103 protein-coding genes, 1 pseudogene and 1 riboswitch (2 of these 105 only partly in view) are annotated in these 115343 nt (G+C 42.8%); of the genes and pseudogenes, 31 read left to right on the forward strand and 73 right to left on the reverse strand.

From position 1 onward, the window contains the following. Positions 1–3223 carry the 3' portion of a multifunctional 2',3'-cyclic-nucleotide 2'-phosphodiesterase/3'-nucleotidase/5'-nucleotidase gene (locus GPA07_RS15935; RefSeq protein ID WP_071167907.1) on the forward strand. Its footprint begins 1046 nt before the window's first position, so the window shows 3223 of its 4269 coding nt (coding positions 1047–4269); its start codon lies off the left edge, out of view; the stop codon is at positions 3221–3223. Between the two features lie 249 nt (positions 3224–3472). Here the strand turns inward: GPA07_RS15935 and GPA07_RS15940 are convergent, their stop codons facing one another. The 7 genes from GPA07_RS15940 to GPA07_RS15970 all read right to left on the reverse strand — a co-directional run bounded on the left by GPA07_RS15940 (position 3473) and on the right by GPA07_RS15970 (position 11932). Beyond that, positions 3473–3853, reverse strand: coding sequence for a terpene synthase (locus tag GPA07_RS15940; protein WP_332835459.1), 381 nt, complete (start codon positions 3851–3853; stop codon positions 3473–3475). Between the two features lie 140 nt (positions 3854–3993). Further along, positions 3994–4710 (reverse strand): trehalose operon repressor, encoded by a 717-nt coding sequence (gene treR / locus GPA07_RS15945; RefSeq protein WP_008357697.1) that lies wholly within the window; start codon positions 4708–4710, stop codon positions 3994–3996. Positions 4711–4729: 19 nt separating this feature from the next. Continuing rightward, positions 4730–6430: an alpha,alpha-phosphotrehalase gene (gene treC / locus GPA07_RS15950; protein WP_157292954.1), complete on the reverse strand. Its 1701-nt coding sequence runs from the start codon at positions 6428–6430 to the stop codon at positions 4730–4732. 15 nt (positions 6431–6445) lie between these two features. Continuing rightward, positions 6446–7882 (reverse strand): PTS system trehalose-specific EIIBC component, encoded by a 1437-nt coding sequence (treP, locus tag GPA07_RS15955; RefSeq protein WP_157292955.1) that lies wholly within the window; start codon positions 7880–7882, stop codon positions 6446–6448. Between the two features lie 167 nt (positions 7883–8049). Next, positions 8050–8436, reverse strand: coding sequence for a DnaJ family domain-containing protein (locus tag GPA07_RS15960; RefSeq protein WP_071167911.1), 387 nt, complete (start codon positions 8434–8436; stop codon positions 8050–8052). A gap of 81 nt (positions 8437–8517) precedes the next feature. Beyond that, positions 8518–10242 carry a methyl-accepting chemotaxis protein gene (locus tag GPA07_RS15965; RefSeq protein WP_008357689.1) on the reverse strand — a complete coding sequence of 575 codons (1725 nt, stop codon included), beginning with the start codon at positions 10240–10242 and terminating at the stop codon, positions 8518–8520. Between the two features lie 31 nt (positions 10243–10273). Continuing rightward, positions 10274–11932, reverse strand: a complete 1659-nt coding sequence (locus tag GPA07_RS15970) for a pyridoxal phosphate-dependent decarboxylase family protein (RefSeq protein ID WP_157292956.1) — start codon at positions 11930–11932, stop codon at positions 10274–10276. 577 nt (positions 11933–12509) lie between these two features. On the opposite strand from GPA07_RS15970, the gene GPA07_RS15975 reads away from it, so the two are divergent. Continuing rightward, positions 12510–14489, forward strand: coding sequence for a lipoteichoic acid synthase (locus tag GPA07_RS15975; RefSeq protein ID WP_157292957.1), 1980 nt, complete (start codon positions 12510–12512; stop codon positions 14487–14489). A gap of 299 nt (positions 14490–14788) precedes the next feature. Here GPA07_RS15975 and GPA07_RS15985 read toward each other — a convergent pair whose 3' ends face one another. Together GPA07_RS15985 and nagE are read right to left on the reverse strand one after the other, a co-directional pair. Then, complete coding sequence (locus GPA07_RS15985) at positions 14789–15295, reverse strand: DoxX family protein (RefSeq protein ID WP_071167913.1); 507 nt, start codon at positions 15293–15295, stop codon at positions 14789–14791. 296 nt (positions 15296–15591) lie between these two features. Continuing rightward, positions 15592–16956, reverse strand: a complete 1365-nt coding sequence (gene nagE / locus GPA07_RS15990) for an N-acetylglucosamine-specific PTS transporter subunit IIBC (protein ID WP_034738818.1) — start codon at positions 16954–16956, stop codon at positions 15592–15594. 189 nt (positions 16957–17145) lie between these two features. On the opposite strand from nagE, the gene map reads away from it, so the two are divergent. The 3 genes from map (at position 17146) to GPA07_RS16000 (ending at position 18451) form a co-directional block, all read left to right on the forward strand. Continuing rightward, complete coding sequence (gene map / locus GPA07_RS15995; protein ID WP_008357679.1) at positions 17146–17895, forward strand: type I methionyl aminopeptidase; 750 nt, start codon at positions 17146–17148, stop codon at positions 17893–17895. A gap of 123 nt (positions 17896–18018) precedes the next feature. After that, the gene (locus GPA07_RS18690) at positions 18019–18180 is read left to right on the forward strand and encodes a hypothetical protein (RefSeq protein WP_008357678.1); all 162 of its coding nucleotides are present in this window, start codon (positions 18019–18021) and stop codon (positions 18178–18180) included. A gap of 133 nt (positions 18181–18313) precedes the next feature. After that, positions 18314–18451, forward strand: coding sequence for a YflJ family protein (locus GPA07_RS16000; protein ID WP_008357676.1), 138 nt, complete (start codon positions 18314–18316; stop codon positions 18449–18451). A 40-nt stretch (positions 18452–18491) separates the two neighbouring features. On the opposite strand, the gene GPA07_RS16005 is transcribed toward GPA07_RS16000, so the two are convergent. Further along, positions 18492–19142 carry an MOSC domain-containing protein gene (locus GPA07_RS16005; RefSeq protein WP_008357674.1) on the reverse strand — a complete coding sequence of 217 codons (651 nt, stop codon included), beginning with the start codon at positions 19140–19142 and terminating at the stop codon, positions 18492–18494. A 122-nt stretch (positions 19143–19264) separates the two neighbouring features. Here GPA07_RS16005 and GPA07_RS16010 point away from each other — a divergent pair, with 122 nt between their 5' ends. Next, positions 19265–19537, forward strand: coding sequence for an acylphosphatase (locus GPA07_RS16010; RefSeq protein ID WP_034738815.1), 273 nt, complete (start codon positions 19265–19267; stop codon positions 19535–19537). Positions 19538–19753: 216 nt separating this feature from the next. Here the strand turns inward: GPA07_RS16010 and GPA07_RS16015 are convergent, their stop codons facing one another. The 7 genes from GPA07_RS16015 to GPA07_RS16045 all read right to left on the reverse strand — a co-directional run bounded on the left by GPA07_RS16015 (position 19754) and on the right by GPA07_RS16045 (position 27867). After that, a complete protein-coding gene (locus GPA07_RS16015; protein WP_008361861.1) occupies positions 19754–20863 on the reverse strand; it encodes a nitric oxide synthase oxygenase in 1110 nt (369 codons plus the stop codon). A 104-nt stretch (positions 20864–20967) separates the two neighbouring features. Further along, the gene (locus tag GPA07_RS16020; protein WP_232532062.1) at positions 20968–21270 is read right to left on the reverse strand and encodes a virulence activator alpha C-terminal domain-containing protein; all 303 of its coding nucleotides are present in this window, start codon (positions 21268–21270) and stop codon (positions 20968–20970) included. A gap of 17 nt (positions 21271–21287) precedes the next feature. Continuing rightward, positions 21288–22919, reverse strand: coding sequence for a M14 family metallopeptidase (locus tag GPA07_RS16025; RefSeq protein WP_157292958.1), 1632 nt, complete (start codon positions 22917–22919; stop codon positions 21288–21290). Between the two features lie 180 nt (positions 22920–23099). After that, a complete protein-coding gene (locus GPA07_RS16030; RefSeq protein WP_157292959.1) occupies positions 23100–24398 on the reverse strand; it encodes an Mg(2+)/citrate complex secondary transporter CitM in 1299 nt (432 codons plus the stop codon). 190 nt (positions 24399–24588) lie between these two features. Then, entirely contained in the window at positions 24589–25566 is a 978-nt protein-coding gene (locus GPA07_RS16035; RefSeq protein WP_008361857.1) for a tripartite tricarboxylate transporter substrate binding protein, read from the reverse strand. Positions 25567–25569: 3 nt separating this feature from the next. After that, positions 25570–26268, reverse strand: coding sequence for a response regulator (locus GPA07_RS16040; protein ID WP_157292960.1), 699 nt, complete (start codon positions 26266–26268; stop codon positions 25570–25572). Between the two features lie 3 nt (positions 26269–26271). Further along, positions 26272–27867, reverse strand: a complete 1596-nt coding sequence (locus GPA07_RS16045) for a sensor histidine kinase (protein ID WP_008361855.1) — start codon at positions 27865–27867, stop codon at positions 26272–26274. 233 nt (positions 27868–28100) lie between these two features. Here GPA07_RS16045 and GPA07_RS16050 point away from each other — a divergent pair, with 233 nt between their 5' ends. Beyond that, entirely contained in the window at positions 28101–29453 is a 1353-nt protein-coding gene (locus tag GPA07_RS16050) for an IS1182 family transposase (protein WP_157292061.1), read from the forward strand. A gap of 130 nt (positions 29454–29583) precedes the next feature. Here the strand turns inward: GPA07_RS16050 and GPA07_RS16055 are convergent, their stop codons facing one another. The 3 genes from GPA07_RS16055 to GPA07_RS16065 form a co-directional block, all read right to left on the reverse strand. Next, on the reverse strand, positions 29584–31854 hold the full coding sequence (locus tag GPA07_RS16055) for an exosporium glycoprotein BclB-related protein (protein WP_232532063.1): 2271 nt from the start codon (positions 31852–31854) through the stop codon (positions 29584–29586). 89 nt (positions 31855–31943) lie between these two features. After that, entirely contained in the window at positions 31944–32156 is a 213-nt protein-coding gene (locus GPA07_RS16060; RefSeq protein WP_008355895.1) for a bifunctional 5-amino-6-(5-phosphoribosylamino)uracil reductase/diaminohydroxyphosphoribosylaminopyrimidine deaminase, read from the reverse strand. Positions 32157–32237: 81 nt separating this feature from the next. Further along, complete coding sequence (locus tag GPA07_RS16065) at positions 32238–32585, reverse strand: YflT domain-containing protein (RefSeq protein WP_034738326.1); 348 nt, start codon at positions 32583–32585, stop codon at positions 32238–32240. A gap of 221 nt (positions 32586–32806) precedes the next feature. On the opposite strand from GPA07_RS16065, the gene GPA07_RS16070 reads away from it, so the two are divergent. Together GPA07_RS16070 and GPA07_RS16075 are read left to right on the forward strand one after the other, a co-directional pair. Beyond that, positions 32807–33184, forward strand: a complete 378-nt coding sequence (locus GPA07_RS16070; RefSeq protein ID WP_034738324.1) for a YfmB family protein — start codon at positions 32807–32809, stop codon at positions 33182–33184. A 122-nt stretch (positions 33185–33306) separates the two neighbouring features. Continuing rightward, the gene (locus GPA07_RS16075) at positions 33307–34311 is read left to right on the forward strand and encodes an NADP-dependent oxidoreductase (RefSeq protein ID WP_157292962.1); all 1005 of its coding nucleotides are present in this window, start codon (positions 33307–33309) and stop codon (positions 34309–34311) included. 167 nt (positions 34312–34478) lie between these two features. On the opposite strand, the gene GPA07_RS16080 is transcribed toward GPA07_RS16075, so the two are convergent. Continuing rightward, positions 34479–35621, reverse strand: a complete 1143-nt coding sequence (locus tag GPA07_RS16080) for a DEAD/DEAH box helicase (protein ID WP_008355886.1) — start codon at positions 35619–35621, stop codon at positions 34479–34481. A gap of 152 nt (positions 35622–35773) precedes the next feature. On the opposite strand from GPA07_RS16080, the gene GPA07_RS16085 reads away from it, so the two are divergent. Beyond that, on the forward strand, positions 35774–37327 hold the full coding sequence (locus tag GPA07_RS16085) for an ABC-F family ATP-binding cassette domain-containing protein (RefSeq protein WP_008355885.1): 1554 nt from the start codon (positions 35774–35776) through the stop codon (positions 37325–37327). Positions 37328–37378: 51 nt separating this feature from the next. Here GPA07_RS16085 and GPA07_RS16090 read toward each other — a convergent pair. Then, a pseudogene (locus tag GPA07_RS16090) lies at positions 37379–37651 on the reverse strand (MFS transporter); the annotation flags it as partial. A gap of 111 nt (positions 37652–37762) precedes the next feature. On the opposite strand from GPA07_RS16090, the gene folE2 reads away from it, so the two are divergent. After that, positions 37763–38659 (forward strand): GTP cyclohydrolase FolE2, encoded by an 897-nt coding sequence (gene folE2 / locus GPA07_RS16095; RefSeq protein WP_157292963.1) that lies wholly within the window; start codon positions 37763–37765, stop codon positions 38657–38659. 191 nt (positions 38660–38850) lie between these two features. On the opposite strand, the gene GPA07_RS16100 is transcribed toward folE2, so the two are convergent. After that, positions 38851–40737 (reverse strand): ABC-F family ATP-binding cassette domain-containing protein, encoded by a 1887-nt coding sequence (locus GPA07_RS16100; RefSeq protein ID WP_157292964.1) that lies wholly within the window; start codon positions 40735–40737, stop codon positions 38851–38853. A 133-nt stretch (positions 40738–40870) separates the two neighbouring features. Here GPA07_RS16100 and GPA07_RS16105 point away from each other — a divergent pair, with 133 nt between their 5' ends. Together GPA07_RS16105 and GPA07_RS16110 are read left to right on the forward strand one after the other, a co-directional pair. Further along, a complete protein-coding gene (locus GPA07_RS16105; RefSeq protein ID WP_157292965.1) occupies positions 40871–41944 on the forward strand; it encodes a tetratricopeptide repeat-containing glycosyltransferase family 2 protein in 1074 nt (357 codons plus the stop codon). Positions 41945–42124: 180 nt separating this feature from the next. Further along, entirely contained in the window at positions 42125–43516 is a 1392-nt protein-coding gene (locus GPA07_RS16110) for a branched-chain amino acid transporter BcaP (protein WP_008355875.1), read from the forward strand. A 36-nt stretch (positions 43517–43552) separates the two neighbouring features. Here GPA07_RS16110 and GPA07_RS16115 read toward each other — a convergent pair whose 3' ends face one another. Further along, positions 43553–43786: a hypothetical protein gene (locus GPA07_RS16115; protein ID WP_008355873.1), complete on the reverse strand. Its 234-nt coding sequence runs from the start codon at positions 43784–43786 to the stop codon at positions 43553–43555. A gap of 6 nt (positions 43787–43792) precedes the next feature. After that, entirely contained in the window at positions 43793–44050 is a 258-nt protein-coding gene (locus GPA07_RS16120; RefSeq protein WP_003213975.1) for a hypothetical protein, read from the reverse strand. A gap of 65 nt (positions 44051–44115) precedes the next feature. Here GPA07_RS16120 and GPA07_RS16125 point away from each other — a divergent pair, with 65 nt between their 5' ends. Beyond that, complete coding sequence (locus GPA07_RS16125) at positions 44116–44595, forward strand: Hsp20/alpha crystallin family protein (RefSeq protein WP_071167921.1); 480 nt, start codon at positions 44116–44118, stop codon at positions 44593–44595. Here the strand turns inward: GPA07_RS16125 and GPA07_RS16130 are convergent. Continuing rightward, the gene (locus tag GPA07_RS16130; RefSeq protein ID WP_008355867.1) at positions 44576–44803 is read right to left on the reverse strand and encodes a hypothetical protein; all 228 of its coding nucleotides are present in this window, start codon (positions 44801–44803) and stop codon (positions 44576–44578) included. The two genes, GPA07_RS16125 and GPA07_RS16130, sit on opposite strands and share 20 nt — an antisense overlap. A gap of 91 nt (positions 44804–44894) precedes the next feature. On the opposite strand from GPA07_RS16130, the gene GPA07_RS16135 reads away from it, so the two are divergent. Continuing rightward, positions 44895–45299, forward strand: coding sequence for a hypothetical protein (locus GPA07_RS16135; protein WP_157292966.1), 405 nt, complete (start codon positions 44895–44897; stop codon positions 45297–45299). On the opposite strand, the gene GPA07_RS16140 is transcribed toward GPA07_RS16135, so the two are convergent. Then, positions 45231–46661 (reverse strand): SLC13 family permease, encoded by a 1431-nt coding sequence (locus GPA07_RS16140; protein ID WP_157292967.1) that lies wholly within the window; start codon positions 46659–46661, stop codon positions 45231–45233. The two genes, GPA07_RS16135 and GPA07_RS16140, sit on opposite strands and share 69 nt — an antisense overlap. A 250-nt stretch (positions 46662–46911) precedes the next feature. Here GPA07_RS16140 and pbp4 point away from each other — a divergent pair, with 250 nt between their 5' ends. After that, a complete protein-coding gene (gene pbp4 / locus GPA07_RS16145) occupies positions 46912–48951 on the forward strand; it encodes a penicillin-binding protein PBP4(5) (RefSeq protein ID WP_157292968.1) in 2040 nt (679 codons plus the stop codon). 145 nt (positions 48952–49096) lie between these two features. Beyond that, entirely contained in the window at positions 49097–50335 is a 1239-nt protein-coding gene (locus GPA07_RS16150; protein ID WP_008355862.1) for an MFS transporter, read from the forward strand. 33 nt (positions 50336–50368) lie between these two features. Here GPA07_RS16150 and GPA07_RS16155 read toward each other — a convergent pair whose 3' ends face one another. The 5 genes from GPA07_RS16155 to rfbF are packed head-to-tail and all read right to left on the reverse strand — an operon-like array spanning position 50369 to position 55150. Beyond that, entirely contained in the window at positions 50369–51298 is a 930-nt protein-coding gene (locus GPA07_RS16155) for a putative nucleotide-diphospho-sugar transferase (RefSeq protein WP_157292969.1), read from the reverse strand. Then, positions 51299–52489: a glycosyltransferase family 2 protein gene (locus GPA07_RS16160; protein ID WP_157292970.1), complete on the reverse strand. Its 1191-nt coding sequence runs from the start codon at positions 52487–52489 to the stop codon at positions 51299–51301. Continuing rightward, positions 52486–53397, reverse strand: a complete 912-nt coding sequence (locus GPA07_RS16165) for a putative nucleotide-diphospho-sugar transferase (protein WP_157292971.1) — start codon at positions 53395–53397, stop codon at positions 52486–52488. The genes GPA07_RS16160 and GPA07_RS16165 overlap by 4 nt, the downstream gene beginning before the upstream one ends. Before the next feature lie 12 nt (positions 53398–53409). After that, entirely contained in the window at positions 53410–54381 is a 972-nt protein-coding gene (locus GPA07_RS16170; protein WP_157292972.1) for a GDP-mannose 4,6-dehydratase, read from the reverse strand. A 4-nt stretch (positions 54382–54385) separates the two neighbouring features. Beyond that, positions 54386–55150: a glucose-1-phosphate cytidylyltransferase gene (gene rfbF / locus GPA07_RS16175; protein WP_157292973.1), complete on the reverse strand. Its 765-nt coding sequence runs from the start codon at positions 55148–55150 to the stop codon at positions 54386–54388. A 352-nt stretch (positions 55151–55502) separates the two neighbouring features. Between rfbF and GPA07_RS16180 the strand changes: the two genes are divergently transcribed. Together GPA07_RS16180 and GPA07_RS16185 are read left to right on the forward strand one after the other, a co-directional pair. Beyond that, entirely contained in the window at positions 55503–55652 is a 150-nt protein-coding gene (locus tag GPA07_RS16180; RefSeq protein ID WP_008355850.1) for a DUF1540 domain-containing protein, read from the forward strand. 199 nt (positions 55653–55851) lie between these two features. Then, a complete protein-coding gene (locus GPA07_RS16185; protein ID WP_071167928.1) occupies positions 55852–56931 on the forward strand; it encodes a DUF3900 domain-containing protein in 1080 nt (359 codons plus the stop codon). Between the two features lie 134 nt (positions 56932–57065). Here GPA07_RS16185 and GPA07_RS16190 read toward each other — a convergent pair whose 3' ends face one another. Then, entirely contained in the window at positions 57066–58268 is a 1203-nt protein-coding gene (locus tag GPA07_RS16190) for an MFS transporter (RefSeq protein WP_071167929.1), read from the reverse strand. A gap of 102 nt (positions 58269–58370) precedes the next feature. Here GPA07_RS16190 and GPA07_RS16195 point away from each other — a divergent pair, with 102 nt between their 5' ends. Continuing rightward, positions 58371–59279, forward strand: coding sequence for a LysR family transcriptional regulator (locus tag GPA07_RS16195; RefSeq protein ID WP_071167930.1), 909 nt, complete (start codon positions 58371–58373; stop codon positions 59277–59279). A gap of 32 nt (positions 59280–59311) precedes the next feature. On the opposite strand, the gene GPA07_RS16200 is transcribed toward GPA07_RS16195, so the two are convergent. Next, on the reverse strand, positions 59312–59791 hold the full coding sequence (locus tag GPA07_RS16200; RefSeq protein WP_008355843.1) for an aminoacyl-tRNA deacylase: 480 nt from the start codon (positions 59789–59791) through the stop codon (positions 59312–59314). Positions 59792–59937: 146 nt separating this feature from the next. On the opposite strand from GPA07_RS16200, the gene GPA07_RS16205 reads away from it, so the two are divergent. Beyond that, positions 59938–61140, forward strand: a complete 1203-nt coding sequence (locus GPA07_RS16205; RefSeq protein WP_157292974.1) for an MFS transporter — start codon at positions 59938–59940, stop codon at positions 61138–61140. Positions 61141–61153: 13 nt separating this feature from the next. Here the strand turns inward: GPA07_RS16205 and GPA07_RS16210 are convergent, their stop codons facing one another. Then, a complete protein-coding gene (locus tag GPA07_RS16210; RefSeq protein ID WP_008355838.1) occupies positions 61154–61885 on the reverse strand; it encodes a MurR/RpiR family transcriptional regulator in 732 nt (243 codons plus the stop codon). Positions 61886–62087: 202 nt separating this feature from the next. Between GPA07_RS16210 and GPA07_RS16215 the strand changes: the two genes are divergently transcribed. Continuing rightward, positions 62088–63416, forward strand: coding sequence for a 6-phospho-beta-glucosidase (locus GPA07_RS16215; protein WP_008355837.1), 1329 nt, complete (start codon positions 62088–62090; stop codon positions 63414–63416). Positions 63417–63454: 38 nt separating this feature from the next. Here GPA07_RS16215 and GPA07_RS16220 read toward each other — a convergent pair whose 3' ends face one another. Then, positions 63455–64090: a DUF3885 domain-containing protein gene (locus tag GPA07_RS16220; protein WP_157292975.1), complete on the reverse strand. Its 636-nt coding sequence runs from the start codon at positions 64088–64090 to the stop codon at positions 63455–63457. Between the two features lie 105 nt (positions 64091–64195). Between GPA07_RS16220 and GPA07_RS16225 the strand changes: the two genes are divergently transcribed. Beyond that, positions 64196–64405 carry a hypothetical protein gene (locus GPA07_RS16225; RefSeq protein ID WP_008355833.1) on the forward strand — a complete coding sequence of 70 codons (210 nt, stop codon included), beginning with the start codon at positions 64196–64198 and terminating at the stop codon, positions 64403–64405. A 161-nt stretch (positions 64406–64566) separates the two neighbouring features. Beyond that, positions 64567–64938, forward strand: coding sequence for a hypothetical protein (locus GPA07_RS16230; protein ID WP_008355831.1), 372 nt, complete (start codon positions 64567–64569; stop codon positions 64936–64938). A 64-nt stretch (positions 64939–65002) separates the two neighbouring features. Here GPA07_RS16230 and GPA07_RS16235 read toward each other — a convergent pair whose 3' ends face one another. From GPA07_RS16235 to GPA07_RS16250, 4 genes are all read right to left on the reverse strand, one after another. After that, on the reverse strand, positions 65003–65860 hold the full coding sequence (locus GPA07_RS16235; RefSeq protein WP_157292976.1) for an SMI1/KNR4 family protein: 858 nt from the start codon (positions 65858–65860) through the stop codon (positions 65003–65005). A 106-nt stretch (positions 65861–65966) separates the two neighbouring features. Further along, positions 65967–66941, reverse strand: coding sequence for a tRNA dihydrouridine synthase (locus tag GPA07_RS16240; RefSeq protein WP_008355826.1), 975 nt, complete (start codon positions 66939–66941; stop codon positions 65967–65969). Between the two features lie 254 nt (positions 66942–67195). Then, complete coding sequence (gene rlmD / locus GPA07_RS16245; RefSeq protein WP_198303827.1) at positions 67196–68572, reverse strand: 23S rRNA (uracil(1939)-C(5))-methyltransferase RlmD; 1377 nt, start codon at positions 68570–68572, stop codon at positions 67196–67198. A gap of 61 nt (positions 68573–68633) precedes the next feature. After that, a complete protein-coding gene (locus GPA07_RS16250) occupies positions 68634–69542 on the reverse strand; it encodes a diacylglycerol kinase (protein WP_157292978.1) in 909 nt (302 codons plus the stop codon). Between the two features lie 181 nt (positions 69543–69723). On the opposite strand from GPA07_RS16250, the gene GPA07_RS16255 reads away from it, so the two are divergent. Then, complete coding sequence (locus GPA07_RS16255) at positions 69724–70677, forward strand: nucleoside hydrolase (RefSeq protein ID WP_157292979.1); 954 nt, start codon at positions 69724–69726, stop codon at positions 70675–70677. A 29-nt stretch (positions 70678–70706) separates the two neighbouring features. On the opposite strand, the gene GPA07_RS16260 is transcribed toward GPA07_RS16255, so the two are convergent. Further along, positions 70707–73898: an efflux RND transporter permease subunit gene (locus GPA07_RS16260; protein ID WP_157292980.1), complete on the reverse strand. Its 3192-nt coding sequence runs from the start codon at positions 73896–73898 to the stop codon at positions 70707–70709. Positions 73899–74029: 131 nt separating this feature from the next. On the opposite strand from GPA07_RS16260, the gene GPA07_RS16265 reads away from it, so the two are divergent. Beyond that, positions 74030–74875 (forward strand): TetR/AcrR family transcriptional regulator, encoded by an 846-nt coding sequence (locus tag GPA07_RS16265; protein WP_008355818.1) that lies wholly within the window; start codon positions 74030–74032, stop codon positions 74873–74875. A 185-nt stretch (positions 74876–75060) separates the two neighbouring features. Here GPA07_RS16265 and gatB read toward each other — a convergent pair whose 3' ends face one another. Genes gatB through gatC form a run of 3 tightly spaced genes read right to left on the reverse strand, consistent with a single transcriptional unit; the run spans position 75061 to position 78267 of the window. Further along, positions 75061–76491, reverse strand: a complete 1431-nt coding sequence (gene gatB, locus GPA07_RS16270) for an Asp-tRNA(Asn)/Glu-tRNA(Gln) amidotransferase subunit GatB (RefSeq protein ID WP_008355815.1) — start codon at positions 76489–76491, stop codon at positions 75061–75063. A 13-nt stretch (positions 76492–76504) separates the two neighbouring features. After that, positions 76505–77962 carry an Asp-tRNA(Asn)/Glu-tRNA(Gln) amidotransferase subunit GatA gene (gene gatA / locus GPA07_RS16275; RefSeq protein ID WP_071167937.1) on the reverse strand — a complete coding sequence of 486 codons (1458 nt, stop codon included), beginning with the start codon at positions 77960–77962 and terminating at the stop codon, positions 76505–76507. A 14-nt stretch (positions 77963–77976) separates the two neighbouring features. Next, on the reverse strand, positions 77977–78267 hold the full coding sequence (gene gatC, locus GPA07_RS16280) for an Asp-tRNA(Asn)/Glu-tRNA(Gln) amidotransferase subunit GatC (RefSeq protein WP_003213898.1): 291 nt from the start codon (positions 78265–78267) through the stop codon (positions 77977–77979). Between the two features lie 424 nt (positions 78268–78691). Between gatC and putP the strand changes: the two genes are divergently transcribed. Beyond that, a complete protein-coding gene (gene putP / locus GPA07_RS16285) occupies positions 78692–80173 on the forward strand; it encodes a sodium/proline symporter PutP (RefSeq protein WP_008355811.1) in 1482 nt (493 codons plus the stop codon). Between the two features lie 170 nt (positions 80174–80343). Then, complete coding sequence (locus tag GPA07_RS16290) at positions 80344–81036, forward strand: MgtC/SapB family protein (protein WP_008355809.1); 693 nt, start codon at positions 80344–80346, stop codon at positions 81034–81036. Positions 81037–81080: 44 nt separating this feature from the next. Here GPA07_RS16290 and GPA07_RS16295 read toward each other — a convergent pair whose 3' ends face one another. From GPA07_RS16295 to GPA07_RS16320, 6 genes are all read right to left on the reverse strand, one after another. Then, entirely contained in the window at positions 81081–82088 is a 1008-nt protein-coding gene (locus GPA07_RS16295; protein ID WP_071167938.1) for a phosphotransferase enzyme family protein, read from the reverse strand. A gap of 169 nt (positions 82089–82257) precedes the next feature. Beyond that, the gene (locus GPA07_RS16300) at positions 82258–83445 is read right to left on the reverse strand and encodes a CamS family sex pheromone protein (protein ID WP_008355806.1); all 1188 of its coding nucleotides are present in this window, start codon (positions 83443–83445) and stop codon (positions 82258–82260) included. A gap of 15 nt (positions 83446–83460) precedes the next feature. Continuing rightward, positions 83461–85467 carry an NAD-dependent DNA ligase LigA gene (gene ligA / locus GPA07_RS16305; protein WP_008355804.1) on the reverse strand — a complete coding sequence of 669 codons (2007 nt, stop codon included), beginning with the start codon at positions 85465–85467 and terminating at the stop codon, positions 83461–83463. A 44-nt stretch (positions 85468–85511) separates the two neighbouring features. Further along, positions 85512–87734 carry a DNA helicase PcrA gene (gene pcrA / locus GPA07_RS16310; protein WP_157292981.1) on the reverse strand — a complete coding sequence of 741 codons (2223 nt, stop codon included), beginning with the start codon at positions 87732–87734 and terminating at the stop codon, positions 85512–85514. A gap of 57 nt (positions 87735–87791) precedes the next feature. Continuing rightward, positions 87792–88484 carry a heptaprenylglyceryl phosphate synthase gene (locus GPA07_RS16315; RefSeq protein ID WP_157292982.1) on the reverse strand — a complete coding sequence of 231 codons (693 nt, stop codon included), beginning with the start codon at positions 88482–88484 and terminating at the stop codon, positions 87792–87794. A 346-nt stretch (positions 88485–88830) separates the two neighbouring features. Further along, positions 88831–89055 carry a hypothetical protein gene (locus tag GPA07_RS16320; RefSeq protein WP_008355798.1) on the reverse strand — a complete coding sequence of 75 codons (225 nt, stop codon included), beginning with the start codon at positions 89053–89055 and terminating at the stop codon, positions 88831–88833. Between the two features lie 147 nt (positions 89056–89202). Between GPA07_RS16320 and GPA07_RS16325 the strand changes: the two genes are divergently transcribed. After that, positions 89203–90783, forward strand: a complete 1581-nt coding sequence (locus tag GPA07_RS16325) for an FMN-binding glutamate synthase family protein (protein ID WP_157292983.1) — start codon at positions 89203–89205, stop codon at positions 90781–90783. Positions 90784–91244: 461 nt separating this feature from the next. On the opposite strand, the gene GPA07_RS16330 is transcribed toward GPA07_RS16325, so the two are convergent. Both GPA07_RS16330 and GPA07_RS16335 read right to left on the reverse strand, forming a co-directional pair. Beyond that, the gene (locus GPA07_RS16330; RefSeq protein ID WP_008355795.1) at positions 91245–91559 is read right to left on the reverse strand and encodes a YerC/YecD family TrpR-related protein; all 315 of its coding nucleotides are present in this window, start codon (positions 91557–91559) and stop codon (positions 91245–91247) included. Positions 91560–92091: 532 nt separating this feature from the next. Next, the gene (locus GPA07_RS16335; protein WP_071167941.1) at positions 92092–93834 is read right to left on the reverse strand and encodes an adenine deaminase C-terminal domain-containing protein; all 1743 of its coding nucleotides are present in this window, start codon (positions 93832–93834) and stop codon (positions 92092–92094) included. A 125-nt stretch (positions 93835–93959) separates the two neighbouring features. Here GPA07_RS16335 and GPA07_RS16340 point away from each other — a divergent pair, with 125 nt between their 5' ends. After that, positions 93960–94181, forward strand: a complete 222-nt coding sequence (locus tag GPA07_RS16340; protein ID WP_008355790.1) for a YgaP family membrane protein — start codon at positions 93960–93962, stop codon at positions 94179–94181. Between the two features lie 26 nt (positions 94182–94207). Here the strand turns inward: GPA07_RS16340 and GPA07_RS16345 are convergent, their stop codons facing one another. The 4 genes from GPA07_RS16345 to GPA07_RS16360 are packed head-to-tail and all read right to left on the reverse strand — an operon-like array spanning position 94208 to position 98193. Further along, positions 94208–95473, reverse strand: a complete 1266-nt coding sequence (locus GPA07_RS16345) for a peptidase (protein ID WP_008355788.1) — start codon at positions 95471–95473, stop codon at positions 94208–94210. A 14-nt stretch (positions 95474–95487) separates the two neighbouring features. After that, on the reverse strand, positions 95488–96153 hold the full coding sequence (locus GPA07_RS16350; protein ID WP_008355786.1) for a 3-oxoacid CoA-transferase subunit B: 666 nt from the start codon (positions 96151–96153) through the stop codon (positions 95488–95490). Continuing rightward, complete coding sequence (locus tag GPA07_RS16355; RefSeq protein WP_157292984.1) at positions 96129–96815, reverse strand: CoA transferase subunit A; 687 nt, start codon at positions 96813–96815, stop codon at positions 96129–96131. Before GPA07_RS16355 ends, GPA07_RS16350 begins: the two co-directional genes overlap by 25 nt. Before the next feature lie 13 nt (positions 96816–96828). Continuing rightward, positions 96829–98193: an aspartate aminotransferase family protein gene (locus tag GPA07_RS16360; protein ID WP_157292985.1), complete on the reverse strand. Its 1365-nt coding sequence runs from the start codon at positions 98191–98193 to the stop codon at positions 96829–96831. Between the two features lie 191 nt (positions 98194–98384). Here GPA07_RS16360 and GPA07_RS16365 point away from each other — a divergent pair, with 191 nt between their 5' ends. Further along, positions 98385–100043, forward strand: a complete 1659-nt coding sequence (locus GPA07_RS16365) for a PucR family transcriptional regulator (RefSeq protein WP_157292986.1) — start codon at positions 98385–98387, stop codon at positions 100041–100043. On the opposite strand, the gene ablB is transcribed toward GPA07_RS16365, so the two are convergent. The 17 genes from ablB to GPA07_RS16450 all read right to left on the reverse strand — a co-directional run. After that, the gene (gene ablB / locus GPA07_RS16370) at positions 100038–100883 is read right to left on the reverse strand and encodes a putative beta-lysine N-acetyltransferase (RefSeq protein WP_157292987.1); all 846 of its coding nucleotides are present in this window, start codon (positions 100881–100883) and stop codon (positions 100038–100040) included. The genes GPA07_RS16365 and ablB overlap by 6 nt on opposite strands. 15 nt (positions 100884–100898) lie before the next feature. After that, positions 100899–101144, reverse strand: coding sequence for a hypothetical protein (locus tag GPA07_RS16375; protein ID WP_232532065.1), 246 nt, complete (start codon positions 101142–101144; stop codon positions 100899–100901). Positions 101145–101213: 69 nt separating this feature from the next. Beyond that, positions 101214–102488 (reverse strand): phosphoribosylamine--glycine ligase, encoded by a 1275-nt coding sequence (purD, locus tag GPA07_RS16380; protein ID WP_157292988.1) that lies wholly within the window; start codon positions 102486–102488, stop codon positions 101214–101216. Between the two features lie 12 nt (positions 102489–102500). After that, positions 102501–104039 (reverse strand): bifunctional phosphoribosylaminoimidazolecarboxamide formyltransferase/IMP cyclohydrolase, encoded by a 1539-nt coding sequence (gene purH, locus GPA07_RS16385; RefSeq protein ID WP_071167950.1) that lies wholly within the window; start codon positions 104037–104039, stop codon positions 102501–102503. Between the two features lie 15 nt (positions 104040–104054). Further along, positions 104055–104624 carry a phosphoribosylglycinamide formyltransferase gene (gene purN, locus GPA07_RS16390; RefSeq protein ID WP_008355770.1) on the reverse strand — a complete coding sequence of 190 codons (570 nt, stop codon included), beginning with the start codon at positions 104622–104624 and terminating at the stop codon, positions 104055–104057. Beyond that, on the reverse strand, positions 104621–105661 hold the full coding sequence (purM, locus tag GPA07_RS16395; RefSeq protein WP_008355767.1) for a phosphoribosylformylglycinamidine cyclo-ligase: 1041 nt from the start codon (positions 105659–105661) through the stop codon (positions 104621–104623). Before purM ends, purN begins: the two co-directional genes overlap by 4 nt. Positions 105662–105757: 96 nt before the next feature. After that, positions 105758–107188, reverse strand: a complete 1431-nt coding sequence (gene purF / locus GPA07_RS16400) for an amidophosphoribosyltransferase (protein WP_008355765.1) — start codon at positions 107186–107188, stop codon at positions 105758–105760. Beyond that, positions 107164–109395: a phosphoribosylformylglycinamidine synthase subunit PurL gene (purL, locus tag GPA07_RS16405; protein WP_157292989.1), complete on the reverse strand. Its 2232-nt coding sequence runs from the start codon at positions 109393–109395 to the stop codon at positions 107164–107166. The genes purF and purL overlap by 25 nt, the downstream gene beginning before the upstream one ends. Next, positions 109379–110062 carry a phosphoribosylformylglycinamidine synthase subunit PurQ gene (purQ, locus tag GPA07_RS16410; protein WP_008355760.1) on the reverse strand — a complete coding sequence of 228 codons (684 nt, stop codon included), beginning with the start codon at positions 110060–110062 and terminating at the stop codon, positions 109379–109381. The genes purL and purQ overlap by 17 nt, the downstream gene beginning before the upstream one ends. After that, the gene (gene purS, locus GPA07_RS16415; RefSeq protein WP_003214349.1) at positions 110059–110313 is read right to left on the reverse strand and encodes a phosphoribosylformylglycinamidine synthase subunit PurS; all 255 of its coding nucleotides are present in this window, start codon (positions 110311–110313) and stop codon (positions 110059–110061) included. Before purS ends, purQ begins: the two co-directional genes overlap by 4 nt. Next, positions 110306–111028, reverse strand: a complete 723-nt coding sequence (gene purC, locus GPA07_RS16420; protein ID WP_008355756.1) for a phosphoribosylaminoimidazolesuccinocarboxamide synthase — start codon at positions 111026–111028, stop codon at positions 110306–110308. Before purC ends, purS begins: the two co-directional genes overlap by 8 nt. Positions 111029–111100: 72 nt before the next feature. Further along, complete coding sequence (gene purB, locus GPA07_RS16425) at positions 111101–112396, reverse strand: adenylosuccinate lyase (protein ID WP_008355754.1); 1296 nt, start codon at positions 112394–112396, stop codon at positions 111101–111103. Further along, entirely contained in the window at positions 112393–113535 is a 1143-nt protein-coding gene (gene purK, locus GPA07_RS16430) for a 5-(carboxyamino)imidazole ribonucleotide synthase (RefSeq protein ID WP_157292990.1), read from the reverse strand. Before purK ends, purB begins: the two co-directional genes overlap by 4 nt. After that, a complete protein-coding gene (gene purE, locus GPA07_RS16435; protein ID WP_071167954.1) occupies positions 113528–114016 on the reverse strand; it encodes a 5-(carboxyamino)imidazole ribonucleotide mutase in 489 nt (162 codons plus the stop codon). Before purE ends, purK begins: the two co-directional genes overlap by 8 nt. Positions 114017–114184: 168 nt before the next feature. After that, positions 114185–114286: riboswitch (purine riboswitch) on the reverse strand. 79 nt (positions 114287–114365) lie between these two features. Further along, positions 114366–114566 (reverse strand): NETI motif-containing protein, encoded by a 201-nt coding sequence (locus GPA07_RS16440; protein WP_008344299.1) that lies wholly within the window; start codon positions 114564–114566, stop codon positions 114366–114368. Continuing rightward, positions 114563–115117 carry a DUF2179 domain-containing protein gene (locus GPA07_RS16445; protein ID WP_008344300.1) on the reverse strand — a complete coding sequence of 185 codons (555 nt, stop codon included), beginning with the start codon at positions 115115–115117 and terminating at the stop codon, positions 114563–114565. The genes GPA07_RS16440 and GPA07_RS16445 overlap by 4 nt, the downstream gene beginning before the upstream one ends. 205 nt (positions 115118–115322) lie before the next feature. Then, positions 115323–115343: the final stretch of a hypothetical protein gene (locus tag GPA07_RS16450; protein ID WP_071167955.1), read on the reverse strand. The gene runs 771 nt beyond the window's last position; only the last 21 of its 792 coding nucleotides appear in the window; its start codon lies beyond the right edge, outside the window — the gene reads right to left on this strand; it ends in the stop codon at positions 115323–115325.

Raw genomic sequence — 115343 nt, forward strand, 5'->3', positions numbered from 1 at the left:
GACATCTCAAAACAGCACTGTGAAAGATGCCATTCAAACGACTCACCAAAATACGCTGGATTACGTCAGAAAGCCTGTTGGAAAAACAGAAGCAGACATTAACAGCTTTTTTGCTCAAGTCATGGATGACCCTTCTATTCAAATCGTGACAGATGCACAAAAATGGTATGCCCAAGAAAAAATGAAGGATACTTCATACAAAAACTTACCGATTTTATCTGCGGGTGCGCCATTTAAAGCCGGCGGCCGCAACGGTGTAAACTATTATACAAATATCGCAAAAGGTGATTTAGCAATTAAAAACATTGGCGATCTCTACCTTTACGATAACACTGTACAAATTGTGAAACTAAAAGGCAGTGAAGTGAAAGACTGGCTAGAGATGTCTGCCGGCCAATTTAACCAAATCAAACCAAATACATCTAATGAACAGCCTATTTTAAACGAAGAATATCGCTCGTATAACTTTGATGTGATCGATGGTGTGACGTACCAAGTGGATGTCACACAGCCTGCTAAATACAGCACAACAGGCACACTGATCAATGCCGATGCGAACCGCATCAAAAATTTGTCTTACAACGGAAAGCCTGTCTCTGACAATCAAGAATTTTTAGTCGTGACAAACAACTACCGTGCATCTGGCGGCGGAGGCTTCCCGCACCTCACACAAGATAAAGTCGTGCTTGCCTCAGCAGATGAGAACCGCCAAGTGCTGATGGATTATATTATTGAACAAAAAACCATTAACCCAAGCGCAGATCAAAACTGGTCCATTGCACCAGTAAAAGGCACAACAGTCACCTTTGAATCTTCTCTACTTGCAAAACCGTTCGCAGAGAAATCAAGCAGCGTCGACTTTATTCGGAATGCCAGCACAGATGGACTTGGCGTGTACAAGCTAGCGTTTAAAGATGATGGTACAACAGAACCACCTGCAACAGACAATTGGCATTTAACGGTGATGCATACAAACGATACACATGCCCATCTGGATGATGCAGCCAGACGCGCAACCAAGATCAAAGAAGTTCGCGCCCAAAGCGAAAACAATATTTTATTAGACGCTGGAGATGTCTTCTCTGGTGATCTCTATTTCACAAAATGGCAAGGACTTGCCGATTTAAAGCTGATGAACTTGATGAAATACGATGCTATGACGTTTGGGAATCATGAGTTTGACAAAGGTCCATCTGTCCTTCGTCAATTCCTGACAGGTGATGCATCCAGTGTAGATGCTAAAAATCGTCATCAATTTGAAAAACCTAACTTCCCAATTGTGTCATCAAACGTTGATGTCTCTAAGGAAAAACAGTTAAGCAGCTTAGTGAAAAAACCAACAACATTCAAAGCTGGCGAGAAAAAAGAAGCCGGGATTTACCCTTACATTCTGCTTGATGTAAATGGCGAAAAAGTGGCTTTATTCGGTTTAACCACTGAAGACACGGCCATTACATCCAGCAGTGGTCCTAACATTCAATTTCAAGATGCATACAAGAAAGCAAAAGAAACAGTCAACACCATTCAAACAGAAGAAAAAATCAATAAAATCATTGCGTTAACACACATCGGCTATAACCGTGATCTTGAGTTAGCCAAAAAAGTAGACGGGATTGATTTAATCATTGGTGGTCACACCCACACCCTTGTTGAAAAATTAAAGGTCATCAATAAAAAAGAACCAACGATTGTTGCGCAAGTAAAAGACTACGGACAATTTTTAGGAAAAGTAGACGTGGCCTTTGACAAAAAAGGCGTCGTACAGCCAAAAGAATCTTCTTTTGACCTCATCACGATCGACGACTCTGTGAAAGAAGATGCGGACGCAAAAGCGATTCTTGATCAGTACAAGGCAGATATCCAAGATTTAAAAACTGAAAAAGTTGGGACGTCAAGCGTCTTCTTAGATGGACAGCGTGAACACGTCCGTGCAAAGGAAACGAACCTTGGAAACTTTATTGCAGATGGCATGCTAAAGAAAGCACAAGAATCTGCTGGGGCTGACCTTGCCATAACAAACGGCGGCGGTATTCGAGGCAGCATTGAAAAAGGAGATATCACATTAGGTGATATTTTAACGGTGATGCCTTTTGGAAACACACTTTATGTCGCAGATTTAAAAGGCAGTCAAATTAAAAAAGCGCTTGAACAAGGGCTTTCAGGCATTGAAGAGGGCGGCGGTGCATTCCCTCATGTAGCCGGTATTGAATATACGTTTACACTTAGTAGACCAGCTGGTAGCAGACTGATTGATGTCAAATTGAAAGATCAAAATGGCAATCTGACTGACATTGATGAACAGAAAACATACCGCGTAGCGACTAACGCATTTGTCGGCACAGGCGGTGATGGCTACAGCGTCTTTACAGAAGCCTCTCATGGAGAAGACTTAGGCTATGTTGACTACGAGATTTTCAAGGAGCAAATTGAACAGGCAGACGGTCATATTTCTCCTGTCATCGACCATCGAGTGAAAGAAGTGTTTCTTCCTCACTTGAAAGGAAAAGGCGCCTATGACATTCAAGATGATGAAAAGTTCCAAACGTATGTCCAGCATACAAATAAAGCATTGCTCTATTTAGACAAAGCAGCCAAAGCAAAAAATGTTCAATTGTCTCTATCAAAAGCGCAAGTAGCCGAACTGAAGAAACGTGAACAAGATCCAAACGTCACCATCTATCATGACAAAGTCGGACTGGAATTACCGCTCTCCAATTTATCAGAGGAAAGTGCGGATATCTGGATGAAGAAAACAAATAAAGTGAAAAATGCACTAACCGACACATATGATTTCCAAATCAAACAAGATCAAAAAAGTGTCTCTACCTTTAAAGATCCTGTCACACTTTCCTTTACATTAGACGCGCCTGAAAAAGCGAAGAAACCAGGTGTTTATTATGTAGATCGCAAGAAAAATCGTTACGCCAAAACAAGTAATGGTTCATTCGAAAATGGGGTCGTCACAGGTGAAACCACACACTTTAGTGAATACACCGTACTCAATCAAAGCGAAGCAGCTGGAGCGGTCCCAGACCAAACCGGAACGTCTGCTCCAGACGGATCAGATCCAAGTCAAGATGGTAGCGGCCTGCCAGGAGGCATACTGCCAAATACCGCGACAATGATGTATACAACTGTATTAATTGGCTTGCTCATGCTTGCCTCAGGCGGTATTCTTTATTACTACCAGCGCAAGCGCACACGAAACAACATGTCATCTTAAAAGAAAAGGACAGAGTAGCGGCTCTGTCCTTTTAGATTATTGACAAAGGGCTAAAATGATCTTGATTTTAGCCCTTTGTCTTCTTTTCAGCGTGACCTGAAAACCTTTGCAGTCTAGGAAGGACGAGTACCGGCGCGGAGCGAATTTAAGATTCGTGAGCACCGGCACGCAGGACTGACAAAGAATGCGAGGGTTTGTCTACACGCTGAAAGGACAGAGCAGCGGCTCTGTCCTTTATTTATTTCAACATCAATCCTGGGATAAATAAATCCAATTGCGATCGTCAAATTCTTTCACATCATCTGATCCGATATGCCGCAGCATTCTATTAAAGAAAGTGATGTCATCTTCATCATCGACGGCATATAAATTCGCTTGAACATATTCTCTCGTAATAAAATTCGTTAAGCTCGTATTGTTCACAAAGTCAGCAAAGTACGATTGGACAAGAGTTAAATCCTCTTTATTTAAAGGTTCATCACTAATAATTGAAAGATGAAACACATTCAAAATCGCTTGAATATCTTCTTCATCCATATGACATAATGGGTCTAGTTTTCTATCTTCTTCCGTAAACGGTTTTCGCGTATCTTCAAGGATGACGTAACATAAAATCATGTGATCCTTCATGACGCTAAAAATTTCTAAATCCCGTCATTTGAGTGATCTATTCAGTCTGATCATTTTTCCTCCTGTGGTTTTGATCTTGTCATTGTTTATTCCCCTTGTATCTCTAAAACCAGAAATAGACAGAGCCTAGGCTCTGTCTTCTATTTTTCTCTTCTAGCAAAATCCACGAATCTGAAACGATCTAACCGGTGGCGGCTTTCTGTGTATTGAAAGAGACTCGTATCCTCCAAGAACACATAATTCTTCACGACCACCACATGATCAAATCCGTTCAAATCAAGATACTTCGCATCCTCTTCTGTACACGGCTCGACCACAAATTCCTTTTGAGCGTAACTAATCGAGACACCAAGCTCTCCTTCAATATACTCGTAGATTGATCCTTCGCAAATGTCCTTCGACAATACCTGTACATGTTTTTGCAAAAAATAATCTTTGTCTAAAATGACCTCTTCTCCGCTGATATTGCGAGAGCGGATGACTTCCCAGACATCCTCCTGCCCACTTATTTTCAGCTGAGATTGAATATACTGATCCGGTTTGATTAAACCAAATTCATGTACAGTTGTCACCGTCTTCCGTCCAAGTGTTTGGGAAAGCTCTTTAAAGCTGACGAGACCTGAAACAGGGAATTGCATTTTCTCCCGATTCAGCAATACGGAGCCTTTCCCGCGGATTTTTTGGATATAACCATTTTGCACAAGGATGTTCAGTGCCTTTCTCACCGTCTCACGGGACGTATCATACATGACGGACAGCTCATGCTCTGATGGGAGGATGCCTTTATCCTGCCATTCGCCTTGTTCAATTCGTCTAGCGAGCTGATCATAAATCACTCGAAACTTATTCTCTTTCATTTTCCCTCCGCCCCATTTTCTAGCGTTTGGTTAAATGATAAACGATTGACTCGTATGGACGCAACGTAAAGCCCTTGATATCTTCAGGCACATCCTCATAATTGGATAACAGAACTTGAACCTCCATCTCATCTGCATCCTTTAATAGCTCTATCGGAAGTGTGAAGTTCACCTCGCCTGCGTAGAAATGGTTGATCACGAGAATCTTCTCCTCTTGGCCTTCTCTGACATAGGCAAAAATCTTTGGATCGTCTGGCAGCAGTAAAGTAAAGCTTCCATACGTGATCACATCATATTCTTTCCGCAGCCTGCAAAGAGCTTGATAATGGTAGAAAATCGAAGTTCGGTCTTTTAATGCAGCTTCCACTGAAATGTCATTCTTGGCTGGCGCAATCCAAGGCGTACCTTTTGAGAACCCCGCATTTTTTTCTGACGTCCATTGCATTGGTGTCCGGGCATTATCCCTTGATTTCACCTGTAAAATCGCCAGTGCTTCTTCCTCTGTTTTCCCTTTTTCAAGCATGACTTCGTACATATTCAGTGATTCGATATCACGGTAAGACGAAATGTCCTCAAAGCGAGGATTCTTCATGCCAATTTCCTCGCCTTGATAAATATATGGAGTACCTTGCATCAAATGAATGGTGGTCGCAAGCATCTTCGCTGATTGCTGATGGTACATGCCATCATCACCGTACCTTGAAACGATGCGCGGCTGGTCATGATTGCACCAGAATAGTGCATTCCAGCCGCCGCCCTCATGCATTTTTGTCTGCCATTCTGACAGAATCGATTTCAACTCTAGAAAATCAAATGGGGCAATGGCCCATTTTTCACCGTTTGGATAATCGACCTTTAAATGATGAAAGTTAAACGTCATATCCAGTTCCCGCCGATCAGGTCTTGTATACCGGATGCAGTCTGCAATATTCGTTGAAGACATTTCTCCCACTGTCATACTATCGTATTTCGAAAACACCTCTTGATTCATTTCGTGCAAAAACTCATGAATTCTCGGACCATCTGTATAATACATGCGGCCGTCCCCTTGTACTGATTGCCCGGCGTCATCTAAAAAGCGCTGATCCTTAGAAATATTATTGATGACATCCAGCCTGAATCCATCAATTCCTTTTTCAAACCAAAAGTGCATGATGTCGTATACTTGCTTACGCACCTCATCATGCTCCCAATTGAGATCCGCCTGGGTGACATCGTATAAATGAAGATAATAGTCACCTGTCGCTTCATCTAGCTCCCAAGCTGGGCCGCCAAATTTTGACTGCCAATCATTCGGCGGAGAGCCATCCGCTTTTGGCTCTTTCCAAATATAATAATCGCGATAAGGGTTATCCTTCGACTCTCGGGAGGCCTGAAACCATTCATGAAAAATGGATGTATGATTGACTGCTATATCCATGATGACACGGATTCCACGTTCATGCGCTTCCTTCAACATGTGTTCAAAATCAGCCATTGTGCCGTACATGTCATGTATTTTTCGATAATCACTAATATCATAGCCGTTGTCATGCTGCGGTGACTCATACATTGGGGTCAGCCAAATGCAATCCGCCCCCAGCTCTTTGATATAGTCGAGCTTCTTTGTCACACCATTGATATCACCTGTGCCAGAGCCCGTTGTATCTAAAAAGCTTTTTGGATAAATTTGATAGACCACCGCTTTTTTCCACCACGGTTCGTTTGTTTGTTGATTCAAATTCCTTCACCACCACTAGTTAAGTTCTTGTGATACATCCTTTTTCTTTTTTAGTTTTGCATATAAAAAGGTACCGATGAATGGGACGATTAGCACAATCACCATTCCGATGGCAAATGCCCCCCAATATTTCGGAATGATCGAGAAGATCCCAGGAATGCCTCCAACGCCGACTGAGCTTGCCAGCACTCCTTGAGAGGCAATAAACATACCAGCTATTCCTGAGCTGATCAGGGCAAAAATAAACGGGAATCTATAGCGCAAGTTGACCCCGAACATCGCAGGCTCGGTAATGCCTAAATAAGCGGAAATACTTGATGTCAGCGAGAGTCCTTTTTGCTTTTCATCTTTTAAGACAAACATCATCGCAAGTGCAGCTGATCCTTGAGCAATATTGGATAGTGCAAGCATTGGCCATAGGAACGTGCCGTGCAACTTTGAGTTAATCAGCTGAATATCAACAGCTAGGAACGTATGGTGCATTCCTGTAATGACTAGCGCTGCATACAATCCGCCGTATAAAAGACCGCCAAGTGCTGCGAATTGCTGGAATACGGTGACAAGTCCAGATGTTAAAACGTTTCCGATCGCAAATGTGACAGGACCAATGACGATAAACGATAAAAATCCAATGAGTAATAACGTAATCGGTGCAACGACTAACAGCTGAATACTTTCAGGCGTCCGCTTTGTTATCCATATTTCAAGCTTTGCAAGCAAATAGGAGGCGACAAGTATCGGAAGAACCTGCCCTTGATATCCTACCTTCTGCACTTCAAGTCCAAACAAATTCCAGACAGGAATGTCACCCGTCTTTTCCGCTGCTCCATACCCCCATGCGTTTAACAGATCAGGATGTACAAGCATCAGTCCAAGGACCATCCCTAAAAGCGGATTTCCCCCAAACCGCTTCACAGCCGACCAGCCAATTAATGCTGGCAAGAAGGTAAAGGCAGTGCCTGCAATCAAATTGATCATATTCGCTAAATCCGCCCATGCCGGATACACATCCACAATGGATTTTTGATCAAAGAAAATATCAGGAGCTGTTAAAATATTATTAATCCCCATCAATAAACCGGCTGTGACGATAGCTGGAAGGATTGGAATGAAGATATCCGCAAGCGTTTTCACTGCACGCTGCAAAGGATTTAATTTCTGATCAGAGGCACGCTTGACGTCCTCTTTCGTCGCTTCGCCGATTCCCGTCTGTTTGACCATTTCGGCATATACCCAATTGACAACCCCTTGACCAATGACCACTTGGTATTGGCCATTCGCTGAGAAAGATCCCTTCACTTCATCAATTTGTTCGAGGGCTTTCTCATCCACCTTTCCTTCATCCTTCAACACAAAGCGAAGCCTTGTTACACAATGTGTTGCTTGATGAATGTTTTCTTTGCCACCAATGGCTTTCACAATCTGATCTGCTGCTGCCTGATAATCAGCCATGCTATCCCCTCCGAGACCGTTTTTTTTATAAGAAAAAAGAACCAAAAAACTTGTATATACATGTTTACTTCATATTTTATATTTGTATATACATGTAGTCAACAACAAAATGTAGCGCTTTCATAAAAAAAGCTCCCCCAATGTGCTCAGGGAGAGGCAACGTGTCATCATCTTTTTTTATGCTCCGTTAATTTTTCGTAGACCGTATGTTTATAAAAGGAGGAGGCTGGGCGAGCAAATGTTTGGCGCTTGGATGTGAGTTCATCCAGGCATTTTTGTTTTTCTTCGCATACGAGAGTGAGTTTTTTTCTTTCTTCCTCATCTATACTGGTTTTCAGTAACTCTTTGACTGTCAACAGTTCTTTTTTCAATGCTGTTTCTTCACCAGCAAAACCAGCATTTTTCATGATTCGATAGCCCATCCTCAGCTCTTCAGGTACATGAGCAGCATCATCTTTTGGCAGAGGTTTTCCAAATCCTGATAGCCCTTCAAAAGCCCCATTGTCCATCGCCTTTTTGATCCGTTCCTCTGACAATCTCTGCGCAAAATCCATGATACTTCTTCCTTTCCGATCGCCTTTATTTGATTAAGCATAGCAAAAAAGCTGACTCTCTCACAAGAGCCAGCTTTCTCGTTATTTATTATCAATTTTAAAGGTAGATACCATTTGTGCCAAGTCCTCTGACATGTCAGAGAGCTGTTCAATCGCACTTGAAATTTGCTGCATGCCAGCGCTTTGCTGTTCTGTTGCTGCTGCAACTTCCTGAGAGCTTGCAGCATGTTCTTCTGACACAACCGAAATTTGTTCAATCGAGGTAGAAATCGTTTGATATGCTCGTTCTACCTGCTTAATGGATTGAAGCAAATTGTTCGTTCTGCTTGCAAATTGAGACACTCCGTCGTAAATACCAGCGAAGTTCTGTGAGGTGCCTTTCATTTGCTCACGTCCTTCTTCCACTGCTTTACTGCTTTCCTCTACGCTTTCAAGGACACGCTGACTGTTTTCCTGTGTGCCAATGACCAGATCTGAGACCGTTTTAGCCGCATCAGCTGATTGCTCAGCTAACTTCCGCACTTCATCAGCCACAACAGCAAATCCTTTTCCTTCTTCTCCGACACGTGCCGCTTCAATAGAAGCATTCAGTGCAAGCAAGTTCGTTTGCGCTGAAATGTCTGTAATAATCGAGATGACACTTTCAATTTTAGTTGAATGCGATTGTAATTCTTCTGCTGCCTGCTTTGAGCTTGTCATCATGTCGTGTAACACATTGAGATGCTCTAGGACATGCTGCACCAGTTTTTGACCAGATTCTGACTGCTCTTGTACTGCTGATGAAACAGATGTCATTTCATCTACTTCTTTCGTTACACCTTCAATTTGAGTATCAATTTCCGCAACGGAGGTTGTGCATTCCGTAATGTTTGCTACAGAGTCATTAATGCCTTCACTCATATTCGTCATCGCTTCTGATACTTGCTGCGCACTTTGACTTGATTCGTTCGTCACGATGCGAAGCTGTGAAGACATTTTGGAGACTTCACTTGATGAGTTTGAGATTTTCCCAATGAGCTCTTTGATCCGTCCCTGCATTTTCTGGAAGGAAGCCGCTAATTGACCAATCTCATCTTTACTTTCAACCTGTACCGTTCCAGTTAAATCGCCATCTGCAATTCGGTTCGCGGATTCCATCAATGAACGTGCTGGTTTCGCAATTCTTCTTCCCATGATAAAGGAGAAGAGTAATCCGCCGATGAGCACAATGGTAGATGCCAACGCGATATAAATCGTCAGCTTCTTCGTTGTTTCAGGCACAACAGATGCATCTAAATCAATCCCTAAAATCCCAGTCAGCTCTCCATCTGAATCTTTGATTGGCAGAAAGACCGATTTATGTGTTCCATATGAATCATGGTAAATATCACTTTTTACGATTTGATTATTAGAAATGGCTTCATTCATTTCTTTTGTAAATTTATAATCTTGGCCAAAATCATCATCTTGCCCAGTTAACACAATGATTCTTTCCTTGCCATCCTTATTTGATAACACGTATAAGTTCTCAAGCGAATGATTTTCTTGAAGCTCGGTGATTTTCTTTTTGGTATTCACATAAAGCGGATCATCCTTCCCGCTAATGCTTAAGACGTTTCCATCAATATCATCGATTTCATTTTTAGCTGTATCAATATCTGTCGTTAATCGATAGTCAAATTGCTTTAATAACTGGGATGATAAATCTTGGCTGACTAAATAAAATGTTAGAACGAATAATGCAACGGTTGCGAGTAATGTTCCGACAACGACTGACATAATTTTGGAAGAAATAGTTAACCCTCCAAATTTTCCTGGTTTCGCCATTTTTTTCTACATCTCCACTCTCAGATTTAATTTAAGCTTGTACACTTTCAAATTGTCCACAAACAGATGCGATCACATCTTTTAAATAAGATATGATATGAGGAATGTGCTCCGGTAATGTATACGGTGAGATGACAAAAAACTTACTCACACTCAGATAGAATTCTTGACCATCTTTCGCATGAACCTGTAAAAACTTCGTTGTATCGCCAAAGAACATTTCGTCTCTTTTCTCTCCAAGCTTTTCAAACAGCATTTTGTTCAATTCATTGTTCCGCTCAATTTCCATTGCAGTTGCCTCGCCGCTAATTTCTTCTTGGAAACGCGGAGAGCCGTTTAAGTAAATTCGAAACAATGTTGCCATTCCGACGTTGTCACCATTGACGACTTCTGCTTGCGGAATTTCCTGACGAAGGGCTTCTCTGAATGCAAGGTTCACCTCTAAAAATTGACCGAGCAAACGCTGATATCCTTCAACTCCAAATGTTAACAGCACGCTTAGCATACTGATTGAGCTTCCCATTCTTGAGCATTCAAGCGTATAACCCGTATGGTATTCCCCGTATCCTCTATGTCCAACGTATGGTGTTTCTTGTTCTTCTAGATCCAAACGCTTTAAGTCAGCAGCATTTTTCACTAAGAATAAACTGGATGTGTAAGGGGTTTGACCGAGCTTTTGAAAATCGAAGCACATCGTGTCTGCAAGAGAAAGATGCTGGAATTTCGCTTTGATTTCCTTTAGCATACGTAAAACGCCGTCTGAGAATTGCAGCGGGTTTTCAGACACATCATACTCATTAAAGAAAGCAAAGAATCCGCCAAGCGCCGAATCTGCATGAATATGCGGCACCTTTAGACCATACTTCTCTGCAATGGCTTCTGCCGTTTCACGTACCCCTTTTACATCATCAATTGCAATGGCATCTGTTGTTCCTGTTGTTGCTACAATATAAACGGGAATTCCGCCATTTTGAGCAACATGCTCCATTTGACAACGCAAATCTTCCATATCCATTGAATGATCTTTATTCGTCTTAATTCTGATTAAATTGTCTGTGCCAAGTCCGGTTGCTTCCATTGACTTAAATAGGCTGTAATGTGCTGCATCAGAACAAAACGCATAAAGATGTTGCGGGACACCTTTTCGTAATGACTCCGGTGCGACTTTCGCAATCGCTAAACGAAGCCCTGAGAAAATAGCCCCTTGACCTCCCCATGTTGTGTATCCTCCGCTCACACTTGGGTCATATCCGATGAGCTTAGACATCATTGAGACCACTCTGACCTCAGCTTCCGCACCTGCCGGCCCATACACATCCCAAAGGTTGTTTCCGTTAACCAGCATAGCCGTCAGCATGCCTAAAATTCCTGGTGTACTTGCCATTGGCAAAATGTTCGTGAAGAAATACTTTGTGTGGTATGGATGATTATGTAAAAGCTTAAGTAATTCTTCATTCACAAGTTCCGGTTGTTGTCCGTTCATCGGAATTTGACTTGTTTCAGTGAGTTTTTTGTAAAAATCCTCCCCACGATTCTTTTCACCCTTTAGGTGAGCACGATTCGGATCCTTCAGGTGATCGACGCCTGAAATGATCTGTTCCATTAATTTGACGAGTTCTTTCCGATCTTCTACATTTCCGTCCTCACTCGGAAACCAGTTCTGAACGAGATTCTCTGCTCGAACAGTCATATACTATCAATCCTTTCAATGGAAGATTTCCTGTCACTGTCTATATCGACACCGTTTCAAAAGTTTATAGTGTCGAAATGTCCACTTAAGTATATTTAGATAATTTGTTCATTCATCAAAATCAAAAAAACCCTTACAATACACATCAAAACCATTATGTTCGTGAAACAATAAAATATATCAATATATTTTTAAAGAGGGATTTTTATCCAACCACTTCAGCAGTTCCTCCACTCATTTTTTTTACTTAACCTGCATAAACATTAATAAACACTGGAAATTCGCTTGAATACACCATTGTAGAAATTAAATTGATTCTTTAGACTTGTGTCTTTTTGCCTGTTTTATTGATATAGCAACAGGGGAATTACAGAATTTTCTGTTAATATCAGGATAGATTTCACAAAAAGTTTTTCGGCGGCCGAATATTTTCGATTTCCTTCCTTTCTTTCTAGGACAGGCTGTTCACGCCGTTCACTGATTATGACTTTTCTATTTGTGCATTTCGTGGTATATTCTAATGGTTCGTTTTCTTTCGTTCCGCCTCTTCCGTGTATCGGAGAAAAGGAGTGTTTATATGAAAACATTTATTCAAAAAAGAGGTCTCGGCTTCTTTGTGATTGCAGCCATCTTACTGTGGCTCAAAACATATTCAGCGTATTTAATTGAATTTAAACTTGGTATATCCAATGTACTTCAGCATATTTTGCTTTTCGTGAATCCTATTAGCTCCAGCTTGTTCTTTCTTGGCTTTGGTTTATTGTTCAAGAAAAAATGGCAGCCTGCCGCTATCATTGTGATTCACTTTTTCATGTCTTTTTTACTTTACGCAAACATCGTGTACTATCGATTCTTCAATGACTTTATCACGCTGCCTACAGTGATGCAGGCAGGAACGAATGGCGGACAATTAGGTGATAGTGCATTTTCACTCATGCGTTGGACTGATGTGTTTTACTTTATCGATACAATCATTTTGATCGTACTCGCAGTCCGCATGAAAAGGCAGCAAACAAGTACAGCGACTGTACCTGTTCAAAAGTCAAAATCGTTTAGACTCGTCCTTGTGTCCTCTGTTGTAATCTTTGTGCTCAACTTAGTCGCTGCAGAGATTGATCGTCCAGAGCTTTTATCAAGATCGTTCGACCGCAATTATTTAGTCAAATATTTAGGTGCTTATAACTTTACTGTGTTTGATGCCATTCAAAATGTGAAATCAAACAGCCAGCGTGCTCTGGCAAATTCAAATGATGTAACAGATGTAGAGAATTATTTAAAGGCGAACAGCGCTGATCCAAACCCTGCTTATTACGGGAAAGCGAAAGGCATGAACGTCATTACAATTTCACTTGAATCTCTGCAAAACTTCGTCATTGATTATAAAGTGAATGGAAAAGAAGTAACGCCATTCCTTAACTCACTAGCTCATGACAACAAAACGTTTTACTTTGATAACTTCTTCCATCAAACAGGACAAGGAAAGACATCTGATGCTGAATTTATGATGGATACAGGGCTATTCCCCTTATCCCAAGGCTCCGTGTTTATTAACAAAGCTCAAAACACGTACCAGGCACTTCCCGGCATTTTGAAGAAGGATCAATACACGTCAGCAGAATTTCACGGGAATACGAAAACCTTCTGGAACCGTAATGAAATGTTTAAGTCCTTTGGATATGACAGATTTTACGATTCTGAATACTACGATATGAACGAGCAAGATACGAAGAATTATGGTTTGAAAGACAAACCGTTCTTCAAAGAATCCATGCCAATGCTTAAAAATCTGAAACAGCCGTTTTATTCGAAATTCATTACGTTATCGAACCATTTTCCATTTGGTATGGATGAAGGTGATACTGATTTTGAACCCGGTGATTTCGGAGACTCTGTCGTCGATAACTATTTCCAATCAGCTCATTATTTAGATGAAGCCATTGAGCAGTTCTTCACTGACTTGAAAAAGTCTGGTCTATATGACAACACAGTGGTCATTATGTACGGAGACCATTACGGCATTTCAGAAAATCATAATGACGCCATGGAAAAAGTGACAGGACAAAAAATTGGAGATTATGAAAATGCCCAGCTCATGCGTGTGCCGCTCTTTATTCATGTACCAGGCGTAAAAGGTGGACAGATTCATAAATACTCTGGTGAAGTAGATGTGGCTCCAACCCTTTTGCACCTGCTCGGCTATGATACGAAGAACTATTTAATGTCTGGTTCTGATATCTTATCGAAGAACTTTAAAGAGCTTGTACCATTTAGAAATGGTGACTTCGTGTCAAGGGACTACACGAAAGTAGGCAACAACTATTACAGCAACAAAACAGGTGAAAAAATCGAGCCGACTAAAAAGGCATCACAAGAAAACGAAACGGTGAAAAAGATGCTAGAGACATCTGATAAGATTGTCACAGAAGATTTACTCCGTTTCTACAAGCCTAAAGGCTTTACACCAATTGACCGAAATGAATATGACTATACAAAGAAAGTACAGGACGAAGAAGATTCCTCTTCCGCCAAAGATGAATCCAGCTCGTCTTCAAAATAACTTTCTCATTTCAATCCCCAGCCGATCTCGGATCAGCTGGGGATTTTTCGTTTCATCCTCATGGCTGCGGGTATAGGAAAAGAAGGAGGGGTTTATTGATCAGCAGCTTTTGTCGTGACCGCTTCACTCGCTTCTTCCACCTTATTCAGTTTCAGCCCTGCGATTTCAGCACAATCCATTCCTCAAGGTCCAAAGGACGCGCTAAATAGTATTTATGAGCTGGCGCCTAAAGGACAAATCATCAAAGCCGGCTCCTAAATAAAAAAATCCTCCTGAGCATAAGCTCAGGAGGATCTTCTTTATGATGATGCCACTTCTAAATGCGGCTTTCTTTTCAGTGTTCGTTTGATCATTGGAGCTGCTACATAATCAAGACCAAATTTTCCGGCATTCCCTTTCGCTGCCATAATGATGATCGCAATGAGAAGAAGAAGCGGATTAACAGAGACGGTTCCAGCTAGTAAGAAAGAGACATTCATCACGCTTCCAAAAAAGGCTGCCGTTGTTGTGAACAATCCAATGATTAACCCTAGACCGACTAAGATTTCTCCCCACATGACCATGGCACTGAATAGCCCGGCATTTGGCAGTGCGACATGTTCTAAAAACCAGACATAGAACGGATAAACAAGATGACCATCTTTCACAACAGGTTCAGATATGGCAAATTGCAAATATCCTGATGCATCGAATCCGCCTGTTAGTTTTCCAATACCAGATGTCAGCCAAGTCCATCCGATATAAAGTCTTGCTGCCAAAAGAATAACGGCTGCCCACACATTTGTTTGTAAGAATTTTGTAAACATGATGATGCCTCCTTTTTATTTATGTGAAATATTTCACATATTCTTTATGATCTTATTATACTATGTGATTTTTCATTTGTGATCTTTTTCACATATATATTCATAAATTGTTCACGAATATCTAGTTGAGGTAAACTTTTCCGTTGCGATATCCGCAACAGTTATTTCGGGACCATAGCGGGTGTATGTATGCGAGTGTCATGGTTTTTACTAGTTGTGATCAGTATTGTACTTGTGATCGACCAGCGCAAACAAAAAAAACGTCCAGCCCATTTGATCTGGCTGAACGCTCTTTTTTAATCTTGATCAACTTCCTTGCGGAGATCATCTGCGACAAATTCGACATTTGTTCCAATGATGATTTGTACAGATGTTTTCCCTGACGTCAGTATCCCTTTGGCACCTGCTTTTTTCAATGTACCTTCGTTCAATAAATCCGTATTCTCTACTGTTAAGCGAAGGCGTGTAGCACAATGATCAATCGTGGTGATATTGTCTTTGCCGCCAAGCCCCTCTACGAGCATACTTGCTCCGGCAGTATGTGTATCATCCGCTGAAATATCTTCAATGTCATCATCTTCTCTGCCCGGTGTTTTTAGCTTCAACAGTTTAATGAGGAAATAGAAAACGATAAAGTAAATAACGCCATAAATCACCCCAACCACAAGTAACATGATTGGTTTTTGAGCAATACCAAAGCTTAAGACGTAATCAATCGCACCGGCTGAAAAGGCAAAGCCGCTATGAATCCCTAACGTATTCACAATAAAGAGCGAAAGACCTGTTAATATGGCATGGACACCATATAAAAGTGGAGATAAGAACATAAATGAAAATTCAATTGGTTCTGTGATCCCTGTAATAAATGACGTCAGCGCCATTCCAATCATGAGGCCAGCTGTTGCTTTTCGCTTTTCAGGCTTTGCTGTCACAACCATAGCAAGACATGCCGCTGGCAGACCAAACATCATCACTGGGAAGAATCCTGTCATAAAGACACCCGCACTTGGATCTCCTTTAAAGAATCGCGCTAAATCACCTGTTGCCCCGTTGAATTCCCCGAATTGAAACCAAAATAAGTTATTAAGGACATGATGAAGTCCTAGTGGGATGAGCAACCGGTTAAAGAAACCAAACAGTCCGGCACCCGTTGCACCAAGACTTAAAATCCATTCCCCTAAGTCATTGATCACACTTTGAATTGGAGGCCACACATATCCGAAAACGGCTGCTAATACAATGGTGAAAAGTGCTGTCATAATTGGCACAAGCCGCCTGCCACTAAAGAAACCTAAGTATTCCGGCAGTTTCGTATCCTTAAATTTATTGTAAACGTAACCTGCCAAGAGCCCGCATAAAATACCGCCCAATACCCCCATATTGTTGGTCGAATTGATTGACGTTGTTCCTGCTGACAAAATAAAATAAGAGATCGCCCCTGATAACGCCGCTGCCCCGTTACCATCCTTTGAAATGCCGATCGCTACACCCATTGCAAAAATTAATGCCAAATTCGCAAAAATTGCATTTCCTGCCGCATGAATAAACGGGATATTGAATACATCCTCCCGTCCAATAGCCAAAATAATACCTGCTGCAGGCAGCACAGCGATTGGAAGCATAAATGATTTTCCTAACTTTTGAAAAAACTGAAACACCATTTCATTTCTCCCCCCTTCGTCATCACCATGAACAAATCTCTCATGATGCTCATAAAAAATATATCATATGCACATCTAGTTATCTATACCAATTTGTCCATATTGAGTTGAAATCCACCCTTTACTCTTTTGGCGTAAAATGTGGTAAGCTATTGAATAGACTGAAGTTATAGAAAGCGGGAATGAACAGTGATTGTCAAACATGATCATGAGTTAGAAGCCTTAAAAAAAGTCGGCCGAATTGTCGCTTTGGCAAGAGAAGAAATGAAAAGCCAAGCGAAGCCAGGCATGACTACAAAAGAATTAGATTTGATTGGGAAAAAAATTTTAGAAGAACATGGAGCCAATTCGGCGCCTGAAAAGGAATATGACTTCCCTGGTACGACTTGTATCAGCGTTAACGATGAAGTTGCACACGGCATCCCGAGTGATAAAACCATTTTACAAGAGGGTGACCTCATTAATATTGATATCTCGGCAGAACTGGATGGATATTATTCCGATACTGGAATTTCCTTCGTATTAGGCACAGGTGATGCTCGTCTTGAAGCATTATGCCAATGTGCAGAGGATGCATTCCTTGAGGGATTGAAGCATGCGAAAGCGGGCAAAAGACAAAACCAAATTGGCCGTGCGGTCTACAACACGGCAAAAGAGCAAGGGTTTACAGTCATTAAAAACCTGACTGGACACGGCATTGGAAAGAGCTTGCACGAAGCACCGAATCATATTTTGAACTACTATGACCCATTCGACAATGCTTTATTTAAAAATGGCACTGTCATTGCTTTTGAGCCTTTCATTTCAACAAATGCTGAATCCATTTATCAGGCTGATGATGGCTGGACATTTAAAACACCTGATAAGAGCCTGGTCGCACAGATTGAGCATACGATTGTGATCACAAAAGACGAACCGATTATTTTAACAAAGCTGTAAGCAAGCGAATCCCCTCCTTCACTGGAGGGGATTTTTTCGTGTCCCTTTCACGAATCTGTCACGACTAAACAAAAACCCCTGTGGTAAAATAGGCAAAGATATGTGAAAGGGGTCTTATTTGATATGTGGTTCATCATCATAGGTGTCATCTTTTTCATCGAAAGTATGATCTTAACGGTTGTGGGTTTCAAGAAAAAACAATCCATGATGACGTATCTTGGCGTTGTCTTGATGATTATGACGATCGGTATGATCATTGTCACCCTCAACCCGCCAAATTCATAATTCATCATTTCCAGCATATACATGGATCATAGGCAGATAGAATCAGTTTTCATTTCTTCACACCTGCACACTTTTCACGTCTTTTTTTGAGATGTTACAATGCAGGCAGTTTCATTGAAAGGAGTTTTCTATCGTGCATTATGGTAGCAAAGGCTGGTATGTCGAAGAATTAAAGAAGCTTGGTGTGACCAAGCATGAAGGAAGAAAGCTTCAAAGCTTTAAAACCTATTTCCTTGCAAATCTTCTTGAGCAAAAGAAACTTAGCTCATAAATGTTGAAAAGCCGTACATCTAGTGTGATGTACGGCTTTTTTAAATGTGCTCAATTCGTTTTTCTAAAGACGTCCTCACCACATCTGCCAAGGCATCTGCTTCAAGAACGGCTTTCAGCCTCTTTGGATCTGCTGGACGATATTTGACTTCGTTGACTTCGTGGACCGTGATGGAATGGGGCGCTTTTTCGACTAACACAAGTGATTCATCAGGTGAGACCATTCCTTCTTTCAACACACGTAAATAAAAGCCTGTATATCCGGTTTGCTGCACTTCCTTCACAAGCTTCATGTTGCCGTGCTTAAGCGAAAGCTTCACACACGGCTGTCTTGGCTGACTGACCTCAACAAGCGCTTCTCCTAGCTGAAACACATCTCCAATACGCACTTCTGTCTCCACAAGCTGATGTACTGTCAAATTCTCGCCAAAAGCTGCCTCCTGTAACGAAACGCCTAAAAATTCCTCGAAGTAAGCATAGTGATCATATGGAAAGACGCAGATGGCTTTATCATAGCCCCCGTGATGAACCAAATCACCCTGACCGTCTCCCTCAAAATGAAGCTTGCTCAAATAGACAGGCTCGTGAATACGCTTTTTATTGATGGCTGTTTTGATTTCTTTTCCATTCGCATAGGTGGTGATAGGTAGTCCTACTTGTATTCCTTCGATGTCATACCTTGTCTGCCCCACTCTCACCATCTCCTTTGATTGTCTGATTGCTTTTATTTTACATGCTTTGACAGTCAAAGCATAGTCGGTTCGTGAAGGTCAGACGATGGCTATGGTACGATGAGGAAAAAGGAGAGATGACATTGATTCATTATCATGCCATTGTAAAAGGTCGGGTGCAAGGAGTCGGGTTTCGTTATTTTGTCCAAGCAGAAGCCATGAATCGAGGGATGAAAGGCTGGGTGCGCAACACAGATGAAGGTCATGTCGAGTTGAAAGTCGAAGGTGAACCGCAAGAGGTAAATGACTTCTTAGAAGCCGTCCGAAAAGGAAGCCGTTTTTCAAAAGTGACAGATATGCAGATAGAGCCGCTCACCGAGTTAGCCCATTATCAGGATTTTCGGATAAGAGGGTAGCTAGTGACTCTTTCTGATGATCAAATAAAGCAGTTATAACAAAAAAAACTAGCTATTCGCTAGTTCAGCGTGTAGACAAACCCTCGCATTCGGTGTCAGTCCTGCGTGCCGGTACTCGTCCTTCCTAGACTGCAAAGGTTTTCATGTCACGCTGAAAAGAAGACAAAGGGCTAAAATAAAGTTCATTTTAGCCCTTTGTCAACAATCTGAACCTAGCTATTCGCTAGGTTCTGTTTCATGATAAGGCTTGTCCTGATAAAAGTAATTCGGTTTCACAATCGTATTGTCGTAGCCGCGATGGAAGATATGCGTAGCAGCAGGTGAGACTGGCGGAATGAGCCATGTCCAGTCACCTGTCAGTTTGCGGTCGGCCTTTTCTTCCTGTTTTTCAAACTGCTTGAATTGATGGGCTGCTGTATGGTGATCCACAATGGTTACCCCTGCCTCACGATAGGAGTGAAGAACCGCCACATTCAATTCAACAATGGCTTTGTCCTTCCAAAGCGACACATTCTTTGTCGTGTCCAGTCCTAAAATAGAAGCGACTTTTTTCAACATATTGTAGCGATTTTCATCAGCTAGATTACGTGCACCAATTTCTGTGCCCATATACCAGCCGTTAAACGGTGCGGCGTTGTAATGAATGCCGCCAATTTCTAACTTCATATCAGAGATAATCGGCACAGCATACCATTTCAGTCCTAAATCACGAAATCCATCATATTCAGGATGGGTGATCTCGACTTCTTGGACGATTTCTTTCGGAAGCTCATACAGAACGGGCGGCTGATCCTTTAGCTGAAACATAAGAGGCAGAAGATCAAAATGTGTACCCTCTCCTTTCCAGCCATGGGCTTCACATAACTTGGTTAATTCAAGTGATGCCTCGTCCCCAATGATGCCATATTCCGTCTCATATCCCGCATAGCGAATGAGCTGATGATTATAGATAACGACTTCCTTACGTCCCTTATTCTCTGGTGGAAAGATTGTAATGGACGGTTTGATTTTCCCGCCATTTGTCGCATACTCAATATGATGAAAGAGTGCCTCTTTCACCTCATCTGCTGTCTTCACATGCCGGCAGTCATGAACATGCAGCGTTGACCAAAACAAACGGCCAATGCAGCGGTTGCTATTGCGCCATGCCATTTTCGCCCCATGAGATAATTCTTCCGGCGTATGAGTATAAATGCCTTCAGACTCTATTTCTTTTTTTATTTCATGCAGACGTGCTGCTTTTTCTTCATTTGACTTGCCTAATTCTTCATAGCATAAAGAAATAAAAGCTTCTGCTTCATTCCACAACACTTCTTGGTTACTCAAACATACTCGCCTCACTTTAATACGAATATATCCATTGTAGCGGTTTCCTTTAATAAATTCACTTGTTTCAACCCATTTTTTATCATATCATCCGACAATTGTCCTTAGACAATGAATGAATCAATGATCTCAAGGGTCTTTTGGAGCCAGCGAACATATCCTTTTTCCCTTTCAATGGCTCTTGACAGCACTAAATAATGCCCGAATTGTACTGAATGCAGCGATTGGGCAGATGGGTCTTCCTCTGTTAAAGCGTTCAGCTTCTGTTCCAGCATCTCTACTTTCTTCGTTCGCTCTAGCACTGATGGGCAAACAGGCTGGCCGCTTCTGTTTTGTCCATAGATGAAATAAGAGCTGGACGAAAATAGAAAAAGCGGCACGCATTGTGCCGCTTTTAGCTTGTTCACAGAGAGGTAACCCCTTTTTATTGAATCCCTAGCGTCTTCTGATGAAGCAAGAACCGATAGACTGGCAGTTCATCGCCTGTTTTTGAAGCGATAAATCCTGATGACATATAGCTGTCCTTTGATTCTGGTTCAAGGGCAAGTGACAATAAATTGGTCTCTGGCTGTGCAGTCACATACACCTTCGTTCCTTTTGGCAGCTGACGTTTCTTTTCAACGAGTCTCGTTTCAAGCTGAATATCGGTTGAGCTCTTTTCCTCTCGTTTTGTCACCTGATAGGCTTGTACCGGTACTTTCATGCCAACAGGCAATGTCACACTTTTTAACCCTAAAGTTCTGAGCTTTCTCTCTACCCCTTCATGTCCTGGGAGAATGAGATAAGCTGTCGGCCGTTCTCTTGTCAGTATAGGAACTGCATCACTCGCACTATGAAAACGTACAGGGACATGGGTGGTCTGTCCTTTTTCAATATCCACCATTTCCAGCGAATCGTTCACAGGAGCCTTGAAATCATCTTGTATGACCACTTGATCATCATCATTTGGTTGAAGACCTTTTTTCACCAGTTTCAGCCGCTCCGTCACCATTTGCTGCTTCACCTGCTTGGCATGCTTCACCGTTGTCCCAATGATTTTTTCATGCGTAATGACCTGTGCTGCGACGCGCCGGGTAAAGTTCTCTCTGCCAATTCCAATCCCCCTGCTTTCTACAAGAAACGATAGGGCTGGTGAGAGTGCAAGAGCATTTCGGCCAATCCGTGCATCGGTTCCGCCTTCATAAAGGTCGATCTTTCCATCCTTCCCTCTTGTGTTTGTATAATATAAATCGTTAGAAAACCCTTTATTCGTCAGCGTCTCACGCACTCCGTTGACGTATAATTCATTTGATGTTAAACGAATGCTTTCAGGGATGTTCAAATTCTTACCTGATAATATGAGCAGATCGTGATATTTCAGCGCACCTGATGGGCCAATATCTTCAAACTGCTTTTGACCTACATCATATTCATGAGCATCAATGACCACCTCTGGCGCATAACGATTAAATTCTTCATGCAGGGCTATCAGTTCTGGAGATTCTAGTGTCATGTGATCACGGTTGCCATCCATTCCGTTTGCAAGCCTGCGGTCAAATGCATAAGAACCATCTGGATTGATTCTTGGGACAATGATGACGTTCACATGGCTAAGTATACGCTCCCCCTCATCACCTGCTAGTCGTTTGGCGATGACAAGAGCTGATTCACCGGAGGCTGGTTCATTTCCGTGTATTTGTGCTTGCAGCCAGATCGTTGGCTTTTTTGACAGTGGAGAGATGTGACGATCCTTTGTAAAGTAGATAGCTGGAATGGATCTGCCTTCAATGGATGTTCCAATCTGTTTCTGCGTAGCATAAGGACTTTTACTGACAATGTCACGTAAGAAATCTTGAAGCTCTTCTTGTGTGGTAAATGCTTCTCCTTTTTTCTGAAAAGCAGGGGTATCGAACGTTTCGTCCGGCTCAGGATACAGCTTCTGAACCGAGGCTGGCTGTTCATAATTTTTTCCATAATAAGGGGTATCTGCATTCGCTGAAACTGGGGTCACCATTGACAAACTTCCTGCCATGAGGCATACAGCAGCAGAAAGAATCGCGCCTTTTTGTTTGGACATGCTATCCTCTCCCTTCGTTGATTTGCATTATAAAGAAAAAAACAGCAAAAGTGTCAGCATTTTTCAAAAATATAACTTTTGGAGGAATCAAACAGCCCTTTATATAGGGCAAATGAATGGATCTCACCCAGCAATAGGACCTAAAAAAGAGTGCCTGCATGGCAGCAGACACTCTTCTCATTACCAGATAGAAATGGCTCCAATGAGAACCGCCATAACCGTCATGGCGACGACTGCAAGTACAGCCCATTTCATCCCAAATTTCTGATGCTGATCCAGTGATACCCCAACAAGTCCAACAAGTAAATGAGTCGATGGAACAAGTGGACTTAACATATGAATCGGCTGACCAATAATAGATGCTCTCGCAATCTCAATTTTATCGACACCGTATGCCGCCGCTGTTTCTGATAGGATCGGCAGTACCCCGTAAAAATATGCATCATTCGGCATAAAGAACGTAAATATCCCGCTTGTTAACGCGACAATGACTGGAATAAATCCGCCAAGCTGTTCTGGAATAGCCGATACAATCGAAATCGCCATTTCATCAACCATTTTCGTCCCAGTTAAGATGCCTGTAAAAACACCGGCCGCAAAGATCATTGAAGCAATGGCTAAAACGTTTGTTGAATGAGCCGCAATCCGCTCACGTTGCTGCTCTAAATTCGGATAGTTCACGATAATGGCGACACAGAAAGCAAGAACAAACAGAACCGTTAAGCTGACTTTTCCTGATACAAGCAATAGGACCAATAATAAAGTCAGTGTCAGGTTAAACCACCAAAGTTTTGGGCGTTTGATGTCATCTTGCAGGGCCGCTGCCATTTCATTTGCATGAATCGGCTGGTCGAGCTCAATCACACCAAGGCGTTTTCTTTCGGCTTTTCCAAGAAAGTAAGCAACTACGACCATACTGAGAATCCCTGCACCAATGACTGGAATCATCGGCCCAAATAATAGTGATGGATCGACGCCAAGAGCACTCGCCGCTCTAGGTGTTGCTCCTCCCCATGGGATCGTATTCATAATCCCCATTCCAACACCCGCAATACCTGCTAGAATAATTGGCCGAATGCCAAGCAGTGTAAATAACGGAAGCATGGCTGTTGTTGTAATCATATACGTTGTGGTTCCATCTCCGTCGAGCGCGACAAGCATCGTCAGCACCGCTGTCCCGACAACAATTTTTAATGGATCGCCTTTAACAATTCTTAAAATTTTCGCCACCATTGGATCAAATAAACCCGCATCAATCATAATCCCGAAGTACAAAATGGCAAACATGATCATGACCGCCGTAGGTGCAACTTGCTGGACGCCTTTCACAATCATGTCTGAAATTTCTGTAAAATGAAAACCTGCAATAAGAGCAAATGCAATCGGTGTTAATACCAATGCCGTTAAAACAGACATACGTTTTGTCATAATCAATACCATAAATACAATCATCATAAGAAATCCTAAGATCGCTAACACGTTGTTCACCCCTTATTTTGTATACGCTTTCATTAATATTGGTATCCCATTTCCAACCCTTTCTGTCATGATATCTGACGCCTGAATTGAAGTAAATATTATGAATTTTAATTCTTTTTCGGTCGATAAATGCTTTTTGTTCATTTTGTGCAATTGTTGCCGTTTGTTGATTCCATGAAAAAAAGCGGCCTCACCTGACCGCTTTTTCTCCTTGTATGAACTGTTCATAACGTCTTAATTGATCTTCCATAAAGACCTTTGCTTCTTTACTGTTCATATACCGGCCTGTCCAGCCTTTTTGTTTCAACTGCTTTTTCCATGACTTGGTTTGTGTCATTTTTTGAAGAAGCTGATCCCATTCACGAATGTCGTGCTGATTCATTTGCTTTGGTCCCATCACACCACGCCAATGAGAAAAGGTGAGCGGGATTCCCTGCTCTTTCCAAGTAGGTACATCTTTAAATCCCTCTAAACGCTGATTCGTTGTGGTCGCGACGAGCTTTAGCCTTTTCTTTTCATAATCATGGCGAACCTCTGTAATGGTTGTCGTTGCTGCATCCACTTCATGAGCAATGAGTGCCTGAAATAAATCATCTGCACTGTCAAACTTCAAAAATTGAATGCGATATGGATCAATTCCTGCCATTTCGGCAGCCCGTGCGAATGAGATTTGATCATCATTCCCAAAGTCCGGGGCAAACCCAATTTTTAAGGAATCCGGTTTTTTCTTTAGTGCGTTTAACAGCTCTTTCCCATTTGAGAAAGGAGAATCAACAGGCACTGCGACGACTTGCCACTCCTCTGCAAGAATGGCGAGCGGGGTCACATCATTCATGGTCACGTTACTGCTGCCAAGCAAATTACGGCTTAATAATAGGCTTGAATTTAAACTAATATAATTGGCCTCTCGCTCCATCATGTAGGTCCATCCTTTATCGACCGTACCACCTCTTTGATAAAGAATATTCACAGGCTGCTTCACCAGCTTTTCTTGCTCTAGCACGGATTTCATCACTTGGGCCGTTTGGTCAAATCCGCCGTCAGGTACACCTGATACCACAATGTATAATGGGCTGTTTTGCAGGAAAGAATCTTTTGCTGTTTTTTCATTAAAGGTGAGCGTCATACAAAGGCAGGTCATGATGAGGAGAAGGATTCCTTTTTTCATCTTTTATGACTCCAATTGCTTTTTGGCAGGATAATATTTACGTTCTGGTCTGCCAATGATTCCATACGCAAGCTCTGCCCGGCATTCTCCCGTTGTGACAAGATACTCTACGTATCGTCTCGCTGTTGTGCGTGATGCGCCCATTTTTTCTCCGAGTTCTTCCGCTGTGATCCCGCTATTCTCTGATGCCATCAATGTTTTCACTTTATCCAAGGTGAGTGAATTAATGCCTGTTGGCAGGTCGCGGTCATCCTTTTGTTTTGGTTCTTCCTGCATCTGCCCAAAAAACAGATCAATCATCGTTTGATTGACTTCATCCTTTGAGTTAATCAAGTCTTTCTTTTCTTTATATTCGGTTAAGACCTGCGTGAATTTTTGAGCTGTCACCGGTTTGATTAAATAATGAACCACGCCATAATGAAGGGCGTCTCTTAGCAGCTTCGTTTCCGTTGCAGCCGTGATAATGATCACATCCACTTCAGGATGGCGCTCTCTTAAAAGCGGCAAAAGGTGAGTGCCAAGCTCATCAGGCATATACACATCAAGCAAAATCAGATCCACCTGTTCTTTTTGAAGTGCCTCCCACATATCCTTTGCACTCTTTGCCTTTGCGGCGACTTGAAAGCCTTCTATCTTTTGTATATAAGATTCATGAATGGCAGCGATTCGAAAATCATCCTCCGCAATGAGTACCTTCATCACAATCTATTCCCCCTTTGTGCCTTTCGGTATGTATACAGTGAAGATGGCACCGCCTTCTTTTTGGTTCTGTACTTCAATCCAGCCCCCAAGTTCGTCCAATACCTCTTTGACATTGGCAAGTCCAAAGCCTCGCCCTTCTCCCTTTGATGAATGACCTCTTGTGAAAAGTTGTGAAATGGCTCCTTCATTGACACCATCCCCTGAATCAGACACCTCTATGATAATATCAAATCCAATATCTGTGATGAACAGGACTACTTCTCTCTTCTCCTTATTCAATACAGCCTCAAACGCATTGTCTACGAGATTGCCAATAATCGTGATAAAGTGAGATATACTCAAATGTGCGGGAAGCGGCTCCAATGAACTGTTTTCATCAATGTGAAAATGAATCTTTTTCTCAGATGCCTTTCCTAACTTGCCGAGTAAAATGGCTTGTATTTTTGGAGAGCGAATTTGCTTCATGAGTAAATCGTGCTGACGATTTTGAATTGTATATTCTTCTTTAATGAAGTCAATGGCTTCATCCACTTGTTTCAGCTCAAGCAAACCTAAAATGGCGTACAGCTTATTTGAAAATTCGTGTGTTTGTGCTCTTAGGTCTTCTGAATATTGGCTTACCTCTGTTAATGTATCCAGCAGCTTCGTCAGCTCTGTTTTCTCCCTGAAGCTCACAATCCCCCCGAATACTCGATTGTCCTGCATCACTTTTTTTACATTTAACACAAAGGTTTTATCATTGACGACGGTTTCTATGTTAGGTTCAATCGTCTCTATCTTTAGATAGGATAGAAGATTGGCATTTGGCAACACTTGATCAATATGAAGAGGCAGCGTTGAAGAGACGCGTAGCATCTGTTCGGCTGACGTATTCATCATTGTAATTGCACCTTTGCGGTCAAACGCAATGATGCCCTCTTTAATCGCGTGCAGCATCGCTTCTCTTTCTCGATATAATGAGGCAATTTCATGTGGTTCAAGCCCTAATGTATCTTTTCGAATACTTCTTGTTAAAAAAATAGCTCCAAAAACGCCAGGCAGCAAAACAAGAAGAGCGATATAACTCAATTTGAATAATTGATGGGCTGTCGCTTGGTCAATGTCTCTTTTTAAAAATTCGACGGTGACTGTGCCAATAATTTCTTCATGCTGTCCTGTTTCCTTCATAATCGGCGCACTGCCTCTGACGACGGTTTCACCATCAGAATCACCAGTTGATATAGAGGTTCCTCCAAATAGCAGGGTGCTCCTTCCTTCAGATACACTGATGGTTTCCCCTACATCCTCATGATTCGTATGAAAAAGGACCTTTCCTTTTTGATTGGTGATGAAGATAGCATGTGCTCTTACTTGCTCCCTCATCTGCTCAAGCACTGCCTGTTCTTCATTTTGGGACGCTCCGGTAGCCACCGATGTTTTAATGGGCGGCATATAGGATATCGTTCTAGCGGTTTGCACTGCCAGCTGTTCGGCTTGTCTCTGCCTTTCTGATGTTTGCAAAAAACCGAAACAAATCGTCAATAAGGCAATGACAACAAGCAAAAGCCCGATAATTAACCCCAAAATTTTCGTTTGTAAAGTGACTTTCCTTTTGCCCATCCTCACCGCGACAACCCCTAATTTCAGTAGATTCATAGAATAGACTCTAAGAAAATCATATCATTTTTTCTCACTAAGTTAAGAGAAAATTCATTCAATCAAAAAAGGATGACTCAGCATGGAGTCATCCCCAGGCTGTCGAGAAAATCTCGACAGCTTTAATTTTTTCCTTAAAGTTTCCATCCCCTCATTTTATAATAGAGAAAAGCCCACTAAAGGAAGGTGTTTTTCTCATGTTCCACACTAGAAATTCTTCTCAGCACGAAGCCGAATTTGTATTACTAGATCAACTGGTCGAAGAGGATCACCTGCTTCGTAAAATTGATCAGTACATTGATTTTTCATTTATCGTAGATAAAGTAAGACCGTATTATAGCGAGAATAAAGGTCGCCCTTCTCTTGATCCACTTATTTTGTTCAAAATGATGTTTATCGGATACCTGTACGGTATCCGTTCTGAAAGACAACTTGAAAAAGAAATTTACTATAACATGGCGTATAGATGGTTTTTAGGTTTGAACATCAATGACCCCGTTCCTCATCACTCGACCATTAGCTGGAATCGTCGTACTCGATTCAAAGATACAACGATTTTTCAAGACATTTTCGACGAGATCGTGCTTCAAGCTATCAATCATGATATGGTAGGAGGCCGCGTTCTTTTTACTGATTCAACTCATCTTAAAGCCAATGCCAATAAACATAAATATACGAGAAAAACGATTGAACAAGATACCCAGAACTATATAAATGATTTAGAAGAAGCGATCCAAGAAGATCGGATGGCACACGGAAAAAAGCCCTTAAAGGTAAAAGAGGAGGTGAAAACGGAAAAAGACATTCGTCAAAGTAAGACTGATCCTGAAAGTGGCTATCTTTATCGTGAAAACAAGCCAGAAGGCTTTTTCTACCTAGACCACCGTACAACAGATATGAAGTACAATATCATCACTGATGCTCATGTCACACCAGGTAATGTCCACGATTCTGTACCATATCTTGAACGACTGGATCACCAAATCGCACGATTTGGTTTTCAAGTAGAAGCTGTTGCCCTTGATTCTGGTTATTTGACAACCCCAATCTGTAAAGGTTTATCCGATCGACGTATTTTTGGTGTTATCGCACATAGACGCTTTCATCCAACAAGAGGATTATTTGAGAAGTGGAAATTTCAGTATGACTCTGAACACGATCACTACATATGCCCGAATGGTGAAAAGCTTTCATATACCACAACTGATCGAAAAGGCTATAGGTTCTACAAATCAGATCCCAAAAAATGTGCTTCGTGTCCTTTTCTTGAAAACTGTACAAGATCTAAAAATCATCAAAAGGTCATCTCAAGACATGTGTGGGAGGAACATAAAGAAAAGGTCAGACAAAATCGTCTGTCTCCCGCTGGAAAAGAGCTATACAAAAAAAGAAAAGAAAAAATAGAGCGAAGCTTTGCAGATTCAAAACAACTGCATGGGCTTCGCTACTGCCGGTTGAGGGGAAAACAAAATGTGAGTGAGCAAGTGCTTCTCACAGCTGCCTGTCAGAACATGAAGAAGATTGCCACACACCTAGCGAAGTTAGGCTAGGTGTGTGGGAGGCCTTTTTCATTCAATCTTATCCATCATACTTACGCTGAAAATAAAAAAGATTGTAGAAAAACATGAGTTTCTCTACAATCTGAGGATGACTCAGCATGGAGTCATCCCTGTTTGTTTTTTACGTGATGGATAAACCAGCACTTGCATAGCCTGCTACGGTATTCACTAAGGAAAGACCTGTAGCTGATGCAGAGAATACAACAAGCAATCTTGTTTGCGATGTGACTGGCACATTCAGATCAGTAGCAATGCCGGTTGCTATAGCACCTAGCGTTAAAATTCCGGTTAACGCTGGGTCCAGTGTGACGCTAGCTACTTGAGTAAAGCTGTTATTTGGTGTCGGTGAAGCAAACAGACTAGCCGTAACGGTAATACTCGTGCCAACTAAAGAAAGGCCTGCTGTCGTACTAAAATAGCCGGCAAAAGACGTAATGGTTCCATCCCTTGGAACTGAGAACGCCATGTTTAATAACGTTCCTGCGGCACCTGTTAAATCAATGATCCCGCCTACAATAGTGACACCTGTCGCTGAGCTGCCAAATCCGACCAAGCTAGATGTTCCAACGAGACCACCAGCAATTGTTGTCAAAACAGCCGGAGTACCAGATGCAAATGGAATAATCGCACTTGCTCCGGTTGCTCCTGTGGCGCCTGTATCTCCTGTTACACCAGTTGCTCCTGTGGCTCCTGTATCTCCTGTTACACCAGTTGCTCCTGTGGCTCCTGTATCTCCGGTTGCTCCTGTGGCGCCTGTGGCTCCTGTATCTCCGGTTGCTCCTGTGGCGCCTGTATCTCCGGTTGCTCCTGTGGCTCCTGTATCTCCTGTTACACCAGTTGCTCCTGTGGCTCCTGTATCTCCTGTTACACCAGTTGCTCCTGTGGCTCCTGTATCTCCGGTTGCACCAGTGACTCCTGTGGCTCCTGTATCTCCGGTTGCTCCTGTGGCTCCTGTATCTCCTGTTACACCAGTTGCTCCTGTGGCTCCTGTATCTCCGGTTGCTCCTGTGGCTCCTGTATCTCCGGTTGCTCCTGTGGCTCCTGTATCTCCGGTTACACCAGTTGCTCCTGTGGCTCCTGTATCTCCGGTTGCACCAGTGACTCCTGTGGCTCCTGTATCTCCGGTTGCACCAGTGACTCCTGTGGCTCCTGTATCTCCGGTTACACCAGTTGCTCCTGTGGCGCCTGTGGCTCCGGTTGCACCAGTTGCTCCCGTGGCTCCGGTTGCTCCCGTTTCACCTGTGCCGGTTGCTCCCGTTTCACCTGTTGCCCCGGTGGCTCCTACAGCGGCCAATAACGTATAGTCTGGTGATGTATCTGGTGTGCCTGTTGGCGGTGCTGTATTGACTAGGTATGTTCCACCTTCATATGTCACTACTTGACCTATTGGGTATGTTGGTGCTTCTGCCGCATCAAACGGCACGACTCCAGCTAGACCTACTCCCGTCGCTCCTGTATCACCTGTTGCGCCAGTTGTTCCTGTCACACCTGCAGCTGCCAATAATGTATAGTCTGGTGATGTATCTGGTGTGCCTGCTGGTGGTACTGTATTCACAAGATATGTTCCACCTTCATATGTCACTACTTGACCAACTGGATATGTTGGCGCTTCTGCTGCATCAAACGGCACGACTCCAGCTAGACCTACTCCCGTCGCTCCCGTATCACCTGTTGCCCCGGTGGCTCCTACAGCGGCCAATAACGTATAGTCTGGTGATATATCTGGTGTGCCTGCTGGCGGTGCTGTATTCACAAGATATGTTCCACCTTCATATGTCACTACTTGACCTTCTGGATATGTTGGCGCTTCTGCCGCATCAAACGGCACGACTCCAGCTAGACCTACTCCCGTCGCTCCTGTCGCACCCGTAGCGCCTGGGTCTCCCGTGACACCGGTTGCACCGGCAGCGGCTAACAGCGTATAATTCAACGACGTATCCGGCGTACCGATTGGCGGTATTGAATTCACCACATACGTACTGCCTTCGTACGTCACTACTTGACCTATTGGATATGTTGGGGCTGCCGCTTGATCAAATGCTACGATGCCCGTTAAACCTACGCCCGTTGGACCTGCTGGACCCGCTGGACCTACTGGGCCAACTGGACCTGCTGGACCTGCTGGACCTTTTCTTCCTCTTCCTCCATGTGATCCTTGAATGACACAAACACAAGGATCTTTTCCGCAACATGGATTTTTTACTAGCTTTTTTGACTTTCCTTTCTTACAACTATCACATTCCCAGCGATCATCCTTATACGCATCATACCAGCTTCCTTTTTGGTAGCGGTCTGTATGAGTTGGGTACATCTCTCCGCATTGTCTACACCTTCTCACGGAATCACCTCCATCCATCGTATTCATCATCATGTGGAAAATTGTATGTACCATTTTATTTTTATAAAAAATTTGAAAAGACCTTGCACTTCAGGCACAAGGTCTTTTCTTCATTGAACTCTCATCGTCATCATGAAATCTTTTTATACCATACTATATTCAACTTCTACTGGACGGATTGCCTCTTTTCGTTTTTCCACACCTTCTCCTTCAAAGTAAGAAGGTGCATCTTCCCCTCCGATAAAGGTGACATCTAAGTCATGACTTTGTACAGAAGTGTTGCTTCTAAAAATGACGCACTCACCTTCTTGACAGCTCCATTCATTCCTATTCAATTTCGAAATCACTTTCTTCATGATGTCTTCTGAACGGCATGGATAGGAAATGATGTCACACTGAAAGCCCCTTACAAAAGTAAGAGGCTTTTTAAGTGGCATTTATGCCCAGCTTTTCACTTTTTCATGGTCTGTTACAAAAAGAAGAACTTTTCCTTCATCTAGATGCTCTTCAAATGTCTCAGCTTCTTCTTTAGAGAAACCTATTTCATGAATTTTATTACGGAGCTCGTCGCCCTTTTTACTAAAGATATTTCCAACAGCATGCTTAAGTCCAACTTCTTTTGGACCTATCGTATTTGCATCTGCATTGCTTGCAATACGCTCTGTTCGATCATCGTCATGGGACAGAACATATATGTCCTCTCTTGCAACACCGAGTGCTTTTAGTTGCTCTACATCTCTTTGAAGTGTTTCATCATTTGAATACTCTCTTACAACAGGTTTCATTATATATTCCTCCTTTAACGTCTTACGAATCTTTTACCCGTCACTTTTGTCATTAAACCTTCCACTTGCACATCCATTTAGCGACATGTATTTACTGTGCCTATTGACTTATTTTTGACAAAATTCCCACATAAATGACTAAATTTTCTGAATTATCGTGTTCATTCCTCATGATTTGTTGTACAATTCATATACTGGAGGCTAGAAATGGGGTGGAGCTGATGTATTATTTTTCAGCTGAGCAGCAGTTTAATGCATGGGTTGTCAGTGATTTGGTGAAACAGCTTTTTCAAAAATGGCATCCTGAAGAATCAAAAGCAAAGCCGCTTACATTGTTTGCTGAACAGCACTTTCACATCTGCATTGATTATCTCTTTTCGATTATTATTAACATTGGAGATATCGAGTCAATCGAACAAGATCCACAAGACCTGTTGTCCTCATATTTGAATATCCTTTTTCCTTTTGTGACGCACGATATGATGAAAGCCTCCATGCAAAATGCAAATGAATATTTGTTAAAAGAACGTGATGCGGACGTGTATCAGCTGTTTGTTTCTCTCCCGCCGCTCCTTTCTGTCTCTCTTCAAAAAAAGTAGTCCCCTTCTTTTAGATGGTGACTGCTTTTTTGTATGTGTTTTGAAAAGATCGTATGTTTTGAATGAAAAGAAGCAATCATGTTAATGTAGATCTAGGATGCAAGTGAAAGGGAGGATTTGACATGAGTCAACAAAAGCAAATTCAATTAGCAAAACGTCCAAAAGGGTTACCTACAAAAGATGTTTTTCATTTTGAAACCGTTGATATACCAGTACCTCAAGATGGTGAAGTCTTGATTCAAACGAAATATGTGTCTGTAGATCCTTATATGAGGGGACGAATGCAGGATACAAAATCCTATACACCTCCGTTCAAGCTCAATGAAGTGATTCAGGGGGGTGTTGTCGGAGAAGTCATCGAGTCCAAATCACCTCAATTTAAAAAAGGTGACTTTGTTCTTGGATTCCTTGGCTGGCAAGAATACTCTACGGCCAAAGCAGAGTCTCTGACAAAAATTGATCCATCTATTGCGCCGTTATCTTATTACTTAGGGATTTTAGGCATGCCTGGACAAACAGCCTATTTTGGACTTCTTGCGATTGGTCAGCCAAAAGAAGGCGAAACCGTTGTCATCTCTGGAGCCGCTGGTGCCGTTGGTTCCGTTGTCGGACAGATCGCTAAAATCAAAGGCGCCCACGTCGTTGGCATTGCCGGATCTGATGATAAGCTGGCTTATTTAAAAGAGCTCGGCTTTGATGAAACCATTAATTATAAAACAACAAACGATTTAGATGATGCCATTGCAAAAGCTTGTCCAAACGGTGTCGATGTGTATTTTGACAATGTTGGCGGCGAAATCTCTGATGCCGTGATGAATCATTTGAACCGCTTTGCCCGTATTCCAGTCTGCGGCGCTATTTCTTCTTATAATATTAGCCCTAGCAAAGACATCGGACTGCGTGTACAAACAAAACTCATTAAAACAAGCGCATTGATGCAAGGCTTCATTGTTGCCAACTACGCTGATCGTTTTGAAGAGGCGGCAAAAGATCTCGCTCAATGGATAAAAGAAGACAAACTGACTTACAAAGAAACCATTATCGAAGGTTTTGACAACATTCCTGATGCGTTCCTTGGACTATTCAAAGGGGAAAATGTCGGAAAACAGCTTGTCAAAGTTTCATAACACCAAAAGGGCTAAAATGAACTTTATTTTAGCCCTTTTTCTTCTTTTCAGCGTGATAGAAAACCTTTGCAGTCTAGGAAGGACGAGCACCAGCGCGCAGGACTGCGGGCGAATGCGAGGGTTTGTCTACACGCTGAAAGGACCCGCCAAACAGCAGGGTCCTTTTATTATGCCTGATGCTGCACAAGCTGCAGCTGGCCTTGTTTATACACAATTTCCTCAAGCGAGAGATTCAGCTTTTTCGCCATTTTTTTCAGCATCGCATGCTCTTGATGGGTGACAAGACTGATGACAGCCCCTTCTTTTCCTGCACGGCCTGTTCTGCCTGAACGATGAATATAGCCTTCTTCATTTGGCAGATCTGCATGGATGACGTACGGTAAATCGTCAATATCAATGCCTCTTGCTGCAATATCCGTTGCAAGAAGAAGCGGAAATTCATGCTGTTCAAATGCCTTTAAAATAACAGCACGATCTGCTTTTTTCGCTTCACTGTGAAGCACTCCAAGATCAACATGATGATACGCTAATTTTTCTGCATAAATGCTTAAATTCGTAATATCGCGCACAAAGACAAGCGCCTGCATGTCCTCAAGCCGCGATAGCTTTTGGAGCAGTTTCACTTTATCCCGCTGATCACATAACAAATAGTAATGCCCTACCTTCTGCGCTTCTTCCTGGCTTCTGCTAATTGTCAATACCTCTGGCTCAGATGTCATCTCTTTGATCAGTTGAACGGTTTCCTCTTTCAAAGTGGCAGAGAAACAAAGAATTTGTCTTTCTTTTAATGTTGATTTAATGATCGCTTGGATCGTTTTCATATGCTCTGGGACAAGAAGCTGATCTGCTTCATCTAACACGATTGTTTTGACTTCATGCATTTTCAATTTCTTGATTTTGATTAACTCTTGTACACGGCCCGGTGTCGCCACCACGATGTTTGGGTGTTTTTTTAGCTTTTCCTGCTGCTTCTTGATGTTTGCCCCGCCTATTAAGGAAATAGCTTTGATGTCTGAACCTTGTTTGAACTCTTGCACAACATCAAAAATTTGCATCACAAGCTCTCTTGAAGGTGCCAAGATTAAGACTTGCGGGTGTTTGATACTCACATCAATTTTATTTAAAAGCGGCAGAACATACGCAAGTGTCTTCCCCGTTCCAGTTGGTGATTCTGCAATCACATCGCGCTTTTCCGTAATCCACTCTGCTGTTTTTTCTTGTATCGCTGTTGGTTTCTCAAAGCCAGCCGCTTCAAAGTTCTTTTGTATAAATGGTTTGGCTTCTTTTAAAAATGCCCAATTTTCGGTCATGTCGATCTCCTTTATCCTCATTCAATCTATCCTTAAGTATCTCAAAATCAGCTTTGAAACGCAATTTTTCTTTTGATGCTTTTATCGAGCCGGACAGTTCGATATAATCATGAGAGGCACTAGCCGTTTTGAATCTATTTGAGGTGTAAAAAATGATATTATCTGTTAAAGATTTAAGCCATGGCTTTGGTGACAGAGCCATTTTCCACGAAGTCTCCTTCCGTTTATTAAAAGGCGAGCATGTCGGCTTGATCGGCGCTAACGGTGAAGGAAAGTCAACGTTTATGAATATTATTACTGGCAAGCTAGAGCCAGATGCAGGAAAAGTCGAATGGGCCAAAAATGTCCGTGTGGGCTACCTTGATCAGCATACCGTGCTAGAAAAAGGAAGAACCATCCGTGAAGTCCTTCAAGATGCCTTCCATTATTTATTCTCTATGGAAGCCTCAATGAATGACATTTATGGCAAAATGGGTGAAGCTGATCCTGATGAGCTGGAAAAGCTGTTAGAGGAAGTTGGCGTCATTCAGGATGCACTGACAAACAATGATTTCTATATCATTGATTCCAAGGTGGAAGAAATCGCAAGAGGTCTTGGGTTAACGGATCTTGGGCTGGATCGTGATGTGACAGAGCTGAGCGGCGGGCAGCGTACAAAAGTCCTGCTGGCAAAATTGCTGTTAGAGAAGCCAGAAATTCTCCTTCTCGATGAGCCGACCAACTATTTGGATGAGCAGCATATTGAGTGGCTGAAACGCTATTTACAGGAGTATGAAAATGCGTTCATCCTCATTTCACATGACATTCCGTTTTTAAACAGTGTCATTAACTTGATTTATCATGTCGAAAATCAAGAATTGACACGCTACGTTGGTGATTATGATCAATTTAAACAAGTGTACGAAGTCAAAAAACAGCAGCTGGAAGCAGCCTATAAAAGGCAGCAGCAAGAAGTCGCTGAATTAAAGGATTTTGTTGCAAGAAACAAAGCACGTGTCAGCACAAGAAATATGGCGATGTCCCGTCAAAAGAAACTGGATAAGATGGATATGATTGAACTGGCGGCCGAAAAGCCAAAACCAGAATTCCACTTTAAACCGGCTCGTACGTCTGGGAAACTGATTTTTGAAACGAAAGATTTAGTCATTGGTTATGACGAACCGCTCTCTCGCCCATTGAATCTGAAAATGGAACGCGGACAGAAAATCGCCTTATATGGCGCAAATGGTATCGGTAAAACAACGCTGCTGCGAAGCCTTCTTGGAGAAATCACGCCAATTTCTGGTGAGGTGGAACGTGGAGAATTCTTGCATATCGGCTACTTTGAGCAAGAAGTCAAAGAGCAAAACAGCAACACCTGTATTGAAGAAGTGTGGAGCACCTTCCCTTCTTACACGCAATATGAAGTGAGAGCAGCCCTTGCCAAATGCGGATTAACGACAAAGCATATTGAAAGCCGTGTATCTGTTCTAAGCGGCGGGGAGAAAGCAAAGGTCCGCCTCTGTAAGCTGATAAATGAAGAAACCAATTTACTTGTTCTCGATGAGCCGACAAACCACTTAGATGTCGATGCGAAAGAAGAACTAAAACGCGCGTTAAAAGAATATAAAGGCAGCGTCTTATTGATTTCCCACGAACCTGAATTTTATCAAGATGTTGCAACCGATACATGGAATTGTGAATCTTGGACGACAAAAGTATTATAACGTCAAAAAAGCCTTATATCTGTTCAAAAAGATATAAGGCTTTTTTCTATTTTAATGACCGGCCTGTATATTCACCAAATGCTTACGGCCAAGAAGCAGGATGATCATCCCTGCCAGCACAACAGCCGCCCCTACATAATAGGGCGTACTTGCTGTATACGTTTCAGCGAGTACGCCGGCAATCCAAGGAGCAATCGCACCACCAATAAATCGTACTGCGCTGTAAGAGGATGAAGCAATTGAACGCTCAACAGGTGCTGAGCCCATGACAGCCGTCGTAAGCACCGTATTGATCATGCCGAGAATTCCCCCAGCGATGACAATTCCGCAAATGTTTTATAACCTTAACGTAAACGTTAAATTTTTGACCCTTGATTTCTCCTGCTGTTTGATGCAAAATAAATAGGAATTATTACGATTTAAAGGAGGTACACTATGCTTTCTTTTCCACCCAAAAAAGAACGACACCAACAATTTGGATCTGTCCCGCCAAGCGCTCGAACGAAGCCTTGTCAAAAAGAGGACATGATGGACATACAACAGACGGAGCAGGACTTTTATTTTGATCTTGAACAAGTCGGAATTTGCCGCGTGTCGTATCCTGTACATATTTTGTCTAAAACGGCACCACAGCACCAAACAACTTCCGCTGCCTTTGCACTGAGCACATACTTGCCAGCTCATCAAAAAGGCATTCATATGAGCCGTCTTACTGAACAGCTGCACTCATTTTACGAGAGCGGAAAGCCGCTTGATGTGAATTCCTTAAAAGAATTGACGGCACAGCTTGCCAAGCAAATGAATCAGCCATCCGCCTCTGTTCAGGTTTCCTTTCCTTGGTACATGGAAAAAAAGAGCCCAGTGAGCCGAAAGTCCGGTTTGATGCATGCGACTGTGCAATATGACGTCCATTTTCATGAAGAAAACGGATGGATCTGTCATGTTGGCTGCACTGCACAGGTCACTACACTATGCCCTTGTTCAAAAGAAATCAGTGAATACGGCGCGCATAATCAGCGCGGCACTGTGTCTATTCAGGTAGAGCTGTTTGAACAAGTACAGCTCCCTGATGACATGAAAACTGATCTACTGCAGATCATCGAGTCCAATGCGAGTGCGCCCCTTTATCCCGTACTTAAAAGACCTGATGAAAAGAAAGTGACAGAAGAGGCCTATGAAAATCCACGCTTTGTGGAGGATGTCACGAGGTTAATTGCGGCCGAGCTTTATGAACAAAACTGGGTCAAGGGCTTTCAAGTCGAATGCCGCAATGAAGAATCCATTCATCAGCACGATGCTTATGCTAAATGCTCTTATCAAAAAAAACTGTAAAGCCTCTCTACAGTTGTGCGTGTAGACAAACCCTCGTATTCGTCCTAAGCGCTGTTGCTCACGAAGGTTCAATTCGCTCTTTGAAAGCAGCTATCCTTTCTGGAATTCAATGGTTTTCTATCACGCTGAAAAGAAGAAAAAGGGCTCATGATGAGCCCTTCGTCTTCTTTTATGCAATTTTGTCAGCACGCTTAATTGCTTTCCAATTCCTCTATCATCATCGACAGTTCTGTCCAGCGGTCCATCGCTTGTTCTAATTCTTCTGTGACGGCTTTTTGCTTGTCCATCAGCTCTTGAATTTTCCCGAAATCACTGCCTGCCTCAGCAATGCTAGCTTCGAGCTGCTGGTTTTTTTCCTCTAATGCTTGGATCCGGTCTTCAATCCCATCCCATTCAATCTGGTCCTTATAGGACAGTTTTTTTCTCTTTTTAGGGGCCGCTTCTACTTGTTTTTCAGCAGGCTTTGTCTCTGTTCGCTTCTGCTCTTTTTCTTGCTCCATGTAATCGCTGTATGCCCCTTGAAAATGTGAAATGCGTCCATTTCCTTCAAAAACAAGCAGGCGATGAACGACTCGGTCTAAGAAATAACGATCATGCGACACTGTGATGACTACGCCAGGGAACTGCTCCAAATAATCCTCTAAAATGCTGAGCGTCTCTGTATCAAGATCGTTCGTCGGCTCATCTAAAAAGAGAACATTCGGCTCTTCCATCAAGACTTTTAGTAAATATAATCTGCGGCGCTCTCCTCCTGACAGCTTGCGAATAAACGTGCGCTGCATGGATCTTGGGAATAAGAACCGCTCCAGCATCTGCTCGGCTGTCACAATGGTGCCATCCGTTGTCTTCACGATTTCAGCTGTTTCTTTGATGTAATCAATGATGGTCAGCTCTTCATTCATTTCATGATGATCCTGCGTGTAATAGCCAATGCGAACCGTTTGGCCAATGGTCAATTGTCCAGTAGTCGGTTCTATTTTACCCGCTAGACAATGAAGTAACGTGGTTTTCCCCACTCCGTTCGGTCCGATTAATCCAATACGGTCACCTGGCACGACTAAGTCGGAAAAGCGCTCCACAAGGGTTTGGCCAGCAAATGAGATGCTGATCTCTTCTACCTCCATCACCTGTTTTCCAAGCCGGTGAGAACCGATCGCAAAATCAAGCTCGCCCTTTGCATCAGGTCCCTTTTGATCCTTCAGCTCTTCTACTCTGCCGATTCGTGCTTTTTGCTTTGTCGTTCTAGCCTTTGCCCCTCTTCTCAGCCAAGCAAGCTCTCGTCTAAGTAGATTTTGACGTTTCGTTTCCTTCACCTGAGCTTCCGCTTCTCGTTCTGCTCTTTTTTCTAAAAAGACTTCATAATTTCCTTTATACGTATACAACTGCCCTTGATTTAATTCATAAATCCGATTGGCAACACGGTTTAAGAAATATCGATCATGGGTCACAAGGATAACAGCCCCGCTGTATTGACTCAAATACCCTTCAAGCCATTCAATGGTTGCATTATCTAGATGGTTCGTCGGCTCATCCAAAATCAGCAAACCCGCAGGCTGGATTAAATTTTTGGCGATGGCAACACGCTTTTTCTGTCCGCCCGATAACGCATGAACAGAACGGCTCACATCGTGGACACCAAGCTTTGTCAAAATCGTTTTCGCCGAAAGGTTTGCATCCCATGCGTCCTCCTGATCCATTTTATTTTGCATACGCATGAGCGCCTCTTGTTTTGCTTCATTTTGCGGATCATGCGCTAAATCAGCAAGCGCCTGTTCATACGCCTTCATCGTTTGAATCATCGGTGCTGTTCCAGAAAAAATATAGTCGAGAATTGTTTCATCTCCGCTCATCTCAGGATCTTGCTCAAGAAATTCGATATCAAGTGTTCCTGCTTTCGTGATGTCACCCTCCTCAAACGATTCAAGCCCTGCGATCACCTTTAGAAGCGTTGATTTGCCTGTTCCATTTGGTCCAATTAAACCGATGCGTTCCTTTGGTTCTATATGAAAAGAGATATGATCAAACAGCGTTTTTTCGCCATAGGTTTTATATAATCCTTCAACATTCAATAAACTCAATTTTATCAGCCCTTACATAGATTCTTCCTTTATTTTAAATCAGCCAGTAGCAGAAAACTAGTTTTAAAAAACCCGCTACTGAAAAGAATGTTTCCTTTTGATGCTCGATACACTATGGTGAGGTGATCTATAGATGATATCCATTAGCTTATGTATGATTGTGAAAAATGAAGAGGAGGTTTTAGCGGACTGCCTTTCTTCTGTTCAAGACATTGTAGATGAGATGATCATCGTTGATACAGGATCAACAGATCGGACGAAGGAAATTGCTCACTCTTTTTCAGCACAGGTGCTCGACTTTGAATGGGTTCAGCATTTTGCAAAAGCCCGCAATTTCTCTTTTTCCCATGCAACAAAAGAGTATATCCTATGGCTTGATGCAGACGATGTCCTGCTTGAAGAGGACCGAAAAAAGCTTCTTCAGCTCAAGCAGACTCTTGATCCCGCTGTGGATGCCGTCTCGATGCTTTACCACGTTGGATTTGATAAGGACGGTCATGTGAATTTTAAATATAGAAGAAACCGGCTCGTCAAGCGTGCTTTACACTTTCAATGGTACGGAGCCGTTCATGAATTTCTCCAAGTGTATGGCAACATCTTTCCAGCCGAAATCGCCGTCACACATCAAAAGCGTAAGAAAACTACCGCTGGGGAGCCTGGGCGCAACCTGCGAATTTATGAAGACATGCTTGCAAACGGTGAGGAGATGACGCCACGTGATCTCTTTTACTTTGCCAATGAGCTAAGGGATCACAAGCAGCATGTGAGGGCCATTCGTTTTTATCATCAATTTTTAGCCACAAAACAATGCTGGATTGAGGATGAAATTCGTGCATGTCAATATTTAGCTGACTGCTACTATGCAGTAGGTTTCGAGGAAGCGGCCCTATCCTCATTATTGCGCTCCTTCTTATATGATCAACCCCGCCCTGAATTTTGCTGCCGGATCGGGGATCATTTTAAAACACAAAATAAACACCAAGCAGCTATCTTTTGGTATGAGCAGGCCCTGAAGGCTCCTGAAAACGAAACAGGCTTTACACTCATCCAATATAAAACGTGGTACCCTCACCTCCAGCTTTGCTATTGTTATTATCAGCTCGGCGATTTGGAGCAAGCCAAAACCCATCACCTTGCTTCATCAGCCCATTACCCTGCCCATCCGAGTGTGCTGTACAACGAAAAAATATTTGCTGAACAGCCGTAAGATCTCCTGTTGCCGCATTCGCCTGTTATGTGCCGGCGGATGTCTTTTTATATCCATTGAACGCTTATGACATGTCACGCTTTAGCGATTTAAAGCGTTTTTCAACCAATTGACTAAATTATCATTTACGCATATACTAACATTCGTCTTACGAAAAGATTTATCCATTAGGAGGTCAACATGAGTTCTTTATTTAGAAAAAAATCTCTCGACCAGCTCATGCTTGAAAGTCAAACAAAGCGGCTGAGTCGTTCTTTGAATACATTTGATTTAATCTTGCTTGGCATCGGCTGTGTGGTCGGGACTGGGATCTTTGTCATTACGGGGGTCGCTGCTGCGAAAGATGCGGGACCTGCGATTATTATATCTTTTATTTTGGCTGCGATCGCATGCGCTCTTGCTGCTTTTTGCTACGCAGAATTCTCCTCGTCCATTCCAGTGTCAGGAAGCGTTTATACGTATTCTTATGCCACACTTGGCGAATTCCTCGCCTTTTTAATGGGCTGGGATTTAATGCTCGAGTATGTCGTTGCGCTCTCTGCTGTAGCCAGTGGATGGTCGTCCTATTTTCAATCACTGCTCAGTGGATTCGGCCTGCACATACCGAAGGCCTTATCGGGTGCACCTGGAGCCGTTGATGGGGCCGTCTTTAATCTGCCAGGCGCACTCATTATTTTACTCATTACCTTTATTGTCTCAAGAGGCGTAAAAGAGAGCACAAAGCTGAATAACATCATTGTGCTCATCAAAATTGCCATTGTCCTGCTCTTTATCATTTCAGGCTTCGCTTACGTTAAACCTGAAAACTGGACACCTTTTATGCCAATGGGCTTTAATGGCGTCATTGCCGGAGCTGCGACTGTCTTTTTTGCTTATCTTGGATTTGATGCAATTGCTAATGCATCAGAAGAAGTCAAAAATCCACAAAAGGCGATGCCAATCGGAATTATTGGTGCGCTCGGCGTTTGTACGATTTTATACATCGGTGTTTCATTCGTCTTAACAGGCATGGTTCACTATACGAAGCTAAATGTCAGTGACCCTGTCGCATTTGCTCTTCAAGTTGTTGGCCTGAATAGTGTCGCTGGCATTATATCCGCAGGTGCGATTATCGGGATTACGACCGTGTTAATCGCTCTTGTGTATGCCCAGGTTCGTTTAACCTTTGCTATGAGCCGAGATGGGCTGATGCCGAAAATTTTCTCAAACGTTCATCCAAAATCGAAAACACCGGTTGCCAACACTTGGCTGACAGGGATTGTTGCGGCATGTATCGTTGGATTCGTCAACTTATCAACACTGGCTAATTTAGTCAGCATCGGTACACTTGCGGCCTTTACGGTGATCTCGATCGCTGTGATCGTTTTACGAGAAAAACACCCGAATGTCAAAGCAGCATTTAAGGTACCATTCGTGCCTGTTCTTCCGATTATTAGTGCCGTCATATGTATTAAACTTGCGACGACACTTTCATGGGTGACATGGAGAGCTTTCCTCATCTGGGTGGCTATTGGTGTCATTGTTTATTTCACGTATGCAAGACGAAAAAGCCATCTCAATCAAACACATTAGAAAAGAGACACGGGGATTCCCGGTCTCTTTTTTTGCTTAAATCACACTGTTTTTAGCTGAATTCGAGTCGATCATATCTGGATCTAATACGCTTGAAATTGGAATGACAAGCGGTGAACAATCTCCATTGTCCTCACCAAAACCTTGGTTCATTTTCATCGAAAGAAAATAATCGACCTGCTGATAAGGACCTAGAGTGAGTGAAGCCCCCCGGTCCATTGCATTGATTTTAAAAGCACCGACATTGACGACTGAAGGTGAGAATAACATCACACGTCACTTCCTTTGAATAGGTTTAGCTGCTGGCGAAAAAGAGGCAGGTGAGTCCACTTGATCTCGATCATCAACATGGCTTTTTGTTCCGACAAAACCGCTGGCATCTCCAAAATTCTGTCCGTACCCCTGATTTTTCTTATCTGAGTTTTGCCACTCTGCTAACAAATTTTGTCCGACATTCACCGCCGACGCATTTTCAAAGGAATTAATTTTTAACATGAAAATATTAATATTGATATACGGAGTTGGTTGAACCACAGATAAACCTCCTTTTTATAGGTATATGCAAGCACCCATCAAGTATGTTAACAGGAGGTCTTCACATGGACTTCGAAAAAATGAAGCAGTGGATGGATATTGCCCAGCAAATGCACGGAGATGATTTTTGGAAAATGATATTCGATGATGAGCAAAGATCTCCCTTTATGGCAAATAGTCCGTCTCCCTTTACATTCACGCAACAAGATCAGCGAGGAACAGATGCGTCATTTCCACCAATCGACATTGTGGAAACCCCTACAGAATTTCAGTACTTAATATATTTGCCTGGCTACCGGAAGGAAGATGTTCAGGTGCTGTCATATGGGGAATATTTGGTTGTGAAAGGACAGCGTTTTTCCTTTTTTAACGAGCAGGACTTTCGTCAAAGGCAAGGGAAATATGGTCCGTTTGAAAGAAAAATTCGGCTTCCAGATATGATTCTTGGTCAAATGAATGCCGCCTTTAAAGACGGCGTGCTGTACATCCGGCTGCAAAAAGATGAAGGAAAAGCAACTGCGATTATCATAGATGACGAATATTGATACTCACTGCATCTATTTGATCACGATCATCAACCGTTTCAATCGGCAGGATCGTGATCACGCCATCGGCATTTTGCTCACCGAAACCATTGTTTCTTTTTATCGTCGAGCAGTGATTTTGTACGAACGTCGAACCGAATGTCATCGAGGACCCTGCACCAATACTATTCGTTTTCATATGAGCAATCTGAATCCGTGTAGGCAGCATGCTTTTCTCCCCTTTCTTGTCATCTCTATAAGTATATACCGGGCAGCTTTTCCATAGACTAGAGCAAGGCGAAAGAAAAGGTTGTGGTCACTTGAAACATTTCATTCAATCACTCTTTAAAAAAACGGAATCCAGCCCATCCCCGTCTGTCGTCGAGCTGGAAAAAAGACTCACTGCTCTTGAACAAAAAATGTCTGCACCTGCTTCACCAGTTTCAGAGGATACGCACATTCATATTGAATCACTGCACGTGGACAAAATTGACTACCATCTAGAGTTTGGTGAACTTTCCATTGACCAGCTGCAAGGCAGACTCAACATTGGGGCAACCTATTATACGCAAAAGGACGCGCACCTCAAAAAGCCCGCTCCAGCACCGAAGCCAAAAGAAACACCTGCACCAACCGTTTCGATTCGATCAAAGCCCTCATCTCAGCACGATCGGCAGCCAGAAATAAACCGCAAGAACAATCGCCACAATACTGATGATATTTAACCAAAAGCCCGCCTTGACCATATCAGAAATTTTGAGTATATCTGCGCTAAAGACAGCCGCATTTGGCGGTGTAGAGATTGGTAGCATAAACGCACACGAGGAAGCTAACGCAGCCGCAGCCATTAAACCATACGGCTCAATGCCAATGGCCAGGCCAAGCCCTACTGTGATGGGAATCACCATATTGGCCACAGCTGTATTTGACATAAATTCTGTCATAAACAGAACGGCAGCCGTTAAAATGAAGATTATCATGAAATAAGACAGACCGTTTAAAAGTTGAAGCTTCTCCCCCATCCAGCCCGTCAAATCGGTTTCTGCAAATCCTGTGGCAAGCGACAAACCGCCCCCAAATAAAAGCAATAGCCCCCAAGGAAGCTGTTTCATATCCTGCCATTCTAGAATTCTCTCACCATTCGTCGATGGAATGAGAAAGAGCAGGATTGCACCAAAAATTGCAATAGATGTATCTGATACATAAAGATTTCCAAACAACAAAGATTTAAAGATCCATAGGCACGCAGTCATGAGAAAAACCGTAAGAACCCATTTTTCCTCTTGTTTGATCTTTCCTAAATCCTTTAAGTCCTTTTGAATGAAGTGAGCTTTGATATCACTTCGATGCTCCACCCGAAATTGAATTTTTGTTAAATATACATATAAGAGAGACAGCATAACGACTGTGACAGGAAAGCCAAATAAAAACCATTCAAAAAACATAATGTCACGATCTAATAATTTTTTAGACATTGCGGCAAACACTGCATTAGGAACTGTTCCGACGAGTGTCGCTAATCCGCCGATCGAGGCAGAATACGCAACAGACAGCAAAATGCTTTTACTAAACTTCTCAAGTGAATGCCCTGACAATATCTGATTTGCTTTGACTTCTTTAATGATAGCGAGTGCCACAGGAAGCATCATTAAAGCTGTAGCAGCATTCGAAATCCATAAAGATAAAAAAGCCGTTGATATCATAATCCCTAATACAATACGGTCACTTCTTGTGCCAATAAAATCGAGAATATGTAAGGCCATTCGTCGATGTAAATTCCATTTCTCAATCGCAATTGCAATCATAAAACCACCCATATACATAAAGACAATCGGATCACCGTAGGATTTTGCCGTTGCATCCATCGACAGTCCCCCAAGTGTTGGCAGTAAAATAATCGGCAATAGAGACGCAGCTGGAATCGGCAATGCTTCTGTTACCCACCAAGTAGCCGTCCAAGCTGAGACAGCAAGCACTACCTTAGGTGCATAGGCCAATTCTGACGCTGGTATCAAAAACATGAGGGTAAGAAATAAGCACGGTCCTAGCAATAATCCTGTGATATTCACTTTTTGATAAGCGATCATACATCCCTCCATTTTGTTATCGCTTCCAAGCAATTAATTCCCTTATGATCCTTCGATGATATGAAGTGATTTCCCTTTTACCAAGAGCAGGCATAAAGACTCGATAAACACAGTGAAATTTGACACCCAAAATGACTATCAGCAGTTCATTTGTCTTATTCACGCAGCATGATTCCCATGAGAAACTATACAAATCGTACACAATAACTGTAAAATATAGAGGATCTAATCAAAAATTGAGGTGTTTTCATTGTATACAGATCAGCGGAAATCATTTTGGAAACAGAAAAAATTCACCGTCCCCCTTATCAGCATCATCTTACTTGCTGTTGCTTTCTTCTTCTTAAAAGATACACTTTTCTCCAAAGAAAAAGAGGCCTTACAGACAGCTCAATCCTTTACAAATCAATTGAAAAAGAAAGACTTTACGAAGCTCGCAGATGAGGTCACAAGTACATCTCTAAAAGACAATGACTTTTCTAAAAAACAACTAGCCGAGAAATACGACAATATCTTTAGCGGAATCGGTGCTCATGATGTGAACATCTCAAAACTCAAAGTAGAAAAACAGGCCAAACGAGACGGGTACGAATTCACCTATGATGTCACAATGAAAACATCTCTTGGAAAGCTGAACAAGCTCTCGTATAAAGGCGTCCTCTCAAAAGAGGATAATCAGTGGAAAGTAGATTGGAAACCTAACCTCATCTTCCCGCAAATGGAAAAGGGAGACACCATCAAAGTGACAACGGATCCTGCGGTACGCGGAAATATTGTAGATCGAAAAGGGCGCACGTTAGCAGAAACAACTGGTGGACACGCACTTGGCATCATCCCTGGAAAGCTCGGGACAGACAAGGAAAAAGAAAGCAACATCAAAAAAATCAGCAGCTCTTTTGATATAGATGAAGAATTCATTCAAAACCAGCTGAAACAAGCATGGGTCACAGATGACACATTTGTCCCGCTGAAATCTATGTTAGAGCAAATGCAAATCCCAAAGGACGTAAGTGGCGTGACCTATCAACCAAAGGAAATGCGCTATTATCCATATAACGAAGCCGCTGCTCATCTGACAGGCTACGTCGGAAAAGCAAATGCGGATGATATCAAAAGAAACCCGGCATTAAAGGCGGATCAAATCATCGGCAAAACCGGCCTTGAATACACATTTGATCAGAACTTACGGGGACAAGATGGCGGAAGCATTCTCATTGTCCATGATGAAACAGGCATTGAAGAAACACTACAAAAAACAGACCGAAAAGACGGAAAAACAGTGAAATTGACCATTGATGCTTCTTTACAGAAAAAAGCCTATCAGCAGTTGAAGGGTGAAAAAGGGGCCGTCACCATCATGAATCCATCATCTGGTGACCTATTAGCACTTGTCAGTACCCCTTCCTATGATGTCAATCTCATGACAAATGGGGTGACACCTAAGCAATATCAAGCATACAGTGAAAATCCAGATCTTCCATTCCAAGCTCGATATGCGAGCCGATATGCACCAGGGTCCACCTTCAAAACCATTACAGCAGCCATTGGGCTGGAAACAGGTGTCACAAAGCCTAATAAAGTGCGCACCATTCATGGACTGAAATGGCAGAAGGATCAATCATGGGGAAATTATCAAATTACACGGGTTCATGACAAAGAACAAGTCAACATGGTCGATGCCCTCGTGTACTCAGACAATATTTATTTTGGACAGGAAGCCCTTGAAATCGGCAAAGATACTTACGAGAAAAAAGTGAAAACATTTGGGTTTGGCGAAGATTTACACATGCCGTTTACAATGAAGCCCGCACAAGTGTCAAACGATGGCATTCAATCAGACATCTTACTCGCTGACTCGGCGTATGGCCAAGGGGAATTACTCATGTCACCGATTGAGCAGATACATGCCTATTCTCCATTTGCAACAGGAGGCAAGCTTGTGTATCCTCGCGTCATTCAAGATGAAAAAACAGCATCACCAAAGCAGATCATAAAAGAAGATTCAGCAAATAAAGTAAAAGACGCACTGACTCAAGTCGTGACCAATTCAAACGGTACTGCTCACCCCCTGCAAATCAAAGGGGCTGATATTGCCGCTAAAACGGGAACAGCAGAGCTGAAGAGCAAACAAGGTGCGACAGATGGTACTGAAAATGGATTTTTACTTGCGTTTCATCCCAAAAAAGAAGATTACATCCTTATCGGCATGATCGAAGGTGTGAAAGACCGCGGCGGCAGTGGACTTGTCGTTCAAAAAATGAAGCCTGTGATCGCTTCTTTTTATGAATAACCCTTTAGAGACACACGCTCTCCATCAAGAGCGTGTGTCTCTTTTTTCTACATCATGACAATTTGCTATTGTTTTATAGTTCACCTTATGAATAAAATGAGGAGAATGCAAAAAGAAACCAGTTGAATGAAAGGAGGAAGTCTCATTGGCTATTGCTGCTCGTGCAAAGGATAAACCTCAAAAAGCTGTCACCGGCTCAACAGTTTATCCTATTTTATTGATTATCGGTATTTGCCATTTGCTCAACGACACATTACAAGCCGTTATTCCTGCCATGTTCCCTATTTTAGAACGATCAATGGGGCTGACCTTTACACAATTAGGGCTGATTGCCTTTACATTAAATATGGTCTCCTCCGTGATGCAGCCTGCTATTGGGTGGTACACAGATAAACGGCCGATGCCCTACGCACTTCCCATTGCACTATTCTCAAGCGCTGTCGGTATTTTCGGCCTTGCATTTGCACCATCCTTTACGACCATTCTGCTTTGCGTCGCCTTTATCGGACTCGGCTCTGCTATTTTCCATCCAGAGGGTTCCCGCGTTGCCAATATGGCAGCTGGTCCAAGACGTGGACTTGCACAATCAATCTATCAAGTCGGCGGAAATACAGGTCAAGCCCTTGCACCACTGATTGCCGCACTCATGCTCGTCCCGCTCGGCCAGCCAGGAGTCGCCTGGTTTACGATTGTTGGATTGGTTGCTACCTGTTTCCTTCTCTACATTTCGAGGTGGTACGCAGGGAAGCTTCAAACCATTCGAGCACAAGCGAAAAAAGCGGCTGCAAAAGCGGCCAGATCTGATATGCATCGCAAGTCAGCACTCGCGGCACTCGGCATTATCGTCTTCCTTATTTTTGCTCGCTCTTGGTATGGGAATGCAATCTCGAATTTCTATGCGTTTTATGCAATTCAACAATATGGTTTGACAATTAAAGAATCACAAACTTATATTTTCTTATTTCTTATAATGGGTGCAGTCGGGACATTTCTAGGCGGACCGCTTGCAGATCGATTTGGCAAGAAAACCGTGATTTTGGCTTCATTACTAGCATCCTTTCCACTTGCCCTTTTATTGCCTTTTGCCGGACCTGTTTTTGCGTATGTTTTACTTGGACTCATTGGCATCATTTTAATGTCAAGCTTCTCTGTTACAGTGGTATACGCCCAAGAACTATTTCCCGGGAAAATCGGCACAATGTCTGGTTTAACGGTTGGGCTGGCGTTTGGAATGGGTGCAATCGGATCGGTTGCCCTCGGCTCATTCATTGATGCCTTCGGTTTAACGCCTACCATGATCGGTGCAGCCTTTTTACCGATTTTAGGCATTCTAGCTGTCCTGCTTCCTAGTGATCAAACCATCACCAAATGGAATGAATCATAAATGAAAACCGCTCAAATCACTGAGCGGTTTTTTTCATATCTCATAAAAATGTGTATCGGGAACATACTTCTTTGCGATAAACCCTTGCTGAAAGTCCGGAAATACCTCTTGTACCTGTTGAATCTTTTGATGAATCAAATTGGCATATGGAATATACAAATGATCCACCAGCTTTTGATCTGTCATATAGTAATACCAATTGAGATTAAAGGTACGCTCATCAATGATTGTAAAGGCGGAAAAATGATAGAACAGCAGTGGACATTCATCGAGATAAATATCTCCTTTCACAACAGAGAGCTCGTAGTTTTCAATATTCCAAATCGCTACATTGGCACCTTTAGATGCCACCACATGGACTCCCTCAAAATCATCGACCCATCTTTCAACATACCGCTGATCTCCGTATGTCTTTTTTTCCGTATCCATTTCTACCGTACAGTGTGCAATGCAGTTTTCTTTCCACTGCGTCACAGCCCGTTTGGCCACATCTGTGTTGCGGCAGCCTACAAAACCAGTATTAAAACGGCCGGATAATTCATAATAGTGATAGAATCGCTTGGAATTCATATGATCTGTCAAATATAAATGAGCGAGTGGATTCTCTGCAAATATTTCCTTTGGGTGATGATAAAAATACAAATCTGTATCCAAATGAGCGAGATAATCCGCATCAGAGGACTCTAGAATTTTGAGTAAAAACGCAGGCTTTAATGTCCAGCAATACTCATGAAACGTACGATCATCCTTTGCCTTTCGCAGCGAATCATCTTCAATGTCTTCAAGCTGTTCATATTGGACATGCGGGTGAGGAAATTCACTTAACACCTTGTAAGCCAAAGGGTCAGCACATAAAACGGAGAGTTTGAAGGAACGAGCCGTCTGCTCAAGTGAATGAATCAGCGCCAGCAGCTTCAATACATGGGTATTCGACACAATGGTTGTAAAATGATAGGATGCCATCTACAACACATCCACTTGACATAAATCAACATGCAGCAGCTCTTGCGTCAGCCCTTGAATAGCTTCTACTAGAACCGCAGAATCATATTCCTGCTTTGCAAGCTGCGCCGCCTCTGACAGTTTTTTCAAAGAAAAGTGCTTTGCGGTCAGCACATCCTTTTGATCACGTTTGATGCCCATATTCCGCTCTGTAATCATATGCAGCAGCTCTAAAAAATAAGAGAGCAGATCATTAAATGCCGGGTTTTCACGCAGCTGACGAATTTCTTTCATGATGTCATTGGTTACAGTGTGAGAAAATGGTCCAGAGAAGGCCAAATGAACATCAATGGAATCAATATTGTTGTACTTCTCGCACATATACAAAATGTTATATTTGATGTCATCGAATGACGTTAAATTACTTGGATGCTCCTGATGTACACTCAAAATATCCTCTCGCAGCTCAAATGAGAGACCAAACTGATGCAAACGAATCCCCAAATCATAATCCTCAAACCCGTACCGAACGATATTTTCATCAAACATCCCTAGTTTCATGACATGCTTTCTCTTTACGGAGGAGTTATTTGTAATAAAAAATCGCCACGGCAATTGATAAGAACCTAAATCATAGTGGTACGTGTTTAAAATGTCTTTCAGAATATCAATAAATTCGGACTGCAAGTCGAAGCTTCTCTCTAAAAATGCACCATTTTCCACTTCCTCCATTGATAAAAGAGGCGTTTTGTCCTTCATTTTCCGCTGATACAGCCCTTGTTCTTTCAATCTCTTCACATGATCTTTATCAAATCCAGTGTAAAAATAACGATAAATTCGCTTCCAGCAAACACCGCAAATGACAAGATCCTCTTGATCATCATGTGCTTCTGCATGCTTTTGAATAAACCTCGGTTCTGCGAGCATATCACTGTCATGAAAAATTAGCAGGTCTCCCTCCGCCTCGCGAATGGCATGATTGCGCCCCTTGGCAATCCCTTGATTGACGGGGATACGCACCTTTTTCAACGGAAAGTTCACTTCCATTTTTTCGAGCATTTCCATCGTGCCATCCGTTGACCCATTATCGGTGACAATGACCTCAAATGGAATATCTGTTTTCTGGCGTGTTAAGGAAAAAAGACTCCCTTCTAAACGCTCTTTGGCATTATAGCTCGGAATAATGACGCTTACCTTCGGCTTTTCATTCATGCGTCATCCACCTCCAGTGTGGCATAGCCGTTAAACATCGGATTGACTTGTTCCACAGATTCAATCACATGGCGTAGCACTTCTCGATAGGCTTCTTGGAAAAATGGCAAATCATTTCTTCCTTTTTCATGGATTTGCTGCATATCATCCTTGCTCACAATCCGAAAACCACTGAAATGATAGCAAATGAGCGGACTTCCATCCTCAAGCAGAATACGTCCATCCTCTTCCTGATAGACATGCTGTCCATAATTCCAATGACCAATATTGACGCCTTTCGTTTCAATCTCTTCTACGTTGTCAAACAGCATTGGCATATGATCCAAATACCCTTGATCGCCAAATTTACCTTCTCCAGGCGCATTTTTGCATTCTTTTAGACACTCTTCTTTCCACCAGCTGAGACACTTTCTGCCGGCTTCATCTCCTTTAAAATGTAGGAATCCTGAATTATATCGGCCTAAAAGCTTCTGAAGCATCGTCACTTCCTCTGGATCAAAGCTTGGAATGACGATATCCCCTCTTGATAGGAGAACAGAGGCATTCGGCTGGTTTTGAAATATAACTTGCGGACTCTCATAAAAGAATAAATCCGCATCAAGATACGTCACTTCTTCTGCCTTCTCCTCTTCGAAAATACGCTCAATCCAGATCGGCTTTAACGTCCAGCAATATTCCGAATCATCCCGTTCCTTTTTGATCTCTAGAAGCTCAGGTGTTTCAAGCTGCCGTACATGAACAAGATCGACATGCGGGAAATTCATTTGATGAAGCAAATCAAATGCAGCATCATCCATACATAACGTCTTGATGACAGCATCATCTTCTACTTGCTTCAACGATAAGAAAAACGCAATGGCTTGATAAAGTCTTCCACTTGATAGAACCGTACAATATATGCTGTTCATCTATTTACACCTCTATTTTTGAAAGAATTCGCGGTACCATTCAATGGTTTTCTCTAAACCTTCATCAATGGAGTAGTCTGGCTTCCAATCAAGCAGCTTTCTCGCTTTTTCTGCCGACAAATATTGATGCTTAATCTCATGCGTTCCTTGGTTGAGAATACGAGGTTTCAGGTCACTTCCCATTGCTTTTAAAATCTTATCTACGAGTTCAAGGACCGTCAGCTGAATTTCATTACTAAAATTAAACGCTTCTCCAGCAAGCCCTTTTTCCTCCATTTTTTCAGCTAGGAGCAAATAAGCCTTAACCGCATCTTCAATGTAGAAATAATCGCGAATAAAGGTCCCGTCACTTCTAATTTCTGGAACCTTTCCCTCTAACACAAGCTGGATGGTTTGCGGAATGATTCGGTTAAAATTCAAATCCCCGCCACCGTATAAATTACCGCACCGCGTCACACAAACCGGAAGACCATATGTGTTGTAGTATGTGTGAGAAATTAAATCTGCGCAACTTTTCGATACATCATACGGGTGCTTCCCGTTAAGCGGCATGTTTTCATCATAAGGAAGCTGCTCCTGATCACCGTAAGCTTTATCACTTGATGCCACAATGACTCGTTTGATGAGCGGCTGCCTTCTGGACGCCTCCAGCACATTCCATGTCCCTAAAATATTGGCTTCAAATGTAGAGACCGGATGTCTGTTTGCGACCCCAACAATCGCTTGGGCGGCCAAATGGAAGACGGTATCAATTTCGTACTCTCCGAGTGCACGTTCAATCGTTTGCATGTCCTCAAGTGCGCCTTGCACGACATTCATTTTTTCAAACTGACTGCCTTGATATAAATTCGATCTTGGCACTTGATCACGTACAAGCCCTGTTACGTTTGCACCTTGATCAATCAATTCCTTGACGAGATAACTCCCTAACAATCCTGTACATCCAGTCACAAATACGTTCTTCCCATTCCAAAATCCGCTCATGCCGTCACCAAACCTTCCATGGTTGTTTTCCTTCTGTCCACATGTCGTTGATTTCCTTCAAGTTTTTGTACGTATCAATTGCTGTCCAAAATCCGTGATGCTCATAAACCGCAAGCTCTCCATCATTCGCCAGATGTTGAAGCGGCTCCGCTTCGAACACGCATTGATCATCATCTGTTAAATAATCAAAAACCTTTGGAGACAACACAAAAAATCCTCCATTGATCATCCCGATACTGTCCGTCTTCTCAGAGAAGGATTGTGCCATCCCGTTATACACCTTAAGCGTCCCGTACTGTGACTTCTTTTCAATTCCTGTAACAGTGGCAGCTGCCCCAAGATCTTGATGGCGCTTAAGCAAATGAAACATATTGATATTGGCGAGCCCGTCACCATACGTCATCATAAATGTTTCATCCCCAATGTAGTCTTGTGCCTGCTTTAACCGTCCGCCTGTCATCGTATCCTCACCCGTATCTAAAAAGGTGATTTTCCAGTTCTCAGACTTCCCTAAAAGCTTCATTTCTCCTGTCGACATATCCAGCTGCATGCTGTGATGTCGCCAGTCGTAGTTGAGAAAATACTCTTTGATCTTCTCTCCTTTATATCCAAGTAATAAGATAAACTCGTCAACACCGTAATACTGATAGATTTTCATAATATGCCATAGAATAGGCCGATCTCCGATCATAGCAAGTGGTTTAGGAAGCGCTTGTGTGACCTCACTCATTCTCGTTCCCTTTCCTCCGCAGAGAATGACTGCTTTCATCTTCTCCCCTCATCTCTCTATGAAATTTTTGATTAAAAACCTTATCTTTATGCGGAAAATCGGTACATGTACCCTTATACTTTGTCCGATATCAGGTTTTGAATCTACTCTATTCATATGTAAAAAAGAGAGTTAGCGCCACCTAGCATTCAACTATTTTTACAAATAAAAAAGAGCGAGATTTGTCTTCTCGCTCTTGCAAAGTTTAAATTGTATATTTTCAGGGTAGATGATATGATAAACATGTGCATACGCAACACAAACAGCCTCTTTCTATAAAGAGACTACTAGATTGAATGAATCAAGTGGCAGCTTGCGTCATTCTCAATATGAATCACGGAGGTGAATTCCCATGGCACAAAACGTACTTTGTGAAGTGAACTCTTGCCGTTTTTGGGCTGAAAACAGCTGTACAGCCTCTACAATTAAAATTGGTAAAAGCACAATGTCTGACGTGACTCGCAATGTAGACACTGATTGCGAAACATTCGAAACAAAATAATAAAAGATTTCTGAGATGAAGGAACTGGCAGGTTCCTTCTTTTCTTTTATCATTCTATCAAGAATGATAATTATTATCAAGTGTTTTTCAGTAAACATTTCTCGGGAAATAATGACACGATATTTCTCCATTCGTTGACGATTTTCACTCCTTTTTCTATACTCAACATATCCGAAGAAGAAAAAGTGGTGACCAATCAGTGGACTTTACGATACGTTTTCTATCATTCTTTGTGATTGAAGTAGAAGGCAAAGATGAACAAGCAAATAAACGGTTTAAACATTATCAAACATTAGACCAAGAGGAATTTGAACAAAGTGAGCTGAAGGACTTTCTAGACGGTGAGCTGAAAAAAATCGTCAAACGAAAAGTGGACAGACATCCTAAGTCTGAGCAAGTACCGACTAAAATTGGCCGTTTTATTGTCGAACCAGGTCATGAGCTCGATTCAAATCCAAACTACAATTTATTTCATCAGACGAGATTTGCAGATACAAAGGAATTATTCAACGAATGCAGCGAACAATTTGTTCGCACCTATTTAGATACAAGTGCTGTGAGGGGCGGCGTTTTTTTAGTTGCTTCCGCAGTTCCTAAAAAGTATTTCGATGACTCCTTTGTCTTTATCATGAAATGTGATTTTGAACAGAAAGTCGCTTCTATTGCTGATACATCTACCTTGATCCGAAAAGTCGAAATGGCGATTACAACCAAAAACATGAAATCGATTCAATATCCGTTTATGCCAGAAGAGGGCATGACAGAGGAAGCAGAAGTGAAAATCCACCAATCCTCACACGCTCGTTATTTTGAGGACTTCCTGAAATTCGTCGAATATGGAGAATCGATGCCTGAAATCATGAAATCACAGGTCATGAATATGGTTCAAGAACAAGTATTTGAAACATTACAGGATGAAAGTGAAGAATTAAAACAATTTGAAGAGGACCTTGAAATATGGGAAGCGAGTGAAAAGCGTGAGATTAGGGAAACGCTCGATACAGAACAGGTCACGTTAGCAGCTTCACATATTGTTGAACAAACCCCTGACATCACAATGAAAATGCGTCTAGGTGAAACAGAGATCAAAGGACTTTTAGCCGACTTCGGCCACTCGATTCATATCGCAAAGGTCAACAATCGATATGTCGTGCTAGTTGAAGCAGACCAAATCATATTCGAAAAAGGTAGCACACCTGTTGAATTCCATAAACCAAATGGCTTAAAAGAAGTCGTCAGCCAGCTGACGCAAAAAGCCTATGATTCGGGCATTGAATAGGTGAATATTACTGCCTCATGCGTTCAGCCGCATGAAGGCAGTTTTTTTATGCTGCTATCAGCCTTTACCACATATGTGATCATGAAGAAAATACATTCACTAACCTGACTTCTGTTACATCTTGACTTGATGATTCACACTTCCCCATAAGAGACATGCTGCCGATTGCCTCTCGTCCATAGACTTAAAAGCAGTACGCTCATCATAATCATCAGCCAAAAGACACTGTTCGCCCCCCAAAATTGAATGACTGTATATCCCAGCAAAGGTCCTAAAGCAGCCCCCAGATCTTGAACAAAGGAATAGCTAGCAAGGAAGCGGTTCCTATCTGTTTGAGTAGAGGCTTTGTGAAAAGCAAGCGTATCGGTTAGCGTCGTTAAAATCGTGGACAACAGCTGAAGCAAAAGCAACATCACAAGAAACCAGCCAGTGATCTTCAGCATGGCTCCGAGTATACTGAGAGCTCCAAACGAAAGAAACATCCAGCACAGCATTCGTTCCTTCACCACAACCCCGTCAAACCACCTGCCTGCTCTTGGTGCGACAAATGGTTCCCATCCCCATCTGATTGCTTGAATCGCCCCACTTAAAGCAGACGCACCTATGACATAACCGAGAAGAGCTATTCCATTCTGGCCGATCTTGACTTCAATCACATGACTCAACGTTGAAGCAAATAAACCTTGTATGATGAGTGCTACAAGCATACCTGTCAGAAGAACTTTCACAACTTCACGTGAAAGCCACTTCTGTTTGATGCCTTGATAGACTTGCGTCTCTTTACCCTTTTCAATCTCATCTAAAGACACATAAAAAATACACCCTAGCAATGTGAGTAAGCCAAAGACGAGCGTCATGGGCTGGAAACCGATCAAGCTGGCGAATACCCCGCCAAATAGCATTCCGAATAAACTGCCGAGACGGTAAAGCCCGTTATAAAGACCCGTTAAATGCCCTTGTGTGCCTTCATCCATTTCAGCCATCAACCGCATCCCGCTCATACGAAGTAAAGTCCAAGCTAATCCCCAAGCGCACCGGCAGATCAGCAGCAGCCAAAAACCGCTGACGCCATATAACATCGTGGTCACTGACGCCAGCAAGATAGCAATCAATACGCCAGTCTTCATCGGCACATACCGGTATAGCCACCAAACAACAGGCGCTAAAGGGATGCGAATGAATCGGTTGATCGAGAGCAGCAAACCGACCTCCCAAATGGACGATAATCCAACCTCTCTCCAATAGATAGGCAGAACAATATAAAGCATTGAATCTCCAATGAGTGCAAACGCAGTGATAAGTGATATGGACACGACCTGCTTTTGACGATGATCCATTTTTTTGCCCCCTTCGCTACCTTTACGATAAGGGGTGCCTTATAATAAATCTAATGAATGTTTTTGATCCAATCATCAAAATAATTGATAGGTGGTACAAAAATGAATTTACATGCCCTCCGTATTTTTGCAAAGGTAGCCGAAACGAAAAGCGTCACACAAACGGCAGACGTGTTGTCTTTGACACAACCAGCGGTGACGGCTCAATTAAGAAGCATTGAACGAGAAATCGGTTTCCGCCTATTTAAACGAAACGGCCGAGGAATTACACTGACAGAGATGGGGAAAATTCTGTATCCTTATGCCCGGCAAGTATTTGAGGCTGAAAAGGAAGTAGAATATCAGATCACACTTTTACAAAACGGGAAAAAAGGGAGACTGCGAATTGCTTCTACCTACGTTCCACTTAACTTTTTGCTGCCTGGATGGCTGGCTGCGTTTAAAACATCATCACCACAGACAGAAATTGAATTAAAAAGCGGAAACTCCGCTCAAGTGATAGAGGATCTTCTGCAATATCATTCAGATGTCGCCATCGCTGTCATTGAAGACCTGCACCACGAGGACATCCACACCTCCCATTTGACTAATTTAAGCTATGATTTTATTGTCCCGTCTGATCATCCGTTGAACGGACAAACCGTTCCCCTTGAGCGCCTGCGTCATGAACCCTTTTTAATGCGAGAAGAAGGCAGTTCCACAAGAGAGAAGCTCTTTTCTCTTTTTACCTCGAAAGGAATTAAAAAACCGAACGTTGATTTACAATTCAGCGGTGTCCATGAAGCCATTCAAATGATCAAAGCTGGCTATGGCATCACACTTGTTCCTCGTGACGCTGTTCAGCAAAGCTTAGAACGTGGAGATATCGGACGCGTGTATATCGAAGGAGTTGACATTATCAGACCTGTTGTTGTCTGCAAACGAGCGAATGACCTTGAGGAAAATAAAACAGTGAATGCCTTTCTGCAAATGAAAGACATTGGACCATTTATACCACCAGCCTTCAATTAAAAAAGTGCCTGCTTCGTAAACAGGCACTTTTTCTATTCGGATGGTTGGACAAGATCAAACGGAACAGCCTTTGATGCCTTTACTAATTGTTCTGGTGTGATGAGTATTTCATTTCCCCACTCGCCAGCTCCTACTCCTAATACCTCTTCTTCTAATAGCGAAGCTTCAATAATCGTTCGGAACCCTTCAGGCTGCCAGCAAAATGGCGGAATCGAACCAATTCGATAGCCCGTCACTTCAAGAACCGTGTCTGGTGAAGCCATTTTGATATTACGAGAGCCTGCTGCTTTTTTTAGTTTTCCTGATTTGATGTGCTGATCAGCACCAACCATCACAAGCAGCTGCTCCCCTTCCCCTGTTTCAAAGATCAATGTTTTGATCATTTGTCTTTCTCTAAAACCAAGAGCTGCCGCTACATTTGCTGCACCCTTCTCTGTTTCGTCAGAAAATGTTTTGATGTCATACGGAATGCCAAGCTTGTCCAAAAAGTCGTGTGCTGGTAATTTTCTCAATGGATTGAACCCCTTTCCTTACAATGTCCTTTCATTTAGCTTATCACAATCCTCTCATCCTTAAGATGTATTTTTCAATAGAAAGCCTCTAGCCCCTTCGCTCTCATGCTATACTGAACTTGTTTTTGAAAAGGAGCCGGTTTGATATGGGAAAAACGTTTTGGTTTTACACAGGCAGTAAAAGCCTTCTGATGCTAAGTGATATCGTGTTTGTGATGACCATCACTTTCGTCATTTATCAAGATACACAATCTGCTACCTATGCGGCATTATTTCCACTCATTAGAACGTTATGTCAGCTATTAGCTGGGCTCATCTCTCCTGTTTTGATTGATCGCTTTCAAGCCTATCGCCTTTTAAAATGGCTCCCTCTTGCACGTCTTGTGATGATGATCTTGTTCACCACACAATTCCATTTCTTTCAGCAGCATATCGTCTGGCTGTTTGGTGCACTCATACTCATTTCGATGACAGGCGGATTCATCAGTCCTTTATTACAGGCGATCATGCCAATGCTTGTGCAGGCAAATCAGCTTGTTCAAGCGAACAGCACAGCCTCCATTTTTCAACAAATCGTTCAAATTGCCGGCTATTCGTTTACCGGAATACTCGTCTTGTGGATTGGGTCAACTTATTTATTAGCTTTCACTTGTCTCATGATTGTATGTTCTTATCTATTGTTCTTACCCGTTTTGCCTTTGCTTCAGGAAGAAAACACGACTCAAAGAACGAATCAATTAAACAGTTTCAAAGACGGCTGGACGGTCATTTGGAAAAATAAAATGATTCGTACCCTGACATTCATGGATGTTTGTGAAAATATAGCGGGATCTGTTTGGATTGGAGCCATTACACTCGCCTTTGTCACGCATGATTTGAATAGAAGCGAGGATTGGTGGGGGTTTATCAACGCTGCTTATTATACTGGCGCCATTATAGGCGGGCTGCTCGCTGCATGGTTCAGTCGTTTCATTCAAAAACAGCTGCTCCTCTTTATGGCAACAGGTTCATTCATCTATGCAGTGCTCACCATTCTTTTTGCAATGAACAGCCTTCCATGGCTTGCGCTGCTGCTTTGTATTCTGATGGGACCTGCCTATCAAATTCGAGATGTTTCCCAGCAAACCATTCTTCAAACAGCAACACCCACCCGTGACTTATCAAAGGTGTATTCCGCTCACTACGTCCTTTCTTCTGTATCTGCCGGTTTATCCATCTTCTTTGTTGGATTTATTGCAGATACATTCGGCGCAAGGTTTGTGTATTTGTTAGGCGGACTGTTTGTCCTCGTCTGTTCCGGCATCGCCATTCTTGCTTTCATGATGCAGAAAAAAAGAGCGGCTGTTTAAGGCAGCGGCTCTTTTACTTTTCTTTTAACATCGCAAACATGTCACGGGCCATGGTTTCTAAAATATACACAACGGGTGTCTGTGTGGTGATATTGGCTCTGTGCATCCGTTCATCTGTAACGTAATAGGCAATATTGACATCAGAAATACGTGAAATCGTACAGTGCTGATTGTTTGTAATACTAATGATCGTACTGCCTTCTCTCTTTAATTTCGAAATATGATCAATCGTAATACGGTTCTCCCCTGATACAGACAGCACAATTGTGACGCTATTGTCTAAATACTGCATATTCATTGGAAAAAATGGATCATTGATGTAAAACGAAAATTTTTCAAGACTTGAAAAGTATCTTGCCCCATATTGCGCCAGAATGCCAGAACTGCCAGTCCCAATAAACAGCACATTTTTTGCCTCAGCAATCAGCCTCGCTGCCTCTTTGATTTTTTCTTCAAAATCTCCTTTCAATGTTCGTTCTATAAATTCATATAGAAAATGCTGTGTGCTTTTCAAAGAGGGCGTTTGCTCTGATTCTAAATACATTTTGAGCTTCACTTTAAACTCTGAAAAGCCTTCACACTTCACTTTTCGGCAAAAGCGAAGGACAGACGAGGTAGAAATATGAGCAGCATCTGCTAAGTCGCGAATTCTCATATAGACGACCTTTTCACTGTTTTCCATAATATATCGGTATAAAGCGCTTTCTAGTTCATTAAAGCTGGAAATGACCTCACTTGAAAACATCTGACTTCCCCTTTCTCCAACAACATGTCACAACGTGTTTCTTTTATGTAACAAATCTCTAAATAGGGCACCCTTGCCTAAAGACGCCAAAGCCATTTACGCACAAGATGCTCTCACGATAAGCTATAGTTGTACAAACAAAAGAACAATTGGTTTCAATCTATTATAACATTGTGCGTTACATTATTCGGAGGTGCAGAACATGGCAAAAGGATTAAAGGTTGTCACAATTGGCGGAGGATCAAGCTATACACCAGAGCTTGTCGAAGGATTTATTAAACGGTACGATGAATTTCCAATTAGCGAACTTTGGCTCGTCGATATTGAAGCGGGAAAAGAAAAGCTTGAAATCGTCGGAAATCTTGCAAAACGAATGGTGAAAAAAGCCGGACTTCCAATTGAAGTTCACTTAACACTCGATCGTAAAAAAGCCCTCGTTGGCGCTGATTTCGTCACAACACAATTCCGCGTCGGATTACTAGAAGCACGTATGAAGGATGAACGCATTCCTTTAAAATATGATGTCATTGGTCAAGAAACAAATGGTCCTGGCGGTCTATTCAAGGGCCTGCGCACCATCCCTGTCATTCTTGATATTGTAAAAGATATTGAAGAATTATGCCCGGATGCATGGCTTGTGAACTTCACGAACCCTGCCGGTATGGTCACAGAAGCCGTTCTACGCTATTCAAATCACCGTAAAGTCGTTGGCTTATGTAACGTGCCAATCGGCATTCGCATGGGCATCGCCAAAGGGCTGGATGTAGATGCAAGCAGAGTGGAAGTCAGCTTTGCTGGATTGAACCATATGGTATTTGGACTGGATGTATTCTTAGACGGTAAAAGCATCATGGATCAAGTCATTGAAGACATGGCAGATCCAAACTCCACCATGTCAATGAACAACATTCAAGCGATTCCATGGGATGCAGATTTCTTAAAAGGGCTTGGCGTAATTCCTTGTCCGTATCACCGCTACTACTACAAAACAAGTGATATGCTGGCTGAAGAAAAGAAAGCAGCAGAGAATGAAGGAACGCGTGCAGAAGTCGTTCGTGCACTAGAAAATGACCTATTCGAGCTTTACAAAGACCCTGATCTTGATATTAAACCGCCACAGCTTGAAAAACGAGGCGGTGCTTACTACAGTGACGCAGCGTGTAACTTGATCGCATCCATTTATAACGACAAGCATGACATTCAGCCTGTGAACACGATCAACAATGGCGCGATCAGTGACATTCCAAATGATTCTGCCGTTGAACTGAACTGCGTCATCACAAAAGACGGTCCAAAACCAATCGCTGTTGGTGAAATGCCGGTCGCTGTCAAAGGACTTATTTCTCAAATTAAATCCTTTGAACGTGTAGCCGCTGAAGCAGCCGTGACAGGCGACTACAACACAGCCCTTGTTGCCATGACCATCAATCCGCTTGTCCCATCAGATGCCATTGCAAAAAGCATCCTAGATGAAATGCTAGAAGCACACAAAGAATATCTTCCGCAGTTTTTTAATAAAGTAGAAGCATAATAAGAAGGAACCGCACTTGTGGAAAGTGCGGTTCCTTCTTATTTACCGGCAAATAGCTGATCCATCCGAGCGAGATCATATGTTAATAGCCAGTGCTGTAAGCCCTCATAGACCGGCCGCAGATGTTCAGGGTCTGCCGCACCTCGATCATCATATAAGTGGAAAATCATCTGTTTTGAGAGGTTGATTAGATAGATTTCATAACCAAGCTTTCCTTTCATGATTTGATTCGGCGTGTAAAAGTCTTCTTGGCATATTGCATGAAGAAGCGGGCGCAATCGAATATCCTGCATCTGACAATGGAGCATAAATCGCTCTATTTTCATTGTTTCTTCTAGATTTGGTTGTACATAGGTCAAACGCTCGTGACGCAACCTGTGACGCACTTGTCGGTCGACATATTTTTGATAAACAAGGAGCTTTCGCTTCGTTAGTTCATGTTCATGCTGCGTGTAAACATCTGTGACGAATAGCATCTCGTCCTCTGGATGAAACGCATATCTCACAATGTCAAAAGTACGATCCCCTGCTTTTTCTAATACATCCGATTCCTTTCCTAATGACCAATCTGCCACTTCAAACCGAAGTCCATACGGCCATTCATAAAAAAGAGGCGGTGCTAGTAAAAGATCAGAAAAATTGTGTTTTAAAAACGTATCTATTAGATCGCTCATTTGATTTCCTTCCATTGGTTTTATTTTCATCTTGAAGCATGGAAAAAACAATTGGAAATTCCTTGTTATTTCTTATATGATAACATGAGATGGAGGTGTGACTAATTGAAAAAATCCAAATGGTTTTTACAAATATACCTCACGACATTGATCACGATGTGGATCCAGGACAGACTTGATCAGGCGAACATCATTGATATCACCAATGTATGGGCTGATGCTAGCAGCTGGGCCATCATCTTCTTAGTGACTTTTGCTCTTCTCGAATGGATAGCTCACGTCCTATCAAAACGAAAAGCCCCTGCTCTTCACTAAACATCTCTTTTCATAGAGTTGTTTTTTTGAAATGGTTCTCCCATCAATTCCTGAATAATGCCTAATTCTGCTCCTCAGACCATTCCACATTTCGCATTTTCTTCCGATAATAGTAGTAAGCACGAATAAAATTTTGATTAAAACGAGAAGGAGTGAAGGAAATGTCAGATCAACAGCACAACGCATCCCATGAAGAAGAAGAGGAATTTAACGTTTACGACATGCTTCCGCCCGCAGGAACAATCATCGGCGGAGCAACAGAGGAAGAAATGGAAGCAGCGGCAGCACTAGAAGTGAGACATTACGCCTTTATGCGCCTGCAAGACTCATACATTCAATTTGATGGGTCTTCGTATAAAGAATTGCTCAAAGACTTTCAAGAACTAGAATTTGACTCTGCAAAATTTTGGAGAGCCATCGCTAGACGCCTGCAAGTCCCATACGAATGGCCAATCCGAATCGATCATGCAAACGGTCCTATTTATATTGGTGAAACAGAGGATAGCCGTGAGGTTGGGGAGAGTGCGGAGTAAAGGAATTGGTGACCCCCTTTTTAGTAAAAGGGGGACTTTTGTTTTCTAACTAAAAAAGAAAGATTTATGACTCCTCTAAATCAAATTCCAACGCGATTGATATATTAAAGGCAATATCCCGCAATTCATGAATTTCTGATTGATTCAAGTGTTCCGCAAAACGACATACATTTTGGACAACATCCATATTCTTCTTAATCATTTCTTCATTCAATATAAAGATCGTATTCAGCGCCCACCCAGCAGTCGTTACCATTTCTTCGTCTTGAATGGAGTGCATGTATGTTTCTACTTCAGAAAAGATCCACTTAATATCATCAATGTGTTTCACTTGGTAATTTGTAATTTTTGAAAGCTGTTCAGGGTCTTTGGTGATGAATATGTCCTTCACTTCTTCTTTTGATAATGGCGGATTCTGCTTTTCATATTCAGCCTGCCACTCTTCATCCGACATCCCATCTTCTAAGCTATCCTCTGCGGTATAATGCCCAGCAATCAGTTCATCAAACGAATTCGCTAATTTGAAATCCGTCTCATATTCTAGATCAAAGTAATGAACCGGCGGATGCTCCTTTGTTTCTCTATAATCCAAAGCGATCCACGTATGACCATCCCCACAAATAAGCACAAGTCCCTCAGGCAATTCCCATTCTTCTATTAAATAATCGCTATCCATTATGCCTTCACCTTTGGCAATTCCTCTTAAATGATCAAATGACACATGATCCTCTGCCCATCCATTCGGCTGGTCCGTTGGAAAAGCGTTATGCAGGGTATACCCGCCATTTTGTTCAAGAATAAGTTTCTTATATGTATCAGGCAAGATGACGCCTAGCTTCTTTTCCGCTTTTGCAATGCCTTTTTCATTGATTTTCTTAAATGTCTCTTCACTTTCTCTGTCTGTATCCCAAAATGGTTTCAAATAAAATACCTCCAATTGTTATTTCTATCTCATTTTACCATTTGAGAGAACTAGTTTAATAGTCCTATTCATAAAAAAAGAGAAGGGTTACCCCTCCTCTTTTTCATCATGATTGTTCGTTATTTCTCGCTTCAAATTCATCAAGCATTGCACGCACTTCATCTGTTGACGATGTGTTCATTAATTGATTTCTTAAGAAACTCGCTCCTCTGAACCCTTTCACATAAATCTTAAAGAAACGGTGAAGCGCCTTGAACGGACGCAGACCTAGTGAGGAGTATTGATCATGGAGATCAAGATGCAATCTTAAAAGACCAAGCAATTCATCACTCGTATGCTCCTTCGGCTCTTTTTCAAAGGCAAAGGGGTTATGGAAAATCCCGCGCCCAATCATCACTCCGTCCACTCCATACTGCTCAGCGAGCTTTAAGCCAGTTTGACGGTCAGGAATATCACCATTGATTGTCAAAAGCGTATCAGGAGCTACTTCATCACGCAGTTTTTTTATCTCAGGAATGAGCTCCCAATGCGCATCCACTTGGCTCATTTCCTTTCTTGTGCGAAGATGGATCGATAAATTCACAATGTCTTGCTCCAAAATATGTCTGAGCCACCCGCGCCATTCATCGACCTCTGTAAATCCTAGTCTTGTTTTCACACTAACAGGTAATCCCCCTGCTTTTGCCGCTTGAATTAGCTCTGCCGCAACGTCTGGGCGAAGAATCAAGCCACTGCCCTTCCCGTTTTGTGTGACATTTGGGACAGGACAGCCCATATTAATATCAAGCCCCTGAAAACCTAATTCCGCCATTCCAATGCTCATTTGTCTAAAGTTCTCAGGTTTGTCTCCCCAAATATGAGCAACAATCGGCTGCTCATCCTCTGTAAACGTTAAACGGCCCTTCACACTTTGAATGCCATCAGGGTGGCAATAACTTTCACTGTTCGTAAACTCTGTAAAAAACACATCCGGTCTCGCCGCCTCACTCACAACATGACGAAACACAACATCTGTCACTTCTTCCATTGGTGCTAATATAAAAAATGGCCGTGGCAAATCACGCCAGAAATTTTGATTCATCTTTCGTTCAATTCCTCTCATGACATAGCGCCTAAAGGGCATGTCCTTCTGTAAATTCTTTCAGCAATTTTTATCATTATATACTTTAATATGAACGTGGCAAAATTGCAAAAAGGGACATTTGATAACCAAATGCTGGACAAATATTCATTTTTGATCCACGATTACCGTTTTTTATTCAAGTAGAGCAAGCGAAAATAAAAATATCCCGATGTCGGTTTAATATCACGAAATCGGGATGCTTCAATACATTACTAATTAATCACAAGACTTGCCACACACTCCACATGACTCGTATGCGGAAACATATCCACAGGCTGCACTTCCTCCGTCACATACCCACCATCCTCAAGAATACGCAAATCACGAGCAAGTGTCCCAGGGTTACAGGACACGTAAACAACACGGTTTGGTTTCATCTTGATGATTGTGTCAAGCAATGCTTCATCACAGCCCTTTCTTGGGGGATCAACGACTAATGTATCTGCTTTGATGCCTTCTTTGTACCAGTTTGGGATAACAGTTTCCGCTTCACCAACTGCGAATTCAACGTTGTTGATCCCGTTTAAGGCAGCGTTGCGTTTAGCATCTTCAATTGCTTCTGGCACAATTTCTACACCGTATACTCTACCTGCTTTTTGTGCGAGAAATAAGGAAATCGTACCGATTCCGCAGTATGCATCAATAACGGTTTCTTCGCCTTGCAGCTCGGCATATTCAAGCGCTTTGTCATAAAGCACCTTTGTTTGAGCTGGATTCACTTGATAAAATGATCGGGCTGAAATCGCAAATTTGATGTCGCCAATCGTATCATAAATGTATTCTTCTCCCCATAAAACGGTCGTTTCGTCTCCGAAAATGACATTTGTTTTCTTTGAATTCACGTTTTGTACAATTGACCGAACATGTGGGAAGCGTGCTATAATTTGCTCAATCACCTGCTGCTTTTGCGGAAAATCAGCCGTTCTTGTGACAAACACAACCATCATTTCACCTGTTGCCATGCCGTAACGAACCATGACATGACGTAGCCAGCCTTTGTGCCTCTCTTCGTTATATGCTTTAATGCCAAACGCATTACAGATTTCTTTTACTGCCTGTACCGCTTCGTCATTTTCTGACTGCTGGATCAAACATTTTTCCATATCAATGATTTCATGCGTTCGCTGCTGATAGAAACCGGCAACGAGCCCGCCTTCAAGTTCACCAACTGGAACTTGTGCTTTGTTTCGGTAATTCCAAGGATCTTCCATGCCGAGTACAGGATGAACTTTTACACGGCTCATATCAAGCTTGCCGATCCGCTCTAATACGTCCTTTACTTGTTTTTGTTTAAATTTCAGCTGACCTTCATAGCTCATATGCTGAATTTGACAGCCGCCGCACTGCTTGTAAATGGGACATGGCGCATCTTGCCTGTGCTGACTTTCCTTTGTCAGCTCCATGAGTCGTCCAAAAGCAAATCCTTTTTTGACACGTGTGACTTTGATTTTTCCTTGTTCGTCAGGAAGGGCATTCGGTACAAAGACAGGGAAGCCTTCAATTTTCGCTACACCTGCACCTTCGTGCGTTAAGTCTTCGAAGGTTACATTGTAGTATTCATTTTTTTGAACGGGCGGTTTCATTTTCACCAATTTTATCACCTCATTTGCAAAGAAAAACTTGGTCGCCATAAGGAACCAAGTTCAGTCTTCACCCTATTTTTTCAGCTGTTGCTTTTGGCACAATAAATTCAATATGGCGATATAGGTTTTCAAATTCACCTGGCAGCATGCCGCCGTATTCACCATCTAAATTCAATTGCATTTTATCTTTTACATCTACTTTCACGCGATTCGCTTTTGCGTAGATGACATTGTTATCATGAATATGCTCGCCTCGAAGTGCAAGGCTGACCACTCGAATGGCTTCTGCTAGATTGACCTTCTTTAAAATAATCAGATCAAACATACCGTCATCTAATATGGAATCTGGTGCCAGCTTTTCAAAGCCGCCTACTGAGTTTGTTAGTGAAACAAGAAACAGCATGATTTCTCCATGAAACAATTTGCCGTCATATTCAATTTCGACTTCTGTCGGGCGGATGGAAGGAAGCATCTCCATGCCTTTCAAATAATAAGCAAGCTGTCCTAGCATGGTTTTCAGCTTACTAGGCACTTCATAGGTCAGCTCTGTTAATCGGCCGCCTCCTGCAATATTAATGAAATATTGGCCATTCACTTTACCGATATCAAGCGGCTTTGCTACTCCATTAATGATGGCATCTGTTGCTTTTAATATATCTTCTCTTGGAATGCCAAGTGCTCTTGCAAAGTCATTTGTTGTTCCTACTGGAATGATACCTAATTTTGGTCTTTTTTCAAGCGGTGCTAATCCATTGACGACTTCATTGATTGTGCCGTCTCCACCTGCTGCTACAATTAAATCAAAATCTCTCTGTGCAGCTTTTTCTGCTGCTTGTGTTGCATCTCCTGCACATGTCGTCGCATGACAAGATGTTTCATAGCCAGCCTGTTCAAATTTTTGCAAAACCTGCGGTAAATTCTTCTTAAAGAGTTCACGCCCAGATGTCGGATTGTATATAATTCGAGCACGTTTCATTCATCATCATCCTATTATCATTATGCAATCTATTTTCACCACTAACAACCTTTAATTATACTATGAGTTTTGAAAATGGCAACTGAACAATCCCCTAATATTTGAAATCTCATGGCACGTTTCCCTCAACAGATAAGCATTCTGATAAGATAAAAGAAAACGATGAAAAGGATGGTATGCGATGAAAAAACCTGTCTATTTCAATCATGACGGCGGTGTTGATGACCTCGTCTCCTTATTCCTGCTTCTTCAAATGGAGCACCTGAAAGTCATTGGGGTGTCTGTGATTCCTGCTGATTGTTATTTAGAGCCTGCGCTGAGTGCGTCTCAGAAAATCATTGATCGATTTAGTCCTTATGAGATTGAGGTCGCTGCTTCCAACTCTAGAGGTGTCAATCCATTTCCAAAGGAATGGCGCATGCATGCCTTTTATGTAGATGCACTGCCGATTTTAAACGAAAAAGGCGCTGTTGATACAAAAGTATCCAAGCTTCCAGCACATCTTCATCTGATTGAAACGGTTAAAAAGGCAACAGAACCTGTCACCCTGCTCTTTACAGGTCCGCTCACAGACTTTGCACGTGCCTTAGAAGAAGATCCCTCCATCTCAAATAAAATTGAGAAACTGGTATGGATGGGCGGCACATTCCTTGAAAAAGGCAATGTCGAAGAACCCGAGCATGATGGAACAGCCGAATGGAATGCCTTTTGGGACCCCTATGCTGTCAGCACCGTCTTTCAAGAGCGTTTTCCAATTGAAATGGTCGCACTTGAAAGCACGAATCAAGTCCCGCTCACACTTGATGTACGACAACGCTGGGCTTCCCTCCGCTCTCATATTGGAATAGATTTTATTGGACAGTGTTATGCCTTTTGTCCGCCACTCATTCATCACGAAACGAACTCGACTTACTACTTATGGGATGTGCTGACAACCATCACTCTTGTTTCCTCATCATTTACCCGTTCAAAAGAGATGAACGCGATCGTTTACACTGAAACACCAAGGCAAGGACGTACCTATGAACATCCAGATGGAAAATCCATTCAAGTGATCGACCATGTCGATCGTGATGCATTTTTCCAAGCGTTTGAAGAGCTCATGAGAAAAGCGGTTTGTCAGATTTCAACATAAAAAACCCCGCCAATGAGCGGGGCTCCCTCTTACTCTTCTTCTGCGTACTTTTTCTTACGTCTAAATTTGCTTAGGATTTCATACACGATTGGTACGATGACCAATGTGAGAAGTGTAGAACTTGTTAAACCGCCAATAACGGTGACGCCAAGTCCTTTTGATACGATCTGACTTCCGCCTTCAAAACCTAATGCGAGTGGCAGCAATGCACCAATTGTCGCAAGTGCCGTCATTAAGATTGGGCGTAATCTTGTTGTTCCTGCTTCAAGTAAGGCTTCTCTTGTTGAAAGTCCTTCTTTTTCTTTATGAATCACTCGGTCAATTAAGACAATGGCATTTGTTACAACGATTCCGATCAGCATGAGCAATCCAATCATGGCATTTAAACTGATGGTTTCTTTCGCTACAAACAATCCAACGAGTGCACCAATAATCGTAAATGGAAGCGAGAACAGAATGGCAAATGGTGCAAGACCTCCGCCAAATGTAATGACGAGAACGAGGTATACAATGGCAATTGCTGCAAGCATTGCGAGCCCTAGCTGTGTAAAGGATTCTTGAATATCCGCACTTACACCGCCTGTATCAATCGTAACGTCAGATTTCAAATCAAGCTTATCGACTTTCTTCTGAACATCCTGTGTCACTTTTGATACATCATCTGTCGTCATGTCACCAGACACTTCTGCGTAAATTTTTCCATCACGCTTTGTCACAGTGTTTGCTGTCGTGCCATCTTTCACTTCCACGACATCACCAATTCGGACTTCTTGCCCTGTCGGTGTTGTGATCTTTTTATTCTCTAAATCTTTTTTGCTCTTATATTCATCTTTTTCCGTTTGAAGCTTCACATCCAGTTCTTTGCCGTCCTCTGTTACTTTCGTCAGTGTTGTTTCACTGCTTTGAGGAGCAATCGCCTGTGCGATTTGTGAAGCCGTTAAGCCTAGCTTCGCCAGTTTTTCTTGATCTGCATTGAACGTATATTCGTCATATTTCTCAGATAAGCTTGTGCTGACGTTTTTCAGGTTCTTCTCATCTTTTAAAATGTTCTCGACATCTTTGACTGTCCCTTCAATATCACTGACCTTGTCACCGTACACATAGTACGTCACTGTATTACTTGCGCCAGCAGATGAGAAGTCTTGTGATTTCCATTCCCCTTTAGACGTTTTGTCTTGCAGGGCTTTGACCACACGATCTTTTTCTTTATCGAAATTCGGTGTGTCATCATCATATTGGACGAAGAATAACGCACCGTTAGAATTGCCGCCAACACTTGCTGTCAGTGCATTTGAAGAGCCTAATGAATATTGAACCGTATTGACATGGTCACGTTTCATTAAGTATTCTTCTGCTTTTTTCGTTTCATCAATTGCTTGTTCTCTCGTTTGTCCTGGCTCTGGCGTGTATGTCACCATCGCCGTTTTTTCCGCTTCTTGCGGTAAGAAGCTGACGCCGACAAGTGGTGCTAGGAATAAACTTCCGACAAGCATGAGAATCGCAATTCCTGATGTAATCCATTTATGATTAAGGGTCCAATTGAGTATCCGTCTATAACCGCCGGCAAGCCTGCTTGGTTTATGTTCTTTTACCTTTTTCGCTTTGCCATACAGGTTCTTTTTAAATAGGCTGTGAGCCATCATTGGTACAATTGTAATGGCGACAAGCAGAGAAGCAAGTAAAGCAAACACAATCGTTAATGCAAATGGGATGAATAGTTCACCAATCATTCCACCCACAAGTGCTAACGGTAAGAACACCGCAATTGTGACAATCGTCGAAGACATAATCGGGATAAACATTTCTTTCGTAGCTTCTCTGACGAGTGCTTTGCCTTTTAACGGTTCATTCTTTAATGCCATTCGCCGATAGATGTTTTCTATGACGACAATCGAATCATCGACAACGCGCCCAATGGCGACGGTCATAGCACCAAGTGTCATGATATTTAATGTGATATCCAGCTGATTTAATAATAAAACAGCAATCAACAGGGATAACGGAATGGAAATCACCGAAATTAATGTTGATTTGATATCTCGCAGGAACAAGAGAATGATAATGATCGCAAAGATTGCTCCGATGATCGCCTTGTTCAGCATTGTGCTGACAGACTCTTTAATCGGCTCTGCCTGATCATATGTGGTGCTTACTTTGATGCCTTTGTTGTCTTTTTTGAATTTCTCAAGCTCTTTTGTGACTTCTTCTGCTACACTCACTGTGTTGGCATCAGAGCCTTTCACAATTTGCAGACCGATACTGTCTTTTCCATTCGTTCTAGAAATCGATTCTGCTTCTTTCACAACTTTAATATCTGCAATCTCAGAAAGCTTAATTGTCGGTAGCTCTACAGATTGACTGCTTGCTGCGCCTAGACCTGTTTGCTGCTGACTTGCACTTCCAGCCTGCTGCTCAGCACCTTGGACATCTGCATTTCCTGAGCTGCTAGAAGACGATCCATCTCCTGCTGTTGCACTTGATGTAACAGGAATTCGCATGTTCTTCAAATCTTTGACGCTTAAAATATTACCGTCCACTACGACTGATTTTTGCTTGCTCCCAAATGTGTATAACCCTAATGGTACATTGACATCAGAGCCTTTGATCATGTTTTGGACAGTTTCTTCATCTAAACCGTATTCTTTCAATTTCTTTTGTTTAAAAGAAAATTCCACTTCTTTAATTTGCTGTCCTGAAGCTTCGACAGAAGATACACCATCTAATCCTTCAAGCGAAGGAACAAGGTCATCTTCCACTTTTTGTGTAAGGTCTTCTAATGATTCTTTATCACCCGAGACACTGAGTGCTAAGATTGGAATTGCGTTAATACTAAAGCGAGCGATTTTCGGTTGTTCTGCATTTTCAGGAAAATTGATATTGCTAATGGCATCTTCAATTTCCTTCTTTGCTTCATCCATATCTTTGTTGTAATCGTACTCGATTTGAATTGATGAGGCATTCTCAAAAGAATTGGAAGTGACCACTTTGATCCCATTGAGGTTTTGTATAGACTTCTCAATTGGATCTGTCACTTTATCTGATACTTCGTCCGGTGTTGCACCAGGATACGTTGTAGAAACCGTAATGACTGGAGTGTTGATATTAGGGATTGATTCTTGTTTCATATTCAATCCGGCATATAGACCAGCAACTGTTACGATAATCGTCATGAGCCATACAGCGAACTTGTTCTTTAATACAAAATTGATGATCGAATTCATTATGTCCTCCATTTCCCTTTATGTATTGACTGACTGGTCATTCTATATCATAATAAACGGTGATATACAATGTCGTCAACCATTTCACTTGCGTTTGACGTAACATTCTAAAGCTGAAGGGGCCTTATTTCATGAACGAAAAAAAAGAAAAAATCATTAAAGCAAGCATCCAGTTGTTTGCGAAAAAGGGTTTTTCTTCTACGACCATTCAGGAAATTGCAGATGAATGCGGAATATCCAAAGGTGCATTTTACTTGCATTTCAAATCAAAAGAACAGCTTTTCAACCGAGCGTTTGAATATTATATCGACACGTCTATGCAAAGTATTGAAAAGATTCGAAAAGAGAATCAGCATCTTGCGCCTAGAGAGATTTTTCAGAAACAAATCGCTGAACAGTTTCAACACTTTGCTGAGAACAAGGATTTTATCATTTTGATCCTCAGCGAGAACATTATTCCGGAAAACCAGCAAATTAAAAAGTATTCCAAAACGGTTAAAAAGCAGATGAATGATGAAATCCAAATTTCTATTTTGACCACGTATGGACAGGAGATCGAACCATATATAACTGACCTGTCAGTCATGATTCAAGGAATCATCCAATCTTATGTGCAGATACTGCTTTTGCAAGATCAGATGCAATTATCATGTGATGAGCTCTCATCCTTTATTCTCGACCGATTTGATGATTTGGTTCATGGGCTTCTTCGTTCTCATGCGAAGCCAATTCTGAAGCAAAACATTTGGGATGATGAAGCTCCAAATGCCGCTACTCTTCAAGAAGATCTTCGATTGTTAAAATCTGAACATCTTTTATCTGATGATACCCTTGTATCCATTGAAGTGATTGAAGAAGAACTGGCCAAAGATCAGCCCCGCAAACCGGTCATTCAAGGGATGCTGACAAATTTAGAAACGTGTGAGGACTCCGCTGTCCAAAGAGCTGTGGAACAATTGAAGGTGTTCCTTCAATGACAATACGTGGCGATGTTCACTTTCGTTCACCTTTATCCCCTTCGAATATGTGCTAAAGTTTATGCTTCATTATAAAAAAAGAACCAATGAATTGATATACGGCGGTGGTCTGAATCTCTAATAAGACCCTGTCATTTTCACCAACAAAAAAACCGCCTCATCATCCATGTGGCGGTTTTTGCGATTTAGCGTTTTTTGATTTCTTCGAGAAGAATCTTGTTGACCATCGGCGGGTTTGCTTGTCCCTTCGATGCTTTCATGATTTGTCCAACTAGGAAACCAATTGCGCGGTCTTTTCCATTTTTGAAATCTTCAATGGATTGCGGGTTGTTATCAAGTGCTTCTGTGACTAGCTTGAGCAGTGCACCTTCGTCAGAAATTTGGACAAGTCCTTTTTCTTTGACGATTGTTTCTGCATCGCCCCCATTTTCAATCAGCTCTTTGAATACCTTTTTGGCAATCTTAGAAGAAATCGTTCCTTTTTCAATGAGTTTGATCATGCCAGCAAGCCCTTGTGGCGTAAGTTTTGTTTCTTCCAGCTCTTTTTGAGCGGAGTTTAAATATGCAGATACTTCACCCATGAGCCAGTTTGATGCTTGCTTCGCTTCCGCACCTTCTGAAATGGTCGCTTCAAAGAAATCAGACATTTCTTTTGTCAGCGTCAGCACCATTGCATCATATGCAGGCAGTCCAAGTTCATCAATGTAGCGTTTGCGGCGCTCGTCTGGAAGCTCTGGAATGGATGCTCTTACGCGTTCTTTCCACTCGTCATCAATGTACAGCTCCACCAAATCTGGTTCTGGGAAGTAGCGGTAATCATCAGAGCCTTCTTTCACACGCATGAGGATCGTCTTTTTAGACGCTTCGTCATAGCGGCGTGTTTCCTGCTCAATCACACCGCCAGAAAGCAATACTTGCTCTTGACGTTTCTCTTCGAATTCAAGTCCTTTTTGAACGAAAGCGAAAGAGTTCAAGTTTTTAAGCTCTGTTTTCGTTCCAAACTCTTCACGTCCAATTGGGCGCAGAGAAATATTGGCATCACAGCGCAGTGAGCCTTCTTCCATCTTACAGTCGGAAACGCCTGTATATTGAATAATAGATTTTAATTTTTCTAAGTAAGCATATGCTTCTTCTGGTGTGCGAATGTCTGGCTCAGATACGATTTCAACAAGCGGTGTGCCTTGTCGGTTGAAATCGACGAGTGAATAACCGTCGCCTGTGTGCGTCAGTTTCCCTGCATCCTCTTCCAAATGAAGACGCGTAATACCGATTCGTTTTGTTTTGCCGTCTACTTCAATTTCAATCCAGCCGTTTTCACCGATTGGTTTATCAAATTGAGAAATTTGATACGCCTTTGGGTTATCAGGATAGAAATAGTTTTTACGGTCAAATTTTGTATCAGTTGCGATCTCACAGTTCAGCGCCATTGCCGCTTTCATCGCAAAGTTCACCGCTTCTTTGTTCAGCACCGGCAGTACGCCAGGATACCCAAGGTCGATGACACTTGTTTGCGTATTGGCAGCCGCACCAAAAGCTGTCGGCGAGCTTGAGAAAATTTTTGATTGTGTTTTTAGCTCTACGTGGACTTCAAGTCCAATTACCGTTTCAAAGTTCATTCTGATTCACCCCTTACAGTTCAGGTTTTGCTTTATGATGATCTGTTGCTTGCTCGAAAGCGTGAGCCACGCGGTACACGGTTCCTTCGTCAAAGTGTTTACCGATGATTTGCAGTCCTAGCGGAAGACCGTTTGTAAATCCACAAGGTACACTGATTCCTGGAACGCCTGCAAGGTTAACAGGGATCGTTAAAATGTCGTTTGCATACATAGTCAGTGGATCGCTTGTTTTTTCACCAATGTTAAATGCAGGAGTAGGTGTTGTTGGTCCTACAATGACATCATACTTTTCGAAAACATCTTCAAAGTCTTTTTTAATCAGAGTACGGACTTTTTGCGCCTTCTTATAGTATGCATCGTAATATCCTGAGCTTAGAGCGAATGTGCCAAGCATGATGCGGCGTTTTACTTCATCTCCAAAGCCTTCAGAACGGGTATTTTTATATAAATCAATCAGGTTGTCTGCATTGTCTGTACGATAGCCATAGCGGATGCCGTCAAAACGAGCAAGGTTCGCAGATGCCTCAGAAGATGACAGTAAGTAGTAAGTCGCAAGCGCATATTTAGAATGCGGAAGAGACACTTCTTCCCATGTCGCACCAAGTCCTTCTAATACTTTCAACGCTTTTAGAACAGACTCTTTTGCTTCCTCGCCAACGCCTTCGCCAAGATATTCTTTTGGCACAGCGATTTTCAAGTCTTTGATGTCACCAGTTAATGAAGAAAGAAAATCTGGTACATCGACATTTGCACTTGTAGCATCCATTTGATCGACACCAGCAATCGCTTGAAGAACATATGCGTTGTCCTCTACATTACGCGTAATCGGCCCAATTTGATCTAATGATGAAGCAAATGCGATTAAACCGTATCTGGATACACGGCCATATGTCGGTTTAAGACCAACAACACCACAAAATGATGCCGGCTGACGAATGGAACCGCCTGTATCTGAACCAAGGGAGAATGGTACTTCCCCTGCTGCAACAGAAGCTGCTGATCCACCGCTTGATCCACCTGGAACGGTGTTTAAATTCCACGGGTTTTTCGTTGCTTTGTAGCCAGAGTTCTCCGTAGAAGACCCCATTGCAAATTCGTCCATGTTTAATTTACCGATTGTGACAGCTTCCGCTTCTCTTAGGCGGTTCACAACGGTTGCATCATAAATTGGATCAAAGTTTTGTAAGATCTTACTTGATGCGGTTGTACGTAAATCCTTCGTCACGATGTTATCTTTGACACCGATCGGCATACCGAACAATAGACCAAGCTCGTCCTTTTCACCAACTGCCTCGTCTAATTCCTTTGCATATGCACGTGCTTTCTCTTCGTTCAGCGCAAGGAATGCTTGTACTTTCCCGTCTACTTCATTGATTCGTTTATAAGACTCGTCCACTAAATCAGAAACAGACAGTTCCTTTTTATGTAAAAGCTCTTTTAATTCAGAAATTTTGTGGTCAAACAATGACATGTCTCAGGCCTCCTTTAGTCCAAAATTGATGGCACACGAATATAGCCGTCTTTATGATCAGGCGCGTTTTTGATGACTGCCTCAATGGAAAGACCTTTATTCGGAACATCTTCTCTCATGACGTTTTTCATTTTTAATACATGTGTGGTTGGTTCAACGTTTTCCGTATCTACCTCGTTTAACTGCTCTGCAAATGAAATGATGCTATCCAGCTGTTCTGTAAACATCTCAGCTTCTTCTTCTGTAATCGCAAGCCGCGCCAAATGCGCAACGTGCTTTACTTCTTCTATTGAAATTCTTGACATGCAGGTTCACCTCCAAAAATGATACGTGTTCATGGTCATGATCATAAGTCATATACACTTTATCATATCAAATTTTACTGTTCTAAAGCAACTTTCCAAAGACGCTCAGACAGGCTTTGTCTCTTAATATGTCATTGTCGTGCAGCAAGTAGCGAAAATATTCATCAAGGTGACTATTTATTTTTCAGAATATTTTTACTTTGGTTTGTTTTTGTAAACGCATACATATAGAGTCTTATCATCAATCCATGCATTTTTTCTTCAAAATGGAGATGTTTAAGACGGTTGATCACTTGGGAATACTCTGATAGGTTAAGTAACCATAGCAGTGAGCAGGGCAGTGAAATGAAAATCCTGCCCTAGCACTTCTGTATATTTTGATTGAGGTGATGTCAAATTAATACGAAAAAGGTGAGAAAACTACATGAGTATTGAAGTTACGATTTCCTTATCTATCTATTTTATCGGAATGCTTGCGATTGGTTGGTATGCGTTTAGGAAAACACATGATTTAAATGATTATATGCTTGGTGGACGCGGACTTGGCCCATTCGTTACAGCTTTATCAGCAGGTGCTGCGGATATGAGCGGTTGGATGCTGATGGGTGTACCAGGTGAAATGTATAAAACAGGTTTATCGACAACCTGGCTTGCAATTGGTTTAATAGTCGGTGCTTACTTGAACTATTTAATTCTTGCACCTCGTTTACGTTCTTATACAGAAATTGCGGATGATGCTATTACGATTCCTGATTTCTTTGACAAACGATTCAAAGGATCATCTGCTTTATTAAAAGCTGTTTCAGCCGTCATCATTTTAATCTTCTTTACACTGTATACATCGTCTGGGATGGTATCAGGCGGGCGTTTATTTGAATCAGCATTCGGCGCTCATTACATGTTTGGACTGATTTTGACATCAAGTATTGTGGTTTTGTATACACTGTTTGGCGGATTTTTGGCAGTGAGCTTAACGGACTTTGTCCAAGGAGCTATTATGTTTTTAGCATTAGTGCTCGTGCCGATCGTTGCCTTTACACAATTAGGCGGACCTGTTGCCACATTCCAAGATATTCAACAGATTGACCCTAAATTGCTTGATATTTTTAGAGGAACGAGCGTCATTGGCATTATTTCCTTCCTCGCTTGGGGACTAGGTTACTTTGGACAGCCTCATATTATCGTACGTTTTATGGCGATTACGTCCGTAAAAGATTTAAAACCAGCACGCCGAATCGGAATGAGCTGGATGATTATTTCAGTCATTGGTTCACTGTCTGTCGGTTTAGTTGGTGTCGCATATGTACATGAAACGGGTATGAACCTTGCTGACCCTGAAACGATCTTTATCGTCTTTTCTAAAGTGTTGTTCCATCCGTACATTACTGGATTCTTACTTTCTGCCATTTTAGCAGCAATTATGAGTTCAATTTCCTCTCAGCTGCTTGTCACAGCAAGTGCGATGACAGAGGATTTATACAGAACGTTCTTTAGAAAGAAAGCCTCGGATAAAGAGCTTGTGATGATTGGCCGTATGTCTGTACTAGTGGTGGCAGTTATTGCTCTTTGTCTTTCACTCAACCCTAGTGATACCATACTTGACCTCGTCGGTTATGCGTGGGCAGGATTTGGTTCTTCATTCGGTCCAGTTATCTTACTTTGTCTATACTGGAAACGGATGAATCATCACGGGGCACTTGTCGGGATGATTGTTGGTGCCGTTGTGGTTCTGACATGGATCACGACAGGTCTCAACCATTCAACAGGTATCTATGAAATGATTCCTGGCTTTACGTTAAGTGGTTTAACTGCAATTATTGTGAGCTTAATGACAAGTAAGCCGACAAAAGCATCAAAACAGCTATTTCACAAAATGGAAACTCATCTCGAAGAAGAATCAAAATAATATAGAAGTGAAGAGTCATCTGCATCTAGCGGATGACTCTCTTCATTTTTTAATAAAATGCTTTTCTTTCTCCCGTTTCTGAATAAAATAGAAGTTGTGGCAGCCATATAGGCTGTGAGAAGATCATATACATGATGTGAAACGTACATGAAGTGAAAGGAGCGATACGCATGTTTTGGACAATTGAATGGGATACGGTCTTAAAATTAGCCGTTGCCACCTTAATCGGTTTGATTATCGGTCTTGAACGCGAGCTGAAGAAAAAGCCGCTCGGTTTAAAAACGTGTATTGTCATTGCTGTCAGCTCCTGCGTATTAACCATCATCAGCATTGATGCAGCCTACAATTTCCCTAGAGTCTCTAAGCTTCAAATGGACCCACTCAGGTTACCGGCGCAAATTATATCTGGTGTTGGTTTTATTGGAGCAGGTGTGATTCTGCGTAAAAGCAATGACGTCATCTCAGGTCTTACGACATCTGCGATGATCTGGGGAGCAGCAGGACTTGGGGTTGCAACAGGTGCAGGTTTTTATAAAGAAGCCTTCCTCAGCCTTTTCTTTATTCTGGTGAGTGTCGAATTTTTACCTTGGCTCTTCCAGCGAATTGGACCGATTCGCTTACAGGAAAAAGAAATCCGCATCAGAATGTCACTTTCTGATCGCAACCGCATGACAGACATTTTGAAAGAAATGAAAGCACTCAATATTCGCATTCATTCCGTACGTATTGATGATTTAAAGGAAAAGGACTATCCGATCATGGAAGTACGCGTACGTGTGCATAAAGATCGCTATACAACCGATGTGTACTTTGATATTAAAGATTTAGAAGGTGTTGTCGGCGTGAAGTGTGATACGGTGTAGTATCAAAAACTCCCTTGCTGTTTCAAACGGCAAGGGGGTTTCTTTTATTGCGCCAGCTGATGAAAGTCAAAAGGCGTCACTGGTATATTGTCCTCAATTTCCTTTCGAAAACGCGCCAGCATGGCGCTTTCGTCAGCGCTTAGTGTTTGGAGATCAAATGCTTGATGTAAAAGCCCATAAATAAGCATATGACGCAGCATAAGAAAATCTGGTATTGTTGCCAGCCATGCGTCATCAAGCTCATGCTCCTGTCGATAGCCTTTGAGAAAATGGCTCATAAATTCAGCGGTAAATTCAGCTTTATCCTCATACGGAATCACCGGATACCATAGAACGTTGTATAGCAAAATGCTCATATCGTTGATAAACCAGTGATATCCACAATCATCAAAATCAAATGCAATGATGTCTCCCTGATGATAATGGAAGTTCCCATGATGTAAATCGGCATGCACCAGTCCATAGACATCCTTGGATATCGGGAGCTGGTGAAGCTTTTGCATCAGTTCATCTTTTCGCTGCAGCACAACCGTTTGATCAGAAGGAATATATGATTCAAGCTTTAATTGCTCTTCTTCATACCACTCTTGACGCTTATAGCGAGGATCTTTCACTTGATATTGTTTGGTCGCTTGATGCATGCGCCCTGTATAAGCACCTAACGCCTGAAACAATTGTCCATTCCAATCCGTTTCCGTCACTTTTCTGCCCGGTGCTTTTTCATATGCACGCAGCAAAAAAGCGCCTCCTGCTTGATCGGGAATCACTTCAACATCTTTTCCTCTTGCTGATAAGACCGGTTTAGCTACTGAGATGCCATGATCAGATAAATACCGAATCCAGTCCATTTCTCCTAAAATATACGGGCATGAACGGCGAATGGTATGGGTGATTTTTAATATATAATTCACCCCATTTTTAGCCTTATATTCATACACATCATTTTCTGCATCGGCTAGAAATGTGACTTGTTCTGGGTGAAAGTCATATAATAGAGCCGCTTTCTTTAAGACCATTTGTTCATTGTATCGCGCTTTTACTTCTTTATGCATGCTGATTCTCCTTTTGTCGTCTATTTACTTATACATGACGGTTATCAGCATTTATACGAGCATCAACATACCTGCCTTTCCTTTTGGTTTCTTCACATACTTTGACAAACGTTTAAAAAATCCCTCTTATTTGAAAAGAAAACCGCCTTAGAGGCGTGGCGGCTTTTGATTAATCATATATATGGACGGTTGGTTCTTTGTCTTCAGCATTTTTCGTGATCAGGGCTTCTTGTTGATCAGAAGATGTGATGTTGATTTCTATATTGGTGCTCTTATAGTAATCCATCACTTCACCTGTTAAGTATTGCGTGAATGCTACGACTTCTGTTTTTCCGTAGAATTGCATTGGAATTTCTATTTTCATTTTTTGCAGGCTTCCGTTTTTATAAAAGCCTGTACCTACCACACCTGTGTAATTTGGGAAGTAGTCTTCTACCTTTGTCTTGAAGCGGTCAAATCGTTCTGAATCGTCTTTGTAGGTGCTTGTTGCATTATCTGAAGGGAAGAAAACATTCTCTTCTTTGATCGTATCCCAATTGCCAATATCAGATGAACCTGCTTTCACATCGGTTTTGGCGATAAAGTTTCCTGGTACGATAGACGATTTTGGTGCTTGTTTATAAAGGGCGATCATGACAGGCACTTTTTGCAGCCCATCCATTTGACGAAGTCGTTTGATGACTTTCTCAGCGATTTTTTCACCCTCCGCTAAAAGCTTCTTAGAATTTTTCGATGAATCGATGGTTACCTCTTGTTGAGGATCTCCGACATTTTCTCGATAATAATATACAGAGTTTAGCGCAAGACCAATGACGACTCCGCCAAGCTGTAAGCTGTTTTTATCTTTTCGAATTAAGTAATTATGCTCTAGCATCGAAGCCAAGTAGATTGGACTATTTTCGTTTTTGGACTTCGTTGAACCTGAGTTTGGAAGAGCAGGGTTTAATCCAAGGTTCTTAAAGTTTTTATCTTCTTTTTCAGCTTTTTTCAGATCACTGCCTGTTTTTTTGCGCGCCAGCCAGCTGAGAACGGTATCCTCATCTAAATGCTGTCCTTCTTGGAAAAGATAGTCGTTTGTATTAAATGATTCTGTCGCCAGGCGCATCAGTCCTGTTTCAAATTCATCAATATCTAAGCGTGTATTGAGACGCTCTGCTGTTAATCCTCTTGCAGCACCTTCTTTAAACGGCAGCACCATTTTGTAATACGAATCAGAGATATTGTACATTGGGATGATGGCTGTTTCTTTCGTTTCATCCGTTTTTTGTGTAACCTCTTCCTCGTCTTTTCCCCCAAAAGGTGCACACGCTGACAATACCAGTGTGAGCATTGTCAGCAGCAATAGCAACTTTTTCAATAGAAAACACTCCTCTTATTTCTTTAGCTCCTCGAGCATTTTGGCTTCATCCCATATTTCAATATTGAGTTCTTCCGCCTTTGTCAGCTTACTTCCAGCTGCTTCACCGGCAATGACTAAGTCTGTTTTTTTACTCACACTACCTGCTAACTTGCCGCCTAATGCTTCGATCGCCGCCTTTGCGTCGTTTCGAGACATGACCTCCAGCTTCCCGGTCAGCACAATGGTTTTGCCAGCAAAGTAGGAATCACTTTCCTCTGCTTTCACAGGCTTTGGTCCTGTGTAGGTCATATTGACTCCAAGTTCTTTAAGTTCATTTAGCAGATCCAGTATTTCTTCTTTCTCAAAGTACGTGACGACTGCATCGGCCATTTTTTCACCAATTTCATCGACTTCGAGTAATTGTTCTTTCGTCGCTTGTTTTAACTGATCGATATCCTCGAAATGCATCGCCAACGTCTTCGCCGCTTTAGAGCCGATAAATCGAATGCCGAGTCCAAACAGTAATCGTTCAAGAGAGTTTTCTTTCGATTGCTCGATCGAACGCAGTAAGTTATCGACCGATTTCTCGCCCATTCGGTCAAGTTGAATGAGCTCCTCTTTCGTTAATCGGTAAAGATCAGACACCCGCGACACGAGCCGTTCTTTGAAAAGCTGTGTAATGACCCGTTCCCCAAGTCCATCAATGTTCATGGCATTGCGAGACACAAAGTGAATGAGGCCTTCACGTATTTGGGCGGGACATTCTGGATTGATGCACCGCAGTGCTACTTCTCCTTCGATTCTCACTAATTCACTTTGACATTCTGGACATTCAGCCGGCATGTGAAATGGCTTCTCTTCTCCTGTACGCTGATCGACAAGGACGCCTACGACTTCAGGAATAATATCGCCCGCTTTCTTCACGATGACTTGATCAAGAAGACGAATATCCTTTTCTTTGATCAAATCTTCATTATGAAGAGAAGCACGCTGCACTGTTGTCCCTGCCACCTTTACAGGCTCAAGTATCGCTGTTGGTGTGATGACGCCTGTACGCCCGACATTTAACTCAATATCAAGCAGTTTCGTCACGACTTCTTCAGCAGGGAACTTGTACGCAATCGCCCACCTTGGACTTTTTGCTGTGAAGCCTAGTTCTTCCTGCTGAGCCAAGGAATTGACTTTAATGACAATGCCATCAATTTCATATGAGAAATCCGCACGCTTTGTTTTCAGTGTTTCAATGAGGTCGATCACTTCTTCAATTGTTTGACACGTCCGTCTTTCTTTGTTCGTTTTAAAACCAAGCTCATCGAGAAGATCAAGTCCTGCACTTTGCGTGTCGACACCGATTTCATCAAGCTCCGCTATACTGTAGACGAAGATATCCAGATTTCGTTTCGCTGCAATTTTCGTATCAAGCTGACGAAGTGAGCCGGCAGCCGCATTACGCGGGTTGGCAAACGGTTCTTCTTCGTTTTGTAATCTTATTTCATTTAATGCTTCAAAAGAAGGTTTGGGCATAAATGCCTCGCCTCTCACTTCAATCGACAGAGGACGATTGATTTTGAGCGGAATCGAACGAATGGTCTTAAGGTTTTCGGTAATATCCTCACCAATTGTCCCATCACCACGCGTGGCACCTCGAACAAACACCCCATTTTCATAACGGAGAGAAACAGCGAGTCCGTCAATTTTCAGCTCAACATTGTAAGCGACGTCGTCACCGACTGCCTGACGAACCCGGCGGTCAAAATCAAGAAGATCCTGTTCATGAAACGCATTGCCAAGGCTGAGCATCGGCGTGCCGTGACGTACCTTTTGAAAGGCGTCTAAAACAGCGCCTCCTACTCTTTGCGAGGGTGAATCCGCTGCTTTTAAATCAGGGTGTTCTTCCTCTAGAGAGATCAGCTCACGCATCCGCGCATCATATTCAGCGTCAGGAACACTTGGACGATCCAGTGTGTGATATTCGTAGTTGTATTGATTCAAAATCTGGTGCAGTTCCTCGATCCGGCGTTTCGCTGCTTCTTTATCCATCTGCTTCTTCCTTTCACTTCATCCGTTTTATCACTTCTATAGATTTATTGCTTCTCGATTGGCGCAAATGCTGCGAGGAGCCGCTTAATGCCTGTCGGGCTTGGGAACGCAATATCAAGCTCTGTGCTGTCTCCGCTGCCTTTCACACTCACAACCGTTCCAACGCCCCATTTTTTATGAGCAGCTTTATCTCCCACAGCCCAGCCAATACTGCCGCCGCCTGTGTTTTGAATGGTTTGCGTTTGCGGACGTGAAACAGGGCCCCGTCTTTGCGGTCTTTCTCTTGTTTGGCCAAACGGTGTTTTCGTTTCTTTTTTCTCATTTAGGTTGTCCAATAAATCAGCTGGTATTTCTCTAATGAATCTTGATTCAAGGTTCATGTTCGTCCGGCCAAATAATGTTCTCATCTTAGCGCTTGATAAATAAAGCTCTTCTTCGGCCCGTGTGATCCCTACGTAAGCAAGGCGGCGCTCTTCTTCCATCTCTGCATCTTCCATTAATGAACGACTGTGCGGGAAGACGCCTTCCTCCATCCCCATTAAGAACACAACCGGGAATTCCAGCCCTTTTGCTGCGTGAAGGGTCATTAAAATAACGGCATCATGATCTTCTTCCTCATTCTCATCCAGCTTATCAATGTCTGCCACAAGAGCGAGGTCTGTCAGGAAGGTGACAAGTGATTTGTCTTCATTTTGTTCTTCAAAGTTCTTTGTGACAGATAGAAACTCATCAATATTCTCTAAACGGCTTTGGGCTTCAATCGTTTTTTCGATCTTCAGCGCTTCACGGTAGCCTGTTTTCTCTAAGATCTCTTCCGTTAATTCTGTGACAGATAGATATTCCTGCATGTTTGTCATTTGATCAATGAGCTGTTTGAACTCATCAAGTGCATTGGCTGCCCTTGCACTGAGTCCAATGAAATCCACCTGACCAAGTGCTTCGAACATAGAGAGATCATTCATTTCTGCATATGCGGCAATTTTATCAACAGAGGTCGCCCCAATTCCGCGCTTTGGTACGTTGACAATGCGCATAAAACTAATATCGTCATCTGGGTTTGCCACAAGGCGTAGGTACGCCAAAATGTCTTTGATTTCTTTTCTGTCATAGAACTTCGTGCCACCGACAATGTTGTATTGAATGTTTGCCTTCATTAACGTTTCCTCTATGACACGTGACTGAGCGTTCGTTCGATAGAGGATCGCAACATCAGATAATTTTCGCTTTCCGCTTTGATGAAGCTGGCGAATCTTTCCTGCGACAAACTGACCCTCGCCAAATTCATTATCTGCTCGATAATAAGCAATCTTCGCTCCTTCGTCATTTTCTGTCCAAAGGTTTTTTGGCTTACGATTTGCATTGTTTTGGATCACCGTATTTGCAGCGTGCAAAATGCGTTTCGTTGATCTGTAATTTTGTTCAAGCAGAATCACTTGACTCGTTGGATAATCCTTTTCAAAGGAGAGAATGTTCGTGATATCTGCTCCGCGCCAGCGATAGATTGATTGGTCTGAGTCACCGACGACACAAATATTTTGAAAGCGCTGAGCCAGCAATTTCACGAGCATGTACTGCGCTCTGTTCGTATCCTGATACTCATCCACATGAATGTATTGGAATTTACGCTGGTAATGCTCTAATACTTCAGGAATTCGCTCAAACAGTCTAATCGTCATCATAATCAAATCGTCAAAATCGAGTGACTGGTTTTTGAGTAATCGTTTTTGATAATCTGTATATACGTCACTGACGACTTGATCGTAAAAGTCACCGGCTGTTTTTGCGTATTCTTCTGCATCAATGAGTTCGTTTTTTGCACTGCTGATCGATCCTAAAATACTGCGTGGATCAAACTTTTTCGGATCAATATTTCGTTCTTTTAAAATGTTTTTAATCACAGAAAGCTGATCAGATGTGTCTAATATGGAGAAATTGCGATTCACACCAATTCGATCAATATCGCGTCTTAAAATCCGGACACACATACTATGAAACGTCGAGATCCAAATGTCATCTGCACCGGGCCCTAAAATCGCTTGGACACGTTCACGCATTTCACGTGCTGCTTTATTCGTAAACGTAATCGCTAATATGTTCCACGGAGCTACATGCTTTTCTGCCATCAAGTAGGCAATTCGATGTGTGAGCACCCGTGTCTTTCCGCTTCCTGCACCTGCCATCAACAGCAAAGGCCCGTCTGTTGCTTTGACCGCTTCCCTCTGCGCGTCATTCAGCCCTTCTAATAGATGATTCGATATTTCATTCATTCCATTCACCGCCAATTCGAACTTATGTTCTATTTTAACCTGTTTCGTCTTGTTTGACTATGATGACTTTTTGACTGCGTCGACTGTCTTTAATGCTTCTTTGAAATTGTCATAAATGACGTTCCCTACAACTACAACGTCTGCATACTGCGAGAAGTCTTTTGCCTGTTTTGCGTTCTCAATGCCGCCGCCATAAAAAAGAATTGTTTCATGAAGCACTGCCTTCGTTTCTTTCACAAGCTCTATATCTCCAAGCATTCCGCTGTATTCTAGATAAAAAATGGGCAGCTTCATCAAATGCTCTGCCACTCTTGCATATGCCCTTACGTCATCAATATCCAGCGCTGTATTTGCCTCTGTGAGCTTGGCCGCCTTACACTCTTCGTTTAAGATGACATATCCTTCCGGCACAATCTCTTCCATTGACATCAAATCACCGAATTCCTTCATCGCGTCCTTATGAAGCCCAACAATCCAGTCAGGATGAGAGCTGTTTAAAACGGTCGGGATGAAATACAGATCGAAGCCCGGCACAATCATCTCATGTGTTGAGATTTCGAGCACACAAGGCACTAGAAACCGGCGGACCTTTGACATCAATTGAAGCACATTGTCCTCTGTTACATTGTCACTGCCGCCAATCAATATGGCATCCGTCCCAGATTCGCAAATCGCTTCTAGCTGTTCATCGGAGATTTCTTTATTTGGATCGAGTTTAAAGACATGCTTCCACTCGGTAACATCATACATGAAAAACGTTCCTCCATTCGTTTCATTCCATTTAAATATTATAACAAAATCAGGCACCGCAAAAAACGGGTAACCTCCTTCAGCTAAAAGTTTCATTCTTTTGAAAATGAGTGGCGGGGATTTTCGTTGCAAATGCTGAGGAACGGCTCAAAAAAAGCTCACTTTCACAGGAGAGGTTTTGAGGATGTTTTCACTCCATATACGTTTTACAGACCAGAATGTGCGCTCAACCTATTATTTTTCAGGCTTAGAAAACCTCATGATCAAGGATTGATCGGTTTTCAACAGGTCGAGCCGCCAACATAAGAAAAACCGTTTTGATTGATTCAAAACGGTTTTTTTAAAACTATTGTCTCACTTCATTAAAATAATGGACAGATGTCATAGCCCCTTCATCGACCATCTTGTTATCTTGAATATCTAACGGATCAGGGTGTCCGGCTTTGTCAGGCACCTTTTCATTTGACCGGCACATGCTGACCCATTTTTTCAGATGCTGTTTATTTTTAACCGCTAATAACACAGCACCTCCAACCCCTAATCCAGCAAGTACGTATGGACGCTTATTCATGTATGCTCCCTCCCCATTTGATCTTATTTTTAAGTTACCCCGCCTTTTTATTTCTAAACGTCACAATATGTTGAGCCTGTCATGTGGTTTCTCTTTGCACAAAAGGTGGAATAACAACAGCAATGAAAGAGAAAAGAGGGGATGTATGTGACAGCAGCTTTCATTGTCATAGGCGCACTAATCGTTATTTGTTTGATTGTACCCATGATTCTACTCATATGGATTTGGATGAGAGATGAGAAACAAGAAGAGCATTCTGTTCTGCGAAATTATCCGGTCATTGGAAAACTGCGGTTCATTTTTGAAAAAATAGGACCAGAGCTTCGCCAGTACCTCTTTCTTAATGACCGAGAGGAACTTCCTTTTTCAAGAAGGGAATATGAACAAGCTGTCATGTCCGGAAAATACAAAAGCCGTACCATGGGATTTGGGTCAAAACGAGATTTTGACAAGCCTGGTTATTATATTCGTAACGTCCTGTTTCCAAAACAGCGAGATGAGTTACGTATCGATCAATCAGAAAACATTCAAACAAAAGTGTATGAGATTGATCAAGACAATCTACTGCGAAGAAGTGAACATGTGAAAGAAGTCGAAGCAAAGCCTTATTTTCTCCACGAAGAGGATGTGCAAGTCATTGGTGAACATACGTGTCAAAAACCCTTCCGCGTCAAGGGACTCATTGGTCAATCAGCCATGAGCTATGGCTCCTTAGGCGACCGGGCGATTACCGCTCTATCCTCCGGCTTAAAAATGGCTGGCGGCACGTGGATGAACACAGGTGAAGGTGGCCTTTCCCCTTACCACTTGAAAGGCGGCACCGATATTATTTGCCAGATTGGTCCTGGTCTATTTGGGGTTCGAACGGAGGATGGCGCATTTTCATTCGAAGAGTTTAAGAAAAAAAGTGAACATGATGAAGTAAAAGCCTTTGATCTCAAACTGGCACAAGGAGCGAAAACACGCGGCGGTCACATTGACGGAGAAAAAGTCACAGAAGAAATTGCCCAAATCCGCAAATTACCGCCTCATCAATCAATTGACAGCCCAAACCGGTTTGAGATGTTCAACTCTATTCCTGACATGTTTGATTTCATTGAACAACTGCGAAGCATTGGCGGAAAGCCAGTTGGAATCAAGCTTGTGGTCGGACATAAGGAAGACATTGAGGAGCTTGCTCTCTATATGAAAAAAAGCGGAAAGCACCCTGATTTCATTACGATTGATGGCGGAGAAGGCGGCACTGGGGCGTCCTTTCATGAATTGGCCGATTCCGCAGGCCTGCCCATTTTCACCGCACTGCCAATGGTCCATCAAATCTTGAAGGAATATGGGGTTCGAGATCGACTCAAGCTGTTTGCTTCTGGTAAACTTCTTTCTCCTGATAAAATTGCAATTGCCCTTTCCATGGGTGCGGACTTTGTGAATATCGCAAGAGGTCTGATGTTTTCAGTCGGCTGCATTCGGGCGCAAGTGTGCCACACGAATAAATGTCCAGTAGGTGTTGCGACCACTGATCCAAAGCTGCAAAAGGGCTTATCCATTGAAGAAAAGAAATACCGAGTCTGCAATTATATCCTGTCACTTAGAGAAGGATTGTTTAATTTATGCGCAGCAGCTGGCATTGAATCGCCTATTCATTTTAATGAGAAACATATTATTTTCCGAAAAGAAAATGGTCAAACAAGTGAAGTGCCGATGTTTTCTGGTACACAGCAATCTATCTAGCTTTAAATAAAGAAAGACAGCGTTCGTCTTCTTGCTGCTGAAAAAAGGATTTACCAAAGGCGTAAAATCACGAAAAGCTCTTGTTGAAATGTTTGCATACTAACCTATTAAAAAGAGCCGTCATATCAAAAGCGGCTCTGTTTTCAATCATCAGCTATTGGACGTTTTGGTATTCTTTTTTTTCATCAAGTAAACTACTACTGAGATAATGACTACGGGTATTACAACAAAAATACCAACACCGATCATGGTATTCCAAGGCATGTTTACTCTCTCCTTTCATTAAAGGTTCATATCATTTAAACCACGTGCTCATTGTTCGCGTTTGTTACCACAGATGCTTTTGTCCACATATTTATTTCATTATTGCAGATCAAAAGGGAATTTTCACAGCGATCTACATAAAAAAACTGCAAACAAATCCATTTTCGTGACCAGGATTGTTTGCAGTAAAAGCTGCTTTATTTTGTTTCGTCCGTTGATTGCTGCTCTGCTATGCGGTCAAGTGCCATTGTATAGGCATCATTGCCGTAGTTCAAGCAGCGTTTGACACGTGAGATGGTGGCTGTACTTGCACCTGTTTCCGTTTCAATTTTATGATACGTGTTTCCCTCGCGAAGCATACGCGCTACTTCAAGACGCTGTGATAAAGATTGGATTTCATTGATGGTACACAAGTCATCAAAGAATCGATAGCATTCTTCCAGGTCTTTAAGGGATAAGATGGAGTTGAATAACTGATCTAAGCTTTTGCCCCTTAATTTATCAATTTGCATCTTTATACATCTTCTCCTTTACTATTGGCACACCGTTTCGCATGAAACTCTTAGAGAAAGCGGTATCTTTCCTGACTAATTTTTTTCAACCTCAGCAATGAGCTTTGAACGAATCATGACAGGTTTGGTTCTACGCTGAAAATGCCGTCAGGTTCTTTCGTAAGCCGAAGCTTCTTTATCGTAAACAAATTCGACAAGTTTTGTCATATTCCTTGTGCGACAATCTGACAAACTTGTTTGCTTCCGATATCGAGAACACTTCTGCTCTGTTAGGTCTGCCCTAAAAAACAGTATGTGTAGAAAGCTCGGCGAGACGACAAACCTTCGCCCCGCCTTACTTGATCAATCAAAATATGTTGGCCGGCCAGCGTAACCGACAGATTCATTTTACAATTAGGACACTTCATTCGTCATGTCAAAGCCCTCTGCTTTGTCACCATATGTTAGCAGCGAAGAGATCCTTTACTCACTTCTGCCCTATAACAGCGGCCAGAAATCAGGCAAAGATGATACAGCTCCACTCTGTTATATTTTAACGCATTATAGACGGAAAGAGTACAGTTTTTTTCATGACATCAAATATTCCTCTTGGTGTCACTCGAATATACGGCAAATGTGTGCTTTGGAAAAAGACAAGTGTATCAATCGGACAGTCAAATGGATACCCGCGCTCAATGAGCAGCTCACGTAAGGTTTGCTCCTGCTGAAGAACCGTCTCAAACGATTCAGCTGATGCACAGCCTGATAATTGCAGCGGGATTTCATGCAAAATCTTTCCGTTCTCTGTGAGTACGATCCCTCCGCCGATTTCTTTCATTCGCTTATGAGCCAGCATCATATCGTCTTTATTTTTCCCGATGACTAAAATGTCACCAGTCGTTGAAAATGAGCTGACAAACCCTTGTACCTTGTTTGCAAAGCCTTTTAGCATTGTATTCACACGCCACTCGCCTTTTCGATCAATCAGGCTAAAGAAGCTTTGATCATGGTCACATGACAGCTGGTTCACAGAGTTATCAATCTCCACTGTATAAGGCTCCATGATGACGGCATTTCTCATTTTGACCCCAAGCGGCATAGAGAATTGCAAGTCGCTCATCGTCAGATCATAGCCTAAGTCTAGCGGCTCGAGCCCGCCATTTTCCCATTCTGTCTCTTGAAATTGATGCTGGTTCTTCCCTTCTAATTTAAGAATCACGCCTTTAGAAATAACCGTCTCAGGATTTGGGTTCATCGGATCATCTAAAATATTCAAAGAGGCCAAGCGCCCAGGACCGACAACGCCTAATAGGTCATCAATTTGATAGTATTTCGCAATATTAAAGGTCGCCATATTGTACGCATCCATGATAGGCACACCTTCTTTAAGGGCAATTGAAATTAAACGATTGATCATGCCTTCTTCATAAAAATGAGGTGCTGACCCATCTGTTGTATAGAAAAAGTGATCATAGTGTCTGAAGTCACGCTCATGCAATTCTCTTAATATGTTCACTAAATCTGGGCGGATGGAAGAATGACGCAGGGAAACATGGTAGCCAAGAGACAAGCGTTTCAACACATCATCTGCATTCATCGCTTCATGATCACTGTCCGCTCCAAACAGCTTCATTTTTGTTAACGTTTTCTCAGAAGCTCCGGGAAAATGCCCTTCTATTCGTTTTCTCTGCTTCTTCGTTTCTTGCATGCAATATAAAATGAGATCATCACCGTCCATTAATCTAGGCCAGCCTGTTAATTCGCCGCCTTGAAGGACATCCGGATGATCAATCCATTCCTTGCGATAGTTAATTGGAAGCATCTCATCTTCATACCTTACTTCGGTTTGAAGATCGTATCTGGACCACCAGAAATACTGAAATGGCTGCTTTTTTAATTCACACAAAGTGGAAAGCGCTTTCTTTTCATGGCTCTGCAAAAGAAGAAATAAGTTATCGCTGACCATCGTTGTTGTGCCAAATTGAGACACATATTCTGCAAGTGATTGGGGATTATAAATATGGAACGGATGCGCGTGAGGCTCAATATACCCCGGCACAATGTATTTCCCTTCACAATCAATCACACGTTTAGCTGATTTATTTTGAGGAAGCTCTGCTCCGACATAAACAATTCGATCATCATGTATCCAAATATTTGCCTTCACCCATTGTTTCAAAAACGGGTTTAGCACGAGTCCATTCGTTAAAAGGAGTGTTGGAACTATTTTTGAGTCGACTACATCGATTTGTGTGCGGATGTCATTGTTTCTCCAATTAAAAGTACGTTCGGACATTCACATACTCTCCTTCATTTGTATTAGCCCTATCGTAACATAACGAACCACGTTACGCATTAATGAAACGTTACAATTTCTTGAAATCACACTTAAAATAATTTAAAAAAGGAGAATTACCTTCAATGAAACCTAATCTTGGCTTAATGGAAGCGCTCATGAGAATTGCCTGCGGAATGACGATATGTACAGTGGCTGGATCTTTATATGCTAGAAAACCTTGGAGTAAAATGCTGCTTATTGGCATCATGTTTGGCGGTATGAAATTGGGCTCTGGTATTCTTCGTTTTTGTCCAGTGACCTATATGTGTGAGCAGCAGTACACACATAAAGAGAAGGCTGAGTGAAACAGCCTTCTTTTTTTGTGCGCTCATCAATCAGCTGCTTCACACCATTTCACGATCGTGCCCGCAATAATTTCTGCTGCTTCGATGACATGCTCTATATCAATGGATTCATTCGGATAATGGGCAAGCTCCGTTGTTCCAGGTCCAAACACAATGATCGGGATACCTGCTGCCTGTGACAGTAATCCGCCATCTGTTCCCCAAGGGGCAGCTTCCACCTTTGGCGGATGCTTTAATACCTCTTCATATTGTTCCTTCAATAGACCTAAGAGCGGATGATCTGTATCAATTGACCCCGGGAGCCATCTTGCACCAAACCATTCGACCTCTACAGGATGTTCTTGGAACCATTCATCTTTCTCCCCAAGTCCCGCCATCCAATTCTCTAGTTCCTTCTCTGCCTGTTCCACCGTCTCACCCGGCATCACACCGAGTCTGCCTTCCATTGTGACAAGGTCTGCAACAGAAGACGGCCAATCACCGCCTTGAATTTTCCCAATGTTGATGGGGACCGGAATCGGGATATGCTGAAATAGTGGCTCCGTTATTCGATGATTTCTTTCTTCTTCTAGTGCCGCTATATGAGAAAGAACCAGGGTACTCTTTTCAATAGCGGAAACGCCGTGATACCTTGTTCCGCCGTGAGCCGCCCTTCCTTTAATATGCAGTCTGAACCACTTTGACCCTTGCTGAATCGGAAAGATTTTCATATGACTTGGTTCTGGAATGATCGCAGCATCTGCTGTGTATCCTTTCAGTATCGCTGCAAGTGTGCCTGCCCCGCCGCTTTCCTCTTCAACCACGCTATGAAACACCACATCTCCTTTCAGCGGAATCTGAAGCGCATGCAGTGCCTCAAGGGCAAAGAGTAAAGAAACGTTCCCGCCTTTCATATCTGTTGCCCCGCGTCCATAAAGTCTCCCATTTATGATATGCCCGCTGTATGGCGGATATGTCCATTGTTTCGCATCTCCTTCTGGGACAACATCTACGTGCCCATTTAATAAAATGGATGTTCCATTGCCTTTTCCTTTCAATCGTCCAGCAACATTAGGACTTCCTTTAAAAGAACGGCGAGGGGAATAAAAATAAGGATGTTCCAGTAACTCCTCGCCGCCGATTTCCCAAACATCTACATCAAAGCCTATGGCCGACAGCTTATTGGCCACGATGTTTTGTACTTCCTGTTCATTTCCTTGTGTGCTCTCGCATTGCACCATTTGCTGAAGAAGTGTAATGGCTTCCTCCTGATGCTCTTTCATCCAGTTTCTGATACGTGTGATTGGCTGCAAGTTGGTCATCCTTTCTACACAACAGATTTGACATCAGGCGCTAATATTAAAGGAGCTTCTGTCGCCCTCATAACATCTTCCGGCTGAAACGGCGGCATGACTTCACGCAAAATGAGTAGCTGAGACTTAACCTCGATCACCGCCATATCGGTAATAATCAAATCGACACAAGATTTAGCGGTTAAGGGCAGTGTACAAGCCGATTTCACTTTAGATCGACCTTGTTTATCCAGATGGCTCATCACCACCACCACCTTTTTCGCTTTTTGCGCCAGTTCAATCGCTCCGCCCATACCAGGCACTCTTTTACCCGGTACAATCCAATTGGCAAGATCCCCCTGACTGCTTACTTCAAGTGCACCCAAAATCGTCATATCAAGCATCCCTTTTCGGATAATGCCAAAAGCCGTCGTGCTGTCCATGTAGGAGCCGCCTTTTATTAACGTAATGGGAAAACCGCCGGCATTGCACAAATTCGGATCTTCTTCCCCTTGCAGGGGCGAGGCTCCTGCCCCCATAATGCCGTTTTCTGCATGCAGCCACACCTCGTAATGTGCGGGGATGTAATCGGCCGCTAGGGTCGGGATGCCGATCCCAAGATTCACAATCATGCCATCTTCAATTTCCTGTGCCGCTCTTTTGGCAATGCAGTGTCTTAAATCGATGTCTCCCATGCCCATGTCCAGTTCACTCCTTTTGATTGCACGATCTGGTTCACAAATACGCCCGGCGTCACGATTTCTTCTGGATGAAGCTGTCCCACCGGCACAATCTTTTCTGCTTCCGCAATGGTCCAATCGCCTGCCATGGCGACAATCGGGTTTGTATTTCGTGCACTTTTATCAAAAATCAGATTTCCCGCTTCATCCGCTTTATAGGCATTGACGATGGCAATATCCGCCGTGAGCGCAGGCTCAAAAATATAATTTTTCCCATTTAACGGAACCAATTGTTTCTCCTCAAGGTTCAGACTATCCATTCCGACATCTGTCACAATGCCCGCCAGCCCCATCCCGCCTGCTCTGATCTTTTCTGCAAGGATGCCCTGCGGGTAAAAAAGAACGTCTAATGTACCTGCCTGCATTTTCTGACCGGCAATCGGATTCGAACCAATATGAGAAGCGATGATTTTTTTGACTCTTCCTTCTGTGATAAGCCGGCCCACGCCAATTTGGGGAAAGCCTGCATCATTTCCGATCAATGTCAGATCTTGAATATTTGCTTCCAAAATGGCATCAATCAACGATGGTGGTGAACCCACACCGCCAAATCCGCCAAACATGATGGTCATCCCATCTTTCAATCGCTTGATCACTTCATCAAAGCCCACCGTTTTGTTCATGTTCCTTCCTCCCCTACATAGCAGATGGGAAAAACCCTCGATTGATGACTTCTTGTTCGACCTGCGTGATGGTCTGCCCAAATATATAAATAAGTTCATCCATCTCCTGCTGCGTAATAGAAAGCGGCGGTGCAATCATGACAGCTGCGCCGCCCACTCCATCCTCTCCAGCGCTTGCGGGATACACGAGCAATCCGTTTTGCTTTGCCGTTTCAACGACAAGATTGGTCATCTGGGCATGTGCAGGAAATGGCGTTTTGGATAAACGATCTGCGACAAACTCAATGCCAATGAGCAATCCCTTCCCTCTCACATCTCCTATAATGGAATGTGTTAATTGCAGTTCTTTTAAAGCATTTATCAGGTATCGCCCAGAAAGATCAGCCCGTTCGGCCAGCTGATGTTTTTTCATATACCGAATGACCGCAAGTGAAACGGCTGCTGAAAGCGGATTGGCACTATACGTGTGGCCAGCCATCACAGAGCCTGAACCACTGAGAATCGGCGCAATCACATGATCCGCTGAAACGGCGGCCGCAATCGGTGAATAGCCTGCACTCATTCCTTTTCCGAGAACCATGATATCTGGTACGACACCCCAATGCTCCATCGCAAACGTTTTCCCAGTTCGTCCAAAGCCTGTCATGACCTCATCTGCAATCATTAAAATCTCGTTTTCTTCGCAGACACGCTTCATCGCCTCGAAATATCCGTCTGGCGGAACAAGCGCCGCTCCCGCTGCTCCAACAATCGGTTCTGCAATGAATGCGGCAATCCTCTCTTTTCCTATACGCTGAATGACAGTCTTAAATTCCTGGACATACCACTCAACCTGCTTGCTTTCTTCTTTTGGCAGCCATGACCGGTAGTTATAGGGCGGAGACAGCACCGGGTGTTTTTCAAGCAGTGGTTCAAAGCGCTCTCTCCTCGCAATATGACCGGACATCGACAGTGCACCAAGTGTGATGCCGTGATAACTCATCCATCTTGATATGATGTGATTCTTTTCTGCCTTTCCCTGCTCCTGCCAATGCTGAATCGCCATTTTCATAGCTGTCTCCGTTGCCTCTGATCCGCTTCCTACAAAAAAAGACCAGTTCAGGTTACCTGGGCAAAGTGTACTCAATTCATACGCAAGTTCTTCCGCTGGTTCATTTGTAAATTGTGACCTGTACGTAAAGCTCACCTTTTTCGCTTGCTCGGTCATCGCTTCAATAATATCTGGTATGCCATGTCCAATACTTGCCGTGACTGCCCCCGATGAGCCGTCTATATATTTTTTTCCGTCCCGATCATATAAATAAATCCCCTCTCCTCTCACAGCCACAGGATATTGCTGATTCAACATCGGTTTGATTAGGTAATCCCGGGTCTCCACTTTGTCATTCCTCCCTCTCTTATCAGCAGCTGTCTCTTTCTTTTTACATGAATCGCAAGAAAATTTTGTATACTTGTTATAAGATTAGCTTAATCAAGAGGGCAGTCATCCTCCATTCGACACATGCCCGAATTTCACACGTGTTTTTTATACATGATGTATAAGAGTGTTCAAAAGGAGGTCATGAGTCTATGGCGATTCTCGTCAAAGATGCACTCTCGCTCGATATGATGAAAGAAACCAAACTGCTTGCTGGAGAAAATGGACTGGACCGCCTCATTCAGTGGGTAACCATTGTGGAGATTATCGAGGACACTTCCAGACTGTCCGAAGGGGAATTACTCGTCACAACCGGGTTTGGGCTTGCAGAAAATAAAGAAAGATGCGCTCGCCTTGAAGAATTGATTCAATCCCGTCGACTATCAGCCATTGCCATTTATAAGGGCGTCTACTTAACAGAGATTCCTGCCTCACTGATTAAGGCAGCCAAAAAAAGCGGCATTCCGCTCATTGAAATTCCGCCGCACGTCAATTTTTCAGACATTACAAAAGCCGTCCTAGAGCAAATCGTTAGCAGTCAGCTCCATCAACTCAAATATTCTTCAGCGATTCATCAAAGACTGACCCATTTAAATGTGAGCAATAAAAATGTCACGCAAATTACGGATGAACTGGCACATCTTACTGCGGCAAATATCGTCGTTCTTGATGTGTTTTTGCACCAAACAGCGGCTCATCTCGAAACAGATCACGTAACGTATTCTCCTGCTTTTGGCTTTCTAATAGATGACGAACCAATTGAAACCGCTCCACTTCTGAAGCAGGCAGAGGAGAAAGGGAGGCTCATCTATGACACATGCGGTGCGTTTGTTCTGGCTGCGTGCCCCGTGATTGCAATGGGCGATATTTTCGGGTTTATTGTGGCTTTAAAGAAAAAGGAGATGTGGCATCATCTCGATGCGATTGCCATCGAGCATGCCGGGGCGGTGTATGCCATTGAATGGCTGAAACAAAAAGCCATTCAAGATACAGAAAACCAAATGCAGGGACATTTGTTAGATGACATGCTGCAGCAGCAATACACAGAAGAAAGCTATGTCATCGAACAAGCAAGAAAGCTGCAATATGATATGAGCGAGGAACAGGTCGTCATCTACTTTCAATTTCAGCATCAGCACACGCAGCTCGATCACCAGATGGTGCAGCGCCTCTCTCAATTGCTTACATCCATTTTTGAACGCAGACATATCCCTTTTTTACTAAAGGCAAGGCTTGATTCCATTTTTGTCCTGACACCCGCCGGGAAGAAAACGTTTCAAGAATCAGAGTGGTACAGCGCATCAGAAGAATGCCGCAGCACTTGGTCTTATTTTTTCCCTGTCCATCCCATTGTGATTGGCATCGGAAGAGCTTATGACCAGATCAGTCTCTTTGCCAAAAGTGCAAAAGAAGCCCAGTATGCAGCAAGGCTTCTTCCTCTTTTAAAGACAGACGAAAGCATCATTCATTATCAGAAGCTCGGCCTATATGGCATGCTGCTTGAAATGAACGAAGCAGGAATGAATTTGCATGACTTTTACGTGGAGCTGTTAAGCCCTCTGCTTTATACGAAAAAACAAGGGGCTGACCTGATTCATACACTCGAAGTGTATTTGGCACACAATGAAAATATTCAAAAATCCGCGGGGGAATTATTTATTCATCGACATACGTTAAGCTACCGGTTGAAACAAATTGAAACGAGAACAGGCTGCAGCCTCAAATCCACTGATGATCGGATGAAGTTGCAGCTTAGTATCATGGCGTACCGCCTATCTGGTCTGCTTGATCAGATGAGAACCATTTCATGATTCATTTGGCGTTTTGACCCATAGATTCATATCTTCAATTTTGTCAAAAATATAGCAGTTGTTTTGAAAGCGTCCGGTATACGTATACCCAAGCTGATAAAACACTTGATTCATTCCATAGGACAGTGCACGTGCAAGAGAATAAAAGACATAAATGTGCATGGATTGAAGCTCTTTTTCGAGCGCTAGAATCAAATGATGCATGAATCCTAGTTTTCTGTATGTGGGAAGGGTTGCACAATCGGTTAATTCTGCATGACCATACGGTGCATTGATTTCAGCAGATGCCGCACTCACAATATGACCGTCATGTTCAACGGCATAAAAAACCGTCCCTTCCTCCATGACCTTTTGAATATAATCCGGCTTATTCATTGGCGTGGGGTACGTTTCAAAGACCGTATCATAGAGCTCTGCCAGCTTGTGAATGTCCTGCGTATCGGCTTTCCTTATCACATACTCATCCTGCCACACGCTCTGATCTTTTTTGATCGGCTTTTCTTGAATAGACGCAACAATTTCATCTTCCTTCAGCCAATAGGGGCTGTCCATCCGATCTTCAGTCAGAAAGAGCGACATGCCGTACGCATCACTTCCGAGAAAATAATGAGAAAACACCCCTTCAAGCCGAAAGCCTTTCTCTAAAAAAAGAGGCAGATGCTCACGCCTTACTTTTACAATGACCTTAGAAGCCTTGCAGTCCGCCGCTTCCTGAAGTACGGTCTGAATCACATCCCGAACCCTGCCGCTGTAATCATCTAAACGAATTCGCTCATTAAATCCATCCATACAGATCAAGGCAGAAAAACGCTCGTTTGCAAGTTTCTTCAATTGCACCATACACTCATTCCCCTCTTAGCTAATGAAAGACTTCCAAATTAAAAATGAAGAAATAGCAATGCCAGAAAAAATGGAAATGATCATATAACTGATGGCTAAGCCTTTTTTCAATTTATTCTGCTTAATGGCAATCAACATGATGTTATTTATTGTTATGAGAAATAAAATAAGTATAACGATCGCAAAGATGATAAATGCTTTGATTTCCATGTTTCCTCCGTATATCAATTCGTGATCGTATACTACTTCTTCATATTCCATCCGCATCCCTTCTCATGAACAGAAGAAGAAAAACACCTTTCCATCTCATCAGATAGAAAGGTGTTTTGATTAAACGGTTTTCCTCGCAGCCTTCAGCGCACGGGCGCCAATGTCACGGCGATAAAATAAACCTGGTTGAATGATTTCTTCAACCGCTTCATACACTCTTGATCTTGCCGCTTCAAATGTGTCATCAAATGCGGTCACATTTGCTACACGTCCGCCATTTGTGACGAATTGACCGTTTTCCTTTTTTGTTCCTGCATGGAAGGTCACCACATCAGAAACGGTTGTTTGCAAAGCACCGATTGGCGTGCCTTTTGCGTAGTCCTCCGGGTATCCTTCTGAAGCAAGAACCACACTGACAGCGGCAGTGTCTTTCCACTGCAAGTCCACATCTTTTCCGTCTAGAATATCGAGGAATACTTGGACTAAATCTGATTCAAGACGAGGAAGCACAACCTGCGTTTCAGGGTCACCAAAACGTGCATTAAATTCAATGACCTTTGAGCCTTCTGGTGTCAGCATTAAGCCCGCATATAAAATACCGGTAAACGGACGTTCTTCCTGCACCATTGCACGAGCAGCCGGTTTGACGACGTCTTCCACCGCTTTTTGTACGACTTCATCTGAAATTTGTGGAACGGGTGAATAAGCACCCATACCGCCGGTGTTTGGTCCTTTGTCATCTTCAAATGCCCGTTTATGATCCTGTGCTATTACCATCGGATACACCTTTTCTCCATTGACAAAGGCCATCAGAGAAAACTCTTCACCTGTTAAAAATTCTTCAATGACAACCGATGCACTCGCATCGCCAAACTTTTCATCCTCTAAAAAGTCATGCAGGCAGTTAATCGCCTCTTCAAGCGTCATTGCCACTGTCACGCCTTTTCCTGCCGCGAGCCCGTCGGCCTTAATGACAATCGGTGCACCCTTTTCTTCCACATATGCCTTTGCTTCTTCAAACGATGTGAAGGTGGCGTAAGCGGCTGTCGGGATATCATAATTTTTCATTAAATCCTTAGCAAATTCCTTTGAGCCTTCAATGACTGCGGCTTTTGCATTCGGTCCAAATACTTTTAGACCTGCTTCTTCGAATGCATCGACGACACCTGCAATTAACGGAACCTCTGGGCCGACAATCGTTAAGCCGATATCGTTTTCTTTTGCAAAACGAATTAGCGCCTCATGATCTCCTTCGTCGATCGGTACAAGCTTCGCAGTGTCTGTCATTCCATCATTGCCGGGTGCGACAAATACTTGGCTGACAAGTTCACTTTGATTCACTTTCCATGCGATGGTATGCTCTCTTCCGCCTCTGCCGATAATTAATACATTCACACTGTCATCCCCTTAATGTTTGAAATGTCTAACGCCAGTGAAGACCATGGCGATGCCGTATTCATCTGCCTTTTGAATCGATTCTTCATCACGAATAGATCCGCCCGGCTGAATGATCGCTGTTACGCCTGCCTTTGCAGCAGCTTCCACTGTATCGCCCATTGGGAAGAACGCATCAGAACCCAGCGCACTTCCTTTTGCCTTTTCACCTGCTTGCTCAATGGCAATGTTAGCGGAGCCGACGCGGTTCATTTGACCAGCACCAATCCCTACGGTCATTTGATCCTTCGCTAGAACGATCGCATTTGATTTCACATGCTTAACGACTTTCCATGCGAGCTTTAAGTCTTTCCATTCGTCATCAGTTGGCTCTCTTTTCGTCGGGATCGAGATGGTCGCTTCATCTAAGCCATACGTGTCGATATCCTGAACGAGCAGTCCGCCATGAACACTCGTCAGCTGCTTTTCTTTTTTCTCAAGATCCGCATCGACATCAAGTGTTAAGAGACGAAGGTTCTTTTTCGCTGTTAGCACATCAAGTGCTTCTTGGCTGAACGATGGAGCAATGACAATTTCTAAGAAAATCGTATGCAGAACGTCAGCCGTTTGTTTGTCTACTTCACGGTTCAGCGCAACAATGCCGCCGAAAATAGACGTTTCGTCTGCTTTAAATGCACGATCAAATGCTTCTGCAATGGTTTCTCCTGTACCAACACCACATGGGTTCATGTGCTTCACAGCCACAGCGGCCGGCTCTGAGAATTCACGTACAATTTGAAGAGCGGCATCTGCATCTTTGATATTGTTGTAGGAAAGCTCTTTTCCATGTAATTGTGTCGCTGTTGCGAGCGAGCCTTTGCTTGGAAGGGCATTTTCATAGAAAGTCGCCGCTTGGTGCGGGTTTTCTCCATAACGAAGGGATTGCTTTTTCTCAAATGTGACAGTGAACTGTTCTGGCTCTGTTTCACCAACATAGTTCGTTAAGTAATCCGCAATGAGGGCATCGTAAGCAGCCGTATGACGGAATACCTTTGCCGCCAGCTCACGTTTTTTCTCTAGCGGCACGCCGCCTTCTTTGATTTGCTGAATGACTGTATCATAATCTCGAGGGTCCACAATCACGGTGACGTCCTGATGGTTTTTTGAAGCGGCACGAAGCATGCCCGGCCCGCCAATATCAATGTTTTCAATCGCTTCTTCATATGTTACATCGTCTTTTGAGATTGTCTCTTTGAAAGGATATAGATTCACGACAACAAGATCAATCGGCTGAATGCCGTGCTTTTCGATCTGTGCCATATGCTCATCGTTTTCTCTCACTGCTAACAATCCACCATGAATGTTCGGATGGAGTGTTTTGAGTCGTCCGTCCATGATTTCTGGGAATCCCGTCACTTCAGAAATTCCAATGACATCAATGCCGTTCTCTTGAAGAAGTTTGTGTGTACCTCCAGTTGAAATCACTTCAACGCCAAGTTCTGTTAATTCTTTCACAAAAGGTACAAGATTCGTTTTATCGGAAACACTGATTAATGCGCGTTTGATCGTCATGCCTTTGTCACCTCATTAAGATAATTCTAAAAGTGATTTGATCACTTTTGGATATAGTGTATGTTCTAATTCGTGCATTCTTTTTTCAATGGATTCAAGCTCTTCCCCATGTTCAATGTAAATCGCCGCTTGGTCAATAATCGGGCCGGTATCCATGCCTTCGTCGACATAATGAACTGTGATACCTGCCACTTTGACCCCTGCTTGATAGGCTTGCCCAATGGCATCAAGCCCCGGGAATGCTGGCAGTAAGGACGGGTGAATATTCACGATTTTCCCTCTGAATGCGTCAAGTAATGTCGGACCGATCAGTCTCATATACCCAGCAAGGAAAATCCATTCTACTTCATGCAGCTTCAGCTGTTCAATGATCGTTTGTTCAAAAGCCGCTTTACTAGGGAAAGCCTTCGGTGTAAAAGCAAAGGACGGAATCCCCTCTTTCTCTGCCCGCTCCAGCACCTTCGCACCCGGTTGATCACAGATCACAATGGCGGCCTCTGCCTGCCACTGTTCTTCCTTTAATGTATCCATAATGGCTTGAAAATTTGTCCCGCTTCCAGAGGCGAAGATTGCAAACTTCTTCATGAGAGACTTCCACCACCGAAAGTGACGCCTTCTCCCTTTTGAACTCGTCCGATGAGAAATGCTTTCTCTCCGTCTTGTTCAAGTCCGCTGATCACATCGACGAGATCATTCTCTTTGACTGCTAAAACAAAGCCGATACCCATATTAAACACGTTGAACATGTCTTCTGCTTTCAATTGTCCTTTTTCTTGAATAAAGGAGAAAATCGGCGGAACTGGCCATGAGCCATTATCAATTTCCACACCAAGTCCTTCAGGCAGCATACGTGGTAAATTCTCAATAAAGCCGCCGCCTGTCACATGTGCCATGCCGTCAATCTTGCCGGCTTTCACTTGTTTGAGGACTGGCTTTACATAAATTTTCGTCGGTTCAAGAAGCTCTTCTCCAAGCGGTCTTGTAAAAGGTTCATATGTTTGGTGAAGATCAAGACCAGCGTCTTCAAGCAATACTTTACGTACAAGAGAATAGCCATTGCTATGAATCCCACTTGAGCTGAGTCCAATGAGTAAATGCCCTTCTTTGATACTCTCTCCTGTCACGATTTCATCCTTTTCAACGACGCCTACAGAAAACCCAGCAATATCATATTCTTCTTCTGTGTAAAGACCCGGCATTTCTGCTGTCTCTCCGCCGACAAGCGCCGAACCAGACTGCTCACATCCGTCAGCTACACCTTTCACGATGGATTCAATTTTCAAAGGATCTGCTTTTCCGACTGCTAAGTAATCTAAGAAAAAGAGCGGCTCTGCTCCTTGTGCAAGCACATCGTTCACACACATTGCGACAGCATCTACACCGATCGTATCGTGTTGATCCATTAAAAATGCCAGCTTTAATTTCGTACCAACACCATCTGTTCCTGAGACAAGAACGGGCTTTTTGTATGGCAGTTCAGATAAATCAAACATACCGCCAAATCCGCCTAGAGCCCCCATGACACCTGCTCTTTTTGTACGTTCTACGTGTGTTTTCATTCGTTTAACGGCTTCGTATCCTGCTTCGATGTCGACACCGGCGTTTTTATATGCTTCTGACATCCCATTCACTCCTTTTATCTGCTTGTCTTTCATGTATTTTCGGCAGAATGAAAGAGCAGCATATCAAATCACGTTGACTGCTGCTCCATTATTCGATTATTTCGTCAGGACTGTTTCCTTCACATGAGGAAGGACAGTATCTTCATAAATTTCGGTCGGGTATTTTCCAGTAAAGCATGCTAAACACTGACCACGCTGCGGATCATCATACTTTCTGCCAATCCCGTCCATTAAACCGTCTACAGATAAAAATGCAATGGTGTCTGCACCGATTTCCTGTCTAATTTCTTCCACTGAATGAGATGATGCAATCAGCTCTTCGTGTGTAGACGTATCAATTCCATAAAAACACGGATGAGCGATTGGCGGTGAACTAATGCGTACATGCACTTCCGTCGCTCCCGCTTCTCTTAGCATCGTCACAATCCGGCGGCTTGTTGTTCCGCGTACGATGGAATCATCCACCATCACGACACGTTTTCCTTCGACCACCCCGCGTACAGCAGATAGCTTCATTCGCACGCCCTGCTCACGCAATGATTGAGACGGCTGAATAAATGTCCGGCCGACATAACGGTTTTTAATTAAACCAAGCTCATATGGAATACCTGTCGCTTCGGCATATCCAATTGCGGCAGAAATACTCGAATCTGGCACCCCTGTCACAACATCTGCTTCCACATGCGCTTCTTCTGCAAGCTTTTTGCCAAGATTCTTTCTCGCACTATGCACATTGATGCCATTGATATTGCTGTCAGGTCTTGAGAAATAAATGTATTCCATGCTGCACATGCTACGGTTAATGTTCATCGAAAAGCGTTCTGACTTCAGCCCTTCGTCATTAATGATAAGCATTTCACCAGGCTCCACATCACGTAAATATGCGGCACCCACGACATCAAATGCACATGTTTCAGAAGCGACAACATAAGCGTCTCCAAGCATACCAAGTGAAAGTGGACGTAAGCCATTCGGATCAAGCGCCACAATCATTTCTGTTTCCGTCATGATTAAGAAAGCATATGCTCCTTTCAGCATAGACAGGGCATTTTTGATTTGATCCTTCAAATCAACATATCCGCTGCGCTTAATTAAGTGAGCCAGCACTTCGGTATCAGAGGATGTTTGAAAAATGCTTCCTTGGTTCTCTAGCTGCTGTTTTAATTGCGTTGCATTGACTAAGTTTCCATTATGAGCAAGGGCAAGACTTCCATTGTTTTGCGAACGGAAGAAGAGGGGCTGCACATTTTCAAAGCCGCCTCCGCCTGCTGTCGCATACCGAACGTGTCCAATCGCACCTTTTCCCTTTAAATCCTTTAGCTCACCATTTTGGAACACTTCCGTAATCAGTCCAAGGCCTTTATGTGATGTCAGGTTTTCACCATCTGTTGCAATAATTCCCGCACCTTCTTGTCCTCGGTGCTGAAGGCTGTGCAATCCGTAATAGGTGATTTGAGGGGCTTCGTCGTGTCCCCAAACCCCAAAGACACCACACTCTTCGTTTAAGCCTCTGATTTCAGCAAGCATGGGATCGCTCCTTTCCATGCACGTTCAAGCTCGTTGACCGCTGCATGAATCCATTGTTGTCCTTCTTGATTTTTGACGGAAAACACACCATCATTTGTGACCGTTCCAACTTCTTTTGCATCTTTCACAGCCGCAGCAAATGCTTCACGGTTTTCTGGTTTAACAGTTACGACAAAACGTGACTGTGATTCACTGAATAATAATGCTGCGCTGTTTAGATCAATCTGGATATCAGCGCCAAGTCCCTTTGTTCCAAATGTACTCTCAGCTAGTGCTACACCAAGACCGCCTTCAGACACATCATGTGCTGATTGAACAAGTCCGTTTTGAATCGCTGCTAGAAGGGCTTTCTGACGCGCCAGTTCTACATCCAAATCAATTTCTGGCGCTTTTCCGTAGATACGGCCTTCTGTCATCTTTTGAAGCTCACTGCCAGCAAATTCTTCCTTCGTTTCACCAATGACGAAAATGACATCGCCTGCCTGCTGGAACGATTGAGTCGTAATATGAGCTGTATCTTCAACCAAACCAACCATTCCAATGACTGGTGTTGGGTAAATCGCTGTTCCATTTGATTCATTGTATAAAGAGACGTTCCCGCCGATCACCGGCGTGCTTAATGTGCGGCAAGCTTCACTAATGCCGTCAGCAGACTTTTCAATCTGCCAGAAAATTTCTGGTTTCTCCGGGTTACCGAAGTTTAGGTTATCTGTCACAGCAAGAGGACGAGCGCCTGAGCAGACAATGTTACGTGCTGCTTCTGCGACTGCAATCTTACCGCCGACCTCTGGATCAAGGTAGAGATAACGTGCGTTACAATCTGTTGTCATCGCAAGAGCTTTTTTCGTTCCACGAATTCTTAGAACACCCGCATCAGAGCCCGGTGCAACAACTGTATTTGTTCGAACCATATAGTCGTATTGATCGTAAACCCATTCTTTACTCGCAATTGTTGGCTGCTGAAGGAGCTGTTTTAACGTATGTGCTGCATCTGTGATCTCAGGTGCTTCTACTTTTGTTTCTAAGAACTCACGATAGTATGCAGGCTCACTTGACGGCTTGTGATAAACTGGCGCTTCTTCTGCAAGGGCATCAACTGGAAGCTCACACACCACTTCACCTTGATGGAGTAAACGAAGCATTTTATCGTCTGTCACATGACCGACAGATACAGCTTCAAGATCATATTTTTTAAAGATATCAATGATTTCTTGCTCACGGCCTTTTTCAATGACCAAAAGCATTCTCTCTTGAGATTCAGACAGCATCATTTCGTATGCTGACATGCCTGTTTCACGCTGAGGGATCAGGTCTAGGTTCATCTCGATACCAGAGCCTGCTTTACTTGCCATTTCCGCACTTGAGCTAGTTAAACCAGCCGCTCCCATATCTTGAATACCTACGAGCGCATCATTTTTGATGACTTCAAGACACGCTTCAAGCAATAGCTTTTCCATGAACGGATCGCCCACTTGAACAGCTGAACGCTTTTCTTCTGATTCATCAGAAAATTCTTCAGAGGCAAATGTTGCGCCGTGAATTCCGTCACGTCCTGTCTTGGCCCCAACGTACATGACCGTATTGCCGACACCTTTGGCCTGCCCTTTTTTGATGTCCTCATGATTGATTAACCCTACGCACATCGCGTTAACGAGCGGGTTGCCTTCATAGCTTTCATCAAAATGAACTTCTCCGCCGACTGTTGGAATCCCGATACAGTTTCCATAGCCTGCGATCCCTGCCACTACTTCTTCAAACAAGTACTTCACGCGCGGTGAAGTCAGTTCACCAAAACGAAGAGAGTTTAATACAGCAATTGGACGCGCCCCCATGGAGAAAACATCACGGATAATCCCGCCGACACCTGTTGCCGCTCCTTGATACGGTTCAATTGCAGATGGATGGTTATGTGATTCGATTTTAAACACAACCGCTTGGTTGTCTCCAATATCAACGATTCCAGCGCCTTCCCCAGGACCTTGAAGAACATGCTCTCCTTTCGTCGGGAATTTGCTTAAAACAGGCTTTGAGTTTTTATAACTGCAATGCTCTGACCACATCACAGAAAAGATGCCTGTTTCTGTGTAGTTTGGCAGCCTACCAATAATGGATTCGATTAAAGCGAATTCTTCATCACTCAATCCCATTTGCTGATACAATTTCTCTTCTTTAATTTGCTTGTGACTTGGTTCAAGCAGTAGTGACATGAGTGTCCCTCCAATTTTTCACGATAGATTGAAACAATTTAAGTCCGTCTGCGCTGCCTAGTAATGAATCAACCGCGCGCTCAGGGTGCGGCATCATGCCGAGTACATTGCCCTGTTCATTCGTTACACCTGCAATGCGATTGACACTGCCGTTAATATCGTCTCCATAAGTGAAGGCGATTTGGCCTCGTTCAATCAGCTTCGCTAACGTGTCTTCATCACAGTAGAAGTTGCCTTCACCGTGTGCTACAGGAATCGTAATGGATTCGCCTTTTTGATAGCCGCTTGTAAATAGTGTTTCGTTGTTCTCTACAATGAGTTCAACTGGTCGACAAATAAATTTGAGGTCTTTATTGCGTCTCATCGCTCCTGGAAGAATGCCAAGCTCCTGAAGAATTTGGAACCCGTTACAAACACCAAGAACAGGTTTTCCTTCCGCAGCTGCTTTTTTCACAGCCGGCATGATGTTAGAAAAACGAGCAATCGCACCGCATCTTAAGTAATCCCCATAAGAGAAACCGCCTGGTACGAGTACAGCGTCAAATCCGTCAAGACTCGTTTCGTCGTGCCATACATATTCAACTTGTTCACCTAACTCATCTTGAATCGCATGGTACATGTCGATATCACAGTTAGAGCCAGGCAAGACGATCACTGCAAACTTCACTGTGCGACAACCTCCTCCACCTCATAGCGGTAATCTTCAATGACCGTGTTGGCAAGCAATTTTTCACACATTTCTTTGACCACTGTATCTAAATCACGATCTGATTTTTCAATGACAAGCTCCATGTATTTCCCGATACGGACATCCTTTACTTCCTGATAAGACATGCTGTGCAACGCGTGCTGCACGGCACTTCCCTGTGGATCAAGAACGCTCTCTTTTAAGCTGACAAAAATTTTCACTTTATACATGTTTATGGCCTCCAAGTCTTTTGAAAATTTCTTCGTATGCATTCGTTAAGCCGCCCAGGTTTCGTCTGAACACGTCTTTATCAAGCTTTTCGTTTGTGTCTTTGTCCCAAAGCCTGCACGTATCAGGTGAAATCTCATCAGCTAGCAAAATACGATTCTCGTGATCTATTCCGAATTCAAGCTTGAAATCAATTAAATTCACATGGCAATCTGAGAAGATTTGCTTCAATTCTTCATTCACTTGTCTTGTGATTTGTTTCATTTCCTCCACCTGTTCAGGTGTCGCTGCATGTAATATGCGAATATGATCTTCTGTAATGAGCGGATCGCCCAGTGCATCATCTTTGTAGTAAAACTCGATCAATGGTGTATCCAGCTTCGTTCCCTCTGGAATCCCAAGACGCTTTGACATACTGCCTGCTACAACGTTTCGCACAACCACTTCAAGCGGTACGATATCTACCTTTTGAATGAGCTGTTCTGTTTCAGAGAGGCGTTTCACAAAGTGATTGTTGATCCCTTTCTCATGTAGCATTTGAAAGATTAAGCTGGAAATTTCGTTGTTCAGTCTGCCTTTGCCTTCAATTTCCGCTTTCTTTTCACCGTTAAATGCTGTAGCTGAGTCTTTATATTCGACATATAAAATATGCTCGTCATCGGTCTGATAGATTTTTTTCGCTTTGCCTTCGTAGAGAAGTTCTTGTTTCACAGTCATTCAGATTGGCCTCCTAATTTGAATGTTGGCAATTTTCAGGATGAGTCGCCTGACTAGCAGGCGGCCCATTTCTTACGCAAGACCTAGACGTTCGAAAATCATATCGACATTTTTCAAGTGATAGTTGTAATCGAAGCAGTCAGCGATTTGTTCAGGTGTTAAGCGTGAAGTGATTTTCTCCTCTGCTTCTACTAATGAACGGAATGGTACTTGTTTTTCCCAAGCCTCCATCGCCTTTGGCTGAACCGTGTCATATGCTTCTTCACGTGCCATACCTGTATCAATGAGCGCAAGTAGTACACGCTGAGAGTAGATCAAGCCAAGTGTACGGTCCATATTGCGTTTCATATTCTCAGGGAACACCGTCAAGTTCTTCACAATGTTGGAGAAACGGTTCAGCATATAGTTCAGTGCAATCGTTGCATCTGGTAAAATGATGCGCTCAGCAGATGAATGAGAGATATCACGCTCATGCCAAAGCGGTACATTTTCATAAGCAGTCAGCATATACCCACGGATGACGCGAGCAATCCCCGTCATATTTTCAGAGCCGATTGGGTTCCGTTTATGCGGCATAGCAGATGATCCTTTTTGTCCTTTTGCGAAGAATTCTTCTACCTCACGTGTTTCACTCTTTTGAAGACCACGAATTTCAACAGCAAATTTCTCAATGCTTGTAGCGACTAATGCAAGAGTTGCCATGTAATCGGCATGACGATCACGCTGCAAGGTTTGGGTTGAAATTGGTGCAGCCTTGATGCCAAGTTTCTCACATACATATTGCTCAACAAACGGGTCAATGTTCGCATATGTGCCAACAGCACCAGAGATTTTACCGTATTCAATGCCAGCTTTTGCTTGTTTAAAACGTTCTAAGTTACGCTTCATTTCTTCGTACCAAAGAGCAAGCTTCAGGCCAAATGTTGTCGGTTCAGCGTGTACACCGTGTGTACGGCCCATCATGACTGTATATTTGTGCTCTTTTGCTTTTTCTTTTAGTATGTCAACAAATCTCTCAATGTCCTTGAGCAAGATATCGTTCGCCTGTTTTAATAGATATGAAAGCGCCGTATCCACTACGTCTGTAGAGGTTAACCCGTAATGAACCCACTTTCTTTCTTCTCCTAGAGATTCAGATACAGCACGCGTAAAGGCAACCACGTCGTGGCGCGTGTCTTGTTCAATCTCTAAAATACGTCCAATATCAAAGCTTGCATTCTTGCGCATTGTCACAACGTCTTCTTTCGGAATAACGCCAAGTTCTGCCCAAGCTTCACAAGCGAGAATTTCTACTTCAAGCCATGCATTAAATTTGTTTTCCTCTGTCCAGATTGCTGACATTTCTGGTCGTGCGTAACGTTCGATCATTTCCCGTTTCCTCCATCTCTTTCAGTCCATATCTTTGTGATGTTTGTCATCCATTCATCATCGAGCTTTTTCATAAACGTCATATGTCCCATTTTGCGGCCGGCTTTCACTTCATGCTTGCCATATAGATAAAGCTTCGCTTCCTTTAAAAGCTCAGGATGCTCTTTTGGGATATCCACTTCATCGCCAAGTAAGTTCACCATCATTCCCTCTGATAAAAGGGCTGTACCGCCAAGCGGCAAACCACATATGGCGCGAATGTGCTGCTCAAACTGACTCGTCTCACATAAATCAAGTGTGTAATGTCCAGAGTTATGCGGGCGTGGTGCCAATTCATTAACGAGCAGCTTTCCTTCATTTGTCAGGAACAGTTCTACAGCAAGCGTACCGACTAATCCAAGTTTTTCAGCGAGTGTCGTTGCCAGCTCTTTTGCTTTCTCCTGAATGCTGCCGTCTACTCTTGCAGGCACAATGCTTTGGAATAAAATATTGTGCTGATGAATGTTCTCAGCGACTGGGAATACCGCAATTTCCCCATGAACAGACCTCGTCACAATCACGGATAGTTCCATTTGGAATGGGACCCAGCTTTCTAAAATGCACGTCCCATGAGTGAGGAGTGCAGTAGCTTCATGAAGTTGATCCTTCTCTTTGATGACGTATTGTCCTTTACCGTCGTAACCGCCTCTGCATGTTTTCAGCACAGCTGGCAATCCAAGTACATCTATTGCGGCTTCTAGCTCTTTCTGATCATGAATGATGCGATAAGGTGCTACTTCACAGCCTGCGTCTACAATCCCTTTTTTCTCCGTTTCACGGTTTTGAGTTAACAGAAGAAGGTCGCTTCCTTGCGGTAAATACGCCTCTTCCTTCAGCTGATTGAGTGCATCATAATCAATATTTTCAAATTCATATGTCACCACATCACTAATGTCCGCCAGCTGCCTTATCGCTTCAAGGTCACTGTATGCGGCTGTAATTTCCGTATCTGCAACCTGTCCACAAGGAGATTGTGTCACAGGGTCTAGGACAGCTGCCCGGTAGCCCATTTGCTTTGCACTGACGGCCATGTATCTGCCAAGCTGTCCGCCGCCGATGATACCGATGGTTGCGTTTGGAAAAAGGGTCTGCTTAGCCAAGCTGATCACTGCTTTCTAGTACAGTCTGTTTTGTTTGCTCTCTTCTTTCTTCAAGGCGAGCTGCAACGGCTTCATCAAATGCTGAAATCATTTGTGCGGCTAACAGGCCTGCATTTGTTGCACCGGCTTTGCCAATCGCTACTGTAGCAACAGGTACACCGCCTGGCATTTGAACGATGGATAATAAGGAATCCAGCCCGTTTAATGCTTTTGATTGTACGGGCACACCAATGACCGGCAGTGTCGTTTTCGCTGCGACCATCCCCGGTAAATGTGCTGCGCCTCCAGCACCGGCAATAATGACCTTGAGTCCTTTGCCTCTTGCTTCAGTCGCATATTCAAACATCAAATCAGGTGTCCGATGTGCAGAGACAACCTGTTTTTCATACGGAATGTTTAGTTCCTCTAAGATATCGCACGCATTTTTCATTGTTTCCCAATCAGATGTACTTCCCATGATGACACCTACAAGCGGCTTCATTTTGTCCCCACCTTTAAGCTGTATTCGATTTTGTATCGTTTGACACGCTTCCCAAACCTAAGTAGCTTGTCAAACGCCGAACAAAAAGACCCGGTTTGTATTGCATTGTTAGGAAGCAACACAAACCGGGCCATGGTAAGCGCTGTTCGCTTTTGAAACGCCATGTCAGTTTTGTTCACTATCCTGCATAGTCCAGTCATTTACGGTAACTGGGTAGAAACTTATGGGCCATATTCCCAAGATTATATGAGGTTCGTGTTTTGATTTCATGTTTATCTTAACAACGGATGTTCATGATGTCAACGGATTTATCGAACAATCTATGAAGTCGTCGTTTTAATGTTCGGATTTAGAGTATTTTTCCCTCAAATACGATTTTTTTACCAATCGGAATGATCTGAATCGACCCATTTTCCTTCTTTTCCTGAAAAATCGGCTCCTCCATTCGACGGACAGGTGAGTAGCCTTCCTCTGCCATCTGAGACAACACTTGATCAATCGTCATGTTGTCCTCCACATAAAATTTTTTCTTCTTTGGTTTTGCGGTCATTCTTTAATTCTCCTTTTCTTCACGGCCTTCACCCAGAAGCCGCCATGAATCGTTTTGGGCTCATACGAGATGATAAACGCCTTTGAATCAAGCGTTTTAATCGTTTCATATAATTGCAGTTCATATTTTCTCGGTGTTAAAATTTGCATCGCTGACCGGTCTCCTTCAAGACCTCCTACTACCCAGTTGGTGACACCATATCCTTTTTCTCTCAATTGCTTTGGGAGATCTAGATCGATTTCTTTTGTAATCACGTTCACAGTAATGTAGCCAAGTGCCAGCTTCTCTTCAATTTTCATCCCGACAATAATCCCAATCCCATAGCCTAGCGCATACGCAATGACATTTTGGACTTGATCTAAGTTATCTAACACGATACTCAAACCAATGACATAAATCAGCATCTCGACTGTACCAGCAAAGGCGGCTGCGTACCTTCTGCCTTTCATTGTTAAAATCAAACGCATAGTGGAAAAAGAGACATAGACAATGTTAATCACTAAAATGATCAAAACCATGGTGAACGCATTGGATAAAAGTTGTTGAAGCACGATTCGAACCCCCTGCACTAAAAATCAAATAAAGCACCCCATATTCTACTAGAGAACAAACCTTGATACAATCAAATTTGCACGAGAAAAACACATATATCTTTCGACAACAAGGATGGTCTATGTTACCAAGAGTTTACCCGCTTTTCCCACTTCTCAACATGAAAAAACCTCCTTTTTAACCAAAGGAGGTTTTGAGCCTGTTTTATCCAAACTGAACAGGAAC

The organism is Bacillus sp. ms-22 (genome assembly GCF_009759805.1).
Classification (GTDB): Bacteria; Bacillota; Bacilli; order Bacillales; family Bacillaceae; genus Bacillus; species Bacillus xiamenensis.

Bases quoted from the DNA above. Each gene is read 5' to 3' on its own strand.
- GPA07_RS15940 (WP_332835459.1), bottom strand. From the start codon at position 3,853: ATGAAGGATCACATGATTTTATGTTACGTCATCCTTGAAGATACGCGA.
- treR (WP_008357697.1), bottom strand. From the start codon at position 4,710: ATGAAAGAGAATAAGTTTCGAGTGATTTATGATCAGCTCGCTAGACGA.
- treP (WP_157292955.1), bottom strand. From the start codon at position 7,882: ATGGCTGATTATCAGGCAGCAGCAGATCAGATTGTGAAAGCCATTGGT.
- GPA07_RS15960 (WP_071167911.1), bottom strand. From the start codon at position 8,436: ATGGATTTTGCGCAGAGATTGTCAGAGGAACGGATCAAAAAGGCGATG.
- GPA07_RS15965 (WP_008357689.1), bottom strand. From the start codon at position 10,242: ATGGCGAAACCAGGAAAATTTGGAGGGTTAACTATTTCTTCCAAAATT.
- GPA07_RS15970 (WP_157292956.1), bottom strand. From the start codon at position 11,932: ATGACTGTTCGAGCAGAGAATCTCGTTCAGAACTGGTTTCCGAGTGAG.
- GPA07_RS15975 (WP_157292957.1), top strand. From the start codon at position 12,510: ATGAAAACATTTATTCAAAAAAGAGGTCTCGGCTTCTTTGTGATTGCA.
- GPA07_RS15985 (WP_071167913.1), bottom strand. From the start codon at position 15,295: ATGTTTACAAAATTCTTACAAACAAATGTGTGGGCAGCCGTTATTCTT.
- nagE (WP_034738818.1), bottom strand. From the start codon at position 16,956: ATGGTGTTTCAGTTTTTTCAAAAGTTAGGAAAATCATTTATGCTTCCA.
- GPA07_RS18690 (WP_008357678.1), top strand. From the start codon at position 18,019: ATGTGGTTCATCATCATAGGTGTCATCTTTTTCATCGAAAGTATGATC.
- GPA07_RS16025 (WP_157292958.1), bottom strand. From the start codon at position 22,919: ATGTCCAAACAAAAAGGCGCGATTCTTTCTGCTGCTGTATGCCTCATG.
- GPA07_RS16035 (WP_008361857.1), bottom strand. From the start codon at position 25,566: ATGAAAAAAGGAATCCTTCTCCTCATCATGACCTGCCTTTGTATGACG.
- GPA07_RS16045 (WP_008361855.1), bottom strand. From the start codon at position 27,867: ATGGGCAAAAGGAAAGTCACTTTACAAACGAAAATTTTGGGGTTAATT.
- GPA07_RS16050 (WP_157292061.1), top strand. From the start codon at position 28,101: ATGTTCCACACTAGAAATTCTTCTCAGCACGAAGCCGAATTTGTATTA.
- GPA07_RS16055 (WP_232532063.1), bottom strand. From the start codon at position 31,854: ATGGTACATACAATTTTCCACATGATGATGAATACGATGGATGGAGGT.
- GPA07_RS16060 (WP_008355895.1), bottom strand. From the start codon at position 32,156: ATGAAGAAAGTGATTTCGAAATTGAATAGGAATGAATGGAGCTGTCAA.
- GPA07_RS16065 (WP_034738326.1), bottom strand. From the start codon at position 32,585: ATGAAACCTGTTGTAAGAGAGTATTCAAATGATGAAACACTTCAAAGA.
- GPA07_RS16070 (WP_034738324.1), top strand. From the start codon at position 32,807: ATGTATTATTTTTCAGCTGAGCAGCAGTTTAATGCATGGGTTGTCAGT.
- GPA07_RS16075 (WP_157292962.1), top strand. From the start codon at position 33,307: ATGAGTCAACAAAAGCAAATTCAATTAGCAAAACGTCCAAAAGGGTTA.
- GPA07_RS16080 (WP_008355886.1), bottom strand. From the start codon at position 35,621: ATGACCGAAAATTGGGCATTTTTAAAAGAAGCCAAACCATTTATACAA.
- GPA07_RS16085 (WP_008355885.1), top strand. From the start codon at position 35,774: ATGATATTATCTGTTAAAGATTTAAGCCATGGCTTTGGTGACAGAGCC.
- folE2 (WP_157292963.1), top strand. From the start codon at position 37,763: ATGCTTTCTTTTCCACCCAAAAAAGAACGACACCAACAATTTGGATCT.
- GPA07_RS16105 (WP_157292965.1), top strand. From the start codon at position 40,871: ATGATATCCATTAGCTTATGTATGATTGTGAAAAATGAAGAGGAGGTT.
- GPA07_RS16110 (WP_008355875.1), top strand. From the start codon at position 42,125: ATGAGTTCTTTATTTAGAAAAAAATCTCTCGACCAGCTCATGCTTGAA.
- GPA07_RS16115 (WP_008355873.1), bottom strand. From the start codon at position 43,786: ATGTTATTCTCACCTTCAGTCGTCAATGTCGGTGCTTTTAAAATCAAT.
- GPA07_RS16125 (WP_071167921.1), top strand. From the start codon at position 44,116: ATGGACTTCGAAAAAATGAAGCAGTGGATGGATATTGCCCAGCAAATG.
- GPA07_RS16130 (WP_008355867.1), bottom strand. From the start codon at position 44,803: ATGCTGCCTACACGGATTCAGATTGCTCATATGAAAACGAATAGTATT.
- GPA07_RS16140 (WP_157292967.1), bottom strand. From the start codon at position 46,661: ATGATCGCTTATCAAAAAGTGAATATCACAGGATTATTGCTAGGACCG.
- GPA07_RS16155 (WP_157292969.1), bottom strand. From the start codon at position 51,298: ATGGCATCCTATCATTTTACAACCATTGTGTCGAATACCCATGTATTG.
- GPA07_RS16160 (WP_157292970.1), bottom strand. From the start codon at position 52,489: ATGAATGAAAAGCCGAAGGTAAGCGTCATTATTCCGAGCTATAATGCC.
- GPA07_RS16165 (WP_157292971.1), bottom strand. From the start codon at position 53,397: ATGAACAGCATATATTGTACGGTTCTATCAAGTGGAAGACTTTATCAA.
- GPA07_RS16170 (WP_157292972.1), bottom strand. From the start codon at position 54,381: ATGAGCGGATTTTGGAATGGGAAGAACGTATTTGTGACTGGATGTACA.
- rfbF (WP_157292973.1), bottom strand. From the start codon at position 55,150: ATGAAAGCAGTCATTCTCTGCGGAGGAAAGGGAACGAGAATGAGTGAG.
- GPA07_RS16180 (WP_008355850.1), top strand. From the start codon at position 55,503: ATGGCACAAAACGTACTTTGTGAAGTGAACTCTTGCCGTTTTTGGGCT.
- GPA07_RS16190 (WP_071167929.1), bottom strand. From the start codon at position 58,268: ATGGATCATCGTCAAAAGCAGGTCGTGTCCATATCACTTATCACTGCG.
- GPA07_RS16195 (WP_071167930.1), top strand. From the start codon at position 58,371: ATGAATTTACATGCCCTCCGTATTTTTGCAAAGGTAGCCGAAACGAAA.
- GPA07_RS16205 (WP_157292974.1), top strand. From the start codon at position 59,938: ATGGGAAAAACGTTTTGGTTTTACACAGGCAGTAAAAGCCTTCTGATG.
- GPA07_RS16210 (WP_008355838.1), bottom strand. From the start codon at position 61,885: ATGTTTTCAAGTGAGGTCATTTCCAGCTTTAATGAACTAGAAAGCGCT.
- GPA07_RS16215 (WP_008355837.1), top strand. From the start codon at position 62,088: ATGGCAAAAGGATTAAAGGTTGTCACAATTGGCGGAGGATCAAGCTAT.
- GPA07_RS16220 (WP_157292975.1), bottom strand. From the start codon at position 64,090: ATGAGCGATCTAATAGATACGTTTTTAAAACACAATTTTTCTGATCTT.
- GPA07_RS16230 (WP_008355831.1), top strand. From the start codon at position 64,567: ATGTCAGATCAACAGCACAACGCATCCCATGAAGAAGAAGAGGAATTT.
- GPA07_RS16240 (WP_008355826.1), bottom strand. From the start codon at position 66,941: ATGAATCAAAATTTCTGGCGTGATTTGCCACGGCCATTTTTTATATTA.
- GPA07_RS16250 (WP_157292978.1), bottom strand. From the start codon at position 69,542: ATGAAACGTGCTCGAATTATATACAATCCGACATCTGGGCGTGAACTC.
- GPA07_RS16255 (WP_157292979.1), top strand. From the start codon at position 69,724: ATGAAAAAACCTGTCTATTTCAATCATGACGGCGGTGTTGATGACCTC.
- GPA07_RS16260 (WP_157292980.1), bottom strand. From the start codon at position 73,898: ATGAATTCGATCATCAATTTTGTATTAAAGAACAAGTTCGCTGTATGG.
- GPA07_RS16265 (WP_008355818.1), top strand. From the start codon at position 74,030: ATGAACGAAAAAAAAGAAAAAATCATTAAAGCAAGCATCCAGTTGTTT.
- gatB (WP_008355815.1), bottom strand. From the start codon at position 76,491: ATGAACTTTGAAACGGTAATTGGACTTGAAGTCCACGTAGAGCTAAAA.
- gatA (WP_071167937.1), bottom strand. From the start codon at position 77,962: ATGTCATTGTTTGACCACAAAATTTCTGAATTAAAAGAGCTTTTACAT.
- gatC (WP_003213898.1), bottom strand. From the start codon at position 78,267: ATGTCAAGAATTTCAATAGAAGAAGTAAAGCACGTTGCGCATTTGGCG.
- putP (WP_008355811.1), top strand. From the start codon at position 78,692: ATGAGTATTGAAGTTACGATTTCCTTATCTATCTATTTTATCGGAATG.
- GPA07_RS16290 (WP_008355809.1), top strand. From the start codon at position 80,344: ATGTTTTGGACAATTGAATGGGATACGGTCTTAAAATTAGCCGTTGCC.
- GPA07_RS16295 (WP_071167938.1), bottom strand. From the start codon at position 82,088: ATGCATAAAGAAGTAAAAGCGCGATACAATGAACAAATGGTCTTAAAG.
- ligA (WP_008355804.1), bottom strand. From the start codon at position 85,467: ATGGATAAAGAAGCAGCGAAACGCCGGATCGAGGAACTGCACCAGATT.
- pcrA (WP_157292981.1), bottom strand. From the start codon at position 87,734: ATGAATGAAATATCGAATCATCTATTAGAAGGGCTGAATGACGCGCAG.
- GPA07_RS16315 (WP_157292982.1), bottom strand. From the start codon at position 88,484: ATGTATGATGTTACCGAGTGGAAGCATGTCTTTAAACTCGATCCAAAT.
- GPA07_RS16320 (WP_008355798.1), bottom strand. From the start codon at position 89,055: ATGAATAAGCGTCCATACGTACTTGCTGGATTAGGGGTTGGAGGTGCT.
- GPA07_RS16330 (WP_008355795.1), bottom strand. From the start codon at position 91,559: ATGCAAATTGATAAATTAAGGGGCAAAAGCTTAGATCAGTTATTCAAC.
- GPA07_RS16335 (WP_071167941.1), bottom strand. From the start codon at position 93,834: ATGTCCGAACGTACTTTTAATTGGAGAAACAATGACATCCGCACACAA.
- GPA07_RS16340 (WP_008355790.1), top strand. From the start codon at position 93,960: ATGAAACCTAATCTTGGCTTAATGGAAGCGCTCATGAGAATTGCCTGC.
- GPA07_RS16350 (WP_008355786.1), bottom strand. From the start codon at position 96,153: ATGGGCATGGGAGACATCGATTTAAGACACTGCATTGCCAAAAGAGCG.
- GPA07_RS16355 (WP_157292984.1), bottom strand. From the start codon at position 96,815: ATGAACAAAACGGTGGGCTTTGATGAAGTGATCAAGCGATTGAAAGAT.
- GPA07_RS16365 (WP_157292986.1), top strand. From the start codon at position 98,385: ATGGCGATTCTCGTCAAAGATGCACTCTCGCTCGATATGATGAAAGAA.
- ablB (WP_157292987.1), bottom strand. From the start codon at position 100,883: ATGGTGCAATTGAAGAAACTTGCAAACGAGCGTTTTTCTGCCTTGATC.
- GPA07_RS16375 (WP_232532065.1), bottom strand. From the start codon at position 101,144: ATGGAATATGAAGAAGTAGTATACGATCACGAATTGATATACGGAGGA.
- purH (WP_071167950.1), bottom strand. From the start codon at position 104,039: ATGACGATCAAACGCGCATTAATCAGTGTTTCCGATAAAACGAATCTT.
- purN (WP_008355770.1), bottom strand. From the start codon at position 104,624: ATGAAGAAGTTTGCAATCTTCGCCTCTGGAAGCGGGACAAATTTTCAA.
- purM (WP_008355767.1), bottom strand. From the start codon at position 105,661: ATGTCAGAAGCATATAAAAACGCCGGTGTCGACATCGAAGCAGGATAC.
- purF (WP_008355765.1), bottom strand. From the start codon at position 107,188: ATGCTTGCTGAAATCAGAGGCTTAAACGAAGAGTGTGGTGTCTTTGGG.
- purL (WP_157292989.1), bottom strand. From the start codon at position 109,395: ATGTCACTACTGCTTGAACCAAGTCACAAGCAAATTAAAGAAGAGAAA.
- purS (WP_003214349.1), bottom strand. From the start codon at position 110,313: ATGTATAAAGTGAAAATTTTTGTCAGCTTAAAAGAGAGCGTTCTTGAT.
- purC (WP_008355756.1), bottom strand. From the start codon at position 111,028: ATGACTGTGAAACAAGAACTTCTCTACGAAGGCAAAGCGAAAAAAATC.
- purB (WP_008355754.1), bottom strand. From the start codon at position 112,396: ATGATCGAACGTTACGCACGACCAGAAATGTCAGCAATCTGGACAGAG.
- purE (WP_071167954.1), bottom strand. From the start codon at position 114,016: ATGAAGCCGCTTGTAGGTGTCATCATGGGAAGTACATCTGATTGGGAA.
- GPA07_RS16440 (WP_008344299.1), bottom strand. From the start codon at position 114,566: ATGACCGCAAAACCAAAGAAGAAAAAATTTTATGTGGAGGACAACATG.